Origin of the sequence: Rhizobium sp. SG_E_25_P2 (assembly GCF_029892285.1) — a bacterium.
Taxonomy (GTDB): domain Bacteria; phylum Pseudomonadota; class Alphaproteobacteria; order Rhizobiales; family Rhizobiaceae; genus Rhizobium_E.
Genome location: NZ_JARXVM010000001.1, coordinates 457501 through 569935 on the forward strand (window position 1 = coordinate 457501; position 112435 = coordinate 569935).

Annotated in this window: 112 protein-coding genes (2 of these 112 running past the window's edge); 54 read left to right on the forward strand and 58 right to left on the reverse strand. The window is 61.6% G+C overall.

From position 1 onward, the window contains the following. Positions 1-76, forward strand: the 3' portion of a protein-coding gene (locus M2360_RS02120; protein ID WP_280772714.1) for a hypothetical protein. 260 nt of this gene lie to the left of the window's left edge; 76 of the gene's 336 nt are visible here — the last part of the coding sequence; its start codon lies beyond the left edge, outside the window; its stop codon occupies positions 74-76. 3 nt (positions 77-79) lie between these two features. Here M2360_RS02120 and M2360_RS02125 read toward each other — a convergent pair whose 3' ends face one another. The 14 genes from M2360_RS02125 to M2360_RS02190 form a co-directional block, all read right to left on the reverse strand. After that, entirely contained in the window at positions 80-1201 is a 1122-nt protein-coding gene (locus tag M2360_RS02125) for a hemolysin family protein (protein WP_280772715.1), read from the reverse strand. Between the two features lie 11 nt (positions 1202-1212). Beyond that, positions 1213-1722, reverse strand: a complete 510-nt coding sequence (ybeY, locus tag M2360_RS02130; RefSeq protein WP_280772716.1) for an rRNA maturation RNase YbeY — start codon at positions 1720-1722, stop codon at positions 1213-1215. Next, a complete protein-coding gene (locus tag M2360_RS02135) occupies positions 1722-2750 on the reverse strand; it encodes a PhoH family protein (protein ID WP_280773068.1) in 1029 nt (342 codons plus the stop codon). The genes ybeY and M2360_RS02135 overlap by 1 nt, the downstream gene beginning before the upstream one ends. Positions 2751-2804: 54 nt before the next feature. Then, positions 2805-4190, reverse strand: coding sequence for a tRNA (N6-isopentenyl adenosine(37)-C2)-methylthiotransferase MiaB (miaB, locus tag M2360_RS02140; RefSeq protein ID WP_280772717.1), 1386 nt, complete (start codon positions 4188-4190; stop codon positions 2805-2807). A 44-nt stretch (positions 4191-4234) separates the two neighbouring features. Beyond that, complete coding sequence (locus M2360_RS02145; protein ID WP_280772718.1) at positions 4235-5038, reverse strand: lysophospholipid acyltransferase family protein; 804 nt, start codon at positions 5036-5038, stop codon at positions 4235-4237. 11 nt (positions 5039-5049) lie between these two features. Further along, the gene (locus M2360_RS02150) at positions 5050-5481 is read right to left on the reverse strand and encodes a Fur family transcriptional regulator (RefSeq protein WP_280772719.1); all 432 of its coding nucleotides are present in this window, start codon (positions 5479-5481) and stop codon (positions 5050-5052) included. A gap of 33 nt (positions 5482-5514) precedes the next feature. Further along, entirely contained in the window at positions 5515-6021 is a 507-nt protein-coding gene (locus M2360_RS02155; protein ID WP_280772720.1) for an N-acetyltransferase, read from the reverse strand. 82 nt (positions 6022-6103) lie between these two features. Beyond that, the gene (gene tsaB / locus M2360_RS02160; RefSeq protein WP_280772721.1) at positions 6104-6757 is read right to left on the reverse strand and encodes a tRNA (adenosine(37)-N6)-threonylcarbamoyltransferase complex dimerization subunit type 1 TsaB; all 654 of its coding nucleotides are present in this window, start codon (positions 6755-6757) and stop codon (positions 6104-6106) included. Positions 6758-6766: 9 nt separating this feature from the next. Beyond that, positions 6767-7330, reverse strand: a complete 564-nt coding sequence (locus tag M2360_RS02165) for a NifU family protein (RefSeq protein WP_280772722.1) — start codon at positions 7328-7330, stop codon at positions 6767-6769. Between the two features lie 156 nt (positions 7331-7486). After that, entirely contained in the window at positions 7487-7978 is a 492-nt protein-coding gene (locus tag M2360_RS02170; protein ID WP_280772723.1) for a universal stress protein, read from the reverse strand. Positions 7979-8010: 32 nt separating this feature from the next. Next, entirely contained in the window at positions 8011-9075 is a 1065-nt protein-coding gene (trpS, locus tag M2360_RS02175) for a tryptophan--tRNA ligase (RefSeq protein WP_280772724.1), read from the reverse strand. 112 nt (positions 9076-9187) lie between these two features. Continuing rightward, positions 9188-9583, reverse strand: coding sequence for a VOC family protein (locus M2360_RS02180; RefSeq protein ID WP_280772725.1), 396 nt, complete (start codon positions 9581-9583; stop codon positions 9188-9190). Continuing rightward, entirely contained in the window at positions 9583-11175 is a 1593-nt protein-coding gene (murJ, locus tag M2360_RS02185) for a murein biosynthesis integral membrane protein MurJ (protein ID WP_280772726.1), read from the reverse strand. Before murJ ends, M2360_RS02180 begins: the two co-directional genes overlap by 1 nt. Beyond that, positions 11172-14012, reverse strand: coding sequence for a [protein-PII] uridylyltransferase (locus M2360_RS02190; RefSeq protein WP_280772727.1), 2841 nt, complete (start codon positions 14010-14012; stop codon positions 11172-11174). Before M2360_RS02190 ends, murJ begins: the two co-directional genes overlap by 4 nt. A 248-nt stretch (positions 14013-14260) precedes the next feature. On the opposite strand from M2360_RS02190, the gene M2360_RS02195 reads away from it, so the two are divergent. Continuing rightward, positions 14261-15544: an FAD-binding oxidoreductase gene (locus M2360_RS02195; protein WP_280772728.1), complete on the forward strand. Its 1284-nt coding sequence runs from the start codon at positions 14261-14263 to the stop codon at positions 15542-15544. Between the two features lie 37 nt (positions 15545-15581). After that, positions 15582-17123, forward strand: a complete 1542-nt coding sequence (locus tag M2360_RS02200; RefSeq protein ID WP_280772729.1) for an aldehyde dehydrogenase family protein — start codon at positions 15582-15584, stop codon at positions 17121-17123. A gap of 81 nt (positions 17124-17204) precedes the next feature. Here M2360_RS02200 and M2360_RS02205 read toward each other — a convergent pair whose 3' ends face one another. Genes M2360_RS02205 through M2360_RS02215 form a run of 3 tightly spaced genes read right to left on the reverse strand, consistent with a single transcriptional unit; the run spans position 17205 to position 19927 of the window. Next, on the reverse strand, positions 17205-18392 hold the full coding sequence (locus tag M2360_RS02205; protein ID WP_280772730.1) for a pyridoxal phosphate-dependent aminotransferase: 1188 nt from the start codon (positions 18390-18392) through the stop codon (positions 17205-17207). Positions 18393-18396: 4 nt separating this feature from the next. After that, positions 18397-19050, reverse strand: a complete 654-nt coding sequence (locus M2360_RS02210) for a TetR family transcriptional regulator C-terminal domain-containing protein (protein WP_280772731.1) — start codon at positions 19048-19050, stop codon at positions 18397-18399. A 1-nt stretch (position 19051) separates the two neighbouring features. Beyond that, on the reverse strand, positions 19052-19927 hold the full coding sequence (locus M2360_RS02215) for an arginine deiminase family protein (RefSeq protein WP_280772732.1): 876 nt from the start codon (positions 19925-19927) through the stop codon (positions 19052-19054). A 200-nt stretch (positions 19928-20127) separates the two neighbouring features. Here M2360_RS02215 and M2360_RS02220 point away from each other — a divergent pair, with 200 nt between their 5' ends. From M2360_RS02220 to M2360_RS02235, 4 genes are all read left to right on the forward strand, one after another. Continuing rightward, complete coding sequence (locus M2360_RS02220) at positions 20128-20901, forward strand: ABC transporter ATP-binding protein (protein ID WP_280772733.1); 774 nt, start codon at positions 20128-20130, stop codon at positions 20899-20901. 25 nt (positions 20902-20926) lie between these two features. After that, entirely contained in the window at positions 20927-21709 is a 783-nt protein-coding gene (locus M2360_RS02225) for a transporter substrate-binding domain-containing protein (RefSeq protein ID WP_280772734.1), read from the forward strand. A 63-nt stretch (positions 21710-21772) separates the two neighbouring features. Further along, complete coding sequence (locus tag M2360_RS02230) at positions 21773-22504, forward strand: ABC transporter permease subunit (protein ID WP_280773069.1); 732 nt, start codon at positions 21773-21775, stop codon at positions 22502-22504. Continuing rightward, the gene (locus tag M2360_RS02235) at positions 22501-23289 is read left to right on the forward strand and encodes an ABC transporter permease subunit (RefSeq protein WP_280772735.1); all 789 of its coding nucleotides are present in this window, start codon (positions 22501-22503) and stop codon (positions 23287-23289) included. The genes M2360_RS02230 and M2360_RS02235 overlap by 4 nt, the downstream gene beginning before the upstream one ends. 229 nt (positions 23290-23518) lie before the next feature. Here the strand turns inward: M2360_RS02235 and M2360_RS02240 are convergent, their stop codons facing one another. Continuing rightward, the gene (locus tag M2360_RS02240; protein ID WP_280772736.1) at positions 23519-24157 is read right to left on the reverse strand and encodes a VUT family protein; all 639 of its coding nucleotides are present in this window, start codon (positions 24155-24157) and stop codon (positions 23519-23521) included. A gap of 115 nt (positions 24158-24272) precedes the next feature. After that, entirely contained in the window at positions 24273-24557 is a 285-nt protein-coding gene (gene rpmB, locus M2360_RS02245) for a 50S ribosomal protein L28 (RefSeq protein ID WP_137153917.1), read from the reverse strand. A 228-nt stretch (positions 24558-24785) separates the two neighbouring features. Here rpmB and M2360_RS02250 point away from each other — a divergent pair, with 228 nt between their 5' ends. The 3 genes from M2360_RS02250 to gluQRS are packed head-to-tail and all read left to right on the forward strand — an operon-like array spanning position 24786 to position 27343. Beyond that, a complete protein-coding gene (locus M2360_RS02250) occupies positions 24786-25562 on the forward strand; it encodes a DUF3108 domain-containing protein (protein ID WP_280772738.1) in 777 nt (258 codons plus the stop codon). A 23-nt stretch (positions 25563-25585) separates the two neighbouring features. After that, positions 25586-26473 (forward strand): EamA family transporter, encoded by an 888-nt coding sequence (locus M2360_RS02255; RefSeq protein WP_280772739.1) that lies wholly within the window; start codon positions 25586-25588, stop codon positions 26471-26473. Between the two features lie 3 nt (positions 26474-26476). Further along, positions 26477-27343 carry a tRNA glutamyl-Q(34) synthetase GluQRS gene (gene gluQRS / locus M2360_RS02260; RefSeq protein WP_280772740.1) on the forward strand — a complete coding sequence of 289 codons (867 nt, stop codon included), beginning with the start codon at positions 26477-26479 and terminating at the stop codon, positions 27341-27343. On the opposite strand, the gene M2360_RS02265 is transcribed toward gluQRS, so the two are convergent. Then, entirely contained in the window at positions 27314-28213 is a 900-nt protein-coding gene (locus M2360_RS02265; RefSeq protein WP_280772741.1) for a YihY/virulence factor BrkB family protein, read from the reverse strand. The genes gluQRS and M2360_RS02265 overlap by 30 nt on opposite strands. Before the next feature lie 78 nt (positions 28214-28291). On the opposite strand from M2360_RS02265, the gene M2360_RS02270 reads away from it, so the two are divergent. The 9 genes from M2360_RS02270 to M2360_RS02310 all read left to right on the forward strand — a co-directional run bounded on the left by M2360_RS02270 (position 28292) and on the right by M2360_RS02310 (position 35265). Further along, the gene (locus tag M2360_RS02270) at positions 28292-29125 is read left to right on the forward strand and encodes an SDR family oxidoreductase (RefSeq protein WP_280772742.1); all 834 of its coding nucleotides are present in this window, start codon (positions 28292-28294) and stop codon (positions 29123-29125) included. A gap of 14 nt (positions 29126-29139) precedes the next feature. Next, positions 29140-29340, forward strand: a complete 201-nt coding sequence (locus tag M2360_RS02275; protein WP_263825888.1) for a twin transmembrane helix small protein — start codon at positions 29140-29142, stop codon at positions 29338-29340. A 1-nt stretch (position 29341) separates the two neighbouring features. Further along, entirely contained in the window at positions 29342-29920 is a 579-nt protein-coding gene (locus tag M2360_RS02280; protein WP_280772743.1) for a cob(I)yrinic acid a,c-diamide adenosyltransferase, read from the forward strand. 15 nt (positions 29921-29935) lie between these two features. Beyond that, complete coding sequence (locus M2360_RS02285) at positions 29936-30703, forward strand: rhomboid family intramembrane serine protease (protein ID WP_280772744.1); 768 nt, start codon at positions 29936-29938, stop codon at positions 30701-30703. A gap of 200 nt (positions 30704-30903) precedes the next feature. Further along, complete coding sequence (locus tag M2360_RS02290) at positions 30904-31653, forward strand: electron transfer flavoprotein subunit beta/FixA family protein (protein WP_280772745.1); 750 nt, start codon at positions 30904-30906, stop codon at positions 31651-31653. Positions 31654-31674: 21 nt separating this feature from the next. Further along, positions 31675-32604: an electron transfer flavoprotein subunit alpha/FixB family protein gene (locus M2360_RS02295; protein ID WP_280772746.1), complete on the forward strand. Its 930-nt coding sequence runs from the start codon at positions 31675-31677 to the stop codon at positions 32602-32604. 166 nt (positions 32605-32770) lie between these two features. Further along, positions 32771-33652: a 3-hydroxybutyryl-CoA dehydrogenase gene (locus tag M2360_RS02300; RefSeq protein ID WP_280772747.1), complete on the forward strand. Its 882-nt coding sequence runs from the start codon at positions 32771-32773 to the stop codon at positions 33650-33652. A 114-nt stretch (positions 33653-33766) separates the two neighbouring features. Further along, the gene (locus M2360_RS02305) at positions 33767-34786 is read left to right on the forward strand and encodes an aldose epimerase family protein (protein ID WP_280772749.1); all 1020 of its coding nucleotides are present in this window, start codon (positions 33767-33769) and stop codon (positions 34784-34786) included. A gap of 89 nt (positions 34787-34875) precedes the next feature. Then, a complete protein-coding gene (locus M2360_RS02310) occupies positions 34876-35265 on the forward strand; it encodes a hypothetical protein (RefSeq protein WP_280772750.1) in 390 nt (129 codons plus the stop codon). On the opposite strand, the gene M2360_RS02315 is transcribed toward M2360_RS02310, so the two are convergent. Beyond that, positions 35266-35541: a hypothetical protein gene (locus M2360_RS02315; RefSeq protein WP_280772751.1), complete on the reverse strand. Its 276-nt coding sequence runs from the start codon at positions 35539-35541 to the stop codon at positions 35266-35268. A gap of 639 nt (positions 35542-36180) precedes the next feature. Between M2360_RS02315 and M2360_RS02320 the strand changes: the two genes are divergently transcribed. Beyond that, complete coding sequence (locus tag M2360_RS02320) at positions 36181-40362, forward strand: glycoside hydrolase family 99-like domain-containing protein (RefSeq protein ID WP_280772752.1); 4182 nt, start codon at positions 36181-36183, stop codon at positions 40360-40362. 397 nt (positions 40363-40759) lie between these two features. Here M2360_RS02320 and M2360_RS02325 read toward each other — a convergent pair whose 3' ends face one another. Beyond that, complete coding sequence (locus M2360_RS02325; protein ID WP_280772753.1) at positions 40760-41326, reverse strand: hypothetical protein; 567 nt, start codon at positions 41324-41326, stop codon at positions 40760-40762. A gap of 78 nt (positions 41327-41404) precedes the next feature. After that, positions 41405-42019: a calcium-binding protein gene (locus M2360_RS02330; protein ID WP_280772754.1), complete on the reverse strand. Its 615-nt coding sequence runs from the start codon at positions 42017-42019 to the stop codon at positions 41405-41407. 247 nt (positions 42020-42266) lie between these two features. Here M2360_RS02330 and M2360_RS02335 point away from each other — a divergent pair, with 247 nt between their 5' ends. The 3 genes from M2360_RS02335 to M2360_RS02345 all read left to right on the forward strand — a co-directional run bounded on the left by M2360_RS02335 (position 42267) and on the right by M2360_RS02345 (position 44424). Continuing rightward, the gene (locus tag M2360_RS02335) at positions 42267-42752 is read left to right on the forward strand and encodes a hypothetical protein (RefSeq protein ID WP_280772755.1); all 486 of its coding nucleotides are present in this window, start codon (positions 42267-42269) and stop codon (positions 42750-42752) included. A gap of 155 nt (positions 42753-42907) precedes the next feature. Next, positions 42908-43564: a ParA family protein gene (locus M2360_RS02340; RefSeq protein ID WP_280772756.1), complete on the forward strand. Its 657-nt coding sequence runs from the start codon at positions 42908-42910 to the stop codon at positions 43562-43564. 98 nt (positions 43565-43662) lie between these two features. Continuing rightward, positions 43663-44424: a class I SAM-dependent methyltransferase gene (locus M2360_RS02345; protein ID WP_280772757.1), complete on the forward strand. Its 762-nt coding sequence runs from the start codon at positions 43663-43665 to the stop codon at positions 44422-44424. Positions 44425-44452: 28 nt separating this feature from the next. Here the strand turns inward: M2360_RS02345 and M2360_RS02350 are convergent, their stop codons facing one another. From M2360_RS02350 to groES, 3 genes are all read right to left on the reverse strand, one after another. Further along, on the reverse strand, positions 44453-45325 hold the full coding sequence (locus M2360_RS02350; protein ID WP_280772758.1) for a glycosyltransferase: 873 nt from the start codon (positions 45323-45325) through the stop codon (positions 44453-44455). A 360-nt stretch (positions 45326-45685) separates the two neighbouring features. Further along, positions 45686-47311: a chaperonin GroEL gene (gene groL / locus M2360_RS02355; protein ID WP_280772759.1), complete on the reverse strand. Its 1626-nt coding sequence runs from the start codon at positions 47309-47311 to the stop codon at positions 45686-45688. A gap of 54 nt (positions 47312-47365) precedes the next feature. Continuing rightward, positions 47366-47680 carry a co-chaperone GroES gene (gene groES / locus M2360_RS02360; protein WP_280772760.1) on the reverse strand — a complete coding sequence of 105 codons (315 nt, stop codon included), beginning with the start codon at positions 47678-47680 and terminating at the stop codon, positions 47366-47368. Between the two features lie 268 nt (positions 47681-47948). On the opposite strand from groES, the gene M2360_RS02365 reads away from it, so the two are divergent. Next, positions 47949-48221: an aspartate-semialdehyde dehydrogenase gene (locus M2360_RS02365; RefSeq protein WP_280772761.1), complete on the forward strand. Its 273-nt coding sequence runs from the start codon at positions 47949-47951 to the stop codon at positions 48219-48221. 6 nt (positions 48222-48227) lie between these two features. On the opposite strand, the gene M2360_RS02370 is transcribed toward M2360_RS02365, so the two are convergent. The 5 genes from M2360_RS02370 to M2360_RS02390 form a co-directional block, all read right to left on the reverse strand. After that, a complete protein-coding gene (locus M2360_RS02370) occupies positions 48228-48860 on the reverse strand; it encodes a GDSL-type esterase/lipase family protein (protein ID WP_280772762.1) in 633 nt (210 codons plus the stop codon). Between the two features lie 175 nt (positions 48861-49035). After that, a complete protein-coding gene (locus M2360_RS02375) occupies positions 49036-49443 on the reverse strand; it encodes a DUF2177 family protein (RefSeq protein ID WP_280773070.1) in 408 nt (135 codons plus the stop codon). A gap of 24 nt (positions 49444-49467) precedes the next feature. Continuing rightward, positions 49468-49842: a DUF2147 domain-containing protein gene (locus M2360_RS02380; RefSeq protein WP_280772763.1), complete on the reverse strand. Its 375-nt coding sequence runs from the start codon at positions 49840-49842 to the stop codon at positions 49468-49470. Positions 49843-49891: 49 nt separating this feature from the next. After that, complete coding sequence (locus M2360_RS02385; RefSeq protein ID WP_280772764.1) at positions 49892-50686, reverse strand: DUF1365 family protein; 795 nt, start codon at positions 50684-50686, stop codon at positions 49892-49894. Further along, entirely contained in the window at positions 50683-52044 is a 1362-nt protein-coding gene (locus M2360_RS02390) for an NAD(P)/FAD-dependent oxidoreductase (protein WP_280772765.1), read from the reverse strand. Before M2360_RS02390 ends, M2360_RS02385 begins: the two co-directional genes overlap by 4 nt. 174 nt (positions 52045-52218) lie before the next feature. Here M2360_RS02390 and M2360_RS02395 point away from each other — a divergent pair, with 174 nt between their 5' ends. Genes M2360_RS02395 through M2360_RS02405 form a run of 3 tightly spaced genes read left to right on the forward strand, consistent with a single transcriptional unit; the run spans position 52219 to position 54606 of the window. Then, a complete protein-coding gene (locus M2360_RS02395; protein ID WP_280772766.1) occupies positions 52219-53040 on the forward strand; it encodes a DUF1295 domain-containing protein in 822 nt (273 codons plus the stop codon). Further along, positions 53037-54074 (forward strand): cyclopropane-fatty-acyl-phospholipid synthase family protein, encoded by a 1038-nt coding sequence (locus tag M2360_RS02400; protein ID WP_280772767.1) that lies wholly within the window; start codon positions 53037-53039, stop codon positions 54072-54074. The genes M2360_RS02395 and M2360_RS02400 overlap by 4 nt, the downstream gene beginning before the upstream one ends. 1 nt (position 54075) lies before the next feature. Next, positions 54076-54606, forward strand: a complete 531-nt coding sequence (locus M2360_RS02405) for a hypothetical protein (protein ID WP_280772768.1) — start codon at positions 54076-54078, stop codon at positions 54604-54606. A 3-nt stretch (positions 54607-54609) separates the two neighbouring features. Here M2360_RS02405 and M2360_RS02410 read toward each other — a convergent pair whose 3' ends face one another. Both M2360_RS02410 and M2360_RS02415 read right to left on the reverse strand, forming a co-directional pair. Further along, positions 54610-55329, reverse strand: coding sequence for a response regulator transcription factor (locus M2360_RS02410; protein ID WP_280772769.1), 720 nt, complete (start codon positions 55327-55329; stop codon positions 54610-54612). Next, positions 55326-56549 carry a GAF domain-containing sensor histidine kinase gene (locus tag M2360_RS02415; protein ID WP_280772770.1) on the reverse strand — a complete coding sequence of 408 codons (1224 nt, stop codon included), beginning with the start codon at positions 56547-56549 and terminating at the stop codon, positions 55326-55328. Before M2360_RS02415 ends, M2360_RS02410 begins: the two co-directional genes overlap by 4 nt. 272 nt (positions 56550-56821) lie before the next feature. On the opposite strand from M2360_RS02415, the gene M2360_RS02420 reads away from it, so the two are divergent. The 5 genes from M2360_RS02420 (at position 56822) to M2360_RS02440 (ending at position 62184) form a co-directional block, all read left to right on the forward strand. Then, positions 56822-57838 (forward strand): ABC transporter substrate-binding protein, encoded by a 1017-nt coding sequence (locus M2360_RS02420; protein WP_280772771.1) that lies wholly within the window; start codon positions 56822-56824, stop codon positions 57836-57838. A 70-nt stretch (positions 57839-57908) separates the two neighbouring features. Then, positions 57909-59360 (forward strand): sugar ABC transporter ATP-binding protein, encoded by a 1452-nt coding sequence (locus tag M2360_RS02425; protein WP_280772772.1) that lies wholly within the window; start codon positions 57909-57911, stop codon positions 59358-59360. Next, positions 59360-60301, forward strand: coding sequence for an ABC transporter permease (locus M2360_RS02430; protein ID WP_280773071.1), 942 nt, complete (start codon positions 59360-59362; stop codon positions 60299-60301). The genes M2360_RS02425 and M2360_RS02430 overlap by 1 nt, the downstream gene beginning before the upstream one ends. Beyond that, positions 60298-61248, forward strand: a complete 951-nt coding sequence (locus M2360_RS02435; RefSeq protein WP_280772773.1) for an ABC transporter permease — start codon at positions 60298-60300, stop codon at positions 61246-61248. Before M2360_RS02430 ends, M2360_RS02435 begins: the two co-directional genes overlap by 4 nt. 15 nt (positions 61249-61263) lie before the next feature. Then, positions 61264-62184: an SMP-30/gluconolactonase/LRE family protein gene (locus M2360_RS02440; protein ID WP_280772774.1), complete on the forward strand. Its 921-nt coding sequence runs from the start codon at positions 61264-61266 to the stop codon at positions 62182-62184. A gap of 186 nt (positions 62185-62370) precedes the next feature. Here the strand turns inward: M2360_RS02440 and M2360_RS02445 are convergent, their stop codons facing one another. Beyond that, positions 62371-63903: an altronate dehydratase family protein gene (locus M2360_RS02445; protein WP_280772775.1), complete on the reverse strand. Its 1533-nt coding sequence runs from the start codon at positions 63901-63903 to the stop codon at positions 62371-62373. Positions 63904-64022: 119 nt separating this feature from the next. Continuing rightward, a complete protein-coding gene (locus M2360_RS02450) occupies positions 64023-64925 on the reverse strand; it encodes a DMT family transporter (RefSeq protein WP_280772776.1) in 903 nt (300 codons plus the stop codon). 204 nt (positions 64926-65129) lie between these two features. Here M2360_RS02450 and moeB point away from each other — a divergent pair, with 204 nt between their 5' ends. Continuing rightward, entirely contained in the window at positions 65130-65885 is a 756-nt protein-coding gene (moeB, locus tag M2360_RS02455; RefSeq protein ID WP_280772777.1) for a molybdopterin-synthase adenylyltransferase MoeB, read from the forward strand. Between the two features lie 10 nt (positions 65886-65895). Here moeB and M2360_RS02460 read toward each other — a convergent pair whose 3' ends face one another. Beyond that, complete coding sequence (locus M2360_RS02460) at positions 65896-66600, reverse strand: Crp/Fnr family transcriptional regulator (RefSeq protein WP_280772778.1); 705 nt, start codon at positions 66598-66600, stop codon at positions 65896-65898. 266 nt (positions 66601-66866) lie between these two features. Here M2360_RS02460 and bcsA point away from each other — a divergent pair, with 266 nt between their 5' ends. The 4 genes from bcsA to bcsN are packed head-to-tail and all read left to right on the forward strand — an operon-like array spanning position 66867 to position 74509. Beyond that, positions 66867-69131 carry a UDP-forming cellulose synthase catalytic subunit gene (gene bcsA / locus M2360_RS02465; protein ID WP_280772779.1) on the forward strand — a complete coding sequence of 755 codons (2265 nt, stop codon included), beginning with the start codon at positions 66867-66869 and terminating at the stop codon, positions 69129-69131. Continuing rightward, positions 69124-71343 carry a cellulose biosynthesis cyclic di-GMP-binding regulatory protein BcsB gene (locus tag M2360_RS02470; RefSeq protein ID WP_280772780.1) on the forward strand — a complete coding sequence of 740 codons (2220 nt, stop codon included), beginning with the start codon at positions 69124-69126 and terminating at the stop codon, positions 71341-71343. The genes bcsA and M2360_RS02470 overlap by 8 nt, the downstream gene beginning before the upstream one ends. Then, entirely contained in the window at positions 71340-73532 is a 2193-nt protein-coding gene (locus tag M2360_RS02475; RefSeq protein ID WP_280772781.1) for a hypothetical protein, read from the forward strand. Before M2360_RS02470 ends, M2360_RS02475 begins: the two co-directional genes overlap by 4 nt. Then, positions 73532-74509: a cellulose biosynthesis protein BcsN gene (bcsN, locus tag M2360_RS02480; protein ID WP_280772782.1), complete on the forward strand. Its 978-nt coding sequence runs from the start codon at positions 73532-73534 to the stop codon at positions 74507-74509. Before M2360_RS02475 ends, bcsN begins: the two co-directional genes overlap by 1 nt. Before the next feature lie 4 nt (positions 74510-74513). Here the strand turns inward: bcsN and tam are convergent, their stop codons facing one another. Together tam and M2360_RS02490 are read right to left on the reverse strand one after the other, a co-directional pair. Continuing rightward, positions 74514-75281, reverse strand: coding sequence for a trans-aconitate 2-methyltransferase (gene tam, locus M2360_RS02485; protein ID WP_280772783.1), 768 nt, complete (start codon positions 75279-75281; stop codon positions 74514-74516). 30 nt (positions 75282-75311) lie between these two features. After that, a complete protein-coding gene (locus M2360_RS02490) occupies positions 75312-76226 on the reverse strand; it encodes a LysR family transcriptional regulator (protein WP_280772784.1) in 915 nt (304 codons plus the stop codon). 95 nt (positions 76227-76321) lie between these two features. Between M2360_RS02490 and M2360_RS02495 the strand changes: the two genes are divergently transcribed. The 4 genes from M2360_RS02495 to M2360_RS02510 all read left to right on the forward strand — a co-directional run bounded on the left by M2360_RS02495 (position 76322) and on the right by M2360_RS02510 (position 79107). Next, positions 76322-77509 carry an acyl-CoA dehydrogenase gene (locus M2360_RS02495; RefSeq protein WP_280772785.1) on the forward strand — a complete coding sequence of 396 codons (1188 nt, stop codon included), beginning with the start codon at positions 76322-76324 and terminating at the stop codon, positions 77507-77509. Between the two features lie 366 nt (positions 77510-77875). Then, positions 77876-78064 carry a hypothetical protein gene (locus tag M2360_RS02500; protein WP_280772786.1) on the forward strand — a complete coding sequence of 63 codons (189 nt, stop codon included), beginning with the start codon at positions 77876-77878 and terminating at the stop codon, positions 78062-78064. A 138-nt stretch (positions 78065-78202) separates the two neighbouring features. Continuing rightward, positions 78203-78664, forward strand: a complete 462-nt coding sequence (locus M2360_RS02505) for an Rrf2 family transcriptional regulator (protein ID WP_280772787.1) — start codon at positions 78203-78205, stop codon at positions 78662-78664. A 248-nt stretch (positions 78665-78912) separates the two neighbouring features. Beyond that, the gene (locus M2360_RS02510; RefSeq protein ID WP_280772788.1) at positions 78913-79107 is read left to right on the forward strand and encodes a hypothetical protein; all 195 of its coding nucleotides are present in this window, start codon (positions 78913-78915) and stop codon (positions 79105-79107) included. Positions 79108-79111: 4 nt separating this feature from the next. Here M2360_RS02510 and M2360_RS02515 read toward each other — a convergent pair whose 3' ends face one another. The 5 genes from M2360_RS02515 to M2360_RS02535 all read right to left on the reverse strand — a co-directional run bounded on the left by M2360_RS02515 (position 79112) and on the right by M2360_RS02535 (position 83995). After that, entirely contained in the window at positions 79112-80131 is a 1020-nt protein-coding gene (locus M2360_RS02515; protein ID WP_280772789.1) for an Ldh family oxidoreductase, read from the reverse strand. A gap of 141 nt (positions 80132-80272) precedes the next feature. Continuing rightward, positions 80273-80638, reverse strand: coding sequence for a YbaN family protein (locus M2360_RS02520; protein ID WP_280772790.1), 366 nt, complete (start codon positions 80636-80638; stop codon positions 80273-80275). 126 nt (positions 80639-80764) lie between these two features. Further along, positions 80765-81211, reverse strand: coding sequence for a pseudoazurin (locus M2360_RS02525; protein ID WP_280772791.1), 447 nt, complete (start codon positions 81209-81211; stop codon positions 80765-80767). A 97-nt stretch (positions 81212-81308) separates the two neighbouring features. After that, positions 81309-83228 carry a PAS domain S-box protein gene (locus tag M2360_RS02530; RefSeq protein WP_280772792.1) on the reverse strand — a complete coding sequence of 640 codons (1920 nt, stop codon included), beginning with the start codon at positions 83226-83228 and terminating at the stop codon, positions 81309-81311. A 17-nt stretch (positions 83229-83245) separates the two neighbouring features. After that, positions 83246-83995 (reverse strand): helix-turn-helix domain-containing protein, encoded by a 750-nt coding sequence (locus M2360_RS02535; RefSeq protein ID WP_280772793.1) that lies wholly within the window; start codon positions 83993-83995, stop codon positions 83246-83248. Positions 83996-84124: 129 nt separating this feature from the next. On the opposite strand from M2360_RS02535, the gene M2360_RS02540 reads away from it, so the two are divergent. Then, on the forward strand, positions 84125-84853 hold the full coding sequence (locus tag M2360_RS02540) for a response regulator (RefSeq protein WP_280772794.1): 729 nt from the start codon (positions 84125-84127) through the stop codon (positions 84851-84853). Positions 84854-84858: 5 nt separating this feature from the next. Here M2360_RS02540 and M2360_RS02545 read toward each other — a convergent pair whose 3' ends face one another. The 3 genes from M2360_RS02545 to M2360_RS02555 form a co-directional block, all read right to left on the reverse strand. Next, positions 84859-85308, reverse strand: a complete 450-nt coding sequence (locus M2360_RS02545; protein ID WP_280772795.1) for a hypothetical protein — start codon at positions 85306-85308, stop codon at positions 84859-84861. A gap of 113 nt (positions 85309-85421) precedes the next feature. After that, complete coding sequence (locus M2360_RS02550; protein ID WP_280772796.1) at positions 85422-87167, reverse strand: EAL domain-containing protein; 1746 nt, start codon at positions 87165-87167, stop codon at positions 85422-85424. 63 nt (positions 87168-87230) lie between these two features. Beyond that, positions 87231-88277 carry a zinc-dependent alcohol dehydrogenase family protein gene (locus M2360_RS02555; RefSeq protein ID WP_280772797.1) on the reverse strand — a complete coding sequence of 349 codons (1047 nt, stop codon included), beginning with the start codon at positions 88275-88277 and terminating at the stop codon, positions 87231-87233. Between the two features lie 152 nt (positions 88278-88429). Between M2360_RS02555 and M2360_RS02560 the strand changes: the two genes are divergently transcribed. The 3 genes from M2360_RS02560 (at position 88430) to M2360_RS02570 (ending at position 89132) form a co-directional block, all read left to right on the forward strand. Further along, on the forward strand, positions 88430-88603 hold the full coding sequence (locus M2360_RS02560) for a hypothetical protein (RefSeq protein ID WP_280772798.1): 174 nt from the start codon (positions 88430-88432) through the stop codon (positions 88601-88603). Positions 88604-88617: 14 nt separating this feature from the next. Further along, positions 88618-88806: a hypothetical protein gene (locus tag M2360_RS02565; protein ID WP_280772799.1), complete on the forward strand. Its 189-nt coding sequence runs from the start codon at positions 88618-88620 to the stop codon at positions 88804-88806. A gap of 65 nt (positions 88807-88871) precedes the next feature. After that, positions 88872-89132 carry a hypothetical protein gene (locus tag M2360_RS02570; protein WP_280772800.1) on the forward strand — a complete coding sequence of 87 codons (261 nt, stop codon included), beginning with the start codon at positions 88872-88874 and terminating at the stop codon, positions 89130-89132. Positions 89133-89189: 57 nt separating this feature from the next. Here the strand turns inward: M2360_RS02570 and M2360_RS02575 are convergent, their stop codons facing one another. After that, the gene (locus M2360_RS02575) at positions 89190-90527 is read right to left on the reverse strand and encodes a dicarboxylate/amino acid:cation symporter (protein ID WP_280772801.1); all 1338 of its coding nucleotides are present in this window, start codon (positions 90525-90527) and stop codon (positions 89190-89192) included. A gap of 244 nt (positions 90528-90771) precedes the next feature. Between M2360_RS02575 and M2360_RS02580 the strand changes: the two genes are divergently transcribed. From M2360_RS02580 to M2360_RS02595, 4 genes are all read left to right on the forward strand, one after another. Next, positions 90772-92628: an ATP-binding protein gene (locus tag M2360_RS02580; RefSeq protein ID WP_280772802.1), complete on the forward strand. Its 1857-nt coding sequence runs from the start codon at positions 90772-90774 to the stop codon at positions 92626-92628. After that, the gene (locus tag M2360_RS02585; RefSeq protein ID WP_280772803.1) at positions 92625-93965 is read left to right on the forward strand and encodes a sigma-54 dependent transcriptional regulator; all 1341 of its coding nucleotides are present in this window, start codon (positions 92625-92627) and stop codon (positions 93963-93965) included. Before M2360_RS02580 ends, M2360_RS02585 begins: the two co-directional genes overlap by 4 nt. Before the next feature lie 149 nt (positions 93966-94114). Next, entirely contained in the window at positions 94115-96214 is a 2100-nt protein-coding gene (locus tag M2360_RS02590) for a TonB-dependent siderophore receptor (protein WP_280772804.1), read from the forward strand. Then, positions 96214-97428 (forward strand): MFS transporter, encoded by a 1215-nt coding sequence (locus M2360_RS02595; RefSeq protein ID WP_280772805.1) that lies wholly within the window; start codon positions 96214-96216, stop codon positions 97426-97428. Before M2360_RS02590 ends, M2360_RS02595 begins: the two co-directional genes overlap by 1 nt. 10 nt (positions 97429-97438) lie before the next feature. Here M2360_RS02595 and M2360_RS02600 read toward each other — a convergent pair whose 3' ends face one another. The 4 genes from M2360_RS02600 to M2360_RS02615 all read right to left on the reverse strand — a co-directional run bounded on the left by M2360_RS02600 (position 97439) and on the right by M2360_RS02615 (position 100424). Beyond that, positions 97439-98200, reverse strand: coding sequence for an amino acid ABC transporter ATP-binding protein (locus tag M2360_RS02600; protein WP_280772806.1), 762 nt, complete (start codon positions 98198-98200; stop codon positions 97439-97441). Continuing rightward, positions 98197-98877, reverse strand: coding sequence for an amino acid ABC transporter permease (locus M2360_RS02605; RefSeq protein ID WP_280772807.1), 681 nt, complete (start codon positions 98875-98877; stop codon positions 98197-98199). The genes M2360_RS02600 and M2360_RS02605 overlap by 4 nt, the downstream gene beginning before the upstream one ends. A gap of 84 nt (positions 98878-98961) precedes the next feature. Further along, positions 98962-99735, reverse strand: a complete 774-nt coding sequence (locus tag M2360_RS02610; RefSeq protein WP_280772808.1) for an amino acid ABC transporter substrate-binding protein — start codon at positions 99733-99735, stop codon at positions 98962-98964. A 188-nt stretch (positions 99736-99923) separates the two neighbouring features. Continuing rightward, positions 99924-100424, reverse strand: coding sequence for a DUF1003 domain-containing protein (locus M2360_RS02615; protein WP_280773072.1), 501 nt, complete (start codon positions 100422-100424; stop codon positions 99924-99926). 308 nt (positions 100425-100732) lie between these two features. On the opposite strand from M2360_RS02615, the gene M2360_RS02620 reads away from it, so the two are divergent. The 5 genes from M2360_RS02620 (at position 100733) to M2360_RS02640 (ending at position 106001) form a co-directional block, all read left to right on the forward strand. Then, entirely contained in the window at positions 100733-101494 is a 762-nt protein-coding gene (locus M2360_RS02620) for a glucose 1-dehydrogenase (protein ID WP_280772809.1), read from the forward strand. A gap of 96 nt (positions 101495-101590) precedes the next feature. After that, a complete protein-coding gene (gene hisD / locus M2360_RS02625; protein WP_280772810.1) occupies positions 101591-102913 on the forward strand; it encodes a histidinol dehydrogenase in 1323 nt (440 codons plus the stop codon). 7 nt (positions 102914-102920) lie between these two features. Continuing rightward, a complete protein-coding gene (locus M2360_RS02630) occupies positions 102921-103949 on the forward strand; it encodes an alcohol dehydrogenase catalytic domain-containing protein (RefSeq protein WP_280772811.1) in 1029 nt (342 codons plus the stop codon). Beyond that, a complete protein-coding gene (gene hutC / locus M2360_RS02635; RefSeq protein ID WP_280772812.1) occupies positions 103942-104670 on the forward strand; it encodes a histidine utilization repressor in 729 nt (242 codons plus the stop codon). The genes M2360_RS02630 and hutC overlap by 8 nt, the downstream gene beginning before the upstream one ends. Positions 104671-104708: 38 nt before the next feature. Continuing rightward, a complete protein-coding gene (locus M2360_RS02640; protein WP_280772813.1) occupies positions 104709-106001 on the forward strand; it encodes a hypothetical protein in 1293 nt (430 codons plus the stop codon). Between the two features lie 23 nt (positions 106002-106024). On the opposite strand, the gene M2360_RS02645 is transcribed toward M2360_RS02640, so the two are convergent. From M2360_RS02645 to mmsB, 7 genes are all read right to left on the reverse strand, one after another. After that, the gene (locus tag M2360_RS02645; RefSeq protein ID WP_280772814.1) at positions 106025-106294 is read right to left on the reverse strand and encodes a PilZ domain-containing protein; all 270 of its coding nucleotides are present in this window, start codon (positions 106292-106294) and stop codon (positions 106025-106027) included. Between the two features lie 248 nt (positions 106295-106542). After that, on the reverse strand, positions 106543-107943 hold the full coding sequence (gene lpdA / locus M2360_RS02650; RefSeq protein WP_280772815.1) for a dihydrolipoyl dehydrogenase: 1401 nt from the start codon (positions 107941-107943) through the stop codon (positions 106543-106545). Position 107944: 1 nt separating this feature from the next. Further along, positions 107945-109243, reverse strand: a complete 1299-nt coding sequence (locus tag M2360_RS02655) for a dihydrolipoamide acetyltransferase family protein (RefSeq protein WP_280772816.1) — start codon at positions 109241-109243, stop codon at positions 107945-107947. After that, positions 109244-110257 (reverse strand): alpha-ketoacid dehydrogenase subunit beta, encoded by a 1014-nt coding sequence (locus tag M2360_RS02660; RefSeq protein ID WP_280772817.1) that lies wholly within the window; start codon positions 110255-110257, stop codon positions 109244-109246. A 2-nt stretch (positions 110258-110259) separates the two neighbouring features. Continuing rightward, entirely contained in the window at positions 110260-111489 is a 1230-nt protein-coding gene (locus tag M2360_RS02665; protein ID WP_280772818.1) for a 3-methyl-2-oxobutanoate dehydrogenase (2-methylpropanoyl-transferring) subunit alpha, read from the reverse strand. A gap of 9 nt (positions 111490-111498) precedes the next feature. After that, the gene (locus tag M2360_RS02670; protein ID WP_280772819.1) at positions 111499-112269 is read right to left on the reverse strand and encodes an enoyl-CoA hydratase-related protein; all 771 of its coding nucleotides are present in this window, start codon (positions 112267-112269) and stop codon (positions 111499-111501) included. Next, positions 112266-112435, reverse strand: the 3' end of a protein-coding gene (gene mmsB, locus M2360_RS02675; protein WP_280772820.1) for a 3-hydroxyisobutyrate dehydrogenase. The gene runs 709 nt beyond the window's last position; only the last 170 of its 879 coding nucleotides appear in the window; its start codon lies beyond the right edge, outside the window — the gene reads right to left on this strand; it ends in the stop codon at positions 112266-112268. The genes M2360_RS02670 and mmsB overlap by 4 nt, the downstream gene beginning before the upstream one ends.

Here is a 112435-nt window from a genome sequence, read left to right on the forward strand (position 1 = left end):
CCCATCAGACGGAACCTGCCCTCCCCCGCTTGCGGAGGAAGGCGATCTGGTCGGCTATGGAGAGACCCTGTTCTGAGGATCAGCTTGCAGGCTGCCCTTCGGCGTCTGCCGCACCGGCATGATCCGCCGCGTCTTTTGCCGGACGGCGGCGCACGGCGGCACGGGTGATGCGCACCTTCTTGATCCGGCGGGGATCGGCGTCGAGCACGTGGAATTCGAAGCCCGGCACCGCCTGGACGACTTCGCCACGGGCCGGAATGCGGCCGAGTTCGGCGAAGATCAGGCCGCCCAGCGTATCGACTTCGTTGACCTGGCCGGACACGTCGAAATCTGAGCCGATTGCCTGGGCGATCTCCTCGAGTTCGATGCGGGCGTCGGCGATGAACACGTCATCCGACTGGCGGATGAACAGGATTTCTTCGTCGTCATGCTCGTCTTCGATATCGCCGACCAGCATTTCGACGATGTCTTCCAGCGAGACCAAGCCGTCGGTGCCGCCATATTCGTCGATGACCAGCGCCATCTGAATGCGTTCAGCCTGCATCTTGGCCATCAGTTCGGAGGCCAGCATGGACGGCGGCACGAAGAGAACAGGGCGCAGGATGCCGGCTTCCTCGATTGACACATCCGTGTTGATGCGGCCGAGATCGAAGGGTTTGGAGCTTTTCGAGGCGCGTGGCGCGGGCGCGCCTTCGGCTGCGGGCTGGGCGGCGGATTTCGGCGCGGCGCGGCGGCGCTTGGCTTCCTTGATCATGTAGCCCATGAGATCGCGGATATGGACCATGCCCCTGGGATCATCCAAGGTTTCGGCAAAGACCGGCATGCGCGAACGGCCGGACTCGTGAAACATCAGCATGAGATCGCCGACGGAGCGGTTCTGGTCGACCGCCTCGATTTCAGCGCGCGGCACCATCACGTCCTCCACCCGCACTTCGCGGAAGCGCAGGGTGTTCTTGAGCATGGCCCGTTCGATGGGGGAAAATCCGATGCTGGCGCTCTCTTCGGTGGCCAGCACATCCGCGAGATCTTCGCGGAGACTATGCGCATTCTGCGGACGCAGAATTCTAGCAACCTTTGCCCAGAAAGATTGTCTGGGCGCGGTGGTACTCTCGCCTTTTTGCGCGCTCGAACTGTCCTCGGCGGATTTCACCGCCGAAGCGCCTGTGTCGGCCTCACTGGACCGTGTAGAATATTCGTTCATTGCCTCAACTGTCAGTTCCGGTCGTCATCCCTGTAGGGATTTTCAAGGCCAAGCTCCGCGAGTATGCGGATCTCCAGACCTTCCATGACCGCCGCTTCCTCTTCCGTCATATGGTCGTAACCAAACAGGTGCAGGAAGCCATGCACCAAGAGATGGGTCAGATGATCCTCGAATGCAACGCCAAGGTCAAGGGCTTCACGCCGCAAAGTTTCCTCGGCAAGGATGATGTCCCCCAGCATCGGCCCGGGCTTGCCGCCCGGTGCGAGCGGAAAAGCGGGAAAAGACAGCACATTGGTCGGCTTGTCCTGTTCGCGCCATTCGGCGTTGATCTCGCGGATCGCGGCGTCATTGGTAAAGACCAGCGAAACTTCCACAGGCTGCTTTGGAAAGGGCTGGCGCTCTTTCTCAGCCAGATGCGTCGCCGCATGCTCAAGCACGCGACGCACGAAAGCCTCCAGCACATCTTCGCTCTGCCAGTCGCCCTCTTCGAGCGACAGCTGGATATCGAGACGGTCGGACATCAGCCGTCGCGACCACTGTCAACCGCGCCTTCGGCGTCATAGGCGCGGACGATGCGGGCGACCAGCGGATGACGCACGACATCGACGTCCTTGAAGCGAACGACGGAAATACCCTCGACCGAATGCAGGATCTGCAGCGCTTCGACGAGGCCCGACTTGACGCCGCGCGGCAGGTCGACCTGGCTCGGATCGCCTGTCACGATCATGCGGGCATTGTCGCCGAGACGCGTCAGGAACATTTTCATCTGCATGGAGGTGGTGTTCTGCGCCTCGTCGAGAATGACGGCGGCGTTGGCGAGCGTGCGACCGCGCATGAAGGCGAGCGGCGCGATTTCGATCACGCCGGCGGTGATCGCCCGCTCCACCTTGTCGCCCGGCATCATGTCATAAAGCGCATCATACAGCGGCCGGAGATAGGGATCGACCTTTTCCTTCATGTCGCCGGGCAGGAAGCCCAGGCGCTCGCCGGCCTCGACGGCGGGGCGCGACAGGATGATGCGATCGACGGCGCCGCGCTCCAGCAACTGGGCGGCATGGGCCACCGCCAGATAAGTCTTGCCGGTGCCGGCGGGGCCGACGCCGAAGACGAGCTCAGAACGCTCCAGCGCCCGCATATAGGCGTCCTGGGTGGGAGTTCGCGCGACAATGGTCTTCTTGCGGGTCGAGATCTGGCCCATAGTCAGCTTCGCCTTTTTCTCGAGCGCGGGAAACACCAACTGATCATCAGCGGCCTGGGCCATGCGAAGGGCGCCCTCGACGTCATTGACCTCGATCTGACCGCCGTTCTGCAACCGGCCATAGAGATAATCCAGCGCGCGCCGGGCGATATTGGTCGCCTGCACATCTCCGGTGATCGACACCGTATTGCCGCGCGTCCGCGCGTCGATATGGAGGCGATCCTCGATGAGTTTGAGGTTCTGGTCGAACTGGCCGAAAAGCTCGCTTGCGAGGCGGTTGTTCTCGAAGGTCAGGACGAAGTGATTGGCGTCTGCCGGGTGTCGCTTGGGCTGGCGCTCGTGGGAAGACATCGCTTCGGGTCTCGTCAAACCGCCTTGCTCCTTTTCATCGCCGGCGCCGGTCTGTCATGCGGGATCCGCGTGGAGACTGTTGGTCCCGGCCTTGGTGATTCGCACAGAGATAATGTCACCGATTTTCGCGGGGTTTGCATCAACAATCACTGGCAGCAGCCAGGGCGAGCGGCCGACCATCTGGCCCGGCTCGCGGCCCGGCTTCTCCATCAGCACATCCATGGTCTGGCCGACCAGAGACTGCTGGAAGGCTGTCTGCTGCGCCATCAGGAGCTTCTGCAAACGCTCAAGACGCTCGGCTTTCACCTCTTCCGGCACATGATCGGGCAAATCGGCGCCCGGCGTGCCGGGGCGGGCAGAGTATTTGAAGGAAAAAGCCGAGGCGTATCCGACGCGCTCGACAAGCCGGATAGTGTCCTCAAAATCCTCGTCAGTTTCCCCAGGAAAACCTGTGATGAAATCGCCCGACAGCGCCAGATCGGGGCGGACATCGCGGATCTGGTCAATCAGCCTGATGTAATCCTCCGCCTTGTGACGCCGGTTCATCGCCTTCAGGATCCTGTCGGAGCCGGATTGCACGGGAAGATGCAGATAAGGCATCAGCTTGGGAAGGTCGCGATGCGCCTCGATCAGCCGCATATCCATGTCGCGGGGATGGGAGGTGGTGTAGCGCAGCCGCGCAATGCCGTCGATCTCGGCAAGATGATAGAGCAGATCGCCCAGGCCCCAGGGCTTGCCGTCAGGACCCTCGCCATGCCAGGCGTTGACATTCTGGCCGAGCAGCGTGATTTCGCGCACACCGGCATCCACGAGACGGCGCGCTTCGACGATCAGTTGCGACAGCGGACGCGACACTTCCGAGCCGCGCGTATAAGGCACCACGCAGAAGGTGCAGAACTTGTCGCAGCCTTCCTGCACGGTCAGGAAGGCCGAAACGCCGCGAGCGAGCGTCTTTTCCCGGTTGATCTCGGGCAGATGCTCGAACTTGTCTTCGACGGCGTATTCGGTCTCAATCACGCGCTGGCCGCTCTCGACACGGGCCAGAACATCGGGCAGGCGATGATAGGTCGTGGGGCCGATGACGAGATCGACGACCGGCGCGCGGCGGATGATTTCGGCGCCCTCGGCCTGGGCGACGCAGCCCGCGACACCGACCTTCAGGTCAGCTGCCCCGGCTTTTGCCCGTTTACGCTTCATCTTCTGCAGGCGACCGAGTTCGGAATAGACCTTTTCGGAGGCCTTTTCGCGAATATGGCAGGTGTTGAGGAGGACGAGGTCGGCGTCCTCGACCGTATCGGTCGGCTCATAGCCCTGCTCCGACAGCGCGTCGGTCATGCGCTGGGAGTCGTAGACATTCATCTGACAGCCATAGGTCTTCACAAACACCTTGCGGGTGTTGGCGAGCGGCTTCTTTTCAGGGCTTTCAACGATCTGGTCCATGCCGGCTCTTTAGTGCCTTTCGACCGAAAATGGAAGCGTCGGCGTCAAAGGTCGCGCACGGCGCGATCGCGCAGGCATTCCTCCATCAGCCGGCGGATCTCGCTTTCGGCCTCAAACGCCAAAGCCTTGCGGTTCGTGGCGGTCGTCACCTCGACCGGCGGGCCGAAATTCACCTCGGCGTCAATCGCGCCGATCCTGAGCACGCCGATCAGATGCGGCAGCAATTCGATATCGCCAGGCCAGGCGGCGACAGGACGATGATAGTGCCCCATCGGCATGCCATGAATTCGGGTGTAGGCGATGGCCGCGGGCTGAACGTCGACGCGGCCTGTGGGCGACGTCTGCGCAGCAGACGTGGCGGCGGCGAACAGCGTGGATTTGGTGACAAGCAGCCGATTGCCATCCGAGGTTGTGCCTTCAGGAAACAGCACCACCACCTCGCCGGCATTCAGCCGATCGGCCATGTCATTGGCTTGGTCCTGACTCCTCCGCTTCTGGTCGCGCTCGACGAAGACGGATCGCTGCAACCGCGCCAGCACGCCGAACACGGGCCAATTCTTCACCTCCGCCTTGGCCACGTAAGTGACGTCGGCCACCGAGGCCATCACCAGAATATCGAGCCAGGAGGAATGGTTGGAGACGACGAGCAGCGGCCGGCGATCGCCGAGCGAGCCCTTCACGTCGACGCGAATGCCGATGGCCCAGAGCGCGGCGCGATGCCAGAGCCGCGGCAGGCGATTGCGCCAGCGATGCCCGGTCGCCAGAAACAGCAGCTGGAAGGGCAAGAGAAGCACGGTGACGAGGAAGACGCCGAGCAGGCTAGAAACGATCCGAAACCAGGCGACCATGTATGTGCGCCTCAGCCCTGATCATCGCGTGCAAGCGGCACGCCGTAAAGCTCCAGCCGATGATCGACCAGCTTGAAGCCATGCTCGCGGGCAATGCGCTCCTGTAGCGCTTCTATTTCCGGAGAATGAAATTCAATCACGCGTCCCGTCTTGAGATCGATCAGATGATCGTGATGCTCTTCGGGCACGGTCTCGTAGCGCGAGCGGCCCTCGCGGAAATCATGCCGCTCGATGATGCCGGCGTCCTCGAACAATTTTACCGTGCGATAGACCGTGGCGATCGAGATGCGCGCATCGACCACAGCGGAACGACGATGCAGTTCCTCGACATCGGGATGATCAGTCGATTGCTGCAGGATGCGGGCAATGACCCGCCGCTGGTCTGTCATCCTGAGGCCGCGTTCGGCGCAGAGTTCCTCGAGCGTGCGCGTGATATCCGCCATGAACGCGATCCTTCAGCTGGTTCGGCTGAGGAACTAGCGAAGATCAAGGCGCATGACAAGCGCGGTGGATCGGCCGCCATCGCCGTCGGCGTAATAACCCTTGCGTTCGGCGACCTGACGAAAGCCCAATTTACGGTAGAGACCGAGAGCGGAGACATTGCCTTCATCGACTTCGAGGAAGATCGTTTCCCCGCCGCGGGCGCGGGTTTCGCGCATGGCGGCCAGCATCAGCCGCCAGCCGAGACCTTGACGCCCAAATTTATCCGATACCGCAATGGTGAGGATTTCGGCCTCGCCAGCCGCCGCGCGCGCCAGGACGAAGCCGCCCAGCCCAAGGCTCGGTCCGCTGGTCACACGGGCCGAAAAGCCGAAGACGGTGTCCTGGGTCATCAGCGAGTGAAACTCGCCATCGCCCCAGCGGCGATAGAAACGCTCGCCATGCAGACGAGAGAACTCATCGCAATCAGAGTTTTCAGCGGGAAAAATATCGAATTCTATTTTCCGGACGAAGAGGTTTTCAAGAAAAGCGCCTGGTTTCATGGCTCCCATCCATGCATGCGGGGTATCGGATAGCTGAGCTTAGGCCCAACTCCTTTAGAAATATATACGCGCGGGACTTGCTTCAGGCATGTTGCACTGCAAAACCAATTTGCGGCTTTGCATCAGCGCCACGGATATAGAGAGGAGAGGCATGATCATCTTCATCCAGGCGCATCGCGATACGCCCGATCGCCAGCAGGGGAAAAACGTCGGGACCACCCGATTGCCCGCCGTCGAGCAGCCCAGCTCCCGAGCCGATGACGATCGCCTGAAACCGCGATGCCGCAGCCTTGGCGGTCGCATAATCATAGGCGGCGGGTTCGGTAAGCGCTTCCCCCACAGGGGAGAAGATCTGTGCATAGACTTCATCGCGCTTGGCGTCGAGGACCGCCATCACCGGCGCAGGCGGGCCGATCTCCAGCACGCTCTCGGCGACAATGCGGAGGGTGGAGACGCCAACCGCCGGCTTGCCGAGCGCAACGGCGAAGCCGCGCGCCATGGCCACGCCCACTCGGATGCCGGTGAAGGAGCCTGGGCCGATCGTCACGGCGATTCGATCGAGATCGGCGAGCGGCACACCCGATTCGGCGACGATCTCGCCCACCATCACCGGCAGTAGTTCCGCATGACCTTTGCCAATCGTTTCCGATCGCGCCGACAACAAACTGTCCGCCTCCGCGTCATAGATCGCGGCAGCGCAAACAGGCCCGGACGTGTCGATCAGAAGCAGGCGCATGCGTAACCGTCAGACCGCTTCGACTTCCCGCACTTCGGGGATGAAGTGGCGCAACAGATTCTGCACGCCATGCTTCAGGGTCGCGGTGGATGACGGGCAGCCGGCGCAGGAGCCCTTCATATTGAGGAAGACGGTGCCATCGCGGAAACCCTTGAAAGTGATGTCGCCGCCATCCTGGGCCACGGCCGGACGCACGCGGCTTTCGAGAAGTTCCTTGATCGTGTCGACGATGGTCACATCGGCCGGGTCGAAGAATTCGCCTTCGATATCCTCTGCCTCGGCGGAGCGGGCTGCGCCCATGATCGGCGCGCCGGACATGAAATGCTCCATGATGGCGCCGAGAATGGCGGGCTTCAGATGCGCCCAATCGGCGTCTTCCTTGGTGACCGTGACGAAATCATAGCCGAAGAACACACCGGTGACGCCTGGCACCGAAAACAGCCGCTCAGCGAGCGGCGACTGCGCTGCATCGTCGGGGCCGCGGAAATCGGCGGTGCCGGTTTCGAGCACGATACGGCCGGGAAGGAATTTCAGCGTCTGCGGATTGGGCGTGGCTTCGGTCTGGATGAACATGTCGGGCTCCTGTGGTCCTCACCGGTCAAGACGGCGGCACTTTAGAATGGTTATAAACAAATAGGCTGTTTATCGGCAAACCGCAAGCGATATGCGCCTTAAACGACCGCCAAACAAGGTTTCACGACTCAAGTTTCGGTGATCTTTCGGCGCGTATCAGCTCAGCGCGTCGATATCCTCGTCGGTCAGGCTGTCGGGGATGATCGTAACAGGAATGGGAAACGCCGCGCCCCGACCGGCCACTTGCTGCACCAGCGGGCCGGGTCCATCCTTGCCGCTGCCCGCAGCGAGGACGAGAATGGCGACGTCGCGGTCCTCTTCGATCAGCTGAAGGATCTGGTCAGACGCCTTGCCTTCGCGAATCACCAGTTCTGGCTCCGCGCCGATCTCGTTGCGCACCTTCTGGGCGATGGTAGCCATGATCGTTTCGGCCTCTTCGCGCGCTTCGGCCCGCATGATGTCGCCGACCCCAATCCACTGGTTAAAGTCGGCGTCAGAGATCACATACAGAAGAACCAGGCCACCGCTGGAATTCTTGGCGCGCATGCCAGCGTAACGCACGGCGCGTCCACATTCCGGAGAATTGTCGATCACCGCCATGAACTTGCGGCGGTGACCCTCAAGCCGCGACTGTCGCTTGGACACCATGATGATCCGCCCCCTAAAATCCGGGCTCAGCCTTAGCCCAGAAATCCGACGATGTCGCGCACTTCGTTCATGGTGACTTCGGCCCGCGCCCGCGCCCTTTCGCCGCCGTCCTTCAGGATAGCGTCGATATGGGACGTGTCCTCCATCAGACGGCGCATTTCACCGGTGATCGGCGAGAGAGTGTTCACGGCGAGATCGACCAGCGCCGGCTTGAACACCGAAAACTGCTGGCCGCCGAATTCGGCGAGGACGTCGATCTTGGTCTTGTCGGCGAGCGCCGCGTAGATGCCGACAAGATTATCGGCTTCCGGGCGGCCCTTGAGGCCGTCGATTTCGCTCGGCAAACCATCCGGATCGGTCTTGGCCTTGCGGATCTTCTTGGAGATGGCGTCGGCGTCATCCATCAGGTTGATGCGCGAGAGATCGGAGGGATCCGACTTCGACATTTTCTTGGAACCGTCGCGGAGCGACATGACGCGCGGCGCCGGGCCGTCGATCAGCGGCTCGACCATCGGGAAATAGGCGTGCACGGGCTCTTCGCCCACGGTGATGTCGATCCCGTAGCCCGCCTTGCGGATATGCTCGGCGTAATCGAGATTGAACTTCATGGCGATGTCGCGGGCCAGCTCCAGATGCTGTTTCTGGTCGTCGCCGACGGGCACATGCGTGCCGCGATAGACCAGGATGTCAGCCGCCATCAGGCTCGGATAGGCGTAGAGACCGAGCGAGGCCTGTTCCCGATCCTTGCCGGCCTTGTCCTTGAACTGCGTCATGCGGTTCATCCAGCCGATGCGGGCGACGCAGTTGAAGATCCAGGCGAGTTCGGCGTGCTGCGGCACGGCCGACTGGTTGAAGACAATGTTTTTCACCGGGTCGATGCCAGAGGCGATGAAGGCGGCGGCGATGGAGCGGATCTGGCCGCGCAGGTCGTCATGGACGAGCTGGGCCGTCAGCGCATGCATGTCGACGACGCAGTAGATGCAGTCGTTGCCATCCTGCAGCGCGACGAATTTTCTGATGGCGCCGAGATAATTGCCGAGATGCAGATTGCCAGTGGGCTGCACGCCGGAAAAGACGAGTTTCTTGAATTCGCTCATGATCGACCTCATAGGGAACGCTGTTCTCAGCGCTCCGGGCTTGTGGAGGGCCCCAAGGGCCAAAGGCCCAGGTTGCTAACGGCCGCGCTTATGCACGGCGCATGCGGTGGGATCAAGAGGATTTGGCGTGCTCGATGAGGTCCCAGAGATTGCCGAAGGCGTCGCGGAAGACAGCGACGGTTCCGTAAGGCTCATGGCGCGGCTCTTCCAGGAAGGTCACGCCGCAACTGAGATAGAGCGCGTGATCTCTCGCGAAATCATCGGTCGAGAGAAAGAAGCTGACCCGACCGCCCGTCTGGGCGCCGATGGCCGCCTGCTGATCCGCTCCATCGGCCTGGGCGAGAAGTAATCCTGCGCCTTCGGTCTTGTCGGGGCGCACCACAACCCATCGCTTGCCATCGCCGAGCGGCTGGTCCACCACGAGGGTGAAATCCAGCACGTCGCAATAATAGGCGATGGCCGCATCGTAATCTGAAACCACCAGCGTTGCGAGAAACAGGCTGCGCATCAGTCCTCCGAGGCTGTGGGAGGCGGCGTTGCGGCGCCCCGCTTGATGTTGCGCTTGAGCATGCCGAGGCTGGCGCCGCCGATGGCGAAGGCAACCGCGAAATAAACCACCATGGCCACGCCGATCAGCGCGAGCACCGCGCCGACCTGCTCGAACAGTCCGCTTTCGGCGCGAATATAGGCTGCTGCGTAACGCGAGGCGTATTCCACCGCCGCCGCCATGATCAGCGCAGAGATGATGAGCCTGACCACACGCCAGGCCATGGCCGGCTCGATTTCGAGATGGCCACGCCGCCAGAGCGTGATCCCGAGCAGCAGGGTCGAGATCCAGCCCGAAGCGACCTCCGCGGTGGCGATGCCGCGCTCGGCGATGAAGGGAAAGAGCGACAAAGCGAGCGCGCAATTGACGCCGACGGCGATCATGGTGAAGCGCATCGGCGTTTTGGTGTCCTCGCGAGCGAAGAAGCCTGGGTTGAGCCCCTTGATCATCACGAAACCGGGCAGGCCTAGGCCGTAGATCGCCAAGATCGAGGCGACGGTCGCGGTCATCGAGGGATTGAAGGCGCCGTGTTCATAGACGACGCGAATGATCTCATCGGAGAGCACCCAGATGCCGGCCGCCGCCGGAAGCGTGAGGAACAGCACGAATTCCAGCGACCGGTTCTGGATGGTGGACGCTTCCCGGAGATGGCCGGCGCGCAGCGCCCGCGACAATTCCGGCAGCAGCACCACGCCCACAGCCACGCCGACCACGCCGAGCGGCAACTGGTAGATACGGTCGGCATATTGCAGAGCGGAGATCGCGCCCTCCTTGGTGGAGGCGATCATCTGGCCGATGAGCTGGTTGATCTGGGTGATGCCGCCGGTCACCGCAGCTGGCAGCGCCAGCACCAGCAGCCGCTTGACATTCGGCGTCATGCGCGGCCGGCGGAAGGTGATCGACATACCGGCATGCAGGACACCGAGATAGAGCACCGCCATCTGCAACAGGCCTGCGCCCAGCACGCCCCAGGACAGATACCAGGCGGTGGCGAGCGGATCGGCGCCGGTCCACATGCCATAGCCGAGCGCGCCGATCATCATGACATTGAGGAAAACAGGCGCGATGGCCGCAGCGAAATAATGATGCAGCGAATTCAGCATGCCCGACAGCATCGCTGTCAGCGACATGCACATCAGATAGGGAAACATCACGATCGCCAGCTTGACCGTGATTTCGTATTTTTCCGTTCCGGGCTCGAAACCGGGCGCGATGATGGTGCGCACGATCAGCGGCATGGCGAGCTCCATCACGATGGTGATGAGCAGCAGCACCGTGAACAGGACGCCGAAGACTTCTTCGGAAAAGCGTTTGGCGGCTTCCTTGCCGCCGCCCTCGATCTCCTTGGCGAAGAGCGGCACGAAGGCGGCGTTGAAGGCGCCTTCGGCGAACAGCCGGCGAAAGAGATTGGGGAAGCGGAAGGCGGCGTAGAAGGCGTCCGCCATCGGCCCCGTGCCCAGCGCCGCCGCCATCATGGTTTCGCGCGCGAAACCCATGAAGCGGCTGCCGAGGGTCGCGCCGCCGACGGTCATGAATTTCTTGACCAGGCTCATGCGCTAGAAGCCGGCTTGCGAACGCCCTTGGGCTGAAGCGGGGTCACCACGCCGGGGGCGACACGGGAAGCGCCGTCGTCATCTTCCGGCATCACCGATTTCAGCCGCGCCGCAATCAGCGCCTGGCGATTTTCCGTGGTGATCTTCTCGCCGGTCAGATCGGTCACGTAGAAGGTGTCGATCACCTTTTCGCCGAAGGTGGTGATGCGGGCCGAAGCAATGTCGAGCGAGAGATCGGCGAGCATGGAGGTGATGTCCGAAAGCAGGCCCGTCCGGTCGAGGCATTCGATCTCGATGACGGAAAAGCGGTTCGACAGGCTGTTGGAGATCGTCACCGACGGGACGATGCTGAACGTCTTGTCGCGCTTTTTGCCTTTGGTGCGGGTGGCGATGACCTCAGGCAGGCGCCGCTTGCCCGCGAGCACATCCTCGATCATGCGGGTGATGGTGGTGGCCCGGCGCAACTCGTCCTCGTCGTCCTTGAACTGGCGGCTGACATGGATCGTGTCGAGCGCGCGGCCGAAGGCGGTGGTGAAGATCTGCGCATTGACGATATTGGCGCCGGCCGCAGCGCAAGCGCCGGCGATGATGGCGAGCAGGCGCGGATGGTCGGGCGCGAACACCGTGATTTCGGTGATCGCCCGGAAGGCGTCGGTGCGGGCCATGGTGGCGAGCGCCCGGCCATCCTTGTCGACGTCACGGATGAAGCCGGTATGGCGCACCTGGTCCTCGAGCGGCACGGACAAGAGATAGGGCGCGTAGTGCATGCGCACATAGGCCTTGCGCTCGCTTTCGGGCCAGTCCGACAGCGCATGGGCCAGCTTGTCGCGGGCGTTCTGGACGCGTTCGGTGCGGGTGACTTCGGAGAAGCCGCCCGCCAGCACCAGTTCTGTCTCGTAATAGAGGATGCGCAGGAGCTGACCCTTCCAGCCGTTCCAGACGCCGGGACCGACGGCGCGGATATCGGCGACCGTCAGGATCAACAGCATCTTCAGCCGTTCGAGCGACTGCATGCGCATGGAGAAATCGTTGATCGTCTTCCAGTCGTTGAGATCGCGCGTCTGGGCGACCATCGACATGGTCAGATGCTCCTCGATCAGCCAGGCGACCATTTCGGTCTGCTTTGGGGAAAGGCCGAGACGCGGGCAGAGCTTGCGGGCGACTTTAGCGCCGGCGATGGAGTGGTCCTCGGGACGGCCCTTGGCGATGTCATGCAGCAGCGTGGCGACATAGAGCGTCTCGCGGTCCTCGATCGTCTTGATCAGCCCTGATGCGAGCGGATGCTCATCCTTGCCCTCGCCCTTCTCGATCGCCGCAAGCACGCCGACGGAGCGGATCAGGTGCTCGTCGACGGTGTAGTGATGATACATGGAAAACTGCATCATCGAGACGATCTTGCCAAATTCCGGAATGAAGCGTCCGAGAACGCCGGCCTCGTTCATCCGCTGCAGCACGAGCTGCGGATCGCGCCGCGTCGTCAGCGCCGACAAAAACAGCCGGTTGGCTTCGGCATTCGAACGCAGGTCATCGTCGATCAGGCTGAGCGAGCGGGTGATGCTTTTCAGCGCATTGGGATGCAGCTCGAGGCCGTGCAGATCTGCGACATGGAAGAAGCGAATTAGGTTGACCGGATCCTTCTTGAACACATCGGGGGCGGCGACATCGAGGCGGCCGCGATCTTCCACGAAATCAGCAGCCCCGGGGATCTTGCGGCGGCGATTGGCGAAGCGGCTAAAGACATTGGCGATGCCGGGCTGTTCCTTGGCCTGCTGGTCTTCTAGCGCGGCGCAGAGAATGCGGGTCAGATCGCCGGTGTCCTTGGCGATCAGGAAGTAGTGCTTCATGAAGCGCTCGACAGCCGAAAGGCCGGGACGCGACTGATAGCCGAGCGCCGCAGCCACTTCCGGCTGGAGATCGAAGGACAGACGGTCCTCGGCCTTGCCGGTGATGAAATGCATGTGGCAGCGCACCGCCCAGAGGAAATCCTCGGCTTTCTGGAAGAGGGCATATTCGGATTTCGAGAGAACTCCGAGACGCACGAGATCGGCGGTGTCGCGCACCCGATAGAAATATTTGGCGATCCAGAACAGCGTGTGCAGATCGCGGATGCCGCCCTTGCCTTCCTTCACATTCGGCTCGACAAGATAACGGGTATTGCCGGATTTGACGTGGCGGTCGTCGCGCTCGGCGAGCTTGGCGGCGACGAATTCCGGGCCGGTGTTCTTGACGATTTCGCTGTCGAAACGGGCTTCGAGTTCCTGTTCAAGGGCGCGGGCGCCGCAGATATAGCGGGTTTCGAGAATGGCGGTGCGGATGGTCATGTCGCTGCGCGACAATCTCAGGCATTCGTCGATCGTTCGGGTGGCGTGGCCGACCTTCTGGCCCATGTCCCAGAGAAGATAGAGAATGAACTCGACCGCCTTGTGGCCCATTTCGGTCTGCTTGCCCGGCAGCAGAAAAAGAAGATCGATGTCAGAGCCGGGCGCAAGCGTGGCGCGGCCATAGCCGCCGACTGCGGTGACGCAGAAATTGCCGCTGCCGGGATAAGCGTGGACGGTCGCGTAGTCAAAGGCGGCGGCGACGATCTGGTCTTCCAGCCAGGAGATCCGCCGCGCGCAGGCCATGCCCAGGCCTTCGCTCTTGAAGATTTCGCGCACCTTGGCGCGGCCTTCTGCGTTGACGGTACGGAAAAAGGCGAGCAGGGCTGGTCGCGCCTGGTCGGGTCTACCCCTATGCTCGACGGCGATGGCGTCGAGGGAGCGCTGGAAATCCAGCATGTCCAGGATTTCGGGATAGCCGGCGTCGGGCGATGGCGCCACGGCCTTCTTATGCTGCATCGGGAGACACCTCGTCGGTCATGCGGTCGGACGCGCCGAGTGCGGGCCTATAGCGCGGCGCCCCGTTGAAATACAGGAAATTCTTTTCGCCGGGATTAACGCCGCCAATGCGTCAAAATTCCGGTGGCCGAGGATTTCCATATCATTCCGCTTTGGAATGAACTCATACTGAAATAAGGATATTCAGGATGGCGTCGACCATTTAAGACCACAGGTCTAGGGCCGATCAGCACACACCAGAGGCAGCCATGCTCAACGATCCCCGCTCGCACGGTCTATGGGAAAAGACCGCCCCTTCGCCAGCATCCACGCCTGCTCTGTCAGGCGACGCCCAGGCCGATGTCGTCATTGTCGGCGGCGGCTTCACCGGCATTTCGGCGGCGCTGCATCTGGCCGCGCGCGGAAGTTCAGTCATCGTGCTGGAAGCGCGCGAACCGGGCTATGGCGGCGCTGGCCGCAATGTCGGGCTGATCAATGCCGGCATGTGGGTGATGCCCGACGACCTGCCGGGCGTTCTCGGCGACCTGCATGGCGAGCGACTGCTGGACCTGCTCGGCAACGGCCCGCAGCTGGTGATGGAACTGATCGACAAGCATGGGATCGCCTGCGAACTGGAGCGTCAGGGCACGCTGCATTGCGCTGTGGGCGACGAGGGTCTCAAGGAAATCGAATCGCGTTGCGAACAATGGGCCAAGCGCGGCGCGCCGGTGAGCATGCTCTCGGCTGAAGAGACCGCCCGCCGCATTGGCGCATCCGCCTATCGCGGCGCGCTTCTCGACATGCGGGCCGGCACGCTGCAGCCGCTCGCTTATGTGCGCGGCCTCGCCCGGGCCGCTCTGGCCGCCGGCGCACGGCTTTGCGGCGACAGCCCGGTCATCGCAACAGAACGGCAGGGATCGCGCTGGAAAGTCTCGACCGCGCAAGGATCGGTCACCGCCGACTGGATCATCGTCGCCACCGACGCCTATAGCACCGGCCCCTGGGAGCAGGTGCGCTATGAGCAGATCCACCTGCCCTATTTCAACCTCGCCACGGCGCCGCTGTCGGCCGATCTTCTCAAAGAAATCCTGCCCAACCGCGAGGGCTGCTGGGACACCAAGGAAATCCTGTCCTCCTTCCGCATGGACCGGGCGGGACGCATGGTGTTCGGCAGCGTCGGCGCGCTGCGCAATGGCGGCCAGACCGTGCACAAGAACTGGGCGCGACGGGCGCTCGCCAAGCTCTTCCCGCAACTGGGCGAGGTGGAGTTCGAAAGCGAATGGTATGGCCAGATCGGCATGACCGACAACGCCCTGCCCCGCTTCCACCGGTTCGCAGACAATGTCGTGGGTTTTTCCGGCTATAACGGCCGCGGCATTGCTCCCGGCACCGTGTTCGGCAAGGTTCTCTCGCAACTGATTCTCGGCGACATGACGGAACAGGATCTGCCGCTGCCAGTCACCGATCCGCGCGCGCCGAGCCTTCGTCCCATCAAGGAAGCCTGGTATGAGGCGGGCGCCCAGGTGGCGCATTTCGCCGAACACCGTCTCTGATCAACATTCAACGCCCTCCAACCTTCGGAAGACGATCATGACCCTTTCCACTCTCGACCTCGCCAGCGAAACAGCCCAGCTGATGGCGTCGCTCGGCGTTCCCGCCTCGCGCCTGACCGGCGGCTCACTCTCCGTCTTCTCGCCGGTCACCGGCAAAGAGATCGCCACTGTCGCTGAAGACGATGCGGCGGCGACCGACGCCGCCATCGATCGCGCGCATACGGCCTTCCTCGCCTGGCGCAACATCCCGGCTCCCAAGCGCGGCGAACTCGTGCGCCTGCTCGGCGAAGAACTCCGCGCCAACAAGGATGCGCTCGGCCGTCTCGTGTCGATCGAGGTCGGCAAGATCACTTCGGAAGGCCTGGGCGAAGTGCAGGAAATGATCGACATCTGCGATTTCGCCGTCGGTCTCTCCCGCCAGCTTTATGGCCTGACCATCGCCACCGAACGCGGCGACCATCGCATGATGGAAACCTGGCATCCCCTAGGCGTCACCGGCATTATCTCGGCCTTCAACTTCCCTGTCGCCGTCTGGTCGTGGAATGCGGCGCTGGCGCTGGTCTGCGGCAATTCCGTCCTGTGGAAGCCGTCGGAAAAGACCCCGCTGACGGCGATCGCCACCCACGCCATTCTCGACCGCGCCATCGCCCGTTATGTCGAAGCTGGTTACGCCGCGCCCGAGGGCCTGTCGCAGTTGCTGATCGGCGGCCGCGCCATCGGCGAGACGCTGGTCGACAACAAGAAGGTCGCGCTCGTGTCGGCGACCGGCTCGACCGCGATGGGCCGTCAGGTGGGCCCGCGCGTCGCCGCCCGCTTCGGCCGCTCGATCCTGGAACTCGGCGGCAACAATGCCGCGATCATCTGCCCCTCGGCCGATCTCGATCTGGCGCTGCGCGGCATCGCCTTCGCCGCCATGGGCACCGCCGGCCAGCGCTGCACCACGCTGCGCCGCCTCTTCGTGCATGACAGCGTCTATGACGCGCTGGTGCCGCGTCTGATCAAGGCCTATGGCTCGGTGCAGATCGGCAATCCGCTCGAAACAGGCACGCTGATCGGCCCGCTGATCGACGCCCGCGCGTATCAGGCCATGCAGTCCTCGCTCGACGCTGCGAAAGCCGATGGCGGAACGGTGCATGGCGGCGGCCGCGTGCTCGAAGCCGAAGGCGGCAACGCCTATTATGTCCGCCCGGCGCTTGTGGAAATGCCGTCGCAATGCGGTCCGGTGGAGCACGAGACCTTCGCGCCCATTCTCTATGTGATGAAATATTCCGATTTCGACGCCACGCTCGAGCTGCACAACGCCGTGCCGCAGGGCCTGTCCTCGTCGATCTTCACCAATGACCTGCGCGAAGCGGAAGCGTTTCTCTCGGCTCGCGGCTCTGATTGCGGCATCGCAAACGTCAATATCGGCCCCTCGGGCGCGGAAATCGGCGGCGCCTTCGGCGGCGAGAAGGAAACCGGCGGCGGTCGCGAATCCGGCTCCGACTCCTGGAAGGCCTATATGCGGCGCGCCACCAACACCATCAATTACGGCCGCACCCTGCCGCTCGCCCAGGGCGTGAAGTTCGACGTCGAATAAGACGTCCGGACCCTGAACAGGAAAAAGCCCTTTTCGGCGGCGCCGGAAAGGGCTTTTTTCATCGGGCGATTGGCCGAAGGATCAGGCGCGTTTGGCGGCCGGCAGCAGTTCCTCGCCGAGCGTGGCGATCCTGTGCATGGCGATCTTCAGATCCTCATCCGGAACGGTCAGCGAAAGACGCAGGAAATTCCGCGCCTGCACGCCAAACGAGTTGCCGGGCATCACAGCGACATGCTTGTCTTTCAGCAGCTTCCAGGCGAAGTCCTCGCCCGAAAGTCCCGTCGCGGAGACGTCCAGCAGAATGAACATGCCGCCTTCGGGCATCAGCGGCGCGATGGCGTTTGAGCCTTCCAGCGCCTCGCGGGCGATATTGGCGCGACGCCAGTAATTGTCGCGCATCACGGCGGCGGTGTCGAAATCCTGGCTGAGCGCCATGGCCGTCATGTCGGAAATGAACGGCTGAACGCCGAACAGCATAGTTTCAGACACCGGCAGCAGCCGCTCGCAGAATTCCGCCGGGCCGATGGCCCAGCCGGAGCGGAAGCCCGGCGCGGCATGCGACTTGGAAATCGAGGAGACGACGATCACCCGGTCGGCAAGCTCGGGATCATCGAAGGGCGAGGCGAAGGCCTTGTCGAAGATCAGCTCTTCATAGACCTCGTCGCAGACGATCCAGAGATCATGCTTGCGGCAGACCTCGCCGATTTCGGCGACTTCACGCGGGCTGAGCACCGCGCCCGAGGGATTGTGCGGATTGTTGAGCAACAGCACGCGGGTGTTGGGCGTGATCGCCTTTTCGAGATCGGCGGCCTGGAGATGGAAACGCTGTTCGGCGCGAAGCGGCACAGTGGCGAGACGCGCGCCGGTGGAGGCGACGACGCCTTCATAGGTGGCGTAAAGCGGATCGCCGGTCAGTACGACATCGCCTTTTTCCACGAGGCCGAGCATGACGGTGAACAACGCCGTCTGCGTGCCGGGAAAGCAGAGAACATTGGCGGAGGTGACATCGTCGCGACGCTTGCGATATTTCTCGACCAGCGCCGCCACGACGCCTGGTTCACCGCGGCCATTGGAATAACGTGTGCGGCCGGCATACATGGCGCGGGCGCATTCATCGAGAAGGGCCTGATCGGGCGGCAGATCGGGTTCGCCGATGGTCAGCTGGATCACGTCGACGCCGTCATGCGCCATCTGGCGGGCGGCGATGTGCAGCGCCCATTTGCCGGAGCCGAGCCCGTCGAGCCTTTCGGTGATGGAGGCGTAGCGCATGATGTCAGTCCTTTTTGAGAAAATGCGGATCTTCGATGGGCAGGGTCAGCCCGGTCAGGCGCTCGACGGCGAGGAGCGCGATGCGGCCGAGTTCGCCTTCGGAAAACATATCGGCCGCCATGCAGCCTTCGAGCCAGAGACCGTCGATGACGCCATTGATGGCGATGGCCTGAGCGCGGCGATCCTCAGGCGTCGAGGCCTTGCCCGCGGCTTCCATCGCGTCCTTGACGAGATTTTCGATCGTGTCGCGATAGGAGATGTAGCCCTCGCGGTGAATGCCGGCCAGCGCCGGATCGACGCCGGTCTGGGCGATGAAGGTCGCCCAGAGCGCCAGCATGCGCTGGTCGATGACCGGCGGCTTGAAATTGGCGAGCACAAAAACCGACAGCCGCGCGAGCGGATCGCCGTGATGCTCGTCGGCCGAGCGCTGGGCGGTGTCGAACATCGTGACGACCACTTCGCGATAGGCGGCCTGGAAGAGATTGTCCTTGCCGGCGAAATAGTGGCGGATCAGGCCGGCTGTCACCCCGGCCCGATCGGCGATCTGTCGCACTGTCGCGCCCTGCAGCCCGAACTCGACGATGCAGTCGAGCGTGGCGGCGACTAGCGCCTGCCGCCGCGCATCTTCGCTTTCATGATGAAAGCTGCGTCGCGTCATCTCAGTCCCTTCTCAGGATCGGCCGCGTGAGGCAGGTCGGGCCGCCTTCGCAGGCGATGCAGAGCGCATCCGCAGTGAAGGTCTGGACCTCGCAGCCGGCGGCCTCCATGGCGGCCTTGGTCTTTGGGAAGCCGTCGATCATGATCACCTTGTAGGGCGAGGTCGGCAGGACGTTGAGATTGAGGCCGTTGCTGTCGGCGAATTCTTCCGGCGGCGCGACGATCATCCGGATGCCGCGCTCCTTGAGCAGCAGATAGAAGCTCGCCGGCAGAAGGGGCGCATGCACCAGCGCCAGATCCTCGGCGAGCGGCGAAATCACGCTCATCAGATGCAGGCAGGCCTCCTCACCCTGCCAGAGCGGCAGGTCGAAACCGAGAACGGTGACGCCGAGCGGCGCGAGAATCGCCTGAAGCTGATCGATGCCGGCCTGATTGGAGCGGACGCCGCGTCCGATGCAGAGGGTCTGCTTGTCGAGCCAGACGCAATCGCCGCTTTCCACCGAGCCCGGCGCTTCGAGACGGCCGAGAATAGGGATTCCGGCGGCGCGGTAGGCGGCCTCGTGCAGATCAGCCTCCTGGCGGCGGAGCGGCTTACCCATCCGCAGAATCACCGCGCCTTTATCGGTCACGAAAGACGGATCCTGCGTGAACATCGAATCAGCAAGGCCGTCGCCTTCATCCTCCAGCCAGAGTATCTCGGCCCCGGATTGTTCGACCAGACGCGCGAAAGCCTGATATTGCTCGATCGCCTTGGGCGCGTCGAAGGTCGGACCGTAATGCCATTCCTGCGGATCCGCAGCGAGAAGGCTCTTGCCCGGGCGTCGCATCAGAACGCGGGCGAGAGAGGTGGACATCGCCTGGGAACCATAGGCGCTCATGGAAAACTCCGAGATGGGGGACGTAAGCGGAATTGCTGCCCTGCAAGATAAATGGATTATACACTTGAATAATTGCAAAACAAGTGATTTACTTTTCCCAAAGGCCGGGCGGAGGCCAGTGACCGCACCGGCGAAAGATAAGACTGGGGAACAAAAAACATCACGAATGGGCGATGACACGCCCATGTTTGGCGGTATTCATGACAGAGACGGCGAAAGCCATCGAGGTTCACGATCTATTCAAGAAATTCGGCCCGCTCGAAGTGCTCAAGGGCGTTTCGATCTCCGCTAGCCAGGGCGACGTGATCGCCATCATCGGCGGGAGCGGTTCGGGGAAATCGACATTTCTTCGCTGCATCAACATGCTCGAATTGCCGAGCGCCGGATCGATCCACATTCACGGCGAGGAGATCGCCATGAAGAAAGATGGTCAAGGCGGCTTGCAGCCAGCCAATCGCAAGCAGGTGCAGCGCATCCGCTCACGGCTCGCCATGGTGTTCCAGAGCTTCAATCTCTGGCAACATATGACGGTGCTGCAGAATGTGATCGAGGTGCCGGTGCATGTGCTGGGCCTCAAGCGCGACGAGGCGATCGCCAAGGCCGAGACGCTTTTGAAGCGGGTCGGCCTGTTTGAAAAGCGCGACATCTATCCCGCCTTCATGTCCGGTGGACAACAGCAACGCGCAGCCATCGCCCGCGCGCTCGCCGTCGATCCGCTCGCTCTGCTATTCGACGAGCCGACCTCGGCGCTCGATCCGGAACTGGTGGGCGAAGTGCTGAGCGTCATCGGCGACCTGGCCAAGGAAAATCGCACCATGCTGCTCGTCACGCATGAGATGAACTTCGCCCGCAACGTGGCGAACCATGTCGTCTTCCTTCACAACGGGCTCATCGAGGAGCAGGGCCCGCCGGATCAGGTCTTCGGCGCGCCGAAGTCGGAACGTCTCCGGAAATTCATAAGCTCCATCCACTGACCACAACAGAAAACAGGGGAACCTCATGATCAAGGCATTGAAAACCGCAGCGTTGGCGCTGGCGGTTGTATTGGGCGGCGGCGCAGTCGCCTCGGCGGAAAGCGTGAAGATCGGCTTCATTACCGAGCCCTATCCGCCCTTCACCTCCATGGACGCCTCCGGCAAGTTCGTCGGCTGGGAAGTCGAATTCCAGGAAGCCGTCTGCAAGGAAGCCAAGCTCGATTGCGTGATCACGCCGGTTTCCTGGGACGGCATCATCCCGGCGCTGACCTCGAAGAAGATCGACGTCATCGTCGCCTCCATGTCGATCACCGGCGAACGTCTGAAGACCATCGATTTCACCGACAAATATTACAACACCCCCACCGGCGTCATCGGCCGCAAGGAAGACAGCTTCAAGCCGACCGCCGAAGGCCTGGCCGGCAAGATCATCGGCGTGCAGGTCTCCACCGTCCATGCTGATTATGTGAAGAAGCATTTCGGCGCCACCGCCGCTGAAATCAAGGAATACCAGACCCAGGACGAAGCCAACCAGGATCTCGCCGCCGGCCGCGTCGACGCAGTCCAGGCCGATGCGCTCGCGCTCGACGCCTTCCTGAAGTCCGAAGCCGGCGCCGCCTGCTGCGACTACAAGGGCGACGTCGCCGCCGATCTCGAAATCCTCGGCCCCGGCGTGGGCATGGGCGTGCGCAAGGAAGACACCGCGCTCAAGGACAAGCTGAACGCCGCCATCAAGGCCATCCGCGCCAATGGCACTTACGACACCTTCTCCAAGAAGTATTTCGACTTCAACATCTACGGCGATTGATCGTCACCGGCGCGACGGTTGACCGTCGCGCCGCTTTTCCTCTCGGCGGCGATTGCGAATTCGATGTTTGACGCGCTGATTTCACTGACCAATCTCGGAATGCTGTCGCTGGAGCCGCCCGGCTGGGGCGGCGTGTTGCTTGACGGCTTCCTCGTCTCGATCGAAATCGCCATCGGCGGCTTCGGGCTCGGCGTGCTGATCGGCGCACTCGGCGCCTCAGGCAAGCTCTATGGCGGGCTTGTGACCCGCGACCTGCTTGAAGTCTATACGACGTTGGTGCGGGCGATCCCCGAACTCATTCTCATTCTGCTGCTCTATTACGCCGGCACCGGCCTCGTGAATCAGGCGCTCGCCGCCTTCGGCCGCGATCCGATCGACATCAGCGGACTCGTCGCCGGCATCGTGGTGATCGGCTTTGTGCAAGGCGCTTATTCCACCGAAGTGATCCGCGGCGCGATCAAATCCATTCCGCCTGGCCAGATCGAAGCCGCGCGCGCTTACGGCATGGGACCAATCCTGATTTTCCGCCGCGTCATCCTGCCGGCCATGCTGCCTTATGCGCTGCCGGGCCTGGGCAATCTCTGGATGATCGCCACCAAGGACACCGCACTGCTGGCCGTGGTCGGCTTCACGGAACTGACACTCGCCACAAGGCAGGCGGCCGGCGCTACCAAAGCCTATATGACATTCTATCTCGCCGCCGGCGCGCTCTACCTCGCGCTCAGCCTTGTGTCTGCCCTGATCATCAAGGCGCTCGACGCGCATTTCCGCCGCGGCATAGCGAGGCCGGCATGAGTGCTGTAGAGATATCCAAGCCGGGCTTCTGGATGCCGCATCGCATCGTGATGGCGACTTTCTTCGCCGCTCTGGTGCTATCGGCCGCGCTGCTGATGCGATGGGACTGGCTGCCGCGCTACATTCCCATGCTCGGGCAAGGCGTCCTTCGCTCACTGGCTATGTTGTTTTCCTCAGCGATCATCGGCTTCTTCTTCGCCGTTCTGCTGGGCATCGCGCAGGTGGCGGGGCCGCTGCCGGTCCGTTGGCTCGCCAGCGGCTTCTGCGGCGTGATCAGGGGCACGCCGCTGCTGTTGCAACTCTGGCTCCTCTATTACGGACTGGGTTCGCTCTTCTCGCAATATCCGGAAATCCGCCAATCTTTCCTCTGGCCCTATCTCCGGCAAGGCTGGCCCTATGGCTTCACCGCGCTGATGATTTCCTTCGCGGCCTATGAGGGCGAGGTGATGCGCGGGGCGTTCGCCGGCGTGCCAAAGGGGGAGATCGAGGCGGCCAAGGCCTATGGGATGAGCCCGTTTACGCTCTTCCGCCGCATCTGGCTGCCGCGCGCCGTGCAGCGGGCGCTGCCGACGCTCTCAGGCGAAACGGTGCTGCAGCTGAAATCAACGCCGCTGGTGGCGACGATCACGGTCATCGATGTCTATGGCGTGATTTCGAAAGTGCGGCAGGAGACCTACCTGACCTATGAGCCGCTCTTGCTGCTAGCGGCCATTTACGTCTGCCTGACCGGGCTTCTGGTGGTGACGTTCCGCTATTTCGAGAACAAGATCCCGGTCAAGGGCTGACCCCTGGCCAAGTACTGGCAACGGCTGTTTCTGAGAAAATATCGAGGGAGTAACCTCCCTCTCCCGGCGAACCGGGAGAGGGAGTTCGGGCTTCCGCCGAGTGGGCGTCTCGACCCTCCGAACCCCGCATCGGAAGGGAGACGCACCGACTGCCAAGCCATCGGCGAAAGCCTTGACCGAATGGGTCAAGTGGAACGGGACGCCGGAAACCAGCGTCCGGACAGTTCTATCAGGTCGCCTTTTCCAGCGACGGCATCGGCTTCAGAATGCTCATCAGCGCGCCATAGGGCAAGAGCATGAACAGCGCGACCAGCATCTTCACGGTGAGATCACCAAGCGCCCACGAAATCCACCGCGGCGCTTCCGCCGACATGACGCCAAAGATGGGTGCCACGCCCAGCGCGAACTCATCGTTCGGGCCGAGGACAGAGAAAAAGGCGGCAAAGGATAGGCTGAAGAACAGGGCGGTGTCGAGCACTGAGCCGAACAACGACGCCATCAGCGGCGCGCGCCACCAGGATGTGCGACGCAGCCGGTTAAACACACTGATATCCAGCATCTGACCGCAGAGGAAAGCGACGCCGGATGCGATGGCGATGCGCGGCGCAGAGAACCACCAGGACAAGGTCACACCGACCACAAAACCGGCGATCACCACAAGCCGAGCATATTTCGGCCCAAACTGGCGATTGGTCAGATCGGTGATGAGGAAGGCCACCGGATAGGTGAAAGCGCCCCAGGTCAAGAGATCGGCGAGATTGACGCCGAGCAATGTCCCGCTCAGCGGATACTGAACGAGGATGTTGGAGGCGACGACCACGAGGGTCATCAGAAGAACATAGACAGACGTATAGCGTTGAGCCTGCATTTTTTTATCCTGGGTGATGCCACCAGTTGGAGGACGGATTGGGTAGTTATGCACAAAGAGAAAAGGCCTGAACGACGCCGTTCAAGCCCTCATCTCATGCATGCGCAGCCTGTAATCAGGCGGCAGCCTTCTTGGCGATCTGGCGCTTCAGAAGACGGGCGCGAACGGACAGTTCGCCTTCGTCAGCCTTAGCGAGGAACGCGTCGAGACCACCGCGATGTTCGACCGAGCGGAGAGCCGCAGCGGACACGCGAAGACGGAAACGCTGGCCGAGTGCGTCGGAGATCAGCGTGACGCTGCACAGGTTCGGCAGGAACCGGCGCTTGGTCTTGTTGTTCGCATGGCTAACATTGTTTCCCGACTGGACGGCCTTGCCGGTCAATTCGCAACAACGGGACATGATATCACCTATTCTTTTTCGAGCCCTGCGACATGACTTTCCGACCCGATAGTCGGGCCTGCTCGCCGCCGGCCTGTTTTGGAAGTTGCGGTTCCATAGAGAGATGGCGCGGCCCTGTCAAGCCAAAGCAAGCGAAAGAGGCAAAAATCTCGACTCGCAGCGCGCGATCGCCAGCGCAGAAAAACCACATTGACCGCATAATCGCTATCGCAAATGATCGTGACCGCCATGCAGAATCGTCTCCTCGCGCTCCTCGCCTCCATCCTGATCGCCGCGGGATCGTCCTCCGCGCGCGCTGACGATCCCGTCAACACGGCGGAATTCAGCATCGCGCTATCCGGCCTGCCGATCGCACGGGCTGAATTCACCACGACGCTGCGCGACAAGCGCTACGAGATCTCCGCTGGTCTCAGGACCACCGGACTCGCGCGCTTCATCACCGATACGAAAGCGCAGATCATTGTGGACGGTTTAGCCGGTCGCAAGAACTGGCGTCCCCAGAGTTTCTCCTTCCGATACGATTACGGCCGCCGAAGCCGGTCTTTCGAAACCCGGTTCTTGCATGATCAGGTGACATCATCGACGATCACGCCAAAGCCGGATTACAGCAAGCGAAAGAACTGGGTTCCTACACGGCCCCAGGACCTCAAAAACGTCACCGACCCGGTGTCCGCCCTGATCGTGCCGGGAGGAACAGAACCCTGCCGCGCCATGGTTGGCGTGTTCGACGGCGAAGCCCGGATGAACCTGCGGCTTTCCCACAAGCGGATGGACAGATTCACGACGGCGGGGTTCGATGGCGAGGTCACGGTCTGTTCGATCCGCTATGAGCCGGTGTCGGGCCACCGCCGCAAGAGCAAGGACATCGATTACGTCAAGCGGCTCGACAATATCGAGATCTGGTTTGCGAAGTCGGCCAAGCTCGATGTATATGCCCCTGTCTATCTCGCCGTGCCGACGAAATATGGGGTGATCAGCATCACCGCCACGCGTTTCGATGGGTAGCGGCCGCTTCCGGGGGCTTCTCAATGACACGCGCGACGCTGATCGGTTTTTCCGCCATCCTGATGTGGGCGCTGCTGGCGCTGATGACGGCGGCTTCGGGCAAAATGCCGCCGTTTCAGATGAACGCTGTCTGCTTCGCCATCGGCGCCCTGCCCGGCCTTATGCTGTTCGCTGTCAAGCCGGAGCGGTTGAAGCTGCTCCGCCAGCCTGCGCGGGTCTGGATTCTCGGCATTGTCGGTCTGTTCGGCTATCACTTCCTGTATTTCACCGCGCTGCGCAATGCGCCGGCCGCCGACGCCAGCATGATCGCCTATCTCTGGCCGCTGTTCATCGTGCTCGGCTCGGCCATGCTGCCCGGCGAGAAACTGAAAGCGGCCCATATCCTCGGCGCGCTGGCAGGCCTTGCCGGCGCGATCCTGATCGTCTCGGCGCGCTCCAGCGATTCCTCCGCAAATTTCAGCGATGCGCAGTTGTTGATCGGCTACGGCGCGGCGCTCGCCTGCGCTTTCTTCTGGTCCGGCTATTCGCTGATCAGCCGCAAATTCGGCTCGGCCCCGACCGACGTCGTCACCGGCTTCTGCCTCGCGACATCGCTTTTGTCGCTTGTCTGCCATCTGGCGCTTGAAACCACAGTCTGGCCGGAATCCACGACCGAATGGCTGGCGATCGCCGGACTGGGATTGCTGCCGGTGGGCACCGCCTTCTACACTTGGGATTACGGGGTGAAGAAGGGCAATATTCAGATCCTCGGCGTGGCGAGCTACTCGGCTCCGGTTCTGTCCACGCTCATCCTGATCGTCGCGGGTTTTGCCGAGCCGTCCTGGCGCATTCTGATTGCCTGCCTGCTGGTGACCGGCGGAGCGCTGATTGCGGTGTCGGGATCGCTGCTCGGCAAGAAGCAGCCGGCCTGAGCCATGACGCCGGTCTTCCGCTTCGCGCCCAGTCCGAACGGAGACCTGCATCTCGGCCATGCGCTGTCGGCGATCCTCAATCACGACATGGCCCGAGAAAAGAACGGACGCTTCCTTCTGCGCATCGAGGATATCGATCCCCAACGCTGCCGGCCGGAATTTGAGGCGCGGATTTTTGAAGATCTGCGCTGGCTTGACTTGAGTTGGGAGGAGCCGGTTCGCCGGCAGTCAGAGCATGTCGAGACCTATCGCGACGCTTTGGACAAGCTGCGCGGAATGGGCCTCGTCTACCCCGCCTTCCTCTCCCGCGCCGAAGTGAAGCGCCGGGTCGCCGATTTGGAAGCGCAAGGAGGCGATTGGCCGCGCGATCCCGATGGCACGCCGCTCTATCCAACAGAGGAGCGTGAACTGGACCCGGCGCTCGCCGCGACGCGCCTCAAAGCCGGAGACCGGCATCTTTGGCGGCTCAATATGGATAAAGCGATCAGCCGTCTGGGGCAGGAACGGCTAACCTGGCTGGAAACAGGCGACGCTGCGCCCGAACGGATCCAGGCCAATCCCGCCCTCTGGGGAGACGTGGCGCTGTGGCGCTGGGACGCGCCGTCGAGCTATCATCTCTCGGTGGTGGTGGACGACGCGCTTCAGGGCGTGACGCATGTGGTGCGCGGCAGGGATCTCTATTGGTCGACGCCGGTTCACCGGCTATTGCAGCGCCTGCTCGATCTGCCGGAGCCTATCTATCTGCATCATCGTTTGCTTCTCGACGACAACGGTCAGAAACTGTCGAAAAGCCTGCAATCGACAGGGCTCAGGGCGCTGAGGGAAGCGGGCGCGACGCCCTCAGATATCCGCCGCCGGATCACTCTCTGACGCGGAGACGCCATTGATGCTGCGCTTGATCAGCCGGCGGACGCGATATTTCATCAGCGCCGCGTTGATTTCCGCCCCCAGCATCAGGATCACGCCGAGCATATAGAGAAACACCAGCGCGATCATGATTGAGGCGAGACCGGCATAGGTGGCGGCGTAGTTGGCGAAGGTCGACAGATAATAGCCGAACACCTTGGCGGCCGCATACCAGGCGACGATCGTCAGCACGATACCGGGCAGAACGTCGAGAAAACTGCGCTTGCCGGCGGGCAGGAAGAGATGGGCGACGAACAGCACGATCAGGATGGTGGCGAGCGCCCCCCAGACGCTCCAATTGTCGATCAAGGCCATCAGATCCGACGCGATCGGAATGAACCGGCCAGCGAAATGCACAGCGAGCGGCGCCGCCACGAGGAAAGCCGAGAGCAGCACCAGCGCCATCACCGCCGCCAGCACATAACCGAGACTGATGAGACGCGTGACATACCACCGCCTGACATCATAGACGCGATAGGCGCGGTTCATGGAAATGCGCATGGCCTCGACGCCGTTGGAGGCGAAATAGAAGGCGGCGAGCACGGAGATCGTCAACAATCCGCCGCGCGGAATGGTCAGCACCTGCACGACCTCCTTGGAGATCGGCTCAGCGATCAGCGCCGGCAGATTGTCGAAGATCAGATGCACGGCGGTTTCGGAGAATTCATCGGCTCCGAGAAAGGAGGCGAGCGTCGTTCCGAAAATCAGAAACGGAAAAATGGCGAGCAGCGCCGACAAGGCCACGTGACTGGCCATGGCCCAGCCATCATCCTCGCTGAAATGCCAGAAGGCGTCGAAACACACTTTCCAGGCCAGTCTTATGGCTGCCGGCATTCCATCTCCACGTCTTTTCTCCCGTGCGCAAAGCGAATATGGGAAGGCGAGGCTCCTTTGTACAGGAAAAGCGTCGAAATGATTGAAAAGCCAAGCATCATCGTCACAGGCGCATCCAGCGGCATCGGCGCCTATTGCGCCCGCGCCCTGAAATCCGAGGGATGGCGGGTCTTTGCAACCGTCCGAAAGGAAGAAGACCGCGCGGGTCTGGAAGCCGATGGCGTCGAGACTTTTCTGATGGACTATACGCAAAGCGAATCGATCGAGGCGCTGGTCCGCGATGTGCTCGCGCGAACCGGCGGGCGGCTCGACGCCCTGTTCAACAACGGCGCCTATGGCCAGCCCGGCGCGGTCGAGGATCTGACGACGGATGTGTTGAGGCGACAATTCGACGCGAACTTCTTCGGCTGGCATGATCTGACCCGGCAGGTGATCCCGGTCATGCGCCGCCAGGGACATGGGCGAATCGTGCAATGTTCCTCGATCCTCGGCCTTATCCCCTACCCCTGGCGCGGCGCCTATAACGCCTCCAAACACGCGCTTGAGGCCTTGTCGCTGACCATGGCGATGGAGCTTAAGGGCTCGGGCATCCATGTGTCGCTGCTGGAGCCCGGTCCGATCGAATCGCGGTTTACCGCCAATGCGCTTGCCCAAGTCGAGGCCAATATTGATCTCGAAGGCTCCGTTCATCGTAAGGAATACCAAAGGCAGTTGGCCCGCCTGAAAGGGGAGCGAACCGGCATGAAGGGCAAACTCGGCCCGGACGCCGTCTATCGGGACCTGCGCCACGCCTTGACGTCGCCGCGGCCGAAGCCGCATTATGTCATCACACGACCGGCCAGGCAGGGCGTTCTGCTGAAACGGCTTTTGCCGGCGGGGCTGTTTTACAGACTGCTGGCCCGGCTGGGTTGAGATTGGATTTTTCGATGGGCACAGTCACCTATTTCGCCGCCATCGTCGTCATGTTCCTCGTGGTCGTCGTGCTCGGGCGCGGCCTCTACAATATGATGGTGGGCGGCAACGGCAATACATCTAACAAGCTGATGCAGCTGCGCATCGTGCTGCAGGCGATCGCGGTGGCGCTGATCATGCTGACGCTGTGGCTGACCGGAGGCGGTCGCTCCTGACATGGTGAAGCTCAACAAGATCTATACCCGCACCGGCGACGACGGAACGACGGGGCTGGCAGTCGGTCCGCGCCGGCTGAAATCCGACCTGCGCATCGAAGCCTTCGGCGCCATCGACGAGACCAATTCGGCGATCGGGCTGGCCGTTCTGCATTGCGGCGAACGGGCGGCGTTAGCCGGCGCGCTGCACCGCATCCAGAACGATCTGTTCGATCTCGGCGCGGATCTCGCCACGCCGGAGACCGGCGAACCGCTCGCCTGGGAGCCGCTGCGCATCCTGCCGGCCCAGGTGGCCTGGCTCGAAGGCGAGATCGATCGCCTCAACGAGGGGCTTGAGCCGCTGAATTCCTTCATCCTGCCTGGCGGATCGGCTTTAGCTGCGCATCTGCATCTCGCCCGCACCATTGCCCGGCGGGCGGAGCGGGTGATGGTGGCGTTGCGCGACGGCCAGCAGGAGATCGTCAATGCGGAAGCGCTGAAATATGTGAACCGCCTGTCCGACTATTTGTTTGTGGCCTCGCGGCACGCCAATGAGGACGGACGCGACGATATTCTCTGGGTTCCCGGCAAAAACAGGTAAGGGCTGATCAGGCGCATGTTCGTTCCAATCTATGACGTCAACGCGCTCAAACATATCCGCCTGCAATATGTGACGCTGGGGCTGATCGCCATCAATACGATTGTCTGGCTCGCGACCGGCTTTTTCGGAAGCGAGGATTTTGCCGCAGAAGCCTCGGTCGGCCTCGGCTTCATACCGGCGCTCATCCACGACTATGCGGTGCTCGACGCAGAACTCAAGATCGCGCCCGAGGGCGCGACCTTCGTGACCTACGCCTTCCTGCATGGCTCCTTCATGCATCTGGCAAGCAATATGCTGTTTCTCTGGGTGTTCGGCGACAATGTCGAGGACGCCATGGGGCATCTGCGCTTCATCCTCTTCTATCTCCTCTGCGCCGCCGCCGGCGCCTGGCTGCACGGCATGGTGCTGCCGCAATCGGATGGTCCGCTGATCGGAGCCTCCGGCGCAATCTCGGGCGTCGTCGCCTCCTATTTCTTCCTGCATCCGCGCGTCAGGGTCTGGGTGCTGATTCTCTGGCGCTTTCCCCTGCCGCTGCCGGCCTTCATTCCGCTGATCTTCTGGATCGGGCAGCAATTCTACATGCTTCTGGTCGATGCCGACGGATCGGTGTCCTGGGCGGCGCATGTCGGGGGAATTATCGCCGGCCTTGTTCTGACGCCGCTGCTCAAGCGCCGGGAGGCGCCGCTTCTCGACCGGCAGATCGTCAAGCCCGCGAGCGTCGAACTGGCCGACAAAACCGAAAGCGATCAGGACGAAAACAAACCGCGCTGGGGACGCGGATAAAATCGATCTGCCCCGGCCATCGCGCTGTTGACGCTCCGTTGAGGCGCCTATATTCCCATTGCGACATGTATTTGGGACGGCCTGGCGGCATATTCCGTCTTTCGAATGGCAGAATCGTGCTGGAAACTGACGCCGATAGACAAATGAACCGGGCGAAGATGGCGCATTTTCGCCAGCAGAGCTGAATAGGAAGGGAACCCATGAAAATCCTTGTGACCGTCAAGCGCGTGGTCGATTACAACGTCAAGATCCGGGTGAAAGCCGATGGTTCGGGCGTCGAACTCGCCAATGTGAAGATGTCGATGAATCCCTTTGACGAAATTTCCGTCGAGGAAGCGCTGCGTCTCAAGGAAGCCGGCAAGGCGAGCGAAGTCGTCGTCGTGTCCGTGGGTCCGGCCAAGGCCGAGGAAACCCTGCGCACCGCGCTCGCCATGGGCGCTGATCGCGCAATCCTCGTCGAAACCGACGCAGAGATCGAGCCGCTGGCCGTCGCCAAAATCGTCAAGGGCGTCGCTGAGGCCGAACAGCCGGGTCTGGTGATCGTCGGCAAGCAGGCGATCGACGACGATTCCAACCAGACCGGCCAGATGCTGTCGGCTCTGCTCGGCTGGCCGCAGGCGACATTCGCCTCCAAGGTCGAGATCAAGGACGGCTCCGCTGACATCACCCGCGAAGTCGACGGCGGCCTGCAGACCATCAATGTCAAGCTGCCGGCGGTGGTGACCTCGGATCTCCGCCTCAACGAGCCGCGCTACGCCTCTCTGCCCAATATCATGAAGGCCAAGAAGAAGCCGCTCGACAAGAAGAGCCCGGCCGATTTCGACGTCGACATCACCCCGCGCCTCAAGGTCGTCAAGACCGAAGAGCCAGGCGGCCGCAAGGCAGGCGTCAAGGTCAAGACCGTCGCCGAGCTGGTCGAAAAGCTCAAGACCGAAGCCGGCGTTCTCTAATTCAGGAAAGGGACAAGACAGATGGCTATTCTTCTTCTCGCCGATCACGACAATTCCACTCTTTCCGACCAGACCGCCAAGGCGCTGACGGCGGCCGCCCAGATCGGCGGCGACGTGCATGTGCTGGTCGCCGGCAAAGGCGTTTCCTCTGTGGCCGAACAGGCCGCCAAGCTCGCAGGCGTCGCCAAGGTGCTGACCGCTGATGGCGACGACTACGCCCATCAGCTGGCCGAGCCGCTCGCAGCCCTGATCGTCTCGCTGGCTCCGGCCTATGACGTGATCCTGTCGGCCGCCACTGCGACCGGCAAGAATGTCTCGCCGCGCGTGGCAGCCCTTCTCGACGTCGCCCAGGTGTCGGAAATCATCGAAGTGGTCTCCGCCGACACGTTCAAGCGTCCGATCTATGCCGGCAACGCCATCCAGACCGTGCAGTCGACTGACGCCAAGAAGGTGATCACCGTCCGCACCGCCGGTTTCGCGGCCGCCGCCGAAGGCGGGTCCGCTGCAATCGAAACCGTGGCCGGCGCCGGCAATCCGGGTCTGTCGAGCCATGTCGCCGACGCGCTGTCGTCGTCGGATCGTCCCGAACTGACCTCGGCCAAGATCATCGTCTCGGGCGGCCGCGCCGTCGGTTCGGCCGAGAAGTTCCGTGAAGTGATCCTGCCGGTGGCCGACAAGCTCGGCGCCGCCGTGGGCGCAAGCCGCGCCGCCGTCGACGCCGGCTACGCGCCGAACGACTGGCAGGTCGGCCAGACCGGCAAGGTGGTCGCGCCCCAGCTCTATATCGCCTGCGGCATTTCCGGCGCCATCCAGCATCTCGCCGGCATGAAGGACTCCAAGATCATCGTCGCCATCAACAAGGACGAGGAAGCGCCGATCTTCCAGGTGGCCGATTACGGCCTGGTGGGCGACATTTTCGAGATTCTGCCGGAACTCGAAAAGGCGCTCTAATCCCAGAACCCTTTCTTCGCACCTGCAAAAAAAGCTGGCGCGAAGATCATAAGGGAAGTATCAAAATGGCCGGGCTTGCGAAAGCAGCGCCGGCCATTATGATGTTTATGGGCCGGGCGCCCAAGGGATAGACAAGACTTCATAAAAAGCGGAAACGGACAGGACAATGGGCAGTGAAATCAAGTCTGTAGGCGTCATCGGGGCTGGCCAGATGGGCTGCGGCATCGCGCAGGTGTCGGCGGCTTCCGGCTACCAGGTGCAGATCTACGACCTGTCGCCTGACCGTATTGAGGCAGGGCTCGCCACCATCAACGGCAATCTCGCCCGCCAGGTGGCGAACGGCAAGATGAGCGAAGAGCAGCGGAAAGCGTCGCTGGCGCGGATCTCCGGCTCAGCCGACCTCAACGACCTTGCATCCGCCGACATCGTGATCGAGGCCGCGACGGAGGACGAATCCGTCAAGCGCAAGATCTATTCTTCCGTCTGTCCGGTTCTGAAGCCGGACGCGATCCTGGCCACCAACACCTCGTCGCTGTCGATCACGCGGCTTGCCTCGGCGTCGGACCGGCCGGAAAAGTTCATGGGCATCCATTTCATGAATCCGGTGCCAGTGATGAAGCTGGTGGAACTGGTGCGCGGCATCGCGACCGACGAGGCGACCTTCAAATCCGCCCGCGCCTTCGTGACCAGTCTCGAAAAGGAAATCACCGTCGCCGAGGATTTCCCGGCCTTCATCGTCAATCGCATCCTGCTGCCGATGATCAACGAGGCGATCTATACGCTGTATGAAGGCGTCGGCAGTGTCGACGCCATCGACACGGCGATGAAGCTGGGCGCCAACCATCCGATGGGGCCGCTGCAGCTTGCCGACTTCATCGGCCTGGATACCTGCCTGTCGATCATGCAGGTGCTGCATGACGGCCTGGCCGACAGCAAGTACCGCCCCTGCCCGCTGCTGGTGAAATATGTCGAGGCCGGCTGGCTCGGCCGCAAATCCGGTCGCGGCTTCTACGACTATCGCGGCGAGGTGCCGGTTCCGACTCGCTGAACCGGCTCTTTCGCGCTTGTTTGAAACGGTCGGCGACGCCGGCCGTTTTTTGTTGCGCCCGATCATAAAATCATACAATTTCCCGCGCCAACGGACTGCGCAAGGGGGAGACATATGGCCAAGGTGGAAGAGTTCGGCGTTGACGCCAAGGGGGCGACCGTGTCGCGCATCACGCTGACCGGCGGCGGCCTGACGGCCAAAGTGCTGACATGGGGCGCAGTCATCCAGGATCTCCGGCTCGACGGGCACAAGGCCCCGCTGGTGCTGGGCTTTGAAACCATGGAGCCCTATCTCACCCATTCGCCCTATTTCGGCGCGACGCCGGGGCGCGTCGCCAACCGCATCGCCAAAGGACGTTTCACGCTTGATGGGCAGGATTATCAGCTTGAACTCAACGAGCGCGGAATCACCCATCTGCACGGCGGATCCGATGGTATCGGCGTCAGCAACTGGGAGATCGAGGAAGCCGGCGAAAATTTTGTTCGCCTCGCGATCGTCGATCCTGACGGCCGCGCCGGCTATCCCGGCAATTGCAGCGTGACCTGCACCTATAGGCTCGCCGGGGACGGCGTGCTGAATGTGGTCTATGAAAGCAAGACAGACCGGGCGACCGTCGCCAATATCTGCCAGCATAGCTATTTCAACCTCGACGGCCAGCCGACGACCTCAGACCACATGCTGATGATCAAGGCCGATCACTATTTGCCGACAGATGAAGAACAGATCCCGGCCGGCGGACCGGGCGACGTGACGGGGACGCTATTCGATTTCCGTGAAACCACGTCTGTCATTCGCCATGACGCGGAAGGCAAGCAACTGTTGCTTGATCATAATTTCTGCCTGTCTCCGGAGCGGATGGACAAGCGGTCCGTCGCGCAGCTTTCCAGCAAGGCCTCGGGCGTGGTGATGGATGTCATCACGACCGAGCCGGGCGTGCAGGTCTATGCCGGCTTCAAGATGGATGTGCCCGTTCCTGGCCTCGACGGTCGTCGCTACGGCCCTTTCGCGGGGATGTGTCTGGAAACGCAGATCTGGCCGGACGCCATAAACCAGAGCGGCTTTCCGAACGCCGTGCTGCGGCCGGGCGAAGTCTTGCGGCAAGAAACCGAATATGTATTCTACCGGTCTGTTTGACGGGGCGCGGCGCGCATAAATTCTTCCTCGCGATGGAACAGGATTGTCTCCCGGCGGTTTAGCCATGGGAGTTTTTCGGGAACATCGTCATGACCGCACCGCTTGCCTTGGATGGCTGCGCCGTCCTCGTCGTCGAGGACAACTATTTTGTGGCTGTGGACACGCAGCGCGCGCTGATTTCGGCGGGCGCGGTGGTTTTCGGGCCCGCCGCCAGTGAGCAAGACGCGATGCGGATGCTGCACACGATGTCGCCGACCTTCGCTGTGGTCGACGTCAATCTCGGACAGGGGCCGTCTTTTCACATAGCGGAAGCTCTTGCAGATCGTGGCGTGCCCTTCATCTTCGTCACCGGCTATTCCGATCTCGATGCGCCAGACCGCTTCAAGGACATCGTGCGCATCGAAAAGCCCGCGCCGATGGAACACATCGTCGCCGAATTGCAGAGGATGAAGCAGGAGATCCAGACGCGTCCCGCCTGATCATCGTTTCACGGGCGGCACCTTCATTGCATAACAGCGTACGAGTTCGTCAATCGCCGATTCCAGATCCTGCTGATCCCAACCGGCCGAAAGTCCTTCTGACATCAAGCGGCTTCGAATCGGCATGAGATCGCGAAAGGCCGTCTCGGCCTTGCGCACCTGATCGAGAAACAGCGCCTCCAACGCTTCCTGACAATCGAGATCGCGATCCCTGTAAGGACCGTCTGCCCGCGGCGGACGTATCATCCGGTCTCCCCTTCCCAGCGCAGCCATCATGACCATCGGTCGACAGTCTGTGATGACGGTCTACCGAAACGCCCGGCGTATCCGCGGGTTCCATGTCATCCGCGCATATCCTAATATTTATTGCGAAATACAGGCGGAAATTGGAGACAGCGCCAAACCATGTTTTGCGCCGGAACCACTTTGTTGAAGGCCAAATTGAGGGGGTGCCGCCAATCTTTTCCGGGAAATGACCGACTTTTCCGTTTCTGACGCCAATGGCTCCGACGCTACTGAGCCGCGAGTTGAGATTTTGCCGCGGCGCTCCCGGCGCCATTCGTCGCGCGCGACTTCGCCTGTTCAATTCCAGATACAGATGTTTTGACCCCGCTTCACCCGCGCTGCCGCCACTGCCGAGCCTCTCCGTTGAGAACAAATCCGCCGGATATGGCGCGATTGATATTTTTGTTCATGGAATATTTGAGGTCACGGCAGATCACGGAGCAGAATGACGGCTTGGCGAGCCCCTTTGAAATCTTAAATATTCGCCGAGTTCAAGACAGTCAAACTGTTGTATATTAATAATAAATTTACTGTTATTTTAAACTGGATTTCCCAAATTTGTATTTTATAGTCTGGCAAGTGATGTGCCTCAAAGGGTTGATTATGGCTAGGAGACTGTCGGAACGAAATGTGGGCGAACGGGCCACTCGATCTGTTGCTCGCGAGCTTCATGCACTGGGGGAGCAGGATATACCGGCTGACTTCAGGCGTCTTCTTTTGGCATCCACTGCGCCGGAAATGCGTTTTGACGCCGATTTTTTCAGAGCCTCCTATAAAGAACTGCTGAAAATTGCGGATGATACGGACAATGATGAACTGCTCGCCCGATATATTGGCGAGGCAAGTTCAAGCCAATTAAGTCCCAACCCGCACTTCAACGAAGCTGGATATCTGCGAGACAATGCCGATGTCGTCGATGCGGTTCGCGGCAAGCAGTTCGCCTGCGGCTTCCACCATTGGCTGCTTGGCGGTTTTGCAGAGGAGCGTACAGGGTGGAACATGCCCCATATCGCGCCACAGCAGACGCGCAGCGCAAAGGCGGTGCGACGGCGCGTGCGCATAGCGCCGGCGCGCGCCCTGTCTTCCTTTGACCTTAGCAATGGGCTCAATGGGCTTTCAGCCGAGCAAATGCGGGATGTCCTTGTCGAAACGGGACTTTTCGATCGCGACCTCTATCTCTCCTGGTATCCTGACCTCCGCTCCGTGGATTGCGTGGACCATTATGTTGCTTGGGGGTTCAAGGAAGGGCGGATTGTAAGTCCATTTTTTGATGATAATTACTACAAGCGTAGTTATCCAGAGGTGCTTGAGTTCAATGGGCCGCCTCTTATTCATTATTTGCTGGCGGGAGCAAAGAAGGGGTACAACCCCCATATATTATTAAATACGTCGACTTACTCTAGCAACAACTCAATTGATCTTAACGAGAGCAATCCTCTGATTCACTATGCTCTCGCACGCGAAAAACGGGGGCTTATCGATACTCCCCATTTTGACTATGACTATTATACAGGCCGGCATCCTGACGCTGCGACGTTCGCGGGCGGGCCATTGTTGCACTTTCTTTATTTCGGCGTCTATGTGGGATATAAGCCCAGTCCAACCTTCAATACCCTTTATTATTCGGATCGCTATCTCAACCGTGACTTGAGCCGCAATGCATATCTGCACTACCTCGAAGTTGGCCGGCAGAATGGCTATGCCACCTATATCCCCGACGCCCAAACGACTATCGCGCGCGAGGTGGCGAAGTTCACCAATCCCGGCGAACAGTTTGAAAACCTCGACACCAGTTTGGCGAGGGGAGAGAGAAAGCGGGCGCGGCTCATTGCATTCTATCTGCCGCAGTTCCACACATTCCCTGAGAATGACGAGTGGTGGGGCAAAGGCTTTACAGAGTGGCGGAACCTGCCGCGCGCGATTCCCCGTTTCGCTGGACATTATCAGCCGAGAATTCCGCGAGATTTGTCTTTTTACAATCTAGAAGATCCGGCCGTCATGAGGCGACAGGTACAGATGGCCATGGATATGGGCCTCTGGGCTTTCTGCTTCTATTTCTACTGGTTCAACCGTCATCGCTTGATGGAAAAGCCATTGGATGCTTTCCGTGACGACAAGTCCCTCAATATGCCGTTCATGATTCTCTGGGCGAATGAGAATTGGACACGGCGATGGGATGGCGCGGACCAGGAAATTCTCATTCAGCAGGACCAACTTCCCGAAGACGACGAAGCGCTGGTGGATTGTCTTCAATCCTATTTCTCTGATGCGCGATATGTCCGCATCGGAGGCCGTCCACTTCTCGTTGTCTACAGGGCGGATATCATCAAGGACAGCCAGTCGACGCTAGATCGCTGGCGCGCCATCTTTAAGGATAGGCACAACGAGGAACCTCTGTTTTTTCTGGCGCAGACGTTTCTTGCTGAAGATCCGAACAAATACGGGTTTGACGGCGCCATCGAGTTTCCTCCGCATAAACTGGCGAATTTTGTCGCCGACACGTTCAGAAATACAGAGATTCTAGACTGGGAATTTGAAGGCTCGGTTCTTCCTTACCCAGAAGTCATTGATGTGTCTCTGAATGAAACGCCGCCCTCTTTTCCCCTCGCAAAAACCGTTTGCCCGAGCTGGGACAATAGCTCGCGCCGGAAAACCGGCGCCTTGGTGTTTGATGGCGCGACGCCGCAACTGTTTGGCCGGTGGCTTGACGGAGCGATAGACTATTCCCGCGCCAATCCGGTGCTGGGGGAAAATATCGTCTTTATCAATGCCTGGAACGAATGGTGTGAGTCGGCCTATCTTGAACCGGACGTGCACTATGGTGGGGCCGTCCTGAATGAACTGGCGAGAACGATCTCTGCGCCGGAAAAGGCGCATGCCGGCGACAAACACAAGATCTTGTTGGTCGGACATGACGCGTTCCCGGCCGGCGCTCAACGCAACCTTGTTGCATTGGCGACGACACTGCAGAATCAGTTCGGCCTGGAGATCGAGATTCTTCTGCTCGGGGGCGGAGCTTTGTTGGAGACCTACCAGTCGCTGGCCCCGACGATCGTGTGCGACCAGGCGACCATAGACAGTCACCTCTATCGCCTGAAGTCGCGTGGCTTCGCCAAGGCGATCGTCAACACCGTGGTGTCTGGACGGGTGCTGCCGAATCTCAAGGCGTTTGACTTCGAGGTGGTCAGTCTGGTCCATGAGCTTCCGGATCTGATCACGGAATACAGGCTGAAAGATATCGCGGCGGATATCGCCCGCGAGTCTGACTTCGTCGTCTTTGCGTCCGCAACGGTAAGAGATGCTTTCGTATCGAGCTTTGGCGAATGCAGCAACGAAACCGTCATTCGCCCGCAGGGCATTTATCATGTATTCGACCGCGATGACGCCGCCAGGAAGAAAATCCGCGACGAACTTGCGCTTGATGAACACCAGAAGCTGATCATCAATGTCGGCTATGGCGACATTCGAAAAGGGATCGACCTGTTTCTCCAGACGGCGATCCTGAGCTTCAATCGCGGGTCTGACACGCAATTTGTTTGGGTCGGCGGCTTGCATCCGCAAGTGGGCGCCCAGATACAGCGCGATATCGTCAGGACCGGCATCACAAACCTCCATCTCGTGGGCGAGCGATCGGAGGTGAAAGACTTTATGAACGCCGCCGACGCCTTCCTGCTGACGTCGCGCGAAGACCCGTTTCCGTCCGTTTTGCTGGAGGCGATGCAGATCGGCCTGCCCATCGTCGCTTATGAAGACAATGGCGGTTATGTCGATCTCCTGCGCGCTGATAAAAAACTCGGTTCGCTGGTTAGCCAGGGAGATACCGAAGCCACCTTGGAGGCGCTTGATCAAACGATTGCAGAAACGTCTGTTCGACCGGCCCTTATCCAGCATCGCATCGACAAGGCTCGGAGGGACTTCGATTTCGTCGATTACGCGTTCGGCCTGGTGAAGCTGGTGAAGCCAGAACTTAAAAAAGTCAGCGTCATTGTTCCGTCCTATAACTACGAAGCCTATGTCAAGGCGCGGCTCCGGAGCATTTTTACACAAACCTATCCCATCTACGAGCTTATCATCCTGGATGACGCCTCAACCGACAACAGCGTTCAGGAGATAATGCAGACGCTTGCCGGGCATGCGCGGATTGCAAAAGTCGTGGCATCGTCAGAAAATAGTGGCAGCGCTTTTGCGCAATGGGAACGCGGCGCCAGGCTGGCGACAGGCGAGCTTGTTTGGATTGCGGAAGCCGATGACCTTTCCGAGCCCGTTTTCCTTGAAACCATGGTCGAGGCGCATACATCCACACAGGACTGCGCCTTCTCATTCACCGACAGTCTGTCCATCGATTCCGACGGATTTCGGGTTTACGACAGCTATATCCCCTATGCCGAGAGCATCGCGCAGGGTTTGCTTCTTGAGAGCAGAACGTTCTCCGGCTTTGAATTCGCCAAAGAGGCGCTTGGCGTGGCCAATCTTGTTCTCAATGTCTCGAGCATCCTGTGGAACAGCGAGGCGTTGAAAAGCGCCTTGCAAGACGTCGAAGACGACATGAGCCGCTTCCGTTTGGTCGGCGATTGGCGGCTCTATCTGGCCGCCAGCAATCTTGGCCGTCAGGTGGCCTATGTTGCGTCCCCCCTCAATATTCATCGCCGCCATCAGAACAGCATCACAACGAGTATGGATATCGACGCCCATCTCGCCGAAATTGAAGCCATCCATCAAATCGTCGGCCGAGCCGGCAGAAACAGAGCCGATCTGAAAAAAGCCCAGGCCGCATACCGCACAAAGACGCGCAGATGGCTGGAGGCCAATTAGAATTCGCCTTGGTCGACGGGATGGATCGGATTGATCCATCCCCTGAAGATTTATTGGGGATGCTACCAGCAGCATCTTTCATGACCGCTGTTGCTGTGTTTTCCAGTCATAGCATCATTGGTCGACGATCAATATCCTCGCGGGACTTGCAGATGGGGCGTCGGAGCCGTTTGCACCTCAAGAACTGCCAGCTGAATTCAACCGGATTCACGTGGGCAGTTCGGCGGCGGCGGCAGGATGAGGATGGATTCGGGAACGATGAGATTGTTGGATATGCCCCGGTGGTCCAAGACAGGGACGGCGCGGGCATTGTTCGCGGCCTTGCGAGAATCTCGATCAGCACCGATGGTCGTGTGGCGAGGAATGTCCTTGATCCCCGCTGGGCCTGGCGACAGGCTTAGAATATCCCTAAAAAGCGCTTTCTCTTTCTTTGAGCTAGCGCATTTTCAATTTTTGACAATCGCTCATCCAAACGGACGATAAATATATCATTGTCTTCAATGATCTTCTTAAGATCCATGAATGTCTGCGACGTTGATTTAGTTATCTCGTCGATCTTTGAATATATATCTGAAAAAGCAGCTTCCTGAGCAGATAGCTCTGACCTCACCCTTGAAAAACGTCTTTCCACATCCCCCCCATATTGGGCGATTGCTTCCGCTATAAGGCGATCTATTTCGGTTTCGATCTTTAACGTTATGGTATTCTCGTCACTTGCCTTTGCAATGAACGTCAGTTGCCGGACACTGCGAACCCAATGCGGCAACACGATCTCGAAGGCATGTTTTCCATCGCCAAAGCCGGCCTCAGCTAGATCCGGCCGGAATACTCCAGCCGGGGCGCCAGCAATTTGCGCGCCACCAGACTGAACCGAAATATCAAGAACCTTGGTTAGATCGTCTTGATCAATCGCCCAACCATACACCTTGGCGCCATCGTAAAAATCCACCAGTCCTACAAGCATGCATTCCTCACGAAAAAGCTCGTTGAAGCATACATTGCCTCAACGAGCTCATCAAATAACAAAGCCATTACGTATCAATTACACGACGTCAAAATGATCGCCGGGCTTATCCTTCAAGTCCGCGAGTTTCACGTCTTTCAAGGTTATCTTGTTTCCATCGCCGAGATTGATCACGACATCGTCGCCAACCTGCGAAGACTTTTTGATAACATCTGCGGCAGTACTGATTTTATTGAGGCCTTTGGAAATCTGCAGAACGTCGCGATCCACATCGAAATCGACAACCACGTCCTTGCCGGAATTCTTGGCGAAGATGAACAGGTCAGCCGATTTGGAGCCCCCAGCCACATCGCCGCGCAGCGTATCGTTGCCGACGCCGCCACTGAGTTCATCGGCGCCGTCACCGCCACTCAGTTTATCATCATTGAAATTTCCGTAAAGCCTATCGTTGCCGGCGTTACCGAAAAGCGCATCTTTACCTGCGCCACCGTTGAGACCATCGTCGCCGCTGCCTCCGGAAATACGATCGTCGCCATCACCGCCAAACAGGCGGTCATTGCCAGCATCGCCCCGAACGCTGTCGTTCGCGCCCAAGCCCCGGACGATATCATCGCCGCCGCCAGCGCGAAGATCATCCGCTCTCTGCGTACCCAAAATAACCGATGATTCGTTACCACCGAACTTCGTTGCCATGATTACCCCCATAACTCACAAGATTTAACTAGTTGTTAGGTAAACACGACCTTAACGCAGGTGTCAATATTAATCATTTCGCAAGTGCGAAATTTTTTCGCTTAAAATCTCAAGATGAAGCCGTATATGGCAAATAGCCCAAATTTACCGCATTGAACGCACAATAATTGATCTTTTCGCCCGCATATATCCGCCTGCCGAAGTTCATAGACTCAAGAGGCTCACATAATTATTTGAAAGAGACTGCATGCGCGCCCTGCACTGGCGCAGCGAAATGAAACAGTCATGTAGTTACTGTATTTATTTGACACATTTATTGTGTCACGAAATTTATTTTCGTTTTTCAGGCAGGATCGACGGGCATGCAGCGGAAACTGGAAGCGGTTCGCGTTCTCCGTCCGGGAGGCCGGCATCTCAAGATTATACTTCGAAACAACAATCGCCTGGTCTTTTCTCCGTCGACAAAACACGTGGGCGGCAGGTCCCCATTTTCAAATTCCGCCTGAACAGAAAAATAGGATGTACGACACCGGCAGATGGGCGACAGTTCGATCGCGCTGTCCTAAAACCGATTTGCTCAAATACTTCTGCAACGCCCACCTTCCCGGTGGATCGATTACAGCATCCAAATCGCATCAACCATTTGAATGCCGCTGCCTTCTGGATGAATTGGAATTGCCACATTTCCATGCATCATTTACATTCGCAGGATAGTCTGGTGTGGCTGGCATAGGGCGCGGTAGATCTCTAAATACAAGTCCGACTTGCACTACGGCGGGACCCATCCGATGCGGACATATATCGACCAGTTCCTTCGTACACACGCCGTGATTTTGCTTGATTTTATACCTGGCCGATCAATCCTCCACCGACATGAGAGAAATTTAAATGAAAATCATCTCATTTGTGACCCGAAAGGGAGGATCAGGAAAAAGTACGCTGACAATAAATCTAGGAATAGCAGCCGAGCTTTCGGGGGAAAGGGTGCTATTTTTGGACTGCGATGAACAAAACACCCTTTCGAAATGGGCAGAACGACGGGAGGCGGAGACTCCGATATTTGAAATTATTGCTGACCAGATACAATTGAAAGAAGCGCTGAAAGAAGCAGCGGAAGGCGATTTTAGTATAGTAATCATCGATACGCCGGGCTTCAATGTCCCGATTGTTCACGACGTCATCAGACATTCCGATCTCTGCCTCGTGCCCACGCGGCCGAGCACTGCGGACATCGAGGCGATGGCCTCGGTTTTGCTCGCCATAAAGGCGGAACGGAGAGATTTCGCATTCGTTGTCAACCAGGCGTCATCCGTCGCTCGATCAATGGAAGCCAGCGCGGGGCTGAAAGCTCTCGGAGACGTCTGTCCGATAATGATTGGCGCGAGGGTAGCCCTGCAGGACGCAATCGATACTGGATGGGGAATTTCGGAGTTTCAGCAGCGCGGAAAAGCGTCTCGAGAATTCGCCGCGCTGTGGGACTGGGTGAAAAATCGACTGAATACCACTGTCACTGACGGAAAGCTGGGGTTAAAGGGTTCAAGCTAGGGAACTTAGTGTTGGTTTTGATCAACACATATTGCAGCGCTCTAAGTCAAACTGGAGCAAATTCCGCGTCAAGGTTTCGCGGACCGAGGTCGAAAAGAATGAATGACATGGAATACATCGGCTTCTGCCCTATTTGCGAAGCTCCCGCCCGTTTTAAATCAACGGAAGCCTGGTATCGTGAGCACCTGTTTTGCATGTCATGTGAGAATGGTTCTTTGCCGCGCGAACGAGCGCTCGCGTCCGTGCTCAACGAGATTGTTCCGGATTGGCGAAACCGGAGAATTCATGAATGCTCTCCGATCTGGCGCGGAATATCTCTGAAGCTCGCCAGAGAAGGATCCCACTATCTCAGCACCCAATTTTTCCCCGAATATCCCACGGGCGAAATAGTGAACGGCTTTCGGAACGAAGATCTGCAAAAGCAGACTTTTCCTGATGAAAGTTTTGACATTGTTGTTGCTCTTGATGTCATGGAACATGTGTTTCGGCCGCAAGATGCAGTCAAGGAAATTTGGCGCACACTGAGCAATGGAGGTGTGTTTATTGCAACCTGGCCGATTTCCAATCGGTTGGTTCAGGGAATGCGCCAACGCGCGATCGAGGATGATCACGGTCAAGTCAAAATGCTGGAGCCCGCAGTATACCACGAGACAATGATCGGCGATGGACGTTCGCTTGTCACCGTTGACTATGGCTATGACGTCCACAAAAGCTTAGCGCAATGGGCGCCTTTCGATGTCAGAATCTTGAGATTCCACGATGAACATCAGGGCATCATAGGAGACTACACTGATGTTATCGTATGCAGGAAAAGAGAAGCAGAAAGCGGATATGTGAGACTGATCAAAAAAGCAAAATAGCCAAGACGATCAATTTATATAAACCCTCTCAACTATCTGCTTCTTTTAAAAACTCATTGAAGCGCCCAACATAATAGGCGTAGCTGTCAATGTTGCTGTTTATCAGATGCCGCATAGAGTCAATTTCCTGGGCAGATGCTTCTCCGGACAGGATTTTATCTATCCTCTGCGGCTTAGGTCCATGAAAGTGGATAATGCTTGCGGCTTCACCAATCCCCTGAAACGGCCGCCAATTCAGATTGGGGGACATCTTTTCCCATTCGTGACCGAAATACAGATTCAGATGTGTCTGATCATATGACGAATGCTGACGACTATAGAAGTTTCTGGCGCGACAGAATTCAATGAAGCCTTCAACTTTTTGTACGAAATTGGCGCGATTGACAACCATGACTCCGGAGTTGAAGCTCTGAGTTTCAACATAGTGATCGCCTTCCGATACGATTTCAGCACATGCGCCAAAAACCTTGGGCGCATAAAAATCTGGCGCGGGATCAGCCACGAACATAATATCGCAGTCGGTGTAAAGAAATACATCGTCTTCCAAGATACGAGCGGCTTCTACGCGGAGATATGCGCCAGAAGCTTGCGCGGGATTATAGGGCGACCCTTGGTTTGCGTGGATCACTGCGTCCGAAAACAACTCGGATTTGAACGAAACCTCATGCTTGATCACAGTAACGCCGGCATTTTTAAGCCAGCGAGCAAAATCAGACTCCGTATCGCCATCCAGTATGCAGATGGGCTCTAAGGTGGTGTGCTGTTTTGCGGATACCACAGCGGCCTTTAGGCAATCGCGAAACCACCCGGTCGCTCGTTGGTCCAGGCTGAATACCCATCGCCTGACATTTCCACCCTGTGATACCATTTTTCTTTTCTTTTTCTGTGTAAGACCGATCACTCTCCGCTGAGTATCTCAAAAGGCGTCGAAAACCAATATCGGTTGGCAACTTTTCATTTGCGGGGTGTCACTGGCCTTCCGACCGTTTGAAACCGCAGAGCGGCGCCTCCCGCATCGGTCGAGGATTTCAGCGCCCACCGGCAGCTGATTTCCTGTTCACCCGCAGGACCACCTGCGTTTGATTTCCGGGCGTCTTTGAAAATCTTCGCTGCGGCTTTGGGTTCGACCGCAGCTTTCTCCTGCCGAACGTTAAAATCGATCGGTTGCGGATAATTGAGACAAGCAACAGCCGGACGGAAAAGAGCTGCGGCATAAAGAAACCCCCTCGCCAAAGCAGCGAGGGGGCGGGCGTTCAGATGATCAGAAGTCCATGCCGCCGCCGGGCATGGCCTGAGCGGCATCCTTCTTCGGCTTTTCGGCGATCATCGCTTCGGTGGTGATCAACAGGCCCGCCACGGAAGCTGCGTCCTGCAGCGCGGTGCGCACCACTTTGGCGGGATCGATGACGCCTTGGGCGAACAGGTCGCCAAAGTCGCCGGTCTGGGCGTTCCAACCATAGGCGAAATCAGATTTCTCGCGCAGTTTGCCGACGATGATCGAACCTTCGGCGCCGGCGTTTTCCGCGATCTGGCGCACTGGCGCTTCGATGGCGCGGCGGATGATGTCGATGCCGACGCGCTGGTCGTCATTGGCGGTCACTAGGCCATCCAACGCCTTCACCGAACGCAACAGCGCCACACCGCCGCCCGGCAGAATGCCTTCCTCGACCGCCGCGCGGGTGGCGTGCAGCGCATCGTCGACGCGGTCCTTCTTCTCCTTGACCTCGACTTCGGTGGAGCCGCCGACGCGGATCACCGCAACGCCGCCGGCAAGCTTGGCGAGACGTTCCTGCAGCTTTTCGCGGTCGTAATCGGAGGTGGTTTCCTCGATCTGGGCGCGGATCTGGGTCACGCGACCGTCGATCTCGGTCCTGGAGCCGGCGCCGTCGACGATCGTGGTGTTCTCCTTCTCGATCGACACTTTCTTGGCGCGGCCGAGCATGTTGAGCGTGACATTTTCGAGCTTTATGCCGAGGTCTTCCGAAATGACCGTGCCGCCGGTGAGGATGGCGATATCCTCCAGCATGGCCTTGCGGCGATCGCCGAAGCCGGGCGCCTTGACGGCTGCGATTTTGAGGCCGCCGCGCAGCTTGTTGACCACCAGGGTCGCAAGCGCCTCGCCTTCGACGTCCTCGGCGATGATCAGCAGCGGCTTGCTGGACTGCACCACGCCTTCGAGCACCGGCAGCATGGCCTGCAGGTTCGACAGCTTCTTCTCATGGATCAGGATATAGGGGTCGTCGAGTTCGACGCGCATCTTGTCCTGATTGGTGATGAAATAGGGCGAGAGATAGCCGCGATCGAACTGCATGCCTTCGACGACTTCGAGTTCGGTGTCGGCGGTCTTGGCTTCCTCGACGGTGATCACGCCTTCATTGCCGACCTTCTCCATGGCTTCGGCGAGATAGCGGCCGATTTCGGCGTCGCCATTGGCCGAGATGGCGCCAACTTGGGCGATCTCCTCATTCTTGGAGATCTTGCGGGCATTGGCCTTGAGATCGGCGACGACGGCGGTGACGGCGAGGTCGATGCCGCGCTTCAGATCCATCGGGTTCATGCCGGAGGCCACGGCTTTCGCGCCTTCGCGCACGATGGCCTGGGCGAGCACGGTGGCGGTGGTGGTGCCGTCGCCGGCAAGATCATTGGTCTTGGAGGCGACTTCGCGCAGCATCTGCGCGCCCATATTCTCGAACTTGTCCTCGAGTTCGATTTCCTTGGCGACCGACACGCCGTCCTTGGTGATGCGGGGCGCGCCGAAGGACTTGTCGATCACGACATTGCGGCCCTTGGGACCGAGCGTCACCTTCACCGCATTGGCGAGGATGTCGACGCCGCGCAGCATTCTCTCGCGGGCGTCGGTGTTGAATTTCACGTCTTTCGCAGCCATGGGTCACTCCTTCATAGGCAGCAGTTTATGACTGTATGCAATTGGGGTTGACGATCAGGCGGCTTTCTTGTCCGCCACGGGGATCTCGATGACGCCCATGATGTCGGCTTCCTTCATGATCAGCAGCTCCTCGCCGTCGATCTTGATTTCAGTGCCCGACCACTTGCCGAATAGCACACGGTCGCCGACATGCACGTCGAGCGCCACGACCTGGCCCTGCTCGTTGCGCGCGCCCGGGCCGACGGCGAGAACTTCGCCTTCCTGCGGCTTTTCCTTGGCGGTGTCGGGAATGATAATGCCGCCCTTGGTCTTTTCCTCGGACGTGACGCGACGAACGACGATACGATCATGCAACGGTCTGAACTTCATGTTTTCCTCCTGGACAAACACAGTGCTTGCTTTCCCCTCGCCCGGACCGGCGGAGGACCGGACGGGGCGCCGGACCCGCTCCCGGCGTCCGACGCGAAAAGATCTGGTTTTGCAGTTTTTCGTTTTCAAGAGGGCGAAATCAAAAAAATCAGCACTCGCGTAAAATGGCTGCTAACAATATGTTTTAAAACGATCTTTTGTCATTTTTCTGTTGCAATGCGCATCCCGCGTGGCACAATTTCTTCGTTGACCATGAGAGGGAAACCGCATGAAGGCTACGCATGACTTCACCCTTCAAATGGAAGGGTATGGATTGACCACCGCCCATATTCTCTACCGCATGCCCGATTTCACATCCGTGCTGCAAACCTATCTCTGGCAGGATTACGACCTCGCCCCCGATTTCCCGCAGATGCGCAAATTCCTCGACTTCTGGGAAAAGACCCTGGATGGGGCGCTGCATTCGGTCCGCTACAGCCACAAACGGCTGATCGGCCCGAATGAATGGCGCCGCATCGACGGGGAGATCGTGCTGCACTGACCGCGCTCAGCGCGCAAGAGCCGAGAAGATCACCTCATAACCGGCGCGGCGGAAATGACCGTAGTCGTCGGCATAGTTGCCGCAGGGCGGACGCGCCTCGGCTGATGTCGTCCGGTCGCCGCCGCAGGTCAGCTTGAGCGCGTCGATCTCGATATAGCGCATGCGGTCGCGACCGGCGGCCCAGGCGGCGAGCTCGGCGTTGAGCGCCTTGCGGTCAGCGTCGCGGAAGTGGAAATCGGCCCCGCGCGGCGGCACGGCCACGAGATCGAGCCGCGCCTTCGGCCAGATCGCCAACGCCTTTTCGGCCACGGCCTGAATACCGGCGGCGATGGCGCAGGGCGGCATGTAGTCATAAGTGAGATTGTTTGTGCCGACGAGCAGGATGACCCTGGAGGCTTGCGTCGCGCGGCCCTGCATCCGATCGAGCAGCCAGAGCGTGTGCTGTGTCATGGCGCCGCCGACCGCGGCGTTCCAAACGCGACGTCCGTCGAATTGACGGCGGATCTGATCCTCGGGCCAGTTAGCGAGCAGGGAATCGCCGATGAGCACGATATCGGCGCGTCCGGGCGGATTGGCGATCAGATCGTCGGCGCGCTTCAGGCCATGCGGCCATTGATAGGGCACGGCATCGGTCGCCACCCTCACAGCGTAGGGATCACAGGCTTTATCGTTGGCCCACGCAAGAGATGCCGAACCGATAAACGCTAGAAACAGCGCCGCCCAGCATAGCGTGCGCTTCGTCCATATCGGCCAGTGTGTCACACATGTTCGCATAGGCGAAAAATGGCTGGAAAACGAGCGTTGCGCAAGCGGTTCAGACGCCGGTGAACAGGCGCGTGGCTTTATAGCCGATGACTGCTGACGATGCTGACAGCACCGTGCCCCAGATAAGATCGGCCACCGTCAGCAGCGTCGACCAGTTGCGAAGCACCGCCTGGCTGGTGAGATCATAGGTGGCGTAGGCCGCAAAACCGAAAAAGGCGCCATGCAGCAGCGCCACTTTCCAGTCTCCGGCCGCAAGCGCCGGGCGGATGGCGAAAAACACCAGGGCTGCGATGAAGATCAGGTAAAAGGCGACAGCCGGCGCCAGGCGAAATTCATCGGCCAGCATATCGCCCATCACCGGACGATAAAGACGGCTGGTCATGGTGGAGAGCCAGATGGCGTCGATCACCGCGAAGGCGATGCCGGTGGAGAGATAGGCGATGGCGGCTGATTTGATCGACAGTGTGGCCATGAACAGTCCTCAGTTGATGCGGGTCCAGCCAACGCCCTTACACAGAAGGCCGCCGAGAATGCAGCCTTCGGTGGTCAATGTGGTGTCGCCGACGGTGAGATTGATGCGATAGCTGCGGTCGCGCTGCGGATCGAAGGCGGTGCCCGAGAGCTTGCCGGGACCGGTCGGCTCGACGCTCATGACCAGTTTGTCGCCAGTCTTCTCGTCCTTGGTGCCCGGCTTGATCCAGGTGTTGATCGCGCAGAGATCGCCGCCGCAGCGGACGATCTTGACGCGCGCCTTTCCGTCGCCGCGCGCCCAGTTTCCAAACAACCGATCGTCGGCGGCATGGGCGGACGCGCTCAGGGCGGCGAGCGCGAGGATGGTCGAGGTGATGGTCTTCATGGCGCGTCTCCACTTTGGTTCGAGATACGGACAAATGAGCGCGCGCGGATCACTCCGCCGGCTGCGCGGGCAGGTCGCCGACCGATACGGGTTCGGCGGGCGGAGCGGGACGCTTGCGCAAGCGAACGCCTTTCAGCCAGATCTTCAACGCTTCCCAATGGATGCCGCCAACCACGCGCAGCGTGAGAAGCGGGATCGTGAAAAATGCTTTCAGCAGCGCCGCGTCGGTCAGTTCGGTGCGTTTCGCCAGATGTCGGGCGGTGAGCACCAGGCCCTCGTCGTCTGACACGTCGATCTTGACCGAGAGGCGATCCTCCGGAGGCGTAACGCGGAAACGGTATTTGAGATCCATCTCCATGAAGGGCGACACGTAAAAAGCCTTGTCGCAACTCTGCTCAATCTCGCCAGACCCCTCTGTCAGCACTGGGATGATATAGGCGTGGCGCTGGCCGAATGTGTTGTCGACTTCCCAGAGAATGGCGGCGAGTTCGCCAGTCGCGCGATAGCAGAAGAAGATGCTGAGCGGATTAAAGGCCCAACCGAGCAATCGCGGCATGGTCAGAAGCATGATGCGGCCGCCATCGGGCTCAAGCCCGCAGAGGCGCATGGCGTCCTCGACCTGGCCGCGCAGATCGCGGCCCGTGCGGTCGCCGCGATCTTTTCTCCTGAAGGAAAACAGGTTGAAGCCGTCGACGGAAAAAAATTTCAGTCGCTTGTCCAACGCGTCGAGTTCGTCGAGATCGAGGAGCAGCGAATAGATGCGATAGGCGAGGCTGTGCCGGCGCGGCTTGAGTCGCAGATGCGTGACATGGCCGGGAAAGAGCGCCGAGCGGAAGCCTGTCACGCCATCGCCTCCGTCCTGATCGGCAGCGACAGCGGACGGCGCACGATGCGGGCCGATTCCGCCTGCACCTGCCAGGGGCGCCGGAGACCGCCGAGATCTTCAGCCACTGCTAGACCGGCCTGCAATCCATCCTCATGGAAGCCCGCGCCGAAATGGGCGCCGCAGAACCAGGTGTTGCCATGACCCTGCAACGACCAGAGTTCCTGTTGGGCGCGCTGCGTGCCGACATCGAAGATCGGGTGCTCGTAGGTTTGGCGGACATGCACGCTGCCGGAACGCGGATCGCGACAGGGATTGAGGGTGACGAAGGTCGGCGGCGCATCGCCAAGCGGCTGCAGCTTGTTCATCCAATAGGTGACGGAAAGCGAGCGCTGACCATCGCGAGTGTCGGAGAGGTAATTCCAGGCCGACCAGGCGAAGCGGCGCTTCGGCATCAGGTTCGGGTCGGAATGCAGAACGGCTTCGTTGCGCGAATAGCGGAAGGCGCCGAGCAGACGACGTTCGTCCTCGGTGGGATCGGCGAGCATGGAGAGCGCCTGATCGGCGTGCGTTGCGACCACCACATCGTCGAACCGCCGGACGCCGCCATGCGCATCGCGGATCTCGACTGCGCCGCCAAGGCGCTTGATCGAGGCGACGGGCGTGGAGGTGAGGATGCGGTCGGCGAAGCGGGCGCTGAGACGCTGCACATATTCTCGGCTGCCGCCCTGCACCGTGCGCCATTTCGGGCGATTGACGACATCGAGAAGGCCGTGATTGCTGCAAAAGCGCACGAAAGATGCGGCGGGATAATCGCCGACATCGAGCGCCGGCGTCGACCAGATCGCAGCCGCCATGGGATAGAGGTGATCCTCGCGGAAGCTGCGGCTATAGCCGTTACGCTCAAGATAGGCGTCGAGCGTGATGTCGCCCATCTCAGGCAGGTCGCGCGGCGCGTTGCGGTAAAAGCGCAGAATGTCGGACAACATCCGCCAATAGCGCGGCTTGAACGCATTGGACGGCTGGGCGAACAGCCGGAAGGCGTCAGAGCCCGAATATTCGAAGGCGCCGCCATTCATCGACACGGCGAAGGACATGTCGGTTTCGACATTCGGCGCGTCGAGCGCCTTAAACAGCGCCGTCAGATTCGGATAGGTGCGTTCGTTATAGACGATGAAACCGGTGTCGACCGCGACGCGTTGTCCTTCATGGTCGAATTCGACCGTATTGCTGTGGCCGCCAACGCGGTCTGCTGCCTCATAAACGGTGACGCTGTGGCGTTGGGAGAGCAACCATGCGGCCGATAGGCCTGAGATCCCGGTTCCGATCACCGCGATATCAAGCGGTCTTTCGCCGAGGCGTCGTTCCATAAAGGCCATAAGGTCTGCGCTCCAATCTGCTTGCGACATTATGTCTACGCAGCGGCTTGCGCGACAGTTTCATCATCGGCGATTTTTTCACGGAAAACCGACTTCGGGGCCGGAAAGAAAACCGAGGCCAGCGCCGCTGCGTAACAAGCACTGAACAAACCCACCAGCCTGATGAGGCAAACAATGACTTTCAACGGCGTAATACTGCTGGCGATCATGATGAGCGCGATGATGGCGCTGGCCTGGGCAGCGCAGCGCAGGACCGGATCAAGCGGCTGGATCGATTCGATCTGGTCCTTCACGGTCGGTCTTGGCGGCGTGACCGCCGCGCTGATCGCCGACGGCGGCGATGATTTCAGGCGCTGGCTGGCGCTTGGCATTGTTGGTCTGTGGTCGGCAAGACTTGGCGCACACATCGCAGCCCGCACGCGAGGCGCGGGAGAAGATCCGCGTTATCAGGCGCTGATAGAAGAATGGGGCGACCGCGCCGGCGTGAGGCTATTTCTCTTTTTGCAGGTGCAGGCGGCCTGCGCTCTGGTTCTGGCGCTCGCCGTTTACGCCGCAGCCTCAAATCCCGCCATCTTCGGACTTGTCGATATGCTGGCGCTGGTGATCGCCATTGTCGCCATTGCCGGAGAAGCGGTTTCCGACTGGCAGTTGTCGCGCTTCCGGGCCGCCAATCGTGGCAGAGGCAAGGTCTGCGAAACGGGGTTGTGGGCCTATTCCCGGCATCCCAACTATTTCTTCGAATGGCTGGGCTGGTGCGCCTGGCCGCTGCTGGCGCTTGATGTCGCCGGCGGCCACCCGCTCGGGTTGACGGCGCTCGCCGCGCCGGCGCTGATGTATTGGCTGCTGGTGCATGTCTCGGGCATCCCGCCGTTGGAGGCCCATATGCTGCGCTCGCGCGGCGAGGCCTTCCGCTCGCTGCAGGCCCGCGTCAACGCCTTCTTCCCCGGTCCCCGCCGCACCCAGTCTCAAGCCGTGATCAAGGAAGCCCGCTCATGAATCTGATCGCTCTCGCCATCAATGCGGCCGAACGCGTCGCTCTTCCCGACACTGTCACGCTGGCCGGCATCGACTTTCTCTGCGGCCGCACCAAGCGCCGCCTCGCCGAGACGCCTGCTAGCGACGAGGAAGCCTTCGCCGCCTCGATGAAATACTATCCAGTCGCCACCCATACCGGCGAGGCCAATGAGCAGCATTATGAAGTGCCCTCGGAATTCTTCGAACTGGCGCTCGGTCCGCGACGGAAATATTCGAGCTGTCTCTATCCCACCGAGACGACCACACTGGCCGAGGCGGAGATCGCTGCGCTCGCCGAGACCGCGCGCCACGCCGATCTCCAGGATGGGCAGGAGATCCTCGAACTTGGCTGCGGCTGGGGTTCGCTGTCGCTCTATATGGCGGAAAACTTCCCCAATTCGCGCATCACCGCCGTCTCCAACTCACGCACGCAACGCGCCTATATCGAGAGCCGGATCGAGGCGCTGGGTCTCACCAACCTGACCGTCATCACCAAGGACATGAACGAATTTTCTCCAGGCGGCGGCTATGACCGGGTCGTCTCGGTGGAAATGTTCGAGCATATGTCCAACTGGCAGGCGCTGCTCGAACGGGTGCGCGGCTGGCTCAAAGCTGATGGGCGGCTGTTTCTGCATGTGTTCACCCACAAGTCCCGTTCCTATCGCTTCGATCACAACGATCCGTCCGATTGGATCGCCCAGCATTTCTTTACCGGCGGCATCATGCCGGCGCATGACCTGCCGAAGCGCTTTTCCGACCTGTTCGAGATCGACGAGGAATGGCGCTGGTCGGGCACGCATTATCGCCGCACCGCGCTACATTGGCTGGAGAATTTCGACGCGCATTCCGCCCGCATCGATACGATCTTCCGCGAAGTCTACGGCGCCGACGCCAATCTCTGGAAGCGTCGCTGGCGGCTGTTCTTCCTGGCGACCGCCGGCCTGTTCGGACATGCGGGCGGCGAGGAATGGGGTGTGGGCCATTACCGGCTGAAGCCGGTGCAGGCGAGCGCCTGACATGGCTCTGCCGCACCAAGAAGGCGCTGTTGACGATGCGGCGCTGACCCAAGCGAGCGTCACCGTCGCCTGGGTGATCCTGCTCAACAAGCCGGTCTATCCGCTCTATGTCTGGTGGTTCGTCGGCGAGGGGACATTGACCTCGTGCCTGACCATGCTCGGAGCGCCGCTGTTTGCGCTGGTGATCTGGCTTTCCAGGCGCAACGGGCTCCATGCACGGATCGCCCTGCCGATCGCCGGCGCCGTCGATACGATTGCGGAGACTTACCTTTTTGGCGCTGCGTCAGGGACGGAACTGTTCCTCGTCGCCTGCATGATGATCATCGCGCTCTCCTTCCGGCAAAGCGAGACCTTGATCAAGCGCGGGCTTGCGATCGCGCTGTTTGTGATCTTCGTTCTGGTCCATGGCCGCACCGGCGGGCCGCTCTATCCCTGGACGGAAGAGCAGATCGCCACGCTGCGCAACATCAACATTTTCGCGGTGGCTGGCCTCACGGCCTTCCTGGCGCTGCGCTATCCGAACCGGGCGTGACGATCAGCGCCCGGAATGCCAGTCCGCAAGCTCAGCTTCGGCGCGCTCCAGCGCCGAATAATTCAGGAGCTTGCGCAGGAAGGCAATGGTGACGGCGCGGGCGCGCAGGTTGAAGCGGCTTTCCTCGTTGTCGTTCATCGGTTGGTAAACGTCGAGCTTCTCATAAAGCTGTTGCAGCCGGTTCTGCACTGAGCGTAACGACAGATTCCGCCGTTTGGCGATGGCCCGGTCGGTCAGACCCAAAGCGATGTCCATCAGGACCTCATATTCGCTGTCAGTAAAGCCGTTGGCGTGGCCCAGGCTCTTCTGCTGCAGCCCGCGCACCTCGCGGTCGATCACGCATTGGCTCTCGATGAAAATGCTGCGCAGCGCCAACTTCAGCCGGTCGTCGGAGGCCGACTTCAGCACATAGCCGTAGGCGGCGCCGGGCGGCACGATGCGGGAGACGCCGCGCACATAGGCCTCGTCAGCATAGTTCGACCAGAACAGGATGCGGGTGTCGGGCCGCTCCTTCCAGATGGTGCGCGCCGCCTCGATGCCGTTGCGCGCGCTCATCTGCAGATCCATCACCACATGGGCGGATTTGTTTTCTCGAGCGAGCTTTTCGCCGGCGCCGCCATTGTCGGCTTCCAGCACCTGCTCGCATTCCGGCAGCGCCGAACGCACCGCCTCATGCAGATAGGACCGGTGCAGCGGATCATCCTCGACGATCAGGACCTTCATTCCACCGTCTCCGGAGCAGCGAGCGGCAGGCTGACCTGCACGGTCGAGCCGCGATTGTCGCGATTGCGCATAAGCTCGAACCGGGCGGAAATCAGCCGGGCGCGGGTGCGCATATTGTCGATGCCGGCGCCGCTGCGCTTGGCGGCGGGGGGAATGCCGACGCCATTGTCGCGCACCTCGATGATCAGCGCGCGGCTGGTGCGCCGCAGCCTGACCGTGATACGGTCGGCGTGCGAATGACGGATGGCGTTGTTGATCGCCTCCTGGGCGATGCGAAACAAAGCAGTGGCGACGGATTGGTCGAGCGCCTCGATCGCGCCCGGGGAATCATCGACAAGCTCCCAGCGAATGGCGAGCCCGCTATCGCGCGTCGAGCGGTCGAGATGGTTCTCCACCGCCTGCGCGAATCCGAACAGCTGCAGCACGGTCGGCCGCGCCGTCTCGATGATTTCGCGCAGATCCTGCATGCAATGCTGCAATCCGCGAAACAGCGGCTCCAGCGCCTCGCCGGCCACGTCTGGCTGGCGGGTCAATTGCTCCATGCGGCGTGCGAGCCGGGTGAGATCGGCGAGCGTCTGGTCATGCAGGTCCATGCCGATGCGCTGGCGTTCGGCCTCCAGCGCCTCGGTGAGTTTCAGCGCCCCCTGGCGCAGCCCCTCTTCGCGGGCGCGGGCCTCGGCCTCGACGATCGCCGAGCGCTTGGCCTGTTCTGCTGCGCGCAGCGCGAAGAAATAGGGCGCGAGCAGATCGGCGATCGCGCGGGCCTTTTCGACATCGGCAGCATTGTAAAGTCCGGCCTGCAGGCTCGAACAGGAGAACACGCCGATAATGTCGCCGCGCACTTTGAGCGGCACATGCAGCCGGCTTTTCAGCCCCGCTTCGAGGATCGGCCCGTCGAACGCGCCTTCGAAATGAAAGCGCGGATCATCGCAGGCGTCGTCGGTGAGCAGCATGTCGACTTCGCCGAACAGCAGGCTGCGGATTGGGCTGCCGTCCAATGGCGCCGGCGGTCGGCGGCCCCAATCGGTCTCGAAGCCGCTTTCGTAAGCCGTATGAAACAGACCGTCCGGCGTGGTGATGCAGACATCCATGTGATCATGCGGGATGATATGGCTGATTTCCTGCGCCACGGCATGGATCGCCGAGCTGAAATCCAGCTGGCCGGCGAGCAGCCGCGATATCGTCAGGTACTGGCCGAGCAGCGGCGTGGCGTCGAGCATCGCGAATCCTCCCTGCCCCCGGCGTCTCTCCTCCCGCCGGTTGCGAATAGTCCGAACATAGCGCTTCTATGGGCGCGTCCGTCTTGCAGAAACCCGCAAATTTTCTGCGCTTTCCCGCAAGGCCGCTGCCGTGAACCGCCTATACAGGCTGCGGCTAATGCTCCATCATGGCTTTACTGAGAGCGACAGCCTCAGTGCAAGAACTATTTCGGACGCCGGGAGGACGGCGCCGAAAGCCGGCGAGAGGAGCCGGTTCAACAGGGAGGAAGATGATGACGTTCAGGACGCTACTCCTGGCGACAGCCGCTATGCTGTCCGCCGCAATGCCGCTGTCCGCTTCGGCCGACACATCGGGCAAAAAAATCGCGCTTTCCAACAATTACGCCGGCAATTCCTGGCGTCAGGCGATGTTGACGAGCTGGGACAAGGTGACCAAGGAAGCCGTGAAGGCCGGCGTGGTCGCAGCCGCCGACCCTTTCACCACCGCTGAAAACCAGGCCACAGAACAGGCCGCGCAGATCCAGAACATGATCCTGCAGGGTTACGATGCGATCGTGATCAATGCCGCATCCCCCACCGCGCTCAACGGCGCCGTGAAGGAAGCCTGTGACGCCGGCATCACCGTCGTGTCCTTCGACGGTATCGTGACCGAGCCCTGCGCCTGGCGCATCGCCGTCGACTTCAAGGAAATGGGCCGCAGCCAGGTCGAATATCTCTCCAAGCGCCTGCCGGAAGGCGGCAACCTGCTCGAAATCCGCGGTCTGGCCGGCGTCTTCGTCGACGACGAGATCTCGGCGGGCATCCATGACGGCGTCAAGCAGTTCCCGCAGTTCAAGATCGTAGGCTCCGTGCATGGCGATTGGGCGCAGGACGTGGCCCAGCGCGCGGTCGCAGGCATCCTCCCAAGCCTGCCCGACATCGCCGCTGTGGTGACCCAGGGCGGTGACGGCTATGGCGCCGCCCAGGCGTTCGACGCCGCCAAGCGCAAGATGCCCACCATCGTGATGGGCAATCGCGAGGACGAGCTGCAGTGGTGGAAGCAACAGAAGGACGCCAGCGGCTATGAGACCATGTCGGTCTCTATCGCGCCCGGCGTCTCCACGCTCGCCTTCTGGGTCGCCCAGCAGATCCTCGACGGCAAGGACGTCAAGAAGGACCTCGTCGTGCCATTCCTGCGCATCGACCAGGACAATCTTGAGCAAAACCTCGCCAACACCCAGAAGGGCGGCGTCGCCAATGTGGAATATTCCCAGGCCGACGCCCAGAAGGTGATCGAAGCCGCCAAGTAAGGCGTCGCTATCTGACGGCTCGGGCCTCCACGCCCGGGCCGTTTCCGTCTCTCGTCAATGGATCAGTATGATGGCCGAACGTCCCGCCGTGGTCGCCGCCAAAGGCGTCAAGGTTCAATTCGGCGCGGTGCGCGCGCTCGACGGCGTCGATCTCGACATCCGCCCGGGCGAATGTCTAGGCCTTGTCGGCCATAACGGCGCCGGCAAATCGACGATCGTCAATGTTATCAATGGCGGGCTGAGCCCTCAGCAGGGCGATCTCGCTTACAATGGCGCGAGCTCTTCAGGCGGCATCGCGGCGGCCCGCGACAATGGCGTGCGCTGCGTCTTCCAGGAACTGTCGCTCTGTCCCAATCTGATGGTCGCGGAAAACACCCGCGTCATGCATGCCGATCTCGGCGGCTGGAACTGGCGTAGCCGGGCGCTTACACTGGTGCGCGAAAAACTCTCAGACATATTCCCCGGCAATTCGGTGGATTGCACCGCGGCTGTGGGCGATCTCTCGATCGCCGAGCGGCAAATGGTGGAAATCGCCATCGCCTTCACCAGCGTCTCCAAGCCGGCCCGTCTGGTCATTCTGGATGAGCCGACCTCCTCGCTCGACGCCGGCCTCGCCGCGCAGCTGATGGCCTATGTGAAGCGCTTCGTCTCCGAAGGCGGCGCCGTGCTGCTGATCTCGCATATTCTCGGCGAAATCTTCGATGCCTCCAACCGCATCGTGGTGATGAAGGACGGCCGCGTCGTGACCAGCCGTCCGACGCATGACTTCACCGTCAACTCTCTCGTCGAGGCGATGGGCAGCGTGGTGCGCGACAATGCCCGCGGCGCTCGCGCGCAGCGCGCCCAGACCGAAACCGTCATTTCGCTCGCCCCCCGCCACGGCTCGACCATTCCCTTCTCGGCAAGTCGCGGCGAAGTGATTGGCCTTGCCGGCCTCGGCGGCCATGGCCAGACCGACATGCTGCTGGCGCTCCACAAGGCCTTCAGCAGCGACTGGATGCCGGGCCGCGGTCGCGACATCGCCTTCGTCGCCGGCGACCGGGCGCTGAACGGCACGTTTCCGCTCTGGAGCATTCTCAAGAATCTGTCGATCGCTTCGCTCGGCGGCCTGTCGAAAGCAAGTTTCGTCGATTCCAGCAGCGAACGATCGGTCGGCGACAGCTGGAAGAAACGTATCGAAATCCGCACGCCCGATATGGACAACGGCATCCTGTCGCTATCGGGCGGCAACCAGCAGAAAGTGCTGTTCGCCCGGGCTTTGGCGACGCCGGCCCGCATCGTACTGATGGATGATCCCATGCGCGGCGTCGATGTCGGCACCAAGCAGGAGGTCTATTCCATCCTGCGCAGTGAAGCCGAAGCCGGCCGCACCTTCATCTGGTATTCGACCGAGATGGATGAAATCTGCCTCTGCGACCGGGTCTATGTGTTCCGCGACGGACGCATCGCCGCCGAACTCACCGGCGACGAGGTGACCGAGGAACAGGTGCTGACCGCATCATTCGAAGGAGAAGCCGCATGATGGGCCTTTCGGCCAACACGATCCGCCAGATCGTGCCGGCGCTGTCGCTCGCGGCCTTGCTGGCGGCGGTGTTCTATTTGCAGCCCCGCGCCATGAGCTATGTCGGGCTGAACCTGCTGTTCAATCTCGCCGTGCCGATCGCGCTGGCCACGCTCGCGCAGATGATGGTGATGGCAGTCAACGATCTCGATCTGTCGATCGGCACATTCGTGAGTTTTACAGCCTGCGTGGCGGCGACCTATCTGCAGACCTCGCCTATCCTGGGCATCGCCATTCTGCTGGCCGCCATCGCCGTCTACGCCGCGATCGGGGTGATCATTCACCTGCGCGACCTGCCGGCCATCGTGGTGACGCTCGGCATGAGCTTTGTCTGGGGCGGGCTCGCGGTGCTGATCCTGCCCGCGCCGGGCGGCTCCGCGCCAGACTGGGCCCGCTGGCTGATGACGTCGAAGCCGCCGCTGGTTCCCATGGCGATCGTGGCCAGCGTGCTGATCGCGGTCATCGCCCATCTCATCGTGATGAAATCAAGCATCGGCGTGCTGGTGCGCGGCGTGGGCGGCAATGCCCGCTCGGTGGCGCGTTCGGGCTGGTCGGTGATCGGCATCCGCGCCGGCGCCTATGCGCTCGCCGCTGTGCTCGCCATCCTCTCCGGCATCGCGCTGGTCGGGCTCACGACCTCCGCCGACGCCAATATCGCGCTGCGCTATACGCTTCTGTCCATAGCGGGCGTCATTCTCGGCGGCGGCGAGTTCGTCGGCGGCCGCGTCTCGCCCGTCGGCGCGGTGATCGGCGCACTGACGCTGACGCTTGCGGGTTCCTTCCTATCCTTTCTCAGGATCTCGCCGGATTGGCAGATCGGCGCGCAAGGGGCGATCCTCATCATCGTGCTCGGCCTGCGGCTGCTGCTGAACCGCGCCGAAAAGCGGGAGAAAAGCCAATGAGCCAGACCTTGGGACTGTTGCGCCGACCCTGGATCTGGTCTTTCCTGGCCACGATCCTGGTGTTCATCGTCACCGCGCTGTTCACCGGCGGCGCAAGCTCGCTCGGGCTCGGCCAGGCGGCGCTGACCTTTGCAGCCTTTTCCGTGATCGTCGGGCTCGGCCAGATGTTCGTCATCACGCTGGGTCCGGGCAATACCGATCTGTCGGTGCCCGCCACCATGACGCTGGCCGGCACGCTGTCGCTCAAATTTATGAACGGCGTCGAAGGCACGATGCTGATGGGTCTCGGCGTCGCCATTCTCTGCGGCCTCGCCATCGGTGTGGCCAATTACGCGCTGATCAAGGCCCTGCGCATTCCGCCCATTATCGCCACGCTGTCGATGAGCTTCGTGGTGCAATCGACGGCGATCTGGTCGAATCGCGGATTGCGCATCAAGCCGCCGGACAGCCTCGCCGCCTTCACGACCTCCCACATCGGTGGCGTGCCGAATGTGGCGATCGTGGCGCTGATCCTGACCATCCTCGGCTGGTTGCTGCTGGAGAAGACCATTTACGGCCGCTGGATCTCGGCGATCGGCCAATCCTCCTTCGCCGCCCGCATGGCCGGCATCCCGGTCGATGGCGCGCGCTTCGTCACTTACGTGCTCTGCGCGGTGCTTGCCTCGATCGCCGGTTTCCTGCTCGCGAGCTTTTCGGGCGGCGCGGCGCTGAACATGGGCGCGGAATATCTGCTGATGTCGATCGCGGTGGTCGTGATCGGCGGCACGGCGGTGGCGGGCGGCAATTCGAATGTGCCGGGCATATGGGGCGCTTCGCTCTTCATGTTCCTCGTCGTCTCCATGCTCAACACCTATGGGTTCGGCGCCGGCGCGCGCCTGATCCTGACCGGCCTCATCATCATCGCGGTCATTCTGGTCGCGAGCGGCGGCGCATTGAAGCGGCGATAGCATCTGGGGGATATTATGGCGTCGGACAAGCCGTCCATCTACGAAATCCATGACGACCGGTTCCGCTTCCTGACGGTCGGCATTGCGGAGCTCGACGAACTCTATTCCGGCTGCCGCTGGGCCGAAGGCCCGGTCTGGATCGCCGATCAGAACTGCCTGGTGTGGAGCGACATCCCCAACCAGCGCCTGTTGCGCTATGCGCCCGACGGAACCGTCTCAGTGTTTCGCGACAACAGCAATTTCGTCAACGGCAACACCCGCGACCGACAGGGCCGGCTCGTCTCCTGCGAACATGGCGGCCGCCGCGTCATCCGCACCGAGCCGGATGGGACGATCACCACCATCGCCGACCTCTACAACGGCAAGCCTCTCAACTCCCCCAATGACGTGGTGGTGAAATCGGACGGCTCCATCTGGTTCACCGATCCCACCTACGGCATCCTGTCGGACTATGAAGGCTATCGCGCCGACCCCGAACAGGAGACCCGCAACGTCTATCGCGTCGACGGGACGACGGGCGTGATCAGCGTGGTCGTCGACGACTTCCTGCAGCCCAACGGGCTGGCCTTCTCGCCCGACGAGACCAGGCTCTATGTCGCCGATTCCGCCATCAGCCATGATCCGACCGCGCCGAGCATCATCAGGGTATTCGATGTCGAGGACGGTGCGCGCCTGACCAATGGCCGCGTCTTCTGCCATATCGACAAGGGCCTGCCGGACGGCTTCCGCGTCGATGTCGCCGGCAATGTCTGGACCAGCGCCGGCGACGGCGTGCATTGCTTCAGCCCTGAAGGCGATCTTCTCGGCAAGATCCTGATCCCGCAGACGGTGGCCAATCTCTGCTTCGGCGGCCCGCGCCGCAACCGGCTGTTCATCACCGCGACGAAATCGCTCTATGCGGTGTATACGGCGACATCAGGCGCGCAGTATCCGTAGGCTGGTGAAGCGCGTCAGCTATTGGCGATGCGCAAAAGCCTCACAGCCTTCATGCTCGGGCCTGTCCCGAGCATCTGCAACGCTTTGATTTTGTTCGATGGTTTAGATCCTCGGCACAAGGCCGAGGATGACGGAGGAAAGGGAGTGCGCCGCCTCTTCAAGCGGCGCGAAACCCTGCCTAATCCCTCACGTGATCGCCCCCACCTGCCAGGGCACGAATTCATTATCGCCGTAGTCATAAATTTCGCTCGACGTCTTCTTGCCCGAGGCGACGGCGATGATGTCTTCGAAGATCCGCAAGCCCGCAGCCTCGATCGTGTCTTCGCCTGTCACGATCGCCCCGCAATTGATGTCCATGTCTTCCTCCATGTGGTCATACATGTCGGTGTTGGTGGCGATCTTGATGCAGGGGGCGGGCTTGAAGCCGGAGACGGAGCCGCGGCCGGTGGTGAAACAGATGACATTGCAGCCGCCGGCGACCTGGCCTGTCACGGCGGCGGGGTCGTAGCCGGGCGTATCCATGAACACGAAGCCTGATGCGGTGACCGGTTCGGCATATTCATAGACCGCCTTCAACGGCATCGAGCCGCCCTTGGCCACCGCGCCCAATGACTTTTCGAGAATGGTGGTCAGGCCGCCCTGCTTGTTGCCATAGGACGGATTGTTGTTGAGTTCGTCGCCGTTGCGGGCGGTGTAGTCGCGCCACCAGTCGATGCGGTCGAGCAGCTTCTTGGCGACATCGGGGGTGACGGCGCGGCGGGTGAGTAGATGTTCGGCGCCATAGATTTCAGGCGTCTCGGCCAGCACGGAGGTCGCGCCGTGACGGACCAGAAGGTCGGAGGCGACGCCGAGCGCCGGATTGGCGGAGATGCCGGAATAGCCGTCCGAGCCGCCGCATTCCAGCGCCAGTTTCAGGCCCGACAGCGGCTGTTCGGTGCGCACGGCCTGGTTGACGGTCGGCAGCATCTCCTTGATCATCTCGATCGCCGTTTCGATGGTCTTGCGGGTGCCGCCGGTCTGCTGGATGGTCATGGTGCGCAGAAGCGCGCCCTCGGCGATCTGGTAATGTTCGAGGATCGGCGCGATCTGGTTGGTTTCGCAGCCCAGGCCGATCAGCAGCACGCCGCCGAAATTGGGATGCCGCGCATAGCCCTGGATGGTGCGGGTGAGGATGCGGTAGCCTTCCGACTTGGTGTTGATCGCGCAGCCGCCGCCATGGGTGAGCGCCACGACGCCATCGACATTGCCGAAGCCGTCGAGCCCGCCCATGCGGTTGAAGTGATCGGCGATGTAGCGCGACACCGTGGCGGAACAGTTCACCGAGGAGATGACGCCGATATAGTTGCGGGTGCCGACATGGCCGCCGCCGCGATCAAAGCCCATGAAGGTGCGTCGCTCGTCGATAGGCAGCAGATCCTCCGTCAGCGCGCCCGCGCCCATCTGGTAATCATGCTCCGAGGGAACCATGGCCAGATTGTGCAGGTGGATATGCTCGCCGGGCGCAATATCGGCGGTGGCGACGCCAATGACCTGGCCAAATTTCAGCACTTCCTGCCCGGCCTTGATCGCCTTCAGCGCCACTTTGTGTCCGCGACCGATGAAGTCCTTCGCCAGTAGATCCCGATAGCCGGTGGCTTCGCCCTTGCCGATCTTGGCCCGGGCCACGCCGACATCGTCAAGCGGGTTGAGAATGATGATGGGCGCCGATGCCGAAGTCATGGCGAAGTCCTCCCTGTTTTTTCTCCATAGAAGACAATTAGGGCCATGCGCGCGCGCGTCAAGGTCGGCCTGTGGCCGCAGACGGTTGTTTTTATTGTTCTATTCAATACAGAAACTTGTCACTCCGGCACGCTCGGCAACACCGCTTCGGTCTTTTTCAGGCGCTGCTCGCGAAAGAAGATGAACAGGCCGGAGGCGACGATGAGCGCCGCGCCCAGCATCATCGGCAGGGTCGGCGTGTCGCCGAAGACCAGCCAGCCGAACAGGATCGCCCAGAACAGCAGCGTATATTGCAGCGGCGCGACGGTGGCGGCAGGCGCGATCTTCAGCGAATAGGTCATCAGCATATGGGCGAGCATGGCGACCACGCCGAGCAGCGCCATCCAGAGAAGGTCGAGCAATGTCGGCGTCACCCAGTCGAACGGAAGGGTCGCAGCGCCGGCGATTGTCGCCCCGGCCATCTGCCAGAACACCAGCACCGTGCCCGACGTGTTGCGCAGGAAGCGGCCAAGCATCAGCATGACCGAGAAGAACATCGTGCCGACAATGGAGATCACCGCCGGCATGGTGAACATGGCGCTCGACGGATTGAGCGCAACCAGCACGCCGGAAAAGCCGATGGCGATGGCCAGCCAGCGCCGCCAGCCGACATGCTCGCCGAGAAACAGCGGCGACAGCGCGGCGATATAGATCGGCGCCGCCAGCCAATAGGTCATGACATCGGCGAGCGGCAGATAGGAAACGGCGAGATAGAAGGCGAAGACTTCCGCTGTGGCGAGCGATGCCCGGAGTATCTGCAGGCCGGGTCGCTCGACATTCACGACCTGGCGAAAGCCGCCGCGCCACAGGAACGGCAGGAGCACGAGCACTGCCGCAAAACTGCGCAGAAACAGCAACTGGCCGACCGAATAGGTGACGACCAGCCATTTTCCCATCACGTCATTGATGGAGAACATCAGCATGCCCAGGAGCATGGCGGCGACTGCGGTGGCCGTGGCGGCCTGTGGACGTGGGAGCGACATGGGAAAACGCCTTTCGGGATCAACTGCTCTTGCTGTCGATCCGTCCAAAAGGCAAGCGGCGGCCGACATAAGCGGAAAATAAATCAGCGGCCGGGCGACCGACATGGTCTTTCCTTGATTTTCCTGCGCTTTTCTTGTTGACGCAACGGCAGCGCCGCGCTTGTTAACGGGTTGGAATTTAATCGCGCCCGACCTGAGATCCTGATGACCGACGATCCGCTCTCCACCGCCGAAATCGAGCGCTACCAGCGCCATATCCTGCTGCCGGAGATCGGCGGCCAGGGACAGCAAAAACTGAAAGCCGCGGCGGTGCTGGTGATCGGCGCGGGCGGGCTGGGATCACCGGTGATCGAATATCTGGCGGGCGCGGGCGTCGGCACGATCGGTATCGTCGACGACGACCGGGTGTCGCTGTCCAATCTGCAGCGACAGGTGATCCATGGCACCGATAAGGTGGGCGAGAAGAAGACCCGCAGCGCCGCGGCCCGCGTGCGCGAGATCAATCCGCATGTGGCGGTCAACAGGCACGAGACACGTTTCGACGCCGACAGCGCGCCGGGACTGGTGTTCGGCTACGACTTGATGATCGACGGATCCGACAATATCGAGACGCGCTATTGCGCCGCCGACGCCGCCGAACGCGCCGGCGTGCCGCTGGTGTCGGGCGCGGTGGGACGCTTCGACGGGTCGGTAACCGTGCTTGCGCCGCATCTCAATGGTCCCGACGGCAAGCCCAATCCGCGCTATGTCGATCTCTTCCCCGAGCGTCCGCCCGAGGGCATGTTGCCGGCTTGCGCCGAAACCGGCGTGATCGGCGCGCTGACCGGCGTGATCGGCACGCTGATGGCCATGGAGGCAATCAAACTTCTGACCGGGGCGGGCGAGCCGCTGATCGGACGGCTTCTCCTCTATGACGCGCTGGCGGCGCGCTTCGACACGATCCGCTATAGGCGAAAATAGCCGAATGCAATCAATCCTCGTCGGGTTCGGCCACGGCGCGGAGCTTGCGGGTGCGCAGGAGGATGGCTGAGCCCTTGCGTTCGATCGCGCCTTTCTCTTCCAGCGAAAGAATGGCGCGGTTGATCTTGGGCCGGGAGGCGCCGACGACGCTAGCGATTTCGGACTGCGACAGGCCGATCTTCAGCACCGCCTCTTCCGGAGGGTCGTCGCCATGCACCTGACGCATCGACAGAAGAAAAAACCGGGCGACGCGGGAATCGAGATCGTAAAGCGCCAGCGTCTCCAACTGCTCATTGGTCTCGCGCAGGCGGCGGCAGAGAAAGCGCATCACCGCCTGCATCGCTGAGGGATTTTTCGCCAGGAAGGCCGCGAAATCCGCTTTGGCGATGACATAGCCGTCCGTGGCGACCGCGGCGGTCGCATCGGCGGACCGCGGTTCGCCATCGATGACAGCCATTTCCCCGAGAAGACCGCCATCTTCCATATGCCTGAGCGTCAACTCGCGTCCCTGGGGCGTGATCAGTGACAGCTTGATGCGGCCCGAGGCGACCAGGATCATATAGTCGCCGGGATCGCCGCGCTGAAAGATCACCGCTCCAGCCGGCCATTTGCGCTGCTGTGCGAGCGCGCGCACCTCGTCGATCAGGACCGGGGTGAATTCCTCGAAGATCGGGAAGGATCGCCAGAAGGCGACGCTTTTGGGGCTTTCTGCCATGCGGGCTCCATCCATCAGGCGACACGGCGGCTGAGACCAGACGCCTCTGCAAAATACTCATGGTTTACAAGGACTCAACAAAGCCTTGCTTCATTCCCCTTTACAGGCGCCAAATTAACCGAGGCTTTACCACTTCGCCTTGTTTTAGCCGTCTTGGATGAACCTTTCCAGCCGATTTACCTTTTGGGGAGCTTTTGGCGACATAGGATCATGCTGTCTCGGAATGGGCCATGAAGGCCTTATTGGTGAAGGGGCATGGAGAGCCAATGGCGCGCGTGATTTTCTCATTTTTGGGAATGGTGTCCGGACTTATCGGTCTTGGGCTGTTGCTTTTGCCGATCAGCCTGCAGGCGCAGCTTGTGCTGAGCTTCGGCGCTCTCGGTTGTATGTTCTTCACCATGAGCCGGCCAGACAACAAGATCTTCCGGATGATGTCCTTCGGCTTCGTGAGCCTGCTGGCGCTGCGCTACGGCTATTGGCGCACGGTGGACACGCTGCCCAGCATCTATGAACCCTGGAACTTCATTCCCGGCTTCCTGCTCTATCTCGCCGAAATGTACTGCCTGGCGATGCTGTTCGTGTCGCTGTTCATGCTGGCCGATCCCTTGAAGCGGCAATCGCCCAGCCTGCCCAAGATCGAGGACCTGCCGACCGTCGACGTCTTCGTGCCAAGCTATAACGAGGACGCCGAACTGTTGGCGGTGACCCTTGCCGCCGCCAAGGCCATGGCCTATCCCAAAAACAAGCTGACCATTTATCTGCTCGACGACGGCGGCACCGACGCCAAGCGCAATGATCGCGATCCGCGCAAGGCGCTGGCCGCCATCCATCGCCACGAGCAGCTCAAGGCGCTGTGCGACGCGATGGGCGTGGTCTACCATGCCCGCAAGGAGAACAGCCACGCCAAGGCCGGCAATCTCAATGAAGGCCTGAAGATCTCGAAGGGCGAACTCGTGGTGGTGTTTGACGCCGACCATGCGCCGGTGCGCGATTTCCTCAAGGAGACCGTGGGCTTTTTCCGCGAGACGGAAAAGCTCTTCCTCGTCCAGACGCCGCACTACTTCCTCAATCCCGACCCGTTGGAAAAGAACCTTCAGACCTTTGCGCGCATGCCGTCGGAGAACGAAATGTTCTATTCGATCATGCAGCGCGGGCTCGACAAATGGGACTCGTCCTTTTTCTGCGGCTCGGCGGCGGTGCTGTCACGCAAGGCGCTGGAAACCACCAACGGCTTTGCCGGTCAGTCGATCACCGAGGATTGCGAGACGGCCTTAGCGCTGCATTCGCAAGGCTGGCATTCGATCTATGTCGACAAGCCGCTGATCGCCGGCCTGCAGCCGGAAACCTTCGTGTCCTTCATCGGCCAGCGCGCCCGCTGGTGCCAGGGTATGCTGCAGATCCTCATTCTCAATCGTCCCTTCCTCGCCAAGGGGCTGAAGATGCAGCAGCGTATCTGCTATGCCGGCATCAACCTGTTCTGGCTGTTTCCGCTGTCGCGGCTGGCCTTCATGTTCTCGCCGCTGCTCTACATCTTCTTCTCGCTGGAAGTGTTCCAGTCCAACATTACCGAATTCGCCTCCTACGCGCTGACCTATCTGGTCGCGTCCTACGCGCTGCAAAGCTATCTCTATGGCCGGGTGCGCTGGCCCTGGGTGTCCGAGCTTTATGAATATGTGCAGTCGGTGATGCTGTTCGGCTCGATCGTGTCGGTGGTGCGCAATCCGCGCAAGCCAACCTTCAACGTGACGGCAAAAGGCCAGACGCTCGACAAATCCGGCATGAGCCCGATCGCCAAGCCCTATTTCGCCATCTTCTTCATCCTGCTGGTCGCCGCCGTCTATTCGGGCTTCCGCTACATGACCGAACCCCTGTCGGGCGATCTGCTGATGATCGTGGCCGGCTGGAACCTGATCAATCTGGCGCTGGCGGGCGCGTCGCTTGGCGTGGTGGCCGAACGGCGCGAACTGAGGCGCAACCAGCGCCTGCCGGTCAAGCGCCATGCGCTGATGCGCATCGGCGACAAGCTGCATTCGGTGATCGTGCGCGACGCCTCGAGCGGCGGCGTCGCGGTGGAGTTTCTCGACGGCGAACCGCAGGCCGCCGAGATCGGCCAGCTCTCGGGCACATTGGAACTGAGACGCGGCGGCGAGGCGATTTCAGCGGAAATGGTGCTGCGCGGCGTCCGACGTTCGCCGGAAGCGCCCACCGCCTGGGGCTTTGCCTATCGCGAACGGACGCCGGCGACTTTCGCAGTCATCGCCGATCTGATGTATTCCAAGCAGGCGGTGCTGCAGGACCGGCTGAACCGGCGCCAGGTGCGGCTGGGCTTCTTTGCCGGCACGGTGAAATTCGCCGCCTGGACCTTCTCGGAAACCTTCAGGGCATTGCGCTATTCGCTCGGATGGATCGGCGAAAGCGAGGTCGCGTCCGAACCTGATGCGCCGATCGAAATCAAAGCCGCGAGCGTCAGGATGACGCCGATGGAGATCGAGGCTGAGCTGACCAAGGCCGCAGGAGGTCTCCGTGCGTAAATCTCAATCCCTGATCAACGCAACCCTGCTCCTTTCGGCGCTGTCGACACCGGCGCTGAGCGCGGATAACCCGCTTCTGCCGTCCAGCGTGACGCCCGCCGGCGCGGTCGAGCCCAAGGCGCAAGCGATCGCCGCCGCCAGCGGGCTCACGCCCTTCATCGAAGCGGCGACGCGGTTTCGCCTGTCCGGCGAGAGCGACACGGCGGAATTCACCTTCTGGGCCAGCAAGGCCGAGGCCGAGGCCGGCGGCGACATCGTGCTCGCCTACAAGAACGCTGTGTCCGTGCTGCCCGACACCGGGCGCGCCAGCGTGGCGATCAACGGCAAGCCGGCGGGAGAATTCAAGATCGCCTCGCCTTTCGATTTCACCCCCCAGAGCTTCAAGGCGGCCCCCGGCTCTTTGCGGGCCGGCTACAATGTCGTGCGGCTCAAGATCGCGCAGCATCATCGCATCGATTGCTCGCTCACCGCCACATACGAACTGTGGACGGATGTCAGTTCGGCGCGGAGCGGCTTCCGACCCGCAAATCCAGGCATGGTTGGCGTGCTTGCCGATCTCAACAAGGCCGGACGGCTGGCCAACGGCTCGACCGACCTGCGCGTGGTGACGGACACCAAAACTGACGCGAGCCTGCTCAACGCGGCTTCTGGCGTCGCCCAGGCCGTCGGCCTCTATCTCGGTCGGCCCGATCTCACCGTTTCCCTCTCCGATCGCCCGGGTCAGGGCCCGGGTATCGACCTCTATCTGATGATCGGCGGACCGGCCGGCGTCAGCGTGGCCCCCGGCGGCGAGGCAGGCCGCATCGCCGTCACTTTCCGCGCGCCGTCTTCCGCTGCGGTCCATGACCTTCTCGTCGAAACGGTGAAGAAGGACATGATGACGGGTCTTCGCGACCTCAACGCCCGCAAGCGTTTCGCCGAGGTCAGGCTCGACGCCGGCAAGACCGCGACGCTGAAGGAGATGGGGTTCCATAGCGAGCCCTTTGCCGGCCGGATGATGCGGACCCGCTTCGACATGACCATGCCGGCCGACTTCTACCCCGCCGACTACGGCTCGGTGGCGCTGACGCTGAATGCGGCCACCGCGCCGGGGCTCGAACCCCAATCGCAGATGCTGGTGCGGGTCAACGACGTGGTGGTCAACGCCTTCCCCTTCCGCAACACCGACGGGCAGAATTTCGACGGCAAGCTGATCGAATTGCCGCTGCGCGCTTTCAGGCCGGGCGTCAACCGGGTGGAAATGCTGGCGGAACTGCCGCGCGCCTCCGATAAGGCCTGCACGCCCGACACGCGCGAGGACATCAAACCGCGCTATATCCTGCTCGACACGACCAGCATCGGCGTGCCCGAACTGGCCCGCGTCACCCGCCTGCCGGACCTCGGCGCCATGGCCGGCTCCGCCTATCCCTATGGCGACGGCAAGCCTTTCCCTGTCTATCTCGACCAGGCAACGCCGCAGGCGGCGGGGGCCGCGCTGACGCTTCTGGCGCGGCTGGCGCAATCGGCAAAGGCGCCCGTCAATGCGGATTTCAGGATCGGCAAGCCGGGCGGTCCGATCGCGGGCGATGCGCTGGTGCTGATCGGCGCGGGCGAAAACGAGGAAACAGCCGCCGACGACAGAACCATTCCCGCCGCGGTGAGCTTAGAGCAGACCGGCGCGATCGAGGTCGCAGCAAGCGGCGGCGAGGATCAGTTGATCACCGCGTTCAGACAATCGGCGACCGATGACGGCGCGGACCTTTCCTGGTCTAGCCGCTTCAGCGCGACTGCAGACAGGCTCGGCCACCGCTTCAAGCGCTGGCTCAATTATCAATCGGAAACGACGAGCGCGCCGGATCTCAGGAACGCGCTGGTCACCATCGCCCAATCTCCATCCGCAGGCGACGGCGCCACGACCGAGATTCGCGCCAACACGCCTGAAGATCTCGCGCTCGGCGTCAAGAAATTGGCGAGTTCGGACATCTGGCCTCGGCTGGGCGGAGGCGCAGCCGCCATTGCCGCCGACACTCTGACGCTCGCAGCGCTTGACGGCGCATCGCCCCGCTTCAGCGACGTTACCGAGCAGAGCGTCGGCAACTACCGCCGCATCGCAGCAGCCTGGCTGTCGGACAATTTCAAGATCTATGTCGGGCTGGTGATCGGGCTGATCGGCTTCTTCGCCGCCTGGTTAGGCTTTGTCGTACAACGCAAGGGCACAAGGAGCGACGCATGACACGTTCCATCCTGTTCACGGGCGTTTGCCTTCTCTGCCTGTCGGTCGGCGCTGCGAAAGCGGCCGATCCCGCCAGCCCGCTGGTGGCGCCCGCTCCATCCACGAGGCAGGCGATGCAAACCCTGCCGAATGCGGCTCCGACAGCGACCGAGGCGACGAAGCCGAAAGCCGTGACGGTCGCGGTCAAAACGGCAGGAGGCCCCGACTCCATTGAACTCGCAGCACTGTATTACTACGCCCGCAACAAGGAAGAAGCGCGGCTGAAGGCCGAATTCGCGCGGCTGCAACACAAATATCCCGGCTTCGAGATGCCTCAGGATCTCTATCAGCCCACCGCCAAGCCTGTGGACGAAAGCCGTATCTGGGCGCTCTACGCCAAGGACGATTTCGCCGGTGTCGACGCCGAGATGGCCCGGATCGCAGCCGAACGCCCGGACTGGAAGCCGAGCGGAGACTTCGCGGCGAAGTTTGCCCGCAAGAAAATGCGCTTTGCCGTGACCGCCGCAGTCAAGGCGCGCAACTGGCAGGGCGCGGCCGCAGCGGGCGCGTCCATCGATCCGGCCACGGAAAAAGAGGTGGATCTGGTCTGGGACATGATCGACGCCTATTCGGCGCTGGGCGACCGGGACCGGCTGGCGAGGTTTTACCGGGCGCTGCTGTTCCGCGATCCCGCCCATCAGATTTCTAAATCCGCGATCGTGGCGACGATCAAGAAATCCACCCGCGACTTCACGCCCGACGACGTGCGCGGCGTGATGGCGGTGTTCGCCGCCGATCCGGTGATCAGCGCCGGCCTTTCCAGCGTCACGACCGATTTGACCCGCAGAGCGGTGGCTGAGTTCAATACGGACAAGGCGAAGACCGAACCGCTCGCCAAGACCGACATCGACGCGCTCGCGAGCGCCGCGACCGAAGGCAAGGCGCCGGCCGATTTTTCGCTGCTCGGCTGGTATTATCTGAAGATCAAGGAGCCGGCCAACGCCGGCGCCTGGTTCCGCCGCGCCATCGAGGCGGAGCCGACTGCAGATCACGCCAAGGGCCTCTATCTCTCGCTGATGGGACAGGCGCGCGATCAGGAAGCCTATGAGCTTGCCGTGACCTACAAGGCCGCGCTGATTTCCGATCCTGTCTTCCTGATGAACGCGCTCGCGGCCCGCATTACCGGTCCGCATGCCGAAGGCGTGAAACCCGACGCCGTGGCCGCCTATGCCGAGGCGATTCTCGCCGCCAAGAGCGGACCGCATGCCGAAATCCTCGCCTGGTACGCCTATAATAGCGGCCAGTTTCCCGCCGCGCGCGCCTGGTTCGACAAGGCTTTCGCCTGGGAGCCCAATGAGGCGCGGCTGAAGGGCCTGGCGCTGGCGGAGGGACAGTTGGGCGATCGCGCCGCGCTGGTAGCTCTCTACAAGGCCTATGGCAAGACCTATCCCGCCATCTGGGACGACGTGCACCTCGCCAAGAAGGGCGCCAGACGCGCAAGCGCCAGGCCGGTGATCGACCAGATGCAGGTAGGCGCCTTGGAAACCAAACAGCAGGCCCGAGAACCCGACTTCATCGAAACGTCGCCGCAGCGCGCCGAGCCCCAGCAGGCCGAGTCCGTGCGTCGCAGGCGAAGCGTCGCCGCGAGCGGTTTCGACGCGTTGCTTGGGCAGAAACGGTTTGGCGACTGCGTGGCCGCGATCACGGCCCGGGAGACGACACAAGGGCTCAAGCCTGGCGACCAACTGGTCAAGGGCTGGTGCATGATGGGCCTGAAGCGGAATTCCGAAGCGCAGGCCGCCTTCAGCGCAGCCCTCTCCGGCGGCGGCAAGACCCAGAGCGACGCCGCTTACGGTCTCGCGCTGACGCTTCTGCGCAACCAGATGACCAGTGAGGCCCAATCGGTGATCTCGCTCTATCCGCTGGGCGGCGCCCGTGACAAGGAGATCCGGCTGGAGATCTATTGGCAGATGGCGCGCGCCGCGTTCGACCGCAAGGATTACCGCCAGTCGCTCGACGCGCTCAACGAACGCATCCGACTCGCCCCGGAGCCGGTGGGCATGACGCAATTGCGCGCTTGGGCGCATTACAATCTTGGCAACAAGGCCGAGGCAAAGGCGATATTCGAAACGCTCGCGGACTATGTTGATGACAGCGGCGTGCGGCGCGGGCTGGCCGCAGCGACCAGCGGACCGACAGGAGGACGCTGATGGCCACGTTTTTTCATCACGGCGCTGTTATCGCTGCGCTCTCATTGCTGGCGGGTTGCTCGACTTCGGGGCCTGACCCGTATCTGACCACGCAGGCCGTCTCCGCCAAACCGCAATCGTCTGTGTCGACAGTCGCGCCGCAATTCGCCGCCGCGCAATTGCCGCAACTCGCGGGCCCTGCCCTCCTCGTGCGCCAATCATTGGATGGCGACCACTTCCGCCAGGAGATCGTCTACGCCAACCGCACAGCGCTGGCGGGCGAGAACCTGCTGACGGTGATGGCGGGACCGCCGAAGGAAAACAGCCTGCTGCAGCCGCCGAGCGCTGCCGAAGTGCGTCGGGAAATGCGCGCCATGCTGCCCGCCGGCGTCTCCCCCGAGATGGGCGCGGCGCTCGGCGCCAATATCAACGGACGCTACGGCTATGCGACCGCGAGCCTGCCGGGCGGCGGCGCCTGCCTCTATGCCTGGCAGCGCATCAAGAGTGTCAACGCCGGCGATAAGACCGGCTTTGCCGGACTGGCCGATGAACGCATCGCCGCACAGATCCGGCTCCGCTATTGCGATCCGGCGCTGAACGAAGCCCAGATCCGTCTGCTGATGGACGGCCTTTCGATGCGGCCGATCAGCGATGCGACAATCGACATGCTGCGCTATGCGGCGGGCAGCGGCGTCAATGCCGTCATCGCGCCACAGCCAGCAATCATCGCGCCTGTGGCGGCGACGGAGCCCGCAACAGTCTCGAAGCCGCGCATCCGCAAGGCGCGAGTTGAGCCTCAGCAAACAAGCGACGACTGGCGCCAGGACGCCGAGGCCGCGCCGGTGACGGTTCCGGGTGGTGAAGAGCCGGGAGCTGTGATGCGGGCGGCAGCGCTGGTGCCGCTGCCCGAGGAGGGCGCGAGTGCAACAGCCAAGCCAACGGAGACGTCAGTGGCGGCTCCGGCTGGGCCTGCCGTAACAGTGCCTTTGCCGGAATGATCGCTCACGCCTTGACCGCGACGATGAACAGCCGTGGAAAAGCGAGCAGCACCCGGCCATCGGCTCGCGCGGGATAGACGCTGGCGATGCGGGCGGTATAATCGACGAGGAAATCCTCGCGCATATCCTCCGGAACCCGCTCAAGATAGGGCCGGAGACCAGTGGCCCGCACCCAATCGACGATCGCGTCGGGGCCTGTCATCACATGATAATAAGTGGTGCGCCAGAGATCGACGCGCGACGATTTCAGCGCGAGACGGTCGTAATAGCTCTCGGCCGAGGGCAATGGAGGGCGGCGCACGCTCGTGGAAAAGCGCGCGCGCCAGGGCCCCGTAACGGCGCTCTCCTCCATCATCAGATGGCTCGGCTCATCGAGATTATCAGGCATCTGCACGGCGAGCGCGCCGCCGGGGACGAGATCATCCATCAGCCGCTCGAGAAGGGCGGGATGATCGGGCAGCCACTGAAACACCGCATTGGCGAACAGCAGACCGGCCGACGCAGCGGGACGCCAGTCGGCCAGATCGCCTTTCAGAAACGGCGTATCCGGCAGTCGGCGCCGTGCTGACGCAAGCATGTCGTCATCGCTGTCGAGGCCGGACACTTGGCTCACGCCAAAACGCTCGACCAGCAATTCGGTGGAATTGCCGGGGCCGCAGCCGAGATCGAAGACAGGCGCGTCGCCGATATAAGGGACGCGCGACAGGAGCTCACGGGCGGGCCTGGTGCGTTCATCCTCGAATTTCAGATAGCGTTCAGCCGACCAGGCCATGGGAACCTCCTTCGCCAGCCGCCGCCGGCTTTACTGTTGACGTTCCGCCTCGAAGGTTCGGACCTGGCCGATGAGCCAATCCGAAAACGCCTTGACCGGCGGATATGAGACTTTCGCGAGCGGGCGGACCAGATAATAGGCGCTCTGGCTGCGCACACGGTGATCATAGGCCTTGACCAGTTGGCCGCTTGCCAGTTCCGCCTCAATGAGAAACACCGGCATCAGCGCCACGCCGAGACCGGCGATGCAGGCCTGGGCGACATTGGAAAACTGTTCGAAGCGCATGCCGCCGCTGGATTTGATGTCGACGCCGAGACTGCCGAACCAGTGTTCCCAGGCGCCAGGCCGGGACGCCATTTCCACGCGCGGCAGATTGATCATATCCTCAGGCCTGAGCACCGGATTGCGCGCCAGAAATTCCGGGCTCGCCACGGGGATCACATCCTCATGCATCAGGAACTGGCAATCGGCGCCCGGCCAATCCGGCTGGCCGATATGGATAGCGGCGTCGATTTCCTCAGCCTCGAAGTCGAAACGCCGGATGCGGGTGGCGAAATTGATGATGACCTTGGGATTTTTCGCCACGAAATCGGGAATGCGCGGCATCAGCCAGCGCGTACCGAAGGTGGGCAGGATGGCGAGGCTCAACCGGTTGCCGGCCGAATTCGACATCGCTTCCAGCGACAGAAGCCTGATCTTGCGCACGACCTCGGCCACGCCCTCGGCATAGGTCTTGCCGGTTTCGGTGAGAACCACGCCGCGACCGTTGCGGTGAAACAGGCGAACACCGAGCTGCTCCTCCAGAATGGCGATCTGGCGGCTGATCGCGCCCTGGGTGAGCGACAATTCATCGGCGGCCGCCGAAAAGCTGCCGAGCCGCGCCACGGAATCGAAGGCGGCAAGGGCTGCTGTGGACGGCAAGAGACGGCGCTGGGTCATGGACATCGGTTATTCCTAAAGCTGATATCCGGCAGAGTAAATATGGCTTGTCGCGGGACCATCAGAAAGGCATGTTCGGGCAAATTCTTCAGGAGTGAGAGATGAGCGACATGTCCGCCTTCAACTGGGAAGACCCTTTCCTTCTCGACGACCAGCTGTCCGACGAAGAGCGGATGATCCGCGACAGCGCCAAGGCCTTCGCCGAGGCCGAATTGCTGCCGCGCGTGAGCGAGGCCTATCTCGACGAAAAGACCGACGCCGGCCTGTTCAAGCTGATGGGCGAAGCCGGTCTGCTCGGCGTGACGCTGCCGGAAAAATATGGCGCGGCGGAAGCCTCCTATGTCGCCTATGGCCTGGTGGCGCGCGAAGTCGAGCGCATCGATTCCGGCTATCGCTCGATGATGAGCGTGCAGTCCTCGCTGGTGATCTACCCGATCTACGCCTATGGCTCGGAAGAGCAGAAGGACAAATATCTGCCGGGCCTCGTCTCAGGCGAGCTGATCGGCTGCTTCGGCCTGACCGAGCCGGACGCCGGCTCCGACCCCGGCGGCATGAAAACCCGCGCCGAGAAGATCGACGGCGGGTACCGACTGCGCGGCTCGAAAATGTGGATCTCGAACGCGCCGATCGCCGATGTCTTCGTGGTCTGGGCCAAGTCTGAGGCCCATGACGGCCAGATCCGCGGCTTCATCCTCGAAAAGGGCATGAAGGGCCTCACCGCCCCCAAGATCGGCGGCAAGCTGTCGCTGCGCGCCTCGATCACCGGCGAAATCGTGATTGACGGCGTGGAAGTCGGCGAAGACGCGCTGCTGCCGAATGTATCGGGCCTCAAGGGTCCGTTCGGCTGCCTCAACCGCGCCCGTTACGGCATTTCCTGGGGCGTAATGGGCGCCGCCGAGGATTGCTGGCTGCGCGCCCGCCAATATGGCCTCGATCGCCACCAGTTCGGCAAGCCGCTCGCCGGCACGCAGTTGTTCCAGAAGAAGCTCGCCGACATGCAGACCGAAATCGCTTTGGGCCTGCAGGCCTCGCTGCGGGTCGGCCGGCTGATGGACGAGCACAAGTTCGCGCCCGAGATGATCTCGATCGTCAAGCGCAACAATTGCGGAAAGGCGCTCGACATCGCCCGCCAGGCCCGCGACATGCATGGCGGCAACGGCATCCAGATCGAATATCACGTGATGCGGCATGCGCAGAACCTGGAAACCGTGAACACCTATGAGGGCACTCATGACGTCCATGCGCTGATCCTCGGAAGGGCGCAGACGGGCATCCAGGCCTTTTTCTGATCCGACCTTTCGGTTCCGACAGCCAATGGCGGCCCTCACGGCCGCCATTTTCGTATCCGGCCCCTTCGCGACAATTTTCCTTCACGCGACGGAAAATTAGGCGAAACATCCTCCGAGAGTTGATTTTTGGAAATCTACTAAATTTGTATACATAATTTTATTCTGCTATGGTTGCTTCGTCTCCGGATTCGCCGGGGCCCAGCGGGAAAGGATGGAGCCATGCCTGAAATAAATAGCGAAGGCTTACACTCTCACTTCGTTTTCGCAGTCTCCTGTCGAATGCGCGGAATGTTTTGAAATGACGACATTCAACGCAGGAACAAGCCGGGCCGCCCCTCGTTCTGGACCCGGGTATGGAGACGGATCATGCAGAAACAGGTTGTCGAACTGGCCGGAGAGCCAGTCGGAATCGCCATTCGGGATGGGGAATCGCTGAGATTTCTCGCGGTCAAATATCACGCCATGGGCGTTGACGGGCAGGTGTTTCCATCGCTTGCGGCGATCAAAATTGCGCTTTCGCAACTCCCCATGCGGCAAAGGCGCAGCGCCGCATAAGAATTGTCGTGAAAAACCAGATTTCTTCACGCGATTTCATATAAAAACAACTTGGGGCGCCTTATTTAGGCTAAGAGTCCTTCATAGACGGCGAGCGCCGTTCTATGAAGGCGGCGCTCGTGGTTGGATTGGTGCGGTATGCTGACGAATAAGGGAAAATATGGGCTGAAGGCGCTGATCGCCTTGGCGAAGCTGCCTCCGGGCGAAACCTTGTTCAGCGGCGAAATCGCGCTGGCCAACAATATTCCTAAGAAATTCCTCGACACGATTTTGCTGGAATTGCGCAATGCCGGCATCGTGCGCTCCAAGAAGGGTCCGACGGGCGGCTATTCGCTATCGCGTCCGGCCGCCGAGATTCGCGTCGGCCACGCCATCCGCGTGATCGATGGCCCCCTGGCCCCGATCCGCTGCGCGAGCCGCACCGCCTTCGAGTCCTGCGACGATTGTCCCGATCCGGCGTCCTGCCTGGTGCGCAAGTCGATGACCGAAGTGCGCGACGCCGTGGCCGAGATCCTCGACAACATGACGCTGGAACGGTTGGTGTCAGGCGATTACGCCGAGTCTGACACAGGCTTGATGCTGGAAAAAGCAGCGTCCTGATCTTTTAAGACAGAAAATCCAGACCATAGATCAAAATGATCCTAGCCGTTCCGCCTGCCGGCGCAGCGGCTAATTTTTCATGTTTTTCAGGAAGTTCGGCAACCCTCGACCGCGTCGCCCCGCATTGAGGACGGGCTGTTGACGCCCGATCGCCCCGCACTGCGCCCCAAGACCGACGCGATTTGCGCTTTACAGCCGGAAATATGGCGGCATTATGACTTCATTCATCATCCGCTAGGAGATCGGCAATGATCAGCATGAATGGCTTCACACTGGGTTTCTTCATTCCCAAGCAGGAATCGGAACAGAAGGCCGTCAGACCGAACAAATCCGTCGACGACAAGGATGCGAGACCAGCGACGCGGGAGACCACCGGTCCGTCTCTCGATGACGACGGCCGGGAGCCGTCGCCGCTGTTTCATTACGCCTATCGCTTCTTCTGAGACTTCAGATATTGCGCTCGGTATAGGCCTTGATGCGTTCGTAGAGCGACTTGTCGATGGTCAGACCGTTTTTGAGGCCGCGCTTGAGATTGGCGGCGCGGCGATCGTTAGGCATCCGCGCTTCCGGCTGAGAGGTCACGGAGGCGATCAGGCGCTCGATTTGCTTTTCGAACAGGCCGCCTGAAAACATTTTCGGCTCCAGCGCGATGAAAAATTGGCCGGATCCAACAGGCAGTCCATCGTCATCGGTCATCGAGCCCATTTCCACGCCGCGATTGGCGCCGGCGAGTGCGGCCGACATGGCTTCCACCACAAGACCCAGCGCGAAACCCTTGGGTCCGCCCACAGGCGCGAGCATGCCGTCAAGCGCCGCCTTGGCGTCGGTGGTCGGCTGACCGCCCCGCTCATAGGCGACGCCCTCCGGTAGGGCTTCGCCTTTCTCGGCGGCCTGCTTGACTGCGGTCCAGGACGAGGCGGAGGAGGCCATGTCGACCAGGAAGGCGACGCGACCCTTGCGTCCGGGAGCGGCGAAAGAGAAGGGATTGGTTCCGATCACCGGATTGCGGCCGCCGACCGGCGCCATGACCGCCGGCGAATTAGCGAAGCCGAGCGCCACCAGCCCCTGCTGGGCGAGATAGCCGGTGTGAAAGCCGAGCGTCGCGGCGTTGTAGGAATTATGCACCGCCATGGCCGCCACCCCATATTCCTGCGCCGCCGGCACGAGATGGGAAAAGCCCTTTTCGATGGCCGGGTGGGCGAAGCCATTCTTGGCGTCGACACGGAAAGAGACGAGCGAGATGCGCTTGACGGCGGGATTGGCGGCGCCGTCGACTTTGCCGCTCTCGACATGGGCGCAATAAGTGGGCAGCCAGTCGAGCCCATGGCCGTCAAGACCCGACAGTTCGGTCTCCAGAATGGCGTCGGAAAAATAGCGGGCGTTGCGGGCCGCGACGCCCGCGCCGATCAGCGCGTCGAAGATCAGGTCGGACGCCTTGTCCACGCTCAGTTTCACCACGCCGCTCATCTCGATCTCCTGTCAGACGTCCAAAGTCATCAAGGCGATAAACGGAGGGGGCTGCTGCTTCAAGCCCCGGAGGCGAATCAATTCGCCGGACATCCCGGAAAAGGCCTGATTAGCAACATCTAGCCCGCGCGAACCGGCTTTTCAGCCGATGCGGCCCTCATTGCGGGTCGCCACGAACAGAGCGGAGGCGGACAACAGCGCGCCGACAACCAGCGCCAACCAGAACGGCGGGTGAAGAATGATCAGCAGACTGGCGAAACTGACGGCCATCATCGCGATAGCGAAGACCTTGGCGCGGCGGGGAATGGCGCGATTGTCCCGCCATGCATGCAAGGGCGGGCCGAAAACACGGTGCTCGTAAAGCCAACGCTCAAAGCGCGGCGAGGCGCGGGCGAAAAGCCATGCCGCCAACAGGATGAATGGCGTCGTAGGCAAGAGCGGCAGAAAAATGCCGATAACGCCCAAGGCCACGCAAAGCCAACCGAGAATGATGAGAATGATCCGCATGCGCCGCTTCTTTTGAAAATCGCGAACCGGGTTTTACGCCGAACTCCGCCGTAATGCTACGGCAGAGGCGATCATGCGGATCAATCTGGGCAAGGCGACGGCAAGACGCCGTCTTACGAGAGAAAATCAGAGGCCGGCGGCGGCGATTTCGGCGTTGAGACGCTCGCGCGCCTTCTTGGGCAACTTAGCGGCCTTGATCGCATCGATATTGGCCGGCGCGTCGCCGACCACCACCAGCGCCACCATGCCCATGCCGACATGCGGCATGCATTTGACGGCATAGGCTCCTGGCGTGGTGAAAGTCACCTTGACCGACTGATTGGTCTTGCCCTTGAAGGGCTCGGCGCCCGCCGGGATCATGTCCTTGATGCTTTCGGCGTTGTGGCTCTTGTCGGTGGGAACGAATGTGACGCTGTCGCCGGGCGCGAGCTTGACGAAGCCGGGCTCAAACACCATCGCGCCGTCTTTGCCCTTGTTGAGCATATGAACCTCGATATCGGCAGCAAGAGCAGACCCGGCCATAAAGGAGGCGACAAGGGCGGCGCGGGCGGCGACTTTGACGAATGCATGCATTTCCAGTTCCTTTCAGCAATTTGCTAAGAGGCGGAATAAACAGGCGAAACCGGTTCCGCCTTGACATGGCGCAAATGGCGACTGGAAACCAGCTTGATCAATCGAGAAGCTGACGAAGGCGCAAGGCGAGTTCTGTGGCGGTATAGGGCTTCTTGAGCCAGCTTTCCTCGTTGACCAATTCGCGGCCGGCGATGCTCGGCTCGGCATAGCCCGAGGTGAACAGCACTTTCAGCTCCGGTCGAAGCCCTCGGGCCAATTCAGCGAGTTCGCCGCCATGCATGCCGCCGGGCATCACGATGTCAGTGAACAAAAGGCTGATATCTGGATGCGTTTCCAGGATCTCGATGGCTTCAGGCCCATTGCCGGCTTCGACGACGTCATATCCCGCCGACACGAGGCGGCCAACAGTCACCCGGCGCACGCGCGGATCATCCTCGACCACGAGGATGGTCTCATGGCCTCTCGGCGCGGCAGCGGGCGCGTCCGCATCCGCGCGCGCGTCGTCGACCGTTTCTTCGACCACTCCGGCGACAGGCAGAAACAGCCGGACGCTCGCGCCGAGACCAGACTCGCTATAAATCTGGATATGCCCCCCGGATTGCTTGACGAAACCATAGACCATGCTGAGACCGAGGCCGGAGCCGGCCCCCACCTGTTTTGTGGTGAAGAAGGGCTCAAAGGCGCGCGCCTTGATCTCTTCGCTCATGCCGACGCCATTGTCCGTCACCGCAATCACGATGTAATCGCCTGTGCGCACTTCCGGATACATCTGGGCGTAATCGACATCGAGCCGCACGCGGCTGATTTCGAGCGTCAACACGCCGCCGCGAGGCATGGCGTCGCGGGCGTTGAGCGACAGATTGAGCAAAGCGTTTTGCAATTGCGGCCCGTCCACCAGCGTCTGGTTTGGTCCGCCTTTGAGGACCAGACGCAATTCGACGCTTTCGCCGACGGCGCGACGCAGGAGATCCGCGAAACTGCTGACCAACTGGCCGATATCGGCGAGTTTGGGGCTCAGCGGCTGGCGGCGGCCAAAGGCCAGCAGCTGGCCGGTGAGTTTCGCGCCGTCCTCGGCAGCATCCTGTGCTTCGCGCAGCAACAGACGCTGCGCCGGATCGGAAAGCCGCGACTCCAGCATTTCGAGGTTGCCGCTGATCACCGTCAGCAGATTGTTGAAGTCATGGGCGATGCCGCCGGTCAACTGGCCGACCGCCTCCATCTTCTGCGCCTGGCGCAGCTCTTCCTCGATTTTGTGGCGGCTGGTGAGATCGCGGATGAAGCCGGTGAAGATGCGCCGGTCATTGGCGAGCGCCTCGCCGATCGCGAGCTCCATAGGAAAGGTGGTGCCGTCCTTGCGCTGACCGTTGACCACCCGGCCGAAGCCGATGATGCGGCGTTCGCCGGTGCGGAGATAATTGGAAATATAGCCGTCATGCGCGTCGCGATGCGGGTTGGGCATCAACATGCGCACATTCCGCCCCTCGACTTCGTCTGCCATATAGCCGAACAGGCGTTCGGCCGCGGTGCTGAAAGAGGTGATGCGCCCGACCTCATCGATCACCACCATGGCTTCCGGCACGGTGTCGAGAATGGAGCGCAAATGCGCCTCGCGCGCCGCCAGGTCGACCTGGATATCCTTGATTTCGCTGATCTCGGTGTTGATCTGGATCACCAGCGGCTCGGCTTCGCCTTCTACGGTGACAACGATCAGTTGGCTCGACATCGGGGCCTGGGATTTGTCACGGCGCCTGTGCACCAGTTCCCCCGCCCAGACGCCATTGTCCTGCAGCGCGGCGCGGATGACGTCCCTGGGCTTGGACAGCACCGTCTGCAGCAGCGTCTGCACTTCCTGCCCCACCGCCTCGGCCTCTGTCCAGCCGAACAATCGCTCGGAGCCGGACGACCAGCGGCGGATCACGCCTTGCATCGTATGGACGATCACGCTCGAATAATCGAGCAGTCGCATCATTTCGTCCAACGCCGCCTCGGTGGTGGGCGATAGCATGGCAGGCGACATCGACGTCCTTTCCGGCTTCAGGCAGGCCAAACAGCCTGGCGCGCATAAGGTTCGCCGGAACCGTTGGCCCCCATGCAATCGCCATCGCCAGCCAGGCGCGCGAGCATGGAATATTTGTTGATGCGCATGTCGTGGCGACCGCGCTGGGAGATCACGCCGCGACCGATCAGGCTCGTAATCGTGCGCGACACAGTCTCGATGGTCAGACCAAGATAATCGGCCATGTCCAGCCGCGTCATCGGCACATCAACGTCCTGATTGTCGGCGCGGTCTCCCGCCTTTCTTTCCGCCAAGCGCAGAAGGAAGGTGCAGATGCGCTCTTCAGCGTTCTTGCGCGATAACATCACCATTTGTTCTTGCGCGCCAGCCATTTCGTCGCAGAGCTTGGCAAAAAACTGTGGCCGCAATTCGGGCGACAGATTGATGGCCTGCTGGAACGAAGCGGCGGAGAAACGGCGAACTCTGACCGCGTTGACGGCCTCGGCGCTATAGAGATATCGATCGCGCATCGACACGCCCAGAATATCGCCGGGATAGAGGAAGCCGGTAATGGCGCGGCGTCCGTCGCCGATGATGCGGAAAATCCGAAGGACCCCTTCCACCACTTCGAACACATGGGTGGCGGGATCGCCCTCCCACACCAGTCCTGCGCCCGCTCCGAACGATTCGGTGGGGCGATCCGAAAATACTGAAGACAGCGTGATTTCAGGCGTCACGTTCTTGGCGGCGTGATGTGGGCGGCGATGGGAAGCGGCTTCCAACAACATGTGAATTCTCCTCGTCTGTTGTCGCCAATATCCACCGCCCGCGTTACATGCGTTCGATTTGTCTGTTATGAAACGTGCAATTGTGTAACAGTTTGTAACGAGCCGATTCCAGTGGAAAGCCATAATAAAATGATCGGGGCGTCCAGTCAGAAGGAGCACATTCTCGTCGTTGACGACGACCAGCGTATCCGACAGATGCTGTTGAGATATTTCGAGGACGAGGGCTATCGCGTCACAGCAGTGGCGGACGGCGATGGTATGCGCGACGCGCTTCGCAGCGCCGCTTTCGACATCATTCTGCTCGATCTCATGCTGCCGGGCGAAAGCGGGCTGGAACTTGCGCGCGAGGTGCGAGCGCGCTCCGACACGCCGATCATCATGCTGACCGGCAAAGACGACGTGCTCGACCGCATCGTCGGGCTGGAACTCGGCGCTGACGACTATATGAGCAAACCTTTCCACTTACGGGAAGTGCTGGCGCGGATACGCACGGTGCTTCGCCGACGCGCGCCAACGCGCAAAGAGACGGCGGGCGAGAGCGACCAGGTCGTTTTCGAAGGCTGGATTCTGGATTTGTCGCGGCGGTCCCTGACGCAACAGGACGGAGACATGATCGATCTCACCACAGGCGAATTCGACATGCTCGCCGTGCTGGCCCGCAATGCCGGCCGTGTGCTGAGCCGGGATCGATTGATGGATCTCACGCGCGGCCGCAGCCTGGACGCCTTCGACCGCACCATCGACGCCCAGATCGCCCGGCTCAGGAAAAAGATCGAAGTCGACCCGGCCAATCCACAGATCATCAAGTCGGTGCGCGGCGTCGGCTATGTCTTCACATCAAGGCTCAACCAGAGCTGACGACATCAAACTGCGATATTGACGCAGAGCCCCGCAAACGTGACGGCGCCTTCGATGCGTTCAGCGACGCGTCGCCAGGCTTCTCCGCCGGGCGCCCAGATGCGCGTCTGCCGGCAACCCGAGGCGCGAGCGCGTTCGGAGAGTTTCTCGACAAGAGCGACAATCACACCGTCCTCGTCGATGGCGCTTGCGGTCAGGAACACCGGGGCATCCAGCGTGCGGCCGAACAACAGGCTCTGGATCGCCTGAGAAAACATCAGTCCCTTTATGACGCCGCCGCGGTCCACCGCCACATGCACTTCGTCATGCAGGCCGGTGGCGCCGCGCCATTCGATAATGCGGCGAACGAAGATCCGCCATTCATCTGCGGCAATGCCGACGCCGCCAGCCTCGACAAGAAGTTGGGACGGGAGAATATCGGCTTCCGAAATCGGTCGAACTGTATAGGCTGCCATGCCCGCTCCGGCACAAAGGCTGAAATCTAATCACCGCGCCAAGCGCGCAGCTTTGGACGAGCCTGACAGGCGATACCACTTATTTGTTTGATCAATATCAAATATAGCAAAAATCAAGCATGAAAAAACGACGAGTTCCGCATCATCGTCAAAGCTCCGGCGTCATTGCCAGCAACAAGCGCGGGCAGATCAGCCGCCGAAACCGGCCGGCCATAAAGGAAACCCTGACCCACCGCGCAGCCCATTTCGGCCAAGACATCGTGCTGGCCCGGCGTTTCGATGCCCTCCGCCACGCTTTCGAGCCCCAGGTCGCGCGCCAGCGCAATCATCGACTTGGTGATGACCGCGTCGCTGCGATTGCTCTGAATGTTTTGGATAAAGCTACGGTCGAGCTTCAAGGTCGTCAGCGGGAATTGCTGCAATGAACTCAGCGAAGCATATCCGGTGCCGAAATCGTCGAAGGCGATGCGAACGCCGAGATCGGCGAGACAGCGAAGCGATCGAAGACCGCATTCGTCGTTGAGCAGCGCAATCGTCTCGGTCACTTCGAGTTCGATCATCTCGGGCGCGAGATTGTTGACGGAAAGAGCCTGCAGCACGCGCCGCACCAGCGCCTCCGAACGATATTGAGCGGTGAACAGGTTGACGCTGACCCGTTGCAACGCAAGCCCCTGACGACGCCATTGCGCGAGTTGGGATGCGGCCTCGTCGAGAATCCACCAGCCGAGCGGCAGGGCAAAGCCGTTTTCCTCCACATCGATCAGAAAGGACTTTGGCAGCAGCAGGCCGCGTTGCGGATCGCTCCAGCGCACCAGCGCTTCGACCGCATGCATCCCGCCGGTGTCCATCGAGACTTGCGGCTGGTAATGCAACAGAAATTCGCCGCGATCGAGCGCGCGGGCCAGATCGGCCTGGGTGTTTCGACCCGCCGCAGGGCGGACGAACGCGAAATTGCCCGAGGGATTGGCAAGCGCAACCGCCTCTCCGACAAAAGCGATCATACCCGCGCCATCAGGCGCCGCCCAGGATTGGACCGAAATTTCCACCGGCCTTTCGCCGCCGCCGCCGAGGATGGCGGTGCGAAACAGCCGCTTGCTGACATGCGATTCACGCCCATGCGCATAGACCGACATGAGGGTTTCGCAGCCGGCGTTGAGCGGGCCGGGCGCGATGACGGCGTCAAAGGCCAGGCCGCAGAGTTCGGCCTGGCCACGCCCCAGAAGCTCGGCTGCGGCGACGTTGGCGTATTCAATCGCGCCTGCGGCGTTGACCGCCAGCATCGGCCGCGTTTCCGTCTCGAAACAATCCAGCGCACTCGCCCGGTTCCAGGCGTCTCGCAGCGCGCAGATGCGGTCCATGGCGAGCGTCGCCAGCGCTTTGATCGCGTTTTTCTGATGGTCTGATATGCCGACCCTCGGCTTGGGGTCCAGCACGCAAAGCGAGCCAACGCGATGGCCCTCGGGCGTGGTCAACGGCGCGCCCGCATAGAAGCGCATGCGTGGCTGGTCGTCGATGAGCGGGCGATTGGCGAAACGCAGGTCAGCGGCGCCATCCGGAACAACGAGAACTTCATCCGACAGGATAGTCGAAGAGCAAAACGATTCCTTGCGCGGCATATCCTGGCGAGGAATGCCCTGCTGCACGACAAAAATCAGGCGGTCGCGATCGACCAGCGTGAGGACTGCCGCCCCGGCGTCGAAGAGAATGGCGAGCGCATTGACGATCGCTTGAAGACCTTGATCGTTGCGTAGGCCCAAGGCCAGAAGAGCCCGGACGCCTTCAACGCGCCTCGCTTCGTCTTCGGCGTTCAGCGGCGACTTCATCTGCTGGATCTCAACCAACTCACCCTTCATCCACATTGGAACCCGATCACCTCATCACTAGGCCCGCGGCCAACCGCGGTCTTTGTTATAAGTCAATTTTTATGTCGCGAATTGATCGATGACCTGGATGCCCTTGTCGGCAAACCTGTCCATCTCAACGAGGGCCGGGACCGCATCGCCAAGCGATAGGCGGGAGCCGATGAGCGCTGAGGGATCGAGCTGCCCCGACAGGATCATCGCCATCATGTCGTCGTAGCGCCAGGCCTGCATTCCATGGCTGCCGTAAATTTCCAGTTCATGCGCGATGACCTGGGACATCGGGATCATCGGACGGGCGTGATCGGCCAGCATGAGGCCAACTTGGACATGCCGGCCCCGGCGCCTCAGATTGGCGATGGAGTTGAAGCAGGTCTGGGGATGGCCGAGCGCGTCGATCGACACATGCGCGCCCCCGTGAGTCAGATCCTTGACGGCCGCCGGAATGTCTTCGATCTCGCCGCCGTTCAGTGTGACCGCAGCGCCGAGCCGGCGGGCGTAATCGAGTTTGTCCTGGGCAATGTCAATGGCGACGATATTGGCGCCCAGCGCCTTGCCGATCATGATCGCGGACAGGCCGACGCCGCCGCAACCATGCACGGCCAGCCATTCGCCGCCCCGCAACCGACCTTGGTCGACGACAGCGCGAAACGAGGTGGCGAAGCGGCAGCCAAGGCTGGCGGCGGTGGCGAAATCGATCCGCTCGTCAAGTTTGACCAGATTGTTTTCGGCGTAATCAATGGCGACATATTCGGCGAAGCAGCCCCAATGGGTGAAACCGGGCTGGAACTGCTCCTCACAGACCTGCTGGTTGCCCGAGCGGCATTCGCGGCATCGTCCGCAGCCGGAAACGAAAGGAACGGTCACGCGGTCGCCAGGACGGAAGCCCGTGACGTCTGCGCCCACGGCAGCGATCACGCCCGCGAATTCATGACCCGGCACATGCGGCAGGCGGATGTCGGGGTCATGCCCTTTCCAGCCATGCCAATCGCTTCGGCATAATCCGGCAGCCTTCACTTCGATGACGACGCCCGATCTGGAGGGGGAAGGGTCGGCCACGGTCCGGATCTCCGGCGTCTCGCCGAACCGCTCATAATACATTGCTTGCATGCTGGTTCATATCCTCAGGCTGGCGAAGCAGTCCTAGCATAGAAGACGCGGCATCCAAAGTGCTTCGGTGCACGCAAATCGCCGCGTGCAAGATCTCGGGAACGCTTGGGCGCTTCACTGGTTAAGCGACGACAGTTTAGAAGGAGCGAGCGATGCAGAATGAACGTGGAGCCAACCGAGCGCTGTGGTTTTTCTTCGCGGCGGTGGTAGTGGTGATCCTGCTGGTCGCCTTGTTTTCCAGCGACAATCTCTTCCAGTCCGACAATGCCGCGCCGACCCAGCCGAGTCCGCACGCCATAGATCAGAGCCCTGACGGCGCAACGTAAACAGGAGAGACGTGATGCTGCTGCGGATCCGCGGATTTTTCAAACAGCTGACGGCGGAGATCGTCGGCAGCCAGCGGCTTCAGAAAGAAGGCCAGCGAGAGGTCATGGCCGATCGCCTGGCGGATCGCGACATCCCTCCGGTCGACAATCGACCCACTGGCGCGGTGACTATCGAACGTGACGAAAGCCGCCCTGACGCATGACTGCAGCTAGCGCGGCGCAAGCCCCCGCCCGCATGATGCCCCTTTGTCGACCATGCGAGGGGCGCATGAATTTCAGGATCATTCAGGGCGGAATGGCGACCAGGCCGCATCAAGCGCGATCACAAACGATCGGCGACGAAGCGCGACGACGCATCGCAGCCCTCGGCTATGACGCCTACAGGGCGAGGATGCTGGCCACGGGCGAGCCGGTTCCCAAATCGGTGGACCGGTTGCGGATGCAGATCGAGTTCGTGGCGAAGACTCTGTCTTCGCTGGCGTCGACGCCGGAAGACTTCGCCGATGACGCCTATTGGCCGAGCCCCTGAATCGAGAAAGGCGGCCTCCCGGGAGACCGCCTTTGGATATCCGTATGCCGGGGCCGCTTATTCGGCGGGAACCGGCTGAACTTCGATCAGATCACCGACAGGCTCCGGAGAACCGGAGAGCGCGGCGTTGAATTTCTCGACGTCCAGTTCGTTTTCCCAACGCGCCACCACGACGGTCGCCACCGCGTTGCCGATGAAGTTGGTGATCGCGCGGCATTCCGACATGAAGCGGTCGATGCCAAGGATCAGCGCCATGCCGGCCACCGGAACGGTCGGGACGACCGACAGCGTGGCGGCAAGCGTGATGAAGCCCGCGCCGGTGATGCCGGCCGCTCCCTTGGAGCTCAGCATGGCCACAAGCAGAAGCAGAACCTGATCGCCGAGCGACAGCGGCGTGTCGGTGGCCTGCGCGATGAACAGGGCGGCGAGCGTCATATAGATATTGGTGCCGTCGAGATTGAACGAATAGCCGGTGGGAATGACCAAACCCACGACCGAGCGCTTGCAACCGGCGCGCTCCATCTTGTTCATCAGACCCGGCAGAGCCGCTTCCGACGACGAGGTGCCGAGCACCAGCAGCAGTTCTTCCTTGATGTAGCGGAGCAGCGCAAGCAGCGAGAAGCCGTTGTAGCGAGCGACCGCGCCGAGGATGACCGCCACAAACAGGAACGACGTGACGTAAAAGGTGCCCATGAGCATGGCGAGGTTGGCGATCGAGCCGATGCCATATTTGCCGATGGTGAAGGCCATGGCGCCGAAAGCGCCGATCGGCGCCGCCTTCATCAGGATCGCCACCAGCTTGAAGACCGGCAGGGTGACCGCCTGAAGGAAATCGGTGACGGGCTTCGCCTTGTCGCCGACCATGGCAAGCGAAATGCCGAACAGGATGGAGAAGAACAGCACTTGTAGGATGTCGCCTTCGGCGAAGGCGCCGACGATGGTCTTGGGAATGATGCCCAACAGGAAGCCGACGATCGACTGATCATGGGCCTTTTCGGCGTAGTCGTGCACCGATTTGGCGTCGAGCGAGGCCGGGTCGATATGCATGCCCGCGCCGGGCTGGACGACATTGGACACGATGAGGCCGACGATCAAAGCGAGCGTCGAGAAGGTCAGGAAATAGATCATCGCCTTGCCCGCGACGCGTCCGACCTTCTTGAGATCCGACATGCCAGCGATGCCGGTGGCGACGGTGAGGAAGATCACCGGAGCGATGATCATTTTCACGAGCTTGATGAAGGCGTCGCCGAGCGGCTTCAGGCTGGCGCCGAGTTCCGGATAGAAATGCCCGAGCAGGATGCCGGCGGCAATGGCCGCGAGAACCTGGAAATAAAGTTGGCGATAGAACGGCCGCTTGGCGACCGGCTCTTCAGCCGATGCGAAAGATGCATGCATGTGCGTATCCTCCAGCGCGCCCCAACCGCTTCAAGCGGCCTCCCGGGGCAGAGACGTTAACGGGTCGACGGCCTTTCGGGCGTCCACATGCTATTTTGCAATCGCCATGCCAGAAGACGCATCGCCTCCATGCCATTGAAATGCTTCAGTTATTTTTATGACGTCTGTTCGGCGCTCGACATTCCGTGCGAAGTTTCGCACGATCGCGCTTGGCATTTGTGTGGATTCATGCACAATTCAATTGATGACGGAGCCCAATACAGATCCACAAGACAGGCCGGAAGCGGAGGCGCGCTCAGCGCGGCGGGCGCTTGCCTGGCTGGCGATTATCGGCGTCCTCGTCCTCGCTGCGGCGATCTATGCCGGCGGCGTCTATGGGCGCCTGTCCGCCACCGCCGATCTCAAGCGCCAGGGCATGACCGAGGCCAATCTGAAAGTGGCGCTGCTTCGGGCGGTGCTGGAGCGGCCGCGCGCGCTGCCGCTGGTTCTGTCACAGGACCGCGACATCGTCGACATGCTCGGCGAGCCTCAACCGGCCGCCATCGACCGGGTCAATCGCAAGCTGGAAAGCCTGGTGGGCGGCAGCCAGGTGTCGGTGATCTATGTGATCGCGCCGTCGGGCCAGACCATCGCCTCAAGCAACTGGCGCCAGGCCGATTCCTTCATCGGCAGCAATTACGGCTTTCGCGATTATTTTCGCAACGCCATGGCGACGGGCGTCGCCGAGCAATTCGCGCTCGGCAATGTGTCGCGGCGGCCCGGCCTTTATATTTCCCGCCGCATCGACGGAGCCGGACGGTCGCTGGGCGTGGTGGTGGTGAAGATGGAGTTCGACCGGCTAGAGGCCGACTGGCGCGACAGCGGGCGGCCGGCGCTGGTGGTGGACGGCCGCGGCGTCGCGCTGATCACCACGGTTCCCAACTGGCGCTTCATGACCATGGCGACGCTGCCGGAAGAGCGGATCGCCGCCATACGCGAGAGCCTGCAATTCGGCGACGCGCCGCTGACGCCCCTGCCCTTCCGCAAAGATGCCTCCGTCACAGGAGACAACGCCGAAATTCGCGTCGCCTGGCCGGATGGGCGCGAGATCTCCTATCTCAGGCTGAGGGCGCAGGCGCCGACGACGCCCTGGGTGCTGGAATATCTCGTCTCCACCGATCCCGTGCCGGCGGCGGCCCGGCAGAATATGCTGGCGGCCTTTGCCTTGTTTGCGCCGCTGATTGCGCTTCTTGGCGTGGTTTTCGAGCGCCGCCGCCGCGCCACCGCCCGGCTTGCGGCGGCGCAGGCGCAACGCGCCGCGCTCGAATCCCGCGTCGAAGCGCGCACCCGCGACCTGACGCTGGCGCGCGACCGGCTGGAAGCAGAAATCGCCGATCACCATGACACCGAAAAGCGGCTGCAGGTGGTGCAGCAGGATCTGGTGGCGGCAAACCGGCTGGCGATCCTCGGGCAGGTGGCTGCGGGGGTGGCGCATGAAATCAACCAGCCGGTCGCGACCATCAGGGCCTATGCCGACAATGCCCGGGTCTTTCTCGACCGCGGCAGCCTCGACAAGGCCAGCGGCAATATGGAGGCGATCGCCGGACTCACCGAACGGATCGGCGCGATCACCGAAGACCTGAAGGCGCTGGCGCGCAAAGGGCGCGGACCAGCGGAAGCGGTGAGCCTGAGCGAGGCGATGGACGGGGCGCTGATGCTGCTGAAAAGCCGATTTTCCCACAGGCTGGACGCGCTGACCCTCGAAAGGCCCGAGCCAGATATTCGCCTCAAGGTCGACCGCATCAGGCTCGAACAGGTGCTGATCAACCTGATGCAGAATGCGCTCGAAGCGATCGAACTGACGCCTGAACCGCGGGTCATCGTGCGGGCGGAAGATCGCGGCGGGCAAGTCGCCGTGCAGGTGTCCGACAACGGGCCGGGAATCGCGCCCGACATTCTCGAACAGTTGTTTACGCCCTTCAACACCTCGAAACCGCGCGGCCTGGGCCTGGGGCTGGTGATCTCCAAAGAGATCCTCAGAGATTACGGCGGCGAAATCTCGGTTGAAACCGGTCCAACGGGAAGCTGTTTCACCATTCACCTGTCGAAGGATCAGGCATGACCTCAACCCGCTCCGTCATCTTGTGCGACGACGACGCCGATCTCAGGGCGGCGCTCACGCAGACACTCGAACTTGCTGGGCTCGATGTCATGGCGTTTGGCGCGGCCGCGCCGGCGCTTGCGGCGATCACTCAGGATTTCGCCGGCGTAGTGGTCAGCGACATCCGCATGCCGGGCATGGACGGGCTGCAACTGCACGCCGCGATCAAAGCGCGCGATGCCGATCTGCCGGTGATCCTGATGACCGGCCATGGCGACATCCCCATGGCGGTGGCGGCGCTGCAGAACGGCGTCTACGATTTCATCGCCAAACCTTTTGCGGCCGACAGGCTGGTGCAGAGTCTGATGCGGGCGCTGGAAAAGCGCGCGCTCATTCTGGAAAATAGGGCGCTGCGTCGCAGCCTCGACGACAGCGCCGACGATCTGCCGCTGATCGGCCACACGCCGGCCATGGAGCGGTTGCGCGGCACGATCCGCCAGATCGCCGACACAGACGTCGATGTTCTCGTGCGCGGCGAGACGGGCAGCGGCAAGGAAGTGGTGGCGAGCCTTTTGCATCGCTGGAGCAAGCGCCGGCGCGGCCAGTTCGTGGCGCTCAATTGCGGCGCGCTGCCGGAAAGCGTGATCGAAAGCGAATTGTTCGGCCATGAACAGGGCGCCTTCACCGGCGCGCAGAAGCGACGCATCGGCCGGATCGAATATTCGAGCGGCGGCACTCTGTTTCTCGACGAAATCGAGAGCATGCCTTTGGCCACCCAGGTGAAGATGTTGCGCGTCTTGGAAATGCGGGAGATCTCGCCGCTGGGCGTAAACGAGGTCAGGCCCGTCGATCTGCGGGTGGTGGCGGCGGCGAAAGTGGATCTCGGCGATCCCACTGCGCGCAAGGATTTCCGCGAGGATCTCTATTACCGGCTGAATGTGGTGACGCTGTCGATCCCGCCGCTTCGGGAACGCGCCGAGGACATTCCAGTATTGTTTTCGCATTTCGTCACAAAAGCTGCGGCGCGTTTCGGACGCGACATGCCGGACCTTCCCCCGGGCTTGACAGCGGATTTGAGGGCCCGGCCATGGCCGGGCAATGTCAGGGAACTCCACCATTTCGCCGAACGTTTCGTGCTCGGCCTGGAGCCCACGCAGCCCGTGATGACGACAGCGCCATCGGCGGGGGCGCTCAGCCTACCGGAGCGGCTGGAGCGCTATGAAGCCGAACAGTTGCGGCAAGCGCTTATGGAACAGGGCGGCGATGTCCGGCGCACGATCGAGGCCCTCGGCATTCCCCGCAAGACATTTTACGACAAGCTGGGGCGCCACGGCATCAACCGCGCCGATTATGAGTGAGCCGGTTCACGGCGAGATTTCAAACCGTGACAAAAATGTCAAAATACAAGACTATTTTACTCATGTTCACAGAAATACCCCGGGGTTAATTTGATAAAATCCATCAACTTTTGCAACAGGAGTCATAATTTGACCATGGAGTGGAAGATATGGGGCGCAATTTCACCATCCGGACCACAACGATCTGGCTCTTGAGCGGAGCCGCCATGCTAACGCCGTATCTGGCGCAGGCGCAGGACAGCCAGCCGACTGAGCTGAAGAAGCTGGTGATCGAATCCGAAAGCGACGACATCCTGGTGCAGGACGGCTATGTCGCCAAGGAAGACCGCATCGGCTCGAAGGTGGATACGCCTCTCACCCTGATTCCGCAGGCGATCTCCGTGGTCACCCAGGACCAGATGGAAGATCAGAAGCCGCGCTCGCTGAATGAAGCGCTCGGCTATACGGCCAGCGCCAATCCCAACAGCTACGGCGCCGACAGCCGCTATGACGCCTTCTTCCTGCGCGGCTTCCAGGCCTATTACAACGGCCAGTTCCGTGACGGGCTGCGTCAGTACAACGGCCCCTCCGCCTGGTTCAAGACCGAGCCCTACGGCATCGAAGGGGTGACGATCCTCAAGGGTCCGGCGTCCTCGCTTTACGGCGTCTCCGGCCCGGGCGGCATCGTCAACGTGGTGACCAAGCGTCCCAAGGACGAGGAATTCCGGGAAATCGAAGCCCAGGTCGGCACGCATGACCGCTATCAGGTCGGCATGGATCTCTCCGGCCCTGTCGCCGGCAATGAAGACCTGCTCTATCGCTTCACCTCGATGGGTCGGCTGAGCAATACCGAGCTGCCCTTCTACCCCGACGACAAGCTCTATCTGGCCCCGGCCATCACCTTCAAGCCGAACGAAGACACCAAGATTACTCTGCTCGGCGAATATTCGAAATTCCGCGTCGGCGGCACCGCCGCCTTCTACAACCCCTCCTATGGCCAGGTGTCGCATCTCTATGAAGGCGACAAGAACTGGAACGATTTCGACCAGGAACAGGGCCGCATCGGCTATGAGATCGAGCACCGCCTGAGCGATGTCGTCACCCTCAGGCAGAATCTTCGCTATGACGAGTCCGACGCCGACCTGCAATATAGCGGCCACTACGCCTCGGGAACCGATCTCGCCCGTTATTGGGGCCTCTACAAGGAGCATATGAAGAACTTCACCGTCGACAATTCGGCGGAGTTCCAGTTCGATACCGGGCCGGTCGAACACACCGCGCTTGTGGGCGTCGACTATTCCTGGGCGACCTACACGGCCTATAGCGGCGTCGACTACACCTCGGCCGCCTCGATGGAGGCCGCCGGCGCGCCCTTCTCCGGCAAGCAGGACATGGACAGCGTCGGCGCCTATGTGCATGACCAGCTGAAGTGGAACGATTTCACCCTGTTCGCCTCCGGCCGTTACGACTGGGTGAGCACCGACAGCTGGGATTCCTCCTCTGTGAAGACGACCCAGAAAGATGACGCCTTCTCCTGGCGCGTCGGCCTGTCCTATGAGACGCAGTGGGGAACTACGCCCTACGCCAACTACTCCACTTCCTTCTCGCCCAATATCGGCTTCGTCTATGACGACGTGACCACGGACGAAAAGCGCGTGGCGCGGCCAACCGAAGCCGAGCAGATCGAAATCGGCGTGAAGCAGGAAATCCCTGACATGAACGCCGTCGTCACCGCCTCGGTGTTCGACATCGACCAAGACAATGGCGTGGTGTTCGACGCCTCGACCGGCGTCAACAAGCAGCGCCAGCTCGACCTGAATTCGCGCGGCTTCGAAATCGAGGCTAACGGCAGCCTCGACAACGGCTTTGGCTGGATCGCCTCCTACACCTATCTGCGCATGAAGATCGTCGACGGCGCCGAAGGCACCGACGGCAATGAGCTGTCGGCGACGCCGAACCACATCTTCGCGCTTTGGGGCAATTACAAGGTCCAGGACGGAACCTTTAAGGGCTTTGGCGCCGGCGCCGGCGTCCGCTTCATCGGCGAGAGCTATGGCGACGACATCAACAGCTTCAAGAACTCCGCCCGCACGCTGGTCGACGCTTCGGTCTCCTACGACTTCGCGGCGATCGACAAGAAAATGGAAGGCCTGAGCCTGCAGGTCAACGCCAAGAACGTCTTCAACAAGCGCGAAGACACATGCTCGGCGGGCTATTGCTACCGCGACGAAGGCCGCTCGATCATGGGTTCGCTGCGGTATCGCTTCTGATGGGCGAGAGCCTGAAGCCAAAACTCTCCCCGGTCGCCGTCACCACGGCGATCGGGGGTCTCTATATCAGCCAGAGCGTCATCGGCGGCGTGACCTGGACCGGTCTGCCGGCGGTGATGCGCGACCGGGGCGCAAGCCTCGACCAGATCGGGCTTTTGTCGCTGATCGCCCTGCCCTGGGCGCTGAAATTCCTGTGGTCGCCGGCGATCGAACGCTTTCGCCTGCCCAGTTCAGGGCGCAATCGTTCGGGATCGATCGTCCTGATCGGCGGCCTGATCTCGATCCTCGCTCTCCTGATGGTCGCCTTTGCGGGACCCGTTCTCTCGCCCATCACAATCGCCGCCTTCGCGCTGACCGCCTTTGCCGCCGCCACGGTCGACATCGCTTGCGACGGTTTCGCGGTCGAAAATCTCCGCGAGGCCGATCACGCCTGGGGCAACACCGCCCAGGTCGGCGGCGCCTATCTGGGCGCGGCGATCGGCGGCGGGTTGTTTCTGGTGCTGGTCGACGTCATCGACTGGCGCGGTGCGCTGATCGCCATGTCCGCTTCGCTTGCGCTGTTCGGCCTGCCCTTCTTCGTGATCACCCGTGGGCTTGCGCAGTCAGGCGCGCGGTCCCACACGCCGTCGATCCGCGCAGCGCTCGCCCGGCCGGAGATCCGCAAGGGCCTGATCGTCTCAGCCGTCTATGTCGCCGCCCAGAAGCTAGGCCTGCAGATGCTGTCGCCATTTCTCGTCGACCTCGGCTTCAGCCTGTCGGATATCGGCCTGATCAACGGCATGGGTTCACTGTTCCTCGGCGCGGCAGGGGCATTGATCGGCGGCGTGGTGATCCGCCTCATCGGCGCCCGCGCCGCATTGCTGATCAGCCTCGGCTTTCAGATCGGAGCCCTCGGCCTGTTCACCATCGCCGCGGGCGACCCCGCCATCATTCCGCGATGGCTCATGGTCGGAGCGGCGCTTCTGAGTTCGTCGGCCATGCTGGCGCTCGGCTTCACCGCGCTTTACGCGCTGTTCATGCGCTGGTCGGATCCCCGCCAGGCGGGCGTCGATTTCACTTTGTTTCAATGCATGGATTCGACGCTCAGCATCATCGGCGGCGTGGCGGCGGGGCAGATTGCCGAAGGTCTCGGCTACGCCGTCTATTTCGGACTGGCCACCGCGATTGCTGCAGCGGCGGTTCCCCTGATCTTCCGGCTCTGTCGCGACGATTGAAACGGCGGGGTCAGATCGAATAGTCGCCGTTTCCGATGATGGCGGAGACGAAGCGTTTGGTGCGCTCGTGGGCAGGCGCATCAAAGATCGTGCGGGCGTCGCCGGTTTCCACCACATTGCCCGCTTCCAGGAACACCACCTTGTCGGCGATCTTGGAGGCGAGGCGAAGATCATGGGTGGCCATGACCATGGTCGTGCCCTCTATGGCGAGCTGACCCAGAACATCCACCACTTCGGCGGCGAGTTCGGGATCGAGCGCCGAAGTCGGCTCGTCGCAGAGCAGCACTTTCGGCGAGGGCGCAAGCGCGCGGGCAATGGCGACGCGCTGTTGCTGGCCGCCCGACAGCGTAGCCGGCCAGGCGTCGGCCTTGGACGCCATGCCGACTTTGGCGAGAAGCTCGGCAGCGCGGGCGCGGGCCTTATCCTTGGGCCATTTCAGCACGGTGACCAGGCTTTCCATGACATTCTCGATCGCCGTGCGATGCGGAAACAGCTGGAAATTCTGAAACACCATGCCGGTCTGGCGGCGGATTTTCTGGATTTCGGCCCAGCCGGGACGCTTGCCCTGCGAGAAAGTGATTTCATCGGCGCCGATGCGCACCACGCCTGAAGTCGGCTGCTCGAGGAGATTGATGGAGCGCAGCAGCGTGCTCTTGCCGCCGCCCGAGGGGCCGATCAGCGCAGTCACCCCGCCTTCGGGCGCGCTGATGCTGACATTCTTCAGGATCACGGCGTCGCCGAAGCGTTTTTCGATATTGCGGAGTTCGATCATCGCTGAGCCTCCATCATGCCGCCATAGCGGGCGAAGCGTGTTTCCAGCCGGGCCTGCAGCGCTGACAGCACTGAGCTCAACACGAGATAGATCAGCGCCGCCTCGATATAGAGGATCAGCGGCTCATAGGTGGTGGCGACGATGCGCTGGGCGGCCTGAAACAGCTCGGGCACGGTGATGGCGGCGGCGAGCGAGGTGTCCTTGACCAGCGAAATGAAGGTGTTGGACAGCGGCGGCACCGCGACGCGGGACGCCTGCGGCAGGATGGTGCGGGTCATCGCCTGGCGCCAGTTCATGCCAATGGAATAGGCGGCTTCCCACTGTCCTTTGGGGACCGAGGAGATGGCGGCGCGGATGATCTCGGAACTATAGGCGCCGATATTGAGCGTGAAGCCGATCAGCGCCGCCGGAAAGGCGTCGAGCAGGATGCCGATGCTCGGCAGGCCGTAAAAGATCACGAAGAGCTGCACCAGAAGCGGCGTGCCCCTGATGATCCAGACATAGAAGCGGGCGATGGCGCGCACCGGCGCCGGGCCGAACAGCCGCCCTACCGCCGTCGCAAGCCCGAGCGCCATTCCGAATGTGAAGGAAAGCAAAGTGAGCGGAATGGTGAAGATCAACCCCGCCCAAAGCAGGGTCGGCAGCGAATCCGCCATCAATTGCAGCCAATGCGGCACGGTCTTATCCTCGTGAAACAGCGCCCGACGGAGATCGCCGGGCGCTTGCGCATGCGTTGATCAGATCACATCGTCTTTGGACGATTACTTGGAGACGTCCTGGCCGAAATAGGTGTCGGAAATCTTCTGATAGGTTCCGTCGGCCTTGATCTCGGCCAGCGCCTTGTTAATCGCCGCCAGCAGTTCCGGCTCGCCCTTGCGGATGATCACGCCCGAATAATCGGCGTCCTTCTGTTCGGCGACCACGGCGACAGGCGCATCCGGCTTGTGCTTCTTGAAATCGAGGAAGGACAGGCTGTCATTGATGGTGGCGTCGGCGCGGCCGGTCAGCACCAGTTGGATCGACTGGTCGAAACCGTCTGTCCCGACGAGTTCGGCGCCGTTGGCTTCGGCGATCTTGCCGAAATTGGAGGACAGCGACTGGGCCGACGTCTTGCCCTTGAGATCGGTGAAACCCTTGATCTCATCATTGCCCTGCTTGACGATCAGCACCGCCTTGGAGGCGATGTAGGGCTCCGAGAAATCATATTTCTGCTTGCGGGCTTCGGTGATGCCGACCTGGTTGATCACCGCGTCATACCGGTTGGCGTCGAGGCCGGCGATCAGGCCGTCCCACTTGCCTTCGACGAATTCCGCCTTGACGCCGAGTTTGGCGGCGATGGCCTGGCCGATTTCGACATCAAAGCCGACGAGCTTGTTGCTGGCGTCATGGAAGGTGAAGGGCGCATAGGTTCCTTCGGTGCCGATGCGGAGCACGCCGGCGGTTTTCACAGCGTCGAGATTCTCCCCGGCCAGCGCGGCCGCGAAAAGGCCAGCCTGCAGAAGGGCCGCGGCGGCGATTGTTTTCAACCAGTTCATCTCACACTCCAGAATATTGCGTTGCAGCAGTGTTTTCGCATGCGCAGGACAGAAATGGAGCGGACAATCCCGCCGATTTTCTGGGCAAATGCAAAATATTTTATCAACTTCATGGATGGATGCGATCGATCCATCTCGTCACCCTCCCGGGTAGAGCGGGATTGGGGGCCAATCTGAAGTCTCGCGCATCAGTCTCGATCCTGCTTCTTTTCGATTTCGGCAAGGATCTGTTCCGGCGGCATGTTCTTCTTGAGATCTTCGAGTTCGTGGTCGGTGACTGCGGCAGGCGCATCAAGATGGCGCGAAATCGCCTCGACCATACTGATCAGCCGCGTCGTCTCATGTTCGGCCAGCAGTGAAATCTGCAGGCTGAGTTCGGAACGCTTATCCTCCAGCGCCGCCATGCGGTTCTGATTGATCATGACGAAGGTGGATATGAAGATGGCCTCAACCGAAGCGATCATCGCCAGCGCCACGAATGTAGGATCGAAGGGTGGAATGAAGGGCAGCCAGCCGAGATTGACGAGGATCCACGTCCCGAAAATCACGATATGCAGATAGACGAATGTCATGCTGCCGGCAAAGGCGCTGATGGCTGCGGCGATGCGGCTTTCCTGCGACTGCTTTCGAATGTCGTCCGCCTTCTTGCGGATGAGCGCTTCGATGTTTCTATCGAGGACGGCCGACATGTCGTCTTGCAAATCGCCTTTCGGAAAACTGGCGTCTGCTCGGGTCGAGGCGATGTGCTGGGTCATGCGCGGGGCTCCAATTGCCTGGCGAACCCACAACGCCGATCTTTCGAAGCTGTTCCGCTTTCGAAACCGCGAATGCGAATAACACGTGATGAAATCGACTTTTCTTGCTCCCGCCGAACGGGTCAGGGGCAACAGTCGCGCCGGAAATGCGGCTTCGGTTGTATAGGCATGTACAGCAAAGGCCTTGCATGACGCCCGGCGCCGTTTTAGCCTGCACGCCTGCTAGAACAGGGAGAGCCGCCATGTCGCTCAGGCAATTCGATCTCACCGGCCGCAAGGCAATCGTCACCGGCGCAAGCCGAGGCATCGGCCAGGCCATTGCGATCGGCCTCGCCGAGGCGGGCGCCGATGTCGTGGCCACGGCGCGCGACGTCCAGTCCTTGAACGAGACGATTGCAGCGATCGAAGCTGCCGGACGCAAAGCGGTGGCGGTGGCGCTCGACGTTCGCGACACGAACGCCTGCGCTCATGCGGTCGATCGGGCCGTTGAGGCGCTTGATGGCGTTGACATTCTCGTCAACAATGCCGGCTATGAGGAAATCCGCCCCTCGCTCGATGTCGACGAGGCGCTGTGGGACCGCATCGTCGACACCAATCTGAAGGGCGCCTTCTTCATGGCGCAAGCAGCGGCGCGGCGGATGGACAAGGGTGGGGCGATTGTCAATCTCTGCTCGCTGACTTCCTATGTCGGCGTCCCCACCGCCACCCCATACGGCTCGTCGAAATCGGGACTGATGGGCATGACGCATGCGCTCGCCGCCGAATGGGCCGGTCTCGGCATCCGGGTCAACGCCATCGCGCCCGGCTATTTCCGCACCGCCATGACTGACGTCTTCTATGAGAACGAGGACTGGGCCGCCTCCATGCTGCAGAAGATCCCGCAACGCCGCTTCGGCGCGATGGAGGATGTGGCGGGCAGCGTCATCTTCCTTGCCAGCGACGCGTCACGCTATGTGACCGGCGTCTGCATTCCGATCGACGGCGGCTATCTCGCCTCCATCTGAACACTATAAAGGCAGGGCGGAAATTTAGGCATTCCATTGACGTCCTGCCTGGACATGTATAGACATCTTCCCAGATCAGTCTGCAAGGGCATTCCCATGACCAAGGTTTCCTTTCACGAACTCGCCAGCCTCGACGCCAGCCAACGCGCGGCGCTCCTGCGCCGCTCCGAAGCCGATCTCTCCAGCTTCATGGACAAAGCGCGGCCGATCATCGAAGCCGTCCGCACGGAAGGCGATGCGGCGCTCGCCCGCTTCGGCCGCGAACTCGATCGCGCCGACATCACCGAAGACCGCCTGAAGGCGACGGAAGCCGAATTCGACGCAGCCTTCGATCTGGTCGACAAAGAGGTGATCGGAGCGATCCGCTTCGGCATCGACAACATCAGGCGTTTCCACGAAGAGCAGAAGCCCGAAGCCATGTGGCTCAAGGAAATGCGCCCCGGCGCATTCGCCGGCGACCGCTTCACGCCGATCAAGTCGGTGGCGCTCTATATTCCGCGCGGCAAGGGCGCGTTTCCCTCGGTGACCATGATGACCGCCGTGCCGGCGGTGGTGGCTGGTGTGCCGGACCTGGCGATCTTCACCCCGCCCTCGCCCGACGGCTCCGTGGATGCGGCGACGCTGATCGCGGCGCGGCTCGCAGGCGTCGAAACCGTCTATAAATGCGGCGGCGCCCAGGCCGTGGCCGCAGCCGCCTATGGCACGGAAACCATCAAGCCGGCGCTGAAGATCGTCGGCCCCGGCAGCCCCTGGGTGGTGGCCGCCAAGCGTCTGCTCTCGGGCGTCATCGATCCCGGCCTGCCGGCCGGCCCTTCCGAAGCGGTGATCTTCGCCGACGACACCGTGCATGGCGGTCTCGCAGCGCTCGACCTGCTGGTTGAGGCCGAACATGGCCCTGACTCCTCGGCCTATCTCGTCACTCATTCGCGCCGGGTGGCGGAGGAAGCTCTGGCGGCGCTGCCCGAACACTGGGCGCGCATGACCGAACAGCGGGTGGCCTTCTCCTCCGCCGTGCTCGGCGGCGCCTATGGCGGCATCGTGCTGACGCCGTCGATCGAAGAGAGCTATCGCTTCGTCAATGATTACGCGCCGGAACATCTGGAAATCCTGTCGACCGATCCCTTCGCCCATCTCGGTAAGATCACCGAGGCGGCGGAAATCCTGATGGGACCGCATACGCCTGTATCCATCGGCAATTTCGGCCTCGGCCCCAACGCCGTGCTGCCGACCAGCCGCTGGGCGCGCACCTATGGGCCGCTGTCGGTCACCGACTTCGTCAAGCGCTCGTCAATCGGCTATGTCACCGCCTCCGCCTATCCGGAATTTGCCCATAATGCCCGGGTGCTGGCGCGCTACGAAGGCTTCTCCTCGCATGAGCTCGCGGTGTCGTCTGTCCGCGACGCCTATTTGCCAAAGTGAGGCCGGCATGAAGGCGGTCAGGCTCTACAAAGCGGGCGACCTGCGCGTCGAGGACATCCCGGCGCCGGGGCCGCTCGCTTCTGGCTCGGTGCGGATCGCTGTAAAGGCCGCAGGCATCTGCGGCTCCGACCTTCACAATTATCGCACCGGCCAGTGGATCAGCCGGTCGCCCTCGGTGGCGGGCCATGAATTTGCGGGCGTGATCACCGAAATCGCCGCTGATGTCGTGGGTCTCAGAGTCGGCGATCTCGTCGCCGCCGACAGCCGTTATTGGTGCGGCGACTGCGCCGCCTGCCGCTCCGGCCGCCGCAATGTCTGCGAAAAGCTCGGCTTTGTCGGGGAGGTCTGCGATGGCGGCTTCGCCTGGGAATGCGTGCTGCCAGCCCGGCTGGTGACGCCCTGCCCTTCCGGTCTCGCCCCCGAGATCGCCGCCATGGCCGAACCGCTGGCGGTGGCGCTGCATGCGGTCAAGCGGCTGCGTCCGCCCGCCGGCGAGCCGGTGCTGGTCGCCGGCTGCGGCCCGATCGGCGGATTGGCGGCGTTGCTGCTCTCCCGGCTGCATGACGGGCCGATCCTGATCGCCGAGCGCAACGCGGCCCGGGCCGCGCTGGTCGGTGATGTCGCCGGCGCCCGCAGCGTCGATCTCGACGCCGCATCGATCGAGGCGGCGCTCAACGGACGGCCCCTGCGCTATGCGCTCGACGCCACCGGCAGCATTGGCGCGCTCGACGCGCTGATCAACCTGCTCTCCGGCGGAGGGGCGCTGGCTCTTGTCGGCATTTCCCACGGCAAGTTGGACCTCGACCCCAACCTGCTGGTGGAACGCGAGATCGCGCTGATCGGCTGCCATGCTTTCGAAGACGAAATGCCGGAGGCCGTGGCGATGATGCCCGATCTCGCCAGCGCACTCGGCCCGTTGATCGAAACCCGGATTTCACTGGACGACACGCCCGCCGCCTATCAGCGGCTGCTGGAAGGCAAGGCGACCGGGCTCAAGACCATCATCATCCCGGACCTGGGAGGCGATCATGGCTAACCTGCCTGAAACGGCCGGACCGCTCTACGAGAAGGTCAAGGACTATATTCTCGACCATATCGGCAGCGGCGCCTGGGGCAAGGATCAGCGCGTGCCGTCCGAGCATGAACTGGTGTCGATGCTCGGCGTGTCGCGCATGACCGTGCACAGGGCGCTGCGCGAACTGACCAGTGACGGCCATCTCATCCGCATTCAGGGCGTCGGCACTTTCGTCGCGCCGCCGAAACCCTATTCGACACTGATCGAGATCGTCGATATCGCCAGCGAGATCCGCGCCCGGGGCGCGCGCTACCGCGCCGACATCATCCTGCTCGAAAGCCTGCAACCGAGCCAGGAATTACTGGCCGCCTTCGATTTCGCCACGCGCAAACCCGTCGGTCATTCGATGATCCTGCATCATGAAAACGACATGCCCGTGATGATCGAGGAGCGCTTCGTCAATTCCGATCTCGCCCCCGACTATGACAAGCAGGATTTCTCAGCGGTCACCACTTATGACTTTCTGCAGAAGAGCACGCCGCTCACCGAAGTGGAGCAGGTGATCGCCGCCATCACCGCCGACGAGGACACCGCCCGCATGCTGGCCTTAGAGGCCGGCGCGCCCTGCCTGTTGTTGCATCGTCGCACCTGGACGGGCTCGACGGTCGCCACCGTCAACCGCTTCACTTATAGCAGCCGCTATACGCTCGGCAGCCGCTACGCGCCCAGCGCGTTCCGATAAGCCGTCGTCATCCCAAACCATCTTTGAAGGAGCGGTTCATGTCCGAAACGCCGAAAAGCCGCACCGCAGAAATCCGTGCGCTGGCCCGCAGCGACGAGCCGCGCGCCCTTGCGCAACTGACGGCGCTCCTGTCCGAACTGTTTGCTATTTCGCCCGAAAATCTCGCGATCAATCACGACCAGTACAGCCTCAATTCGCTGAACGGCTTCTTCGAGGCGGATGGCCAGGCCTATTTCTTCAAGTTCCATCAGGAAGAGGGCGAGGAGGCGATGACCGGCGAATATTATCGCGCCGACATTCTCGCCCGCGCCGGATTGCCGGTCGATCAACCTGTCATGATGTCGGTTCTGCCGGGCGAGCAGATTCTTGTCTATCGCAGACGCGCCGATCCGCGCTTTTCCGACGTGCTGCGCGGTCTGGATCTTTCGTCCGACGCCAACGCCGAAATCGAGGCAGTCGCCGCTGAAGCCGAGTTGAACGACCGACTGCTGGCCGTCTATCGCGAGACATTGCATCCGATCACGCCCGATCAGGCCCGAGCGGAGCCGATCAACCGGCTGTTCTTCGAGCGGATGATCGTGCCCGCCACGCGACAGGCGCCCGGCGGACGCTATCGCGACTTCTATATCGACCAGACATTCCGCTTTCCGAACCTCGCTCTCGACTGGGAGGCTTTTTCGAATGCGCAGGTGACGGTGAACGGCCAGGCCTATCGCGACACGTTCGTCGAGCTTTTCACCCGCGCCACGGAAAAGCTGAACCCAATCCATCTCGCTGGAGGCGGCGGCGTGGTCGCCCATGGCGACGCCCACAACGCCAATGTATGGTATGTGCGACGGGCGGATGGCGGCGCCAGCCTATCCTTCTTCGACCCCGCTTTCGCCGGCGAGCATGTGCCGGCGCTACTCGCCGAAGCCAAGGCGACATTCCACAACATCTTCGCCCACCCTTTCTGGCTCTATGATCCGGCGGACGCCGCTCAGCGTTTTTCCGCGAGCGCCACCTATCGCGATGGCGTGCTCTCCTTGGAGACGGACTGGGATCTCAGCCCTGTCAGACAGGCGCTTCTCGAGATCAAGGCCGACAGGCTCTGGCGGCCGCTTCTCGGACTGCTCAAAAGCCGGGGAATGCTTCCGGACGGCTGGCGCGAGACGCTGAAACTGGCGCTGTTCCTCTGCCCGACATTGGTGATGAATCTCCGCGCCGGCGCCGGTTCGCATAGTGAGATTTCCTCAGCCATCGCCTTTTCGGTGGCGATGCAGATGGGGTCGGAGCCTCTGGGTGAAGGCGACCGGATGAGCCGTTTTCTGGATGCGGTGACGCCCAGCTGAAGCGATCAGTCGGCGTGCCGGCTTCAGCCGTCGTCGAAACTGACGCCGATTTCCGTGAGCTTGCGCCAGCGCACGGTACAGGGCCGCATCGTCCCATCCTGGAACTGAAGATCGAAAACATCAGGGGCGAGCAACGCCTGTTCCAGCGCGATCTTGGCGCCGGTGGCCGACAGGTTGCGGATTGTGCAATCAATGGTCGAGCCGCCATGATGAAACACGATCCGCCCGGCTTTGAGCGCCCTGAGCCTCGGCGCTCGCCGCTTATTCTCGCCCTGCTCTTGGTCCGCCGCCATCATCACCCTCGCCGCGCACAGGCGCATATGACTGCCCTCAGTCGACACTATACGGCCAGACATTTAAGGTAACTTGAGGGACTTTGCGCCGATTTGCTCGTTCGGCACCCTGAACGGCATTGAGACGATGAAAGGCCGCGCTCCAGCGCCGGGTTTTACCAGGGATCATTGATATTGCCGCTTTGTCGGCTGCAACGCCCTTGGGCCCATGCCGCCAGGCTATCGACGCCCGATGTCCTTGGAGGCGTTCACGCCATGTGCATGGCGCGGCCGAGCGCCGCGAAACTGGCTTCTTGCACGGCTTCTCCGAGACTGGGATGTGCATGAACTGCGCCCGCGATATCCTGAAGCCGGCAGCCCATTTCCAAGGCCAGCCCAAAGGACGCCGCGAGTTCGGAGACGCCAGCGCCAACCGCCTGAATGCCCAGGATGACGTCATTATCCGAACGGGCCACGATACGGACAAAGCCGTCATCTCGGCCGATCGTCATGGCCCGGCCATTGGCGCGGAATGGAAACAGCCCGACCTTGGCGTCTATCGCCGATGCGCGCGCCTCGTCCGGCGACAGGCCGACGCTGACGATCTCCGGATCCGTAAAGCAGATCGCCGGGATTGCCCGCTTGTCCCAATTGCGGTTCAGCCCGGCAACGATTTCAGCCACCATCTCGCCCTGGGCCATGGCGCGATGGGCGAGCATCGGCTCGCCGGTGATGTCGCCGATCGCGTAGACCCCGCGCATCGACGTTCTACAGCGGTCGTCGATCTGCACATAGGGACCGTTCATCGCGAGCCCGAGATCCGCGACGCCCCAACCAGACAGCGCGGGCTTGCGGCCGACCGCGACCAGGATTTTCTCGGCTTCAATCAGCCGCTGCTCTCCGGTTCGGTGTTCGACGATCAGGCCACATCCGTTTTCAGCGCGACCTTTGGCGTGCGTTTCGATGAGCGCGTCGACCCCCAACTGTTTGAGGCGCGCCGAAACGGGCTTCGTCAAGTCTTCGTCGTAATGCGGCAAGATGCGGGATGCCGCCTCTATGAGCGTTATCGTCGCGCCGAGCTTGGCGTATAGGCAGCCAATTTCGAGGCCGATATAGCCGGCGCCGACAATCGCCATGCTTCGAGGTATTTCGGTCAGGGCGAGCGCCTCGGCGGACGACAGCACATCGCCGCCAAACGGGAGGAATGGAAGCTCGATCGGCGTCGCGCCGCTGGCGATCAGCAAAGTCTCGGCTGTTATGACTTGGCGTTGGGCGCCGTTGCCGACCGCGACGGTTTTCCCGTCGATGACATCAGCCTGACCGGCGATGACCTTGACGCCCGCCTTCTTCAGAAGCGCGCCGACGCCGCCGGTCAGGCGTCTGACGATCCCATCCTTCCAGGCGATCGTCTGGCTGAAATCGATGGACGCGCCCAGCCCCCGTACGCCCGTATTGGACGTGCCGGACGCGGCGCGCGACACGGCGTAAAATTCGTCGGCCGCGTGGATCAGGGCTTTGGAAGGGATGCAGCCGACATTCAGGCAGGCGCCGCCAAGCGCATCCTTCTCCACCAGGACCGTATCGACGCCGAGTTGGCCGGCGCGGATCGCGGCGACATATCCGCCCGGTCCGCCGCCGATGATCAAGAGCTTTGCCTGGAGATCGGCCATCTCAACTCTCCATGAAAATGAGTGTCGGCGTTTCGATCAGGGTCTTGAGGCGTTTGACGAAGACGGCGGCGTCCCAGCCATCGATCACGCGATGGTCGAAACTCGACGACAGATTCATCATCTTGCGCGGAATGAAGGCCGAGCTGTTCCATTTCGGCCTGATGTCCATGCGGTTGACGCCGACGATCGCCACTTCGGGTCGATTGATAATCGGCGTGGTGGCGATTGCGCCGAGCGGGCCGAGAGACGATATCGAGATTGTCGATCCGGTCAGTTGCTCTCGGGTTGCATCGCCATTTCGCGCCGCCTCGGCCACATGTCCGAGTTCTTCAGCTGTTTGCCAGAGCGTGCGGCGCTCGCAATGCCTGACGACCGGAACCATCAGACCGGCTTTCGTTTGCGTCGCAATCCCGATATGGACTGCGGAATATTGCCGGATCACCTCCGCGTCGTCGTCGAAATGCGCGTTCATCCCAGGTTGCTCCCGGACCGCCCTGACGATGGCCGCCATCAGGAAAGGCAGAAGCGTCAGTTTCGACTGTCCATCCCGGCGCTCGACATTGAGGCTTTCCCGCAGTTCTTCGAGGACGGTGACATCGATCTCCTCGACGATGGTGATATGGGGAATGCGTCTTTTCGCCTCCGCCATACGCTCGGCGATCTTGCGTCGAAGGCCGACGACCTTGACCTCGCGCACCGTATCGGTCGTGCCGGGACGGGAGATTTGACGAGCGCCGGCCAAATGGGCGTCGAGATCTTCATGCGTGACGCGTCCGCCGGGTCCGGAGCCTTGCACATAGACCAGTTCGACACCGGCATTCTTTGCCCGCAACCTGACGGCGGGCGACGCGAGCGGGGTTTCGCCTCGGCCTTGGCGGTCGACCGAACCCATATGCCTTGCGGGCAAGGCATGCGGAGAGCGTTCTTGCGCCGTCCCTATCTGCGACGCGGCGACCATCGGTTCAGACGATGCTTCCGGCGGGCGCGACGGGTCGGCGTCCGTTTCCAGTTCGGGCGTCCCATTCGATGGCGACGCCGCCAGCTGAACACTGCCTTGATCATCGACCGCAAGACGCGCCAACGGCCCGCCCACCGCCAACAGCTCACCGATTTCGCCGCCGAGCCAAACGACCGTCCCGGTCACAGGCGCGGGAATTTCCACGGTGGCCTTGTCCGTCATCACCGCCGCCAGGATGTCATCCTCGCGCACACGATCACCGATCCGAACATGCCATTCGACGAGTTCGGCCTCGGCGACGCCTTCACCGACATCCGGGAGCTTGATGGTCAATTCCGTCATTTAAGCCTCCATGACGGCGGCTATCGCGTCGGCGACGCGCTGCGGACCGGGGAAATACTGCCATTCGGCAGCATGCGGATAGGGCGTGTCCCAACCCGCGACGCGTTCGACGGGCGCTTCGAGCCAATAAAAACATTCCTTCTGGATCAAAGCCGCCAATTCGGCGCCATAACCTGACGTGAGCGTGGCTTCGTGCACGACGACGCATCGCCCGGTTTTTCTGACCGAGTTCATGATTGTCGGCTTGTCGAGCGGGACCAGCGTTCTCAGGTCTATGACGTCCGCGTCAACGCCGATTTCGTTCACCGCCGCGAGGCTGACATGGACCATGGCTCCATAGGTGACGATGGTCAGATCTGGCCCTGTTCGCCGCAATGCGGCCTTGCCGAGCGGCGTCGTATAATAGCCGTCAGGGACATCGCCGGCCTCGCTGCTTTTCCAGGAGACGATCGGGCGATCATGATGGCCGTCGAAAGGACCGTTATAGAGCCGCTTCGGCTCAAGGAAAATCACCGGATCGGGATCCTCGATCGCCGCAAGCAGCAGACCTTTGGCGTCCGCTGGGGTCGAGGGAATAACCGTCTTGAGCCCTGCGACATGAGTAAACAGCGCCTCGGGGCTCTGGCTATGCGTCTGGGCGCCGTAGATTCCGCCGCCTGTCGGCATGCGCACCACCAGCGGACAGGAAAACTGGCCAGCCGATCGATATCGAAGACGGGCCGCTTCCGAAACGATCTGGTCGTAAGCCGGATACATATAGTCGGCGAACTGGATCTCGACGCAGGGCCGCAAGCCATAGGCCGCCATACCCACCGCCGCGCCGACGATTCCGAGTTCGCTGATCGGCGCGTCGATGCAGCGTGTCTTGCCATATTTTTTCTGCAAACCGGCAGTGCAGCGGAAGACGCCGCCGAAATAGCCGACATCCTGCCCCATCACCACCACGCGACTATCAGCCGCCATCGCCAGATCATGGGCGTTTTGCAGGGCCTCGATCATCGTCATTCTCGTCATGTTCAATACCCCGCCTGTTGGCGCTGTTCCAGAAGATGCGGCGGCATCTCGGCATAGACATCCTCGAACATCAGTCTTGGCGACGGCTGGCGGCCAGAATGCAGCGTGCCGATGGCCTCCGCCTGCTTTTGCGCGGCGAGAACATGCTCGGAGATCTCGGCCGCGGCCTGCTCGTGACGTTCCTCGGACCATTCGCTGATTGCGATGAGATGCGCCTTGAGGCGTTCCAACGGATCGCCGAGCGGCCAAATCTCGCCTTCCTGGCGTGGGCGGTAGCCGGCGGGATCATCCGAGGTGGAATGGCCCGCGGCGCGGTAGGTGACATATTCGATCACTGTCGGCCCGAGATTGCGGCGCGCCCTTTCCGCCGCCCAGGATCCGGCGGCGTGAACCGCGAGATAGTCATTGCCGTCGACGCGCAGCGCCGGAATGCCGAAGCCATGGCCCCGCGCCGCAAATGTGCTGGCCGCGCCGCGCGCGATGCCCTGAAAGGTCGAGATCGCCCACTGATTGTTGACGATATTGAGCACGACCGGCGCCTTATAGGTGGACGCAAAAACAAGCGCGGCGTGAAAGTCGCTTTCCGCCGTCGATCCGTCACCGATCCAGGCCGCCGCGATCTTCGTGTCGCCGGCGATCGCCGAGGCCATGGCCCAGCCGACCGCCTGGATATATTGCGTGGCGAGGTTGCCGGAAATCGAGAAGAAGCCATGCGCGCGCGATTGATAGAACACCGGCAACTGGCGACCGCGCGCACTGTCTCCCTCGTTGGAATAAACCTGGCACATCATGTCGACGATGGGATAGCCTGCTGCGATCAACAGCCCGGCCTGCCGGTAGGTGGGGAAGTTCATGTCACCCTGCTGCAGCACCCGCTGAAAGGCGCAACTGATCGCCTCCTCGCCGGCGTGCTGCATATAGAATGATGTCTTGCCCTGTCGCTGGGCGATCAGCATCCTGCTGTCATACGCGCGCAGAGTCATCATATGCCGCAGCCCGTCGCGCAGCGCATCCGGGGAAAGGCCGCCGGCCCATGGCCCCCTGGCCTTTCCGTCGCCGTCGAGAACACGAATGAGGCTGAAGGCGAGGTCACGCATCAACTCCGGGGCTTCATCCACGGGGGGCCGCCTGACCTCGCCGGCTTGGGCAATAGCAAGAGCGGAAAAATCCGGCTGGTCGCCGGGCCGGAATTCCGGTTCCGGAATGGTCAATGAAAGCGGGCTCTTCGACATGGTTCCTCCTCAACGCCCGACGAAGACAGCTGGGCGTTTTTCCAGAAAGGCCGCCATGCCTTCCTTTCGGTCCTCCGTGGCGAACAACGAATGAAACACCCGCCGCTCGAACAGAACGCCTTCGGCGAGCGAGACTTCCTCGGCGCGGTCGACCGCTTCGGCAGCGAGCATCGTGGCCGGCTTGCTGTAGGACGCGATCGTCCTTGCGGCCGCCAGGCTTTCCGGCAGCAGCGCGTCATCGACGAAAACACGGGCAACCAGGCCGGCGCGTTCGGCCTCGTCTGCGTCCATCATCCGGCCGGTCAGGATCATGTCCATCGCCTTGGCCCGCCCGATGAGCCGGGTCAGACGCTGGGTGCCGCCCATGCCGGGAATGACGCCGAGCTTGATTTCCGGCTGGCCGAACTTTGCCGACCGACTGCAATAGATGATGTCGCACATCATCGCGAGTTCGCAGCCGCCGCCGAGGGCATAGCCGGAGACGGCGGCGATCTTGGGGGTTCTGAGCCGGGTGAACTCTCCCCATCCGCCGAAGAAGTCTTCGGCGGCCATATCGCCGGCGGATTTCGCCTGCATTTCCCGGATATCGGCCCCGGCGGCGAAGGCCCTGCTGGATCCCGTCAGCACGATGCACCCGATGCGCGGATCCTCGTCCAGTGTTCGCAACGCAGCCAGCAGATTTAGCAACACCGTCGAGCTCAAGGCGTTGAGGACCTCTGGCCTGTTCATCGTCACGAGCGCGACGCGATCGCTGATGGTGATGTCGAGCCCGTCACTCATGGGCGGTCTCCCCGCCCCATCGACGCCATCGTCTCGAGCACGGCCGAAAAATCGCGGCCGCGACCGCCAGAGGCGACGAAATCCCGGTAAATCGTGGTGGCCATCGCGCCGAGCGGCGTTGGCGCGGCGCAGTCTTCTGCTGCGTCCTGGCTCAATCCGAGATCCT

What these genes read in the sequence shown, in the direction of transcription:
- M2360_RS02125 (WP_280772715.1), bottom strand. Translation starts at nt 1,201, where the DNA reads ATGAACGAATATTCTACACGGTCCAGTGAGGCCGACACAGGCGCTTCG.
- ybeY (WP_280772716.1), bottom strand. Translation starts at nt 1,722, where the DNA reads ATGTCCGACCGTCTCGATATCCAGCTGTCGCTCGAAGAGGGCGACTGG.
- M2360_RS02135 (WP_280773068.1), bottom strand. Translation starts at nt 2,750, where the DNA reads ATGTCTTCCCACGAGCGCCAGCCCAAGCGACACCCGGCAGACGCCAAT.
- miaB (WP_280772717.1), bottom strand. Translation starts at nt 4,190, where the DNA reads ATGGACCAGATCGTTGAAAGCCCTGAAAAGAAGCCGCTCGCCAACACC.
- M2360_RS02145 (WP_280772718.1), bottom strand. Translation starts at nt 5,038, where the DNA reads ATGGTCGCCTGGTTTCGGATCGTTTCTAGCCTGCTCGGCGTCTTCCTC.
- M2360_RS02150 (WP_280772719.1), bottom strand. Translation starts at nt 5,481, where the DNA reads ATGGCGGATATCACGCGCACGCTCGAGGAACTCTGCGCCGAACGCGGC.
- M2360_RS02155 (WP_280772720.1), bottom strand. Translation starts at nt 6,021, where the DNA reads ATGAAACCAGGCGCTTTTCTTGAAAACCTCTTCGTCCGGAAAATAGAA.
- tsaB (WP_280772721.1), bottom strand. Translation starts at nt 6,757, where the DNA reads ATGCGCCTGCTTCTGATCGACACGTCCGGGCCTGTTTGCGCTGCCGCG.
- M2360_RS02165 (WP_280772722.1), bottom strand. Translation starts at nt 7,330, where the DNA reads ATGTTCATCCAGACCGAAGCCACGCCCAATCCGCAGACGCTGAAATTC.
- M2360_RS02170 (WP_280772723.1), bottom strand. Translation starts at nt 7,978, where the DNA reads ATGGTGTCCAAGCGACAGTCGCGGCTTGAGGGTCACCGCCGCAAGTTC.
- trpS (WP_280772724.1), bottom strand. Translation starts at nt 9,075, where the DNA reads ATGAGCGAATTCAAGAAACTCGTCTTTTCCGGCGTGCAGCCCACTGGC.
- M2360_RS02180 (WP_280772725.1), bottom strand. Translation starts at nt 9,583, where the DNA reads ATGCGCAGCCTGTTTCTCGCAACGCTGGTGGTTTCAGATTACGATGCG.
- murJ (WP_280772726.1), bottom strand. Translation starts at nt 11,175, where the DNA reads ATGAGCCTGGTCAAGAAATTCATGACCGTCGGCGGCGCGACCCTCGGC.
- M2360_RS02190 (WP_280772727.1), bottom strand. Translation starts at nt 14,012, where the DNA reads ATGCAGCATAAGAAGGCCGTGGCGCCATCGCCCGACGCCGGCTATCCC.
- M2360_RS02195 (WP_280772728.1), top strand. Translation starts at nt 14,261, where the DNA reads ATGCTCAACGATCCCCGCTCGCACGGTCTATGGGAAAAGACCGCCCCT.
- M2360_RS02200 (WP_280772729.1), top strand. Translation starts at nt 15,582, where the DNA reads ATGACCCTTTCCACTCTCGACCTCGCCAGCGAAACAGCCCAGCTGATG.
- M2360_RS02205 (WP_280772730.1), bottom strand. Translation starts at nt 18,392, where the DNA reads ATGCGCTACGCCTCCATCACCGAAAGGCTCGACGGGCTCGGCTCCGGC.
- M2360_RS02210 (WP_280772731.1), bottom strand. Translation starts at nt 19,050, where the DNA reads ATGACGCGACGCAGCTTTCATCATGAAAGCGAAGATGCGCGGCGGCAG.
- M2360_RS02215 (WP_280772732.1), bottom strand. Translation starts at nt 19,927, where the DNA reads ATGAGCGCCTATGGTTCCCAGGCGATGTCCACCTCTCTCGCCCGCGTT.
- M2360_RS02220 (WP_280772733.1), top strand. Translation starts at nt 20,128, where the DNA reads ATGACAGAGACGGCGAAAGCCATCGAGGTTCACGATCTATTCAAGAAA.
- M2360_RS02225 (WP_280772734.1), top strand. Translation starts at nt 20,927, where the DNA reads ATGATCAAGGCATTGAAAACCGCAGCGTTGGCGCTGGCGGTTGTATTG.
- M2360_RS02230 (WP_280773069.1), top strand. Translation starts at nt 21,773, where the DNA reads ATGTTTGACGCGCTGATTTCACTGACCAATCTCGGAATGCTGTCGCTG.
- M2360_RS02235 (WP_280772735.1), top strand. Translation starts at nt 22,501, where the DNA reads ATGAGTGCTGTAGAGATATCCAAGCCGGGCTTCTGGATGCCGCATCGC.
- M2360_RS02240 (WP_280772736.1), bottom strand. Translation starts at nt 24,157, where the DNA reads ATGCAGGCTCAACGCTATACGTCTGTCTATGTTCTTCTGATGACCCTC.
- rpmB (WP_137153917.1), bottom strand. Translation starts at nt 24,557, where the DNA reads ATGTCCCGTTGTTGCGAATTGACCGGCAAGGCCGTCCAGTCGGGAAAC.
- M2360_RS02250 (WP_280772738.1), top strand. Translation starts at nt 24,786, where the DNA reads ATGCAGAATCGTCTCCTCGCGCTCCTCGCCTCCATCCTGATCGCCGCG.
- M2360_RS02255 (WP_280772739.1), top strand. Translation starts at nt 25,586, where the DNA reads ATGACACGCGCGACGCTGATCGGTTTTTCCGCCATCCTGATGTGGGCG.
- gluQRS (WP_280772740.1), top strand. Translation starts at nt 26,477, where the DNA reads ATGACGCCGGTCTTCCGCTTCGCGCCCAGTCCGAACGGAGACCTGCAT.
- M2360_RS02265 (WP_280772741.1), bottom strand. Translation starts at nt 28,213, where the DNA reads ATGCCGGCAGCCATAAGACTGGCCTGGAAAGTGTGTTTCGACGCCTTC.
- M2360_RS02270 (WP_280772742.1), top strand. Translation starts at nt 28,292, where the DNA reads ATGATTGAAAAGCCAAGCATCATCGTCACAGGCGCATCCAGCGGCATC.
- M2360_RS02275 (WP_263825888.1), top strand. Translation starts at nt 29,140, where the DNA reads ATGGGCACAGTCACCTATTTCGCCGCCATCGTCGTCATGTTCCTCGTG.
- M2360_RS02280 (WP_280772743.1), top strand. Translation starts at nt 29,342, where the DNA reads ATGGTGAAGCTCAACAAGATCTATACCCGCACCGGCGACGACGGAACG.
- M2360_RS02285 (WP_280772744.1), top strand. Translation starts at nt 29,936, where the DNA reads ATGTTCGTTCCAATCTATGACGTCAACGCGCTCAAACATATCCGCCTG.
- M2360_RS02290 (WP_280772745.1), top strand. Translation starts at nt 30,904, where the DNA reads ATGAAAATCCTTGTGACCGTCAAGCGCGTGGTCGATTACAACGTCAAG.
- M2360_RS02295 (WP_280772746.1), top strand. Translation starts at nt 31,675, where the DNA reads ATGGCTATTCTTCTTCTCGCCGATCACGACAATTCCACTCTTTCCGAC.
- M2360_RS02300 (WP_280772747.1), top strand. Translation starts at nt 32,771, where the DNA reads ATGGGCAGTGAAATCAAGTCTGTAGGCGTCATCGGGGCTGGCCAGATG.
- M2360_RS02305 (WP_280772749.1), top strand. Translation starts at nt 33,767, where the DNA reads ATGGCCAAGGTGGAAGAGTTCGGCGTTGACGCCAAGGGGGCGACCGTG.
- M2360_RS02310 (WP_280772750.1), top strand. Translation starts at nt 34,876, where the DNA reads ATGACCGCACCGCTTGCCTTGGATGGCTGCGCCGTCCTCGTCGTCGAG.
- M2360_RS02315 (WP_280772751.1), bottom strand. Translation starts at nt 35,541, where the DNA reads ATGATGGCTGCGCTGGGAAGGGGAGACCGGATGATACGTCCGCCGCGG.
- M2360_RS02325 (WP_280772753.1), bottom strand. Translation starts at nt 41,326, where the DNA reads ATGCTTGTAGGACTGGTGGATTTTTACGATGGCGCCAAGGTGTATGGT.
- M2360_RS02330 (WP_280772754.1), bottom strand. Translation starts at nt 42,019, where the DNA reads ATGGCAACGAAGTTCGGTGGTAACGAATCATCGGTTATTTTGGGTACG.
- M2360_RS02335 (WP_280772755.1), top strand. Translation starts at nt 42,267, where the DNA reads ATGCGCGCCCTGCACTGGCGCAGCGAAATGAAACAGTCATGTAGTTAC.
- M2360_RS02340 (WP_280772756.1), top strand. Translation starts at nt 42,908, where the DNA reads ATGAAAATCATCTCATTTGTGACCCGAAAGGGAGGATCAGGAAAAAGT.
- M2360_RS02345 (WP_280772757.1), top strand. Translation starts at nt 43,663, where the DNA reads ATGAATGACATGGAATACATCGGCTTCTGCCCTATTTGCGAAGCTCCC.
- groL (WP_280772759.1), bottom strand. Translation starts at nt 47,311, where the DNA reads ATGGCTGCGAAAGACGTGAAATTCAACACCGACGCCCGCGAGAGAATG.
- groES (WP_280772760.1), bottom strand. Translation starts at nt 47,680, where the DNA reads ATGAAGTTCAGACCGTTGCATGATCGTATCGTCGTTCGTCGCGTCACG.
- M2360_RS02365 (WP_280772761.1), top strand. Translation starts at nt 47,949, where the DNA reads ATGAAGGCTACGCATGACTTCACCCTTCAAATGGAAGGGTATGGATTG.
- M2360_RS02380 (WP_280772763.1), bottom strand. Translation starts at nt 49,842, where the DNA reads ATGAAGACCATCACCTCGACCATCCTCGCGCTCGCCGCCCTGAGCGCG.
- M2360_RS02390 (WP_280772765.1), bottom strand. Translation starts at nt 52,044, where the DNA reads ATGGCCTTTATGGAACGACGCCTCGGCGAAAGACCGCTTGATATCGCG.
- M2360_RS02395 (WP_280772766.1), top strand. Translation starts at nt 52,219, where the DNA reads ATGACTTTCAACGGCGTAATACTGCTGGCGATCATGATGAGCGCGATG.
- M2360_RS02400 (WP_280772767.1), top strand. Translation starts at nt 53,037, where the DNA reads ATGAATCTGATCGCTCTCGCCATCAATGCGGCCGAACGCGTCGCTCTT.
- M2360_RS02405 (WP_280772768.1), top strand. Translation starts at nt 54,076, where the DNA reads ATGGCTCTGCCGCACCAAGAAGGCGCTGTTGACGATGCGGCGCTGACC.
- M2360_RS02410 (WP_280772769.1), bottom strand. Translation starts at nt 55,329, where the DNA reads ATGAAGGTCCTGATCGTCGAGGATGATCCGCTGCACCGGTCCTATCTG.
- M2360_RS02415 (WP_280772770.1), bottom strand. Translation starts at nt 56,549, where the DNA reads ATGCTCGACGCCACGCCGCTGCTCGGCCAGTACCTGACGATATCGCGG.
- M2360_RS02420 (WP_280772771.1), top strand. Translation starts at nt 56,822, where the DNA reads ATGACGTTCAGGACGCTACTCCTGGCGACAGCCGCTATGCTGTCCGCC.
- M2360_RS02425 (WP_280772772.1), top strand. Translation starts at nt 57,909, where the DNA reads ATGGCCGAACGTCCCGCCGTGGTCGCCGCCAAAGGCGTCAAGGTTCAA.
- M2360_RS02430 (WP_280773071.1), top strand. Translation starts at nt 59,360, where the DNA reads ATGGGCCTTTCGGCCAACACGATCCGCCAGATCGTGCCGGCGCTGTCG.
- M2360_RS02435 (WP_280772773.1), top strand. Translation starts at nt 60,298, where the DNA reads ATGAGCCAGACCTTGGGACTGTTGCGCCGACCCTGGATCTGGTCTTTC.
- M2360_RS02440 (WP_280772774.1), top strand. Translation starts at nt 61,264, where the DNA reads ATGGCGTCGGACAAGCCGTCCATCTACGAAATCCATGACGACCGGTTC.
- M2360_RS02445 (WP_280772775.1), bottom strand. Translation starts at nt 63,903, where the DNA reads ATGACTTCGGCATCGGCGCCCATCATCATTCTCAACCCGCTTGACGAT.
- M2360_RS02450 (WP_280772776.1), bottom strand. Translation starts at nt 64,925, where the DNA reads ATGTCGCTCCCACGTCCACAGGCCGCCACGGCCACCGCAGTCGCCGCC.
- moeB (WP_280772777.1), top strand. Translation starts at nt 65,130, where the DNA reads ATGACCGACGATCCGCTCTCCACCGCCGAAATCGAGCGCTACCAGCGC.
- M2360_RS02460 (WP_280772778.1), bottom strand. Translation starts at nt 66,600, where the DNA reads ATGGCAGAAAGCCCCAAAAGCGTCGCCTTCTGGCGATCCTTCCCGATC.
- bcsA (WP_280772779.1), top strand. Translation starts at nt 66,867, where the DNA reads ATGGCGCGCGTGATTTTCTCATTTTTGGGAATGGTGTCCGGACTTATC.
- M2360_RS02475 (WP_280772781.1), top strand. Translation starts at nt 71,340, where the DNA reads ATGACACGTTCCATCCTGTTCACGGGCGTTTGCCTTCTCTGCCTGTCG.
- bcsN (WP_280772782.1), top strand. Translation starts at nt 73,532, where the DNA reads ATGGCCACGTTTTTTCATCACGGCGCTGTTATCGCTGCGCTCTCATTG.
- tam (WP_280772783.1), bottom strand. Translation starts at nt 75,281, where the DNA reads ATGGCCTGGTCGGCTGAACGCTATCTGAAATTCGAGGATGAACGCACC.
- M2360_RS02490 (WP_280772784.1), bottom strand. Translation starts at nt 76,226, where the DNA reads ATGTCCATGACCCAGCGCCGTCTCTTGCCGTCCACAGCAGCCCTTGCC.
- M2360_RS02495 (WP_280772785.1), top strand. Translation starts at nt 76,322, where the DNA reads ATGAGCGACATGTCCGCCTTCAACTGGGAAGACCCTTTCCTTCTCGAC.
- M2360_RS02500 (WP_280772786.1), top strand. Translation starts at nt 77,876, where the DNA reads ATGCAGAAACAGGTTGTCGAACTGGCCGGAGAGCCAGTCGGAATCGCC.
- M2360_RS02505 (WP_280772787.1), top strand. Translation starts at nt 78,203, where the DNA reads ATGCTGACGAATAAGGGAAAATATGGGCTGAAGGCGCTGATCGCCTTG.
- M2360_RS02510 (WP_280772788.1), top strand. Translation starts at nt 78,913, where the DNA reads ATGATCAGCATGAATGGCTTCACACTGGGTTTCTTCATTCCCAAGCAG.
- M2360_RS02515 (WP_280772789.1), bottom strand. Translation starts at nt 80,131, where the DNA reads ATGAGCGGCGTGGTGAAACTGAGCGTGGACAAGGCGTCCGACCTGATC.
- M2360_RS02520 (WP_280772790.1), bottom strand. Translation starts at nt 80,638, where the DNA reads ATGCGGATCATTCTCATCATTCTCGGTTGGCTTTGCGTGGCCTTGGGC.
- M2360_RS02525 (WP_280772791.1), bottom strand. Translation starts at nt 81,211, where the DNA reads ATGCATGCATTCGTCAAAGTCGCCGCCCGCGCCGCCCTTGTCGCCTCC.
- M2360_RS02530 (WP_280772792.1), bottom strand. Translation starts at nt 83,228, where the DNA reads ATGTCGCCTGCCATGCTATCGCCCACCACCGAGGCGGCGTTGGACGAA.
- M2360_RS02535 (WP_280772793.1), bottom strand. Translation starts at nt 83,995, where the DNA reads ATGTTGTTGGAAGCCGCTTCCCATCGCCGCCCACATCACGCCGCCAAG.
- M2360_RS02540 (WP_280772794.1), top strand. Translation starts at nt 84,125, where the DNA reads ATGATCGGGGCGTCCAGTCAGAAGGAGCACATTCTCGTCGTTGACGAC.
- M2360_RS02545 (WP_280772795.1), bottom strand. Translation starts at nt 85,308, where the DNA reads ATGGCAGCCTATACAGTTCGACCGATTTCGGAAGCCGATATTCTCCCG.
- M2360_RS02550 (WP_280772796.1), bottom strand. Translation starts at nt 87,167, where the DNA reads ATGTGGATGAAGGGTGAGTTGGTTGAGATCCAGCAGATGAAGTCGCCG.
- M2360_RS02555 (WP_280772797.1), bottom strand. Translation starts at nt 88,277, where the DNA reads ATGCAAGCAATGTATTATGAGCGGTTCGGCGAGACGCCGGAGATCCGG.
- M2360_RS02560 (WP_280772798.1), top strand. Translation starts at nt 88,430, where the DNA reads ATGCAGAATGAACGTGGAGCCAACCGAGCGCTGTGGTTTTTCTTCGCG.
- M2360_RS02565 (WP_280772799.1), top strand. Translation starts at nt 88,618, where the DNA reads ATGCTGCTGCGGATCCGCGGATTTTTCAAACAGCTGACGGCGGAGATC.
- M2360_RS02570 (WP_280772800.1), top strand. Translation starts at nt 88,872, where the DNA reads ATGAATTTCAGGATCATTCAGGGCGGAATGGCGACCAGGCCGCATCAA.
- M2360_RS02575 (WP_280772801.1), bottom strand. Translation starts at nt 90,527, where the DNA reads ATGCATGCATCTTTCGCATCGGCTGAAGAGCCGGTCGCCAAGCGGCCG.
- M2360_RS02580 (WP_280772802.1), top strand. Translation starts at nt 90,772, where the DNA reads ATGACGGAGCCCAATACAGATCCACAAGACAGGCCGGAAGCGGAGGCG.
- M2360_RS02585 (WP_280772803.1), top strand. Translation starts at nt 92,625, where the DNA reads ATGACCTCAACCCGCTCCGTCATCTTGTGCGACGACGACGCCGATCTC.
- M2360_RS02590 (WP_280772804.1), top strand. Translation starts at nt 94,115, where the DNA reads ATGGGGCGCAATTTCACCATCCGGACCACAACGATCTGGCTCTTGAGC.
- M2360_RS02595 (WP_280772805.1), top strand. Translation starts at nt 96,214, where the DNA reads ATGGGCGAGAGCCTGAAGCCAAAACTCTCCCCGGTCGCCGTCACCACG.
- M2360_RS02600 (WP_280772806.1), bottom strand. Translation starts at nt 98,200, where the DNA reads ATGATCGAACTCCGCAATATCGAAAAACGCTTCGGCGACGCCGTGATC.
- M2360_RS02610 (WP_280772808.1), bottom strand. Translation starts at nt 99,735, where the DNA reads ATGAACTGGTTGAAAACAATCGCCGCCGCGGCCCTTCTGCAGGCTGGC.
- M2360_RS02615 (WP_280773072.1), bottom strand. Translation starts at nt 100,424, where the DNA reads ATGTCGGCCGTCCTCGATAGAAACATCGAAGCGCTCATCCGCAAGAAG.
- M2360_RS02620 (WP_280772809.1), top strand. Translation starts at nt 100,733, where the DNA reads ATGTCGCTCAGGCAATTCGATCTCACCGGCCGCAAGGCAATCGTCACC.
- hisD (WP_280772810.1), top strand. Translation starts at nt 101,591, where the DNA reads ATGACCAAGGTTTCCTTTCACGAACTCGCCAGCCTCGACGCCAGCCAA.
- M2360_RS02630 (WP_280772811.1), top strand. Translation starts at nt 102,921, where the DNA reads ATGAAGGCGGTCAGGCTCTACAAAGCGGGCGACCTGCGCGTCGAGGAC.
- hutC (WP_280772812.1), top strand. Translation starts at nt 103,942, where the DNA reads ATGGCTAACCTGCCTGAAACGGCCGGACCGCTCTACGAGAAGGTCAAG.
- M2360_RS02640 (WP_280772813.1), top strand. Translation starts at nt 104,709, where the DNA reads ATGTCCGAAACGCCGAAAAGCCGCACCGCAGAAATCCGTGCGCTGGCC.
- M2360_RS02645 (WP_280772814.1), bottom strand. Translation starts at nt 106,294, where the DNA reads ATGGCGGCGGACCAAGAGCAGGGCGAGAATAAGCGGCGAGCGCCGAGG.
- lpdA (WP_280772815.1), bottom strand. Translation starts at nt 107,943, where the DNA reads ATGGCCGATCTCCAGGCAAAGCTCTTGATCATCGGCGGCGGACCGGGC.
- M2360_RS02655 (WP_280772816.1), bottom strand. Translation starts at nt 109,243, where the DNA reads ATGACGGAATTGACCATCAAGCTCCCGGATGTCGGTGAAGGCGTCGCC.
- M2360_RS02660 (WP_280772817.1), bottom strand. Translation starts at nt 110,257, where the DNA reads ATGACGAGAATGACGATGATCGAGGCCCTGCAAAACGCCCATGATCTG.
- M2360_RS02665 (WP_280772818.1), bottom strand. Translation starts at nt 111,489, where the DNA reads ATGTCGAAGAGCCCGCTTTCATTGACCATTCCGGAACCGGAATTCCGG.
- M2360_RS02670 (WP_280772819.1), bottom strand. Translation starts at nt 112,269, where the DNA reads ATGAGTGACGGGCTCGACATCACCATCAGCGATCGCGTCGCGCTCGTG.